A 114,575-nucleotide genomic window follows, 5' to 3' on the forward strand; every position below is an offset into this window, starting at 1 on the left:
GGGGGTACGGCGGGTCGCCGAGGTTCGCCGCCGCGATGTTGCGGATGTTGGGCAGCTGGGCGTAGCCGTACCGGCCCGGGCAGGCCGTCGACGTCACGTCCCGGTGCCCGATCACGCGCGGGAGCGTGAGGCCCGACGGGTAGGTGCCGCTGCCGTGCGGGTCGATCCCGTAGTTGCCGAGCCGCCAGCCGATGATCCGGCCGACCGCACCGATCATCGCCGGCGTCGTCGCCACCGTGTCGTAGTTGCCGAGCATCGACACGCCGACCGTGCCGGTGTTCGCGCCGCTGGCGTGCACGCCGATGACCGCCTGGGTCAGGCTGTTCGCGCGACCCTCGTAGATGTTGCCCCACTTGTCGACGACGAAGTTGTAGCCGATGTCGCACCAGCCGCGGGCGTCGATGTGGTACGCCTGGTCGTTCCGGATCTGCTGCATGGCCTGCGCCTGCGTCGAGTACGCGTTGCTTCCCGCGGTGTGGTGCACGACCGCGCCCGACAGGCGCGCGGCGACGTCCGGGGCGCAGACCTGCGGGCGCGCGCCCCATTGCCCGCGGGTGACGATCGACGGTCGCGTCGCAGCAGCGAGGACGGTCGCCTCGCCCGTGCTCCGGACCGCGTTCCGGATCACCGCCCCGTCCCCGGCGCCGGTGGCTGCCGGGGCCGCGTCGGCCTCAGGGGACCCGACCAGCGCGAGCGAGATATCCGCCGGACCACCGCTCCGGGTCGCCGCGAACGACAGCTGCACCGCGTCGGCGTCGCCGATCCAGTACGAGTCGGTCCCGCCACGCTCGGCGCGCACCGCGTCGGCGGTCCCCGCGTCGGGCTCGGCGTCCGCCACGCCGAGAGCCACCCACTCGGACCAGCCGCCGTCCGCACGGAACCGCAGCTCCGGGGCGAGCTGCGCGCCGCCGGTCCCCTCCGGCCAGGTGATCCCCACGGTCTGGGCGTCGGCCACCTCGACGGCGGGAGTCACGACGCGGTCCCCGTCGACGAGCACGTCGGCGGCCACCGGCCCGTCGGAGGTCACGCTCTCCGCGGGCGCCGGCGTCGGGCCGGGCTCGGCGGTCGGGCCAGGCCCGGGGGTCGGCGCGGGCTCCGCACCGGCCGCCTCCGGCGCGCGGGCCGTCCCCGCGTCGGCCTCGGCCTCGGCCTCGGCGTCCGCGAGCGGCACCACGACCAGGGGAACGTCGACGACCGTCACGTCCGCGGCGACCGTGTCGTCCACCGCCGCCGCGACAGCGGAGGCCGCCGCGACGAGGGTCGTCGCCGGAGCCGTCGGCGACGGGATCGAGGCCGGCGCGAGGCCGAGGCCTGCGGACGTGACCAGGACGATCAGGGAGCGCAGCATGTCGGGGTCCTGACGGGTGAGGGATCGCGCGGATCGGCGGCCCACCGCCCTGGCGGACCCGCTGACGACGACCGAGACGGCAGTCCGGTCGTCGTCAGCCTCAGCCGCCGGTGACGCCCAGTCAAGGATCGCCACGCCTGTTGTCGCAATTGTCCTGACTTCAGGCCGCCGTCGCACCCCGCCCGCTCGGTACAGTAGGCCCCCGCACCCCCCCACACCCGGAGGTCCATCCCGTGCGCATGCTCGTCACCGGCGGAGCCGGCTTCATCGGCTCCAACTTCGTGCACCAGGTGGTGCGCGAGCACCCCGAGGTCCAGGTCACCGTGCTGGACGCGCTGACCTACGCGGGCGACGAGAAGAGCCTCGCACCCGTCTGGGACCAGGTCACCTTCGCCAAGGGCAGCATCACCGACCACGACGTGGTGGACGACCTGGTGAGGAGCAGCGACGTGGTGGTCCACTTCGCGGCCGAGTCGCACAACGACAACTCGCTGCACGACCCGTGGCCGTTCGTGCACACCAACGTGATCGGCACCTACACGCTGCTGGAGGCGGTGCGCCGGTACGACGTGCGGTACCACCACATCTCCACGGACGAGGTCTACGGCGACCTCGAGCTGGACGACCCGGCCAAGTTCACGCCGGACACCCCGTACAACCCGTCGAGCCCCTACTCGTCCACCAAGGCGTCCTCCGACCTGCTGGTGCGCGCGTGGGCGCGGTCGTTCGGCGTCCGCGCCACGATCTCGAACTGCTCGAACAACTACGGCCCGTACCAGCACGTGGAGAAGTTCATCCCGCGCCAGATCACCAACGTGATCGACGGCGTGCGGCCGAAGCTCTACGGCACCGGCGAGAACGTCCGCGACTGGATCCACGTCGAGGACCACAACTCCGCCGTCTGGGACATCATCACGAAGGGCCGCCTCGGCGAGACCTACCTGATCGGCGCGGACGGCGAGGAGAACAACAAGACCGTCGTCGAGCTGATCCTCGAGCTGACCGGCCAGCCGTCGGACGCCTACGACCTGGTCAGCGACCGCCCCGGCCACGACCTGCGGTACGCCATCGACGCGACGAGGCTGCGCTCCGAGCTCGGCTGGGAGCCGCGGTACACGACGTTCCGCGACGGCCTCGCCGCCACGATCGAGTGGTACCAGGCCAACGAGGCGTGGTGGCGGCCGCAGAAGGACGCGACCGAGGCGAAGTACGCGCAGCTCGGGCGCTGACGACGTCGTGCTGACCCGCGAGGCCGCCGGGGCACGGGCCCGCGCGCCGCTGACACCGGACCCGGGCGCCTCGGCGGCGGGGCCGTGGCCGCTCCGGCTGCTCGCCTCGGTCCCGGACCGGGTCGTGGTACTGCTGCTGTGCCTGGCGATCGCGTCGACCGCGGGGACGCTCACCGGGCAGTTCCGGCCCGTGGTCGTGCTGCCCCTGACGGTCGTGCTGGGTGCGGCGACCTGGCGCATGGTCCCGCAGGCCCCCGGAAGCCCCGGCCCCGCGGCTGCCGGCACAGTGGCGGCCGCCGCGCTCGCCCTGACCTGGGTGCTCGTGAACGCGCCCTACGCCTCGCAGCACCTGCTCGTGCTGCGTGACCCGGGCTTCCTCACGCTCAGCGGTGTCTGGCTGTCGGAGCACCCGACCCCGGACCTCCCGCTCTCCGAGACCACGCGTTACATCGGCGCGCTCAACCCCGACATCTCCGCCGTCCCGGCGGCGTACTTCTGGGCGGGCGACGTGCTGCACGTCCAGGGTTCGCCGCTGCTCCCGTCGTTGCTCGGGTCGATCGGATGGGTGGCGGGCGCTCAGGGCGTGCTGGCCGGCAACCTCCTCCTCGGAGGCGTCGCGCTGCTCGCGGTCTACGCGCTCGCCCGGCGCCTGGTCGGCCCGTGGTGGGCCCTGCTGCCCGTGGTCGCGCTCGGGGTCTCGGTCCCGATGACGGTGTTCTCGCGCGGCGCCTACACGGAGCCGGTCGCGATGGCGTTCGTGTTCGGGGGGCTCAGCGTCGCCTGGGCCGCGCTGGGCGACCGGCGACCGACCCTCCACGTGCTGGCGGGCGGGCTGGCCGGCGCCGCCGCGCTCGCGCGCATCGACGGGTCCGCCGTCGTCATCGGGCTGGTCCTCGGGGTGGGCTTGGCCGCCGCCGCCGCGCTCACCCCGAGGCGCCGGTCCCAGCTGCGCGGTGCACTCGGGCTGCAGGCCGCCGGCAGCCTCGCGATGACGCTGCTCGGCTGGCTCGCCCTGCGCGTGAGCAGCCCGGACTACCTCGAGGACCTCCGTGGGCAGTTCATCCTGCTGTCCGGCGCCTTGGCCGCGGCGCTGCTCGTGGTGCTCGTGCTCACACTCCGGGCGCCCTGGCAGCGGTGGCGCAACGATCTCCTCCGGCACCGGCGCCCTGCGGCGTGGGTCGCCGCGGGGCTCGTCGTGCTCGCCGGCGTCGCGCTGGCGTCCCGGCCCTGGTGGTACCAGGGCCACGGCTTCTCGGCGGACTCGCCGTACGCCGACGCGGTCGCGCACCTCCAGGAGCGCGAGGGCCAGCCGGTGGACGGCACCCGCACCTACGACGAGCTCTCGCTGACCTGGGTGTCCTGGTACCACGGGTGGCCGTTCGTCGTGCTCGCCGTGCTCGGCCTGGCGGTGGCCGCGCACCAGGCCGTGCGGCGACGCGACCCGAGGTGGTGGACCGTGCTGGCCGCCGTCGCCGCTCCGTCGGTGCTGTATCTCTGGCAGGTCAGCATCACCCCCGACCAGGTCTGGGCGATGCGCCGCCTGCTGCCGGTGACGCTGCCCGGCTTCGCCGTGCTGGCCACGGTCACGCTCGTCGCCCTCTGGTCCGTCCACCGGTGGTGGGCCCGTGCGCTCGCGGTCCTTGCGGCCGCCGCCGTGATCGCCGCACCGCTGACCACCTGGAACGGGCTGTTCCGGGTCGTCGAGCAGGACGGCCGGCTGGGCGAGGCGCAGGCAGTGTGCGACGCGCTACGCACCGACCGGGTGCTCTACGTCCGGACCGGTCCGCCCTACCTGGCCACGGTGCGCAGCGTGTGCGGCGTCGACGGCCTCGAGATGACGTCCGTCCCCGATGCCGACCGGCTCGCCGACCTCCGTCGCGACTGGGGCGCCTTCGACGTGGTCGCGTTCGCCGACGGAGCGGTGCCGTGGGAGGGAGGCTCGGCGCCTCCGCCGCTGCGGGTGACCAGCACGACGTCGTGGGAGCGCGGGCTCCTGCACATCCCCGAGGGCTACACCGAGGCCGAGTCGGAGCTCTGGGTGGGCACGGTGCGCCCCGACGGGACCGTCCGGCCGGCGGCGGGCTGACCCCGCACAGCGGGTGATCTGCACGAATCCTGCACGGCGCACCCCCCGTGGGTGCGCCGACCTCCGAGGCGCGGCTCCTATGCTCTCCTCCGTGACCTCCCGCCACGCCGCTCCCGCACGCCCGCGCGCCGTCCGCCACGGACGGCCCCGGCGCAGCCACGCGGTGGTCCGCGGCGCGGCGCTGGCCGTGGTCGCGGTGCTGTGCTTCGGCACGTCCGGCGCGGCGGCGCTGTACGTGCAGCTGAACAGCAACATCAACACGATCGACGCGAGCGACCTCATCCAGGCGCTGCCCGAGCCGACGGCGACCGGCCCCGCCGACCCGGACGACCCGAATGCCGGCCGCGATGTCAACATCCTGCTGATGGGCTCGGACGAGCGCGACGGCGAGAACGAGGCCATCGGCGGCCACGTGGACGGCATGCGGTCCGACACGACGATCGTCGCGCACATCTCGGCGGACCGGAGCCGCGTCGAGCTCATCTCGATCCCGCGCGACTCCCTGGTCGATATCCCGTCCTGCACGATGACCGACGGCTCCACGTCATACGCGCAGCGCAACGCGATGTTCAACTCCGCGTTCGCGATCGGGGCGGACAACGGCGGCGACATCGCGTCCGCCGCGGCGTGCACGGTCAACACCGTGCAGCAGAACACCGGCGTCCGGATCGACCACTTCGTCGTCGTCGACTTCGCCGGGTTCACCAAGATGGTCGACGCGATCGGCGGCGTGCCGATCTGCATCCCGAACGACATGAGCGCGCCCAAGGCGGGCCTGTACCTGAACGCCGGCCAGCAGACGCTGAACGGCACGCAGGCCCTGGCGTTCGCCCGCGCCCGCACCGGCGAGGGCGTCGGCAACGGCTCGGACACCGACCGGCTCGGCCGGCAGCAGGAGCTGCTCGCCGCGGTGGTGCGTGAGCTGCTCGGCAAGAACATGCTCACCGACATCACGCAGCTGATCCGGTTCCTCGACTCGGCCACGGAGTCGCTGTCGATCGACTCCGGTTTCTCGTCGATCTCCGACATGGCCGGGCTCGCCTACAGCCTCCGGAGCACGTCGGCTGCGAACATCTCCTTCATGACGATCCCGTTCGCCGCGGCGCCCAGCGACCCGAACCGGGTCGTGTGGACCTCCGAGGCCGACACGATTTGGGCGAACGTGGCCGCCGACCAGCCGATGCTCGCGGGCACCAGCCAGGACACGTCGGCGGACCCGGGCACCGGCACGACGGACCCGGGTGCCGGCACCGACCCCGGCGCGGGCACCACCGACCCGGGCACCGGCACGCCCGACCCCGCCGCCACCACTCCCGTCACCCCCGACCCGGCACAGACCCGCGAGGCGGGCAAGGAGGCCTTCTCGGCCGGCGACGTCACCGCGGTCTGCGGCTGATCGTGGCCCGCCCCGAGGACCGCCGACCCCGCGACCCGAGTCGCGGGACGCCGCCCAGCTTCGCCCCCGGCGCCGCCGGCCGGCGCCCCCCGGCCGACGGCGCGCAGCCGGTCGGCACCCCTGCGCCGGATCCCGCCGCCGCGCCCCGCCCCGGCCGGCCCGGCCGGCCCCCGGTGCGCCGGACCTCAGCCCCCCGAGCCGGCGGCGCCGCGGGCGCCTCCTCGGCGGCGGGCGCACCCGACCCCGCCGCGGCGCGCGGCCCCGCCGCCGTCGCGCCGCAGGGCACCCTGGACGACGCGCCGCGCCCCGTCCGCGTCTCCGGCCGGACCGCGGCCGACCCCGCCGCGGGGCCGGTGCGCTCGTCCGCCCGCCAGGGCTCCAGCGCCGTGCCCGTGGGCGCCGACCAGCCGGCCGCAGCGGCGGCGCGTGCGCCGCGGCAGACCGCGCCCGTCGGGCCCGGCCGTGCGCGCCCCGCCGGCCCGCAGGGCCCCGGCCGCCCCGCCTCCCCCGTCGGCCCCCTGGGCGCCGGCGAGGGCGCCGCTCCACCCGCCGCCCCGCGCCGCCGGCGCCGTCGCGGTCGGGTCGTCGCCGCGGTCGTCGTGGTCGTCCTCGTCCTGCTGCTGGCCTGGCCGGTCGGCCTGCTGCTCTGGGCCGACGGCAAGATCCAGCACGTCTCCGCCCTCTCGGGGGCCGCGGACACGCCCGGCACCACCTACCTGCTCGCCGGGTCGGACTCCCGCGAGGACGGCGCCATCGAGGACCCCGACACCGTCGGCGCCCGCACGGACACGATCCTGCTGCTGCAGGTCCCCGAGTCCGGTCCCGCGGCGCTGATCTCGCTCCCCCGCGACACGTACACCGACATCCCCGGCTTCGCGCCGAACAAGCTCAACTCCGCGTTCTCGTGGGGCGGTGCCCCGCTGCTGGTGGAGACCGTCGAGGGCCTGACCGGCCTGACCGTCGACCACTACGTCGAGATCGGGTTCGGCGGCGTCGAGCAGATCGTCGACTCCCTGGGCGGCGTCGAGCTGTGCCTGGACGGCAGCACCGGCATCACGTTCCCGGTGAACGACGCGAACTCGGGCCTCGTGTGGGACGCGCCCGGCTGCAAGACCGTCGACGGCGTGCAGGCGCTGGCCTACTCCCGGATGCGGTACGCCGACCCGTCCGGCGACATCGGCCGCGGCCTGCGGCAGCGCGCGCTGATCAGCGCGGTCGCCGCCAAGGCGGAGAACCCCTCGCTGCTGTTCCAGCCGGGCAAGCAGGTCTCGCTGGTCGACGCGGGCACGGGCGTGCTCACCGCGAGCGACGAGACCGGCATCGTCGACCTCGGGCGGCTGGCGCTCGCGTTCCGCGCCGCCACCGGCCCGGACGGCATCACCGGCACCCCGCCGATCCTCGACATGGACTACCGGCCGGGCGGCGCGGGCTCCACGGTCCTGCTCGACCCGGACCAGACGCCCACGTTCTTCGCGGCGATCCGGGACGGCTCGCTCGAGCCCGGCGTCGTCGGCGGCGTCCCCGGGTCCTGACCCGGGCGGAACCCGGCGCGGACCAGGCCCCCGAGACCGACGAGCGCGTCGCGGAGCCGCTCGCACCCCGCCGTCGTGGCGCGGCGCAGGCGCGGCCCGAACGGCTTCTCCACGAACCGGTGGACCAGCCACGCCAGCACGAGGGAGAACGCCGTCGCCGCGGCGAGCACCGCCCAGACCGGCGCGCGGTCGTGCAGCAGGTGGATGACCCACAGGCCCCAGTACTCGTGCGTGAGGTAGAGCGGGTAGGTCAGCGCGCCCGCCGCCGTCAGGCCGGCCCAGCGCCACCGGGCCAGCGGCGTCAGGGACACGAGCGCGACCAGGCCGACGCACGCCGGCAGCGCGACCGCCAGCAGCACGGCGCTCGGGGCGACCACCGAGTTCTGCCCGAGCGAGTCCATCCGCGCGGGCACCAGCGCGGCGGTGGCCAGGGCGGTGTTGCCCGCGACCAGCAGCCACGGCACGACGGCGTGCCCGGTGCGGTGGATGACGTAGAGGGCCATCCCGGCGGCGAACAGCGGGGCGTACGGCGCCACCAGCCACGTCACCGCGTCGGACCAGCCGAGCTCGCGGGCCAGCATCGCCGCGGCGGGCCACAGGGCCGCGAACCACAGGACCCGGCGCCGCGTGATGCCCACCGCCGCGAACAGGGCGATGAGCACGTAGAACCGCAGCTCGACCCAGAGCGTCCAGTACACGCCGTCCACGTGGCCGACGTCGACCAGCGACTGCAGCAGCGTGAGGTTCACCAGCACCTGGCCGCCGGTGATCTCCTTGCCCTGCCACACGAACAGGAGCAGCGACCCCGTGAGCAGGACCGCGACCCAGTAGGCCGGGTAGAGCCGCGCCACGCGGGAGCCGATGATGTCCGGCACCGAGCGGCCCCATGCGGTCATGAGGATGACGAACCCGCTGATCACGAAGAACAGCTCCGGGCCGAGCGAGGCGTAGGTGGCCCACCCCGCCACGGCGGGAGCCACCTCCGCGAGGTCACGACCCCAGGCGTCGGTCTCCCGGGCGGTGAAGTGGTAGGCGAGCACGCCGACGGCGGCCAGGAACCGCAGGGCGTCCAGCGCGGCGAGGCGCGGGCCCCGGGCGGCGGGCCGGACCGGCGGGGTCGCTGCGTCGGTGCCGGCGGTGCGGGGCGGCGCGGTGGTCGTCACTCACTCGACGGTAGGCGCGGGGCGCGGGGACCGCCCGTCGAGGCTGCCCCGGGGGCACGGTCTCGACGAGACCTTCACGCCGGGGTCGACGGGCGCTCGCGATGCTCAGGACCGCGTGCAGGCGCCGCGGGCGCGCGCACGCCCCGCGCACCGCGCACGCCCCCACCGCCACGAGCTTGCACTTGTTGCGGGGTTCGACCGCCGCGAAACCCGCAACGAGTGCAAGCTCGGCGCGGTCGCGGGCTCAGCGCCGGTCGTCGGTTCCGCGCTGTGGTGCGCGGTGCGCGCCCTCGCAGGCGTCAGCCGCCGAAGCCCACCGCGGGCCGGCGCCCGTCGCCGTGCAGCGCCCGCAGCCGCTCCCCCTTGGCGTCCGCCTGCGCGCGCAGGTCGTCCTGGAACGCGACCATCGCCGCGGCGACCCGCCGGGCGGTCTCGTCCGTGCCGGCGCCGAGGATCCGCGCCGCGAGCAGGCCCGCGTTCCGGGCGCCGCCGATCGACACCGTCGCGACCGGCACGCCCGCCGGCATCTGGACGATCGACAGCAGCGAGTCCATCCCGTCGAGCCGGGCCAGCGGCACCGGCACGCCGATCACCGGCAGCGGCGTCACGGCCGCGAGCATGCCCGGCAGGTGCGCCGCTCCCCCGGCGCCCGCGACGATCGCCCGCAGCCCGCGCCCGGCGGCCTCGCGGCCGTACGCGACCATCTTGTCCGGCTGCCGGTGCGCCGAGACGACGTCGACCTCGACGGGGACGTCGAACTCCGCGAGCGCCTCGGCCGCCGCCTCCATGACGGGCCAGTCCGAGTCCGAGCCCATGACGATGCCGACGAGCGGGGTGGCCATGCGGTGCCTCCGGGGGGGTGGTGGGGTGCGGGGCCGCGGGCGCGGCCGCGCGTCAGGGCGTCGTGTCCCCGCGCAGCACGGCCGCCGCGGCGACCGCCCGCCGCCGGACGTCGGCCAGGTCGTCCCCGGACACGGTGACGTGCCCGAGCTTGCGGCCCGGGCGGACGCCCTTGCCGTACAGGTGCACCTTGGCGCCCGGGTCGAGCGCGGCGACCTCGGCCAGCCCGTCGGTGACCGCCGCGCGGGTCGAGCCGAGCACGTTCGCCATGGCGGTCCACGGCGCGCGCGCCTCGGTCCCGCCCAGCGGCAGGTCGAGGACCGCGCGCAGGTGCTGCTCGAACTGGCTGGTGACCGAGCCGTCGATCGTCCAGTGCCCGGAGTTGTGCGGGCGCATGGCGAGCTCGTTCACGAGCACGCGCGGCGCGCCGCCGTCCGGGTCGGCGACCTCGAACAGCTCGACCGCGAGCACGCCCGTGACGCCCAGGCCCTCGGCGACCTCGCGGGCGATCCGCTCGGCGGTGGCGGCGGTGCGCGGGTCCAGGTCGGGCGCCGGGGCGACGACCTCGGCGCACACGCCGTCGCGCTGCACCGACTCCACGACCGGCCAGGTGCGGACCTCCCCGGACGGGGTGCGCGCCACCAGCGCGGCGAGCTCGCGCGTGAACGGCACCCGCTCCTCGGCGAGCAGCGGCGCGCCGGTGCCGGCAGCCGCGGCGTCGAGCCAGTCCGCGGCCTCGTCGGCGGACCGCACGACCCGGACGCCCTTGCCGTCGTACCCCCCGCGGGCGGTCTTCACCACGGCGGTGCCGTCGCCGGCGGCGAGGAACGCCGCGAGCGCCTCGGCCGAGTCGAGCGGCGCCCAGCGCGGGCACGGCACGCCGAGCGCGGTCAGCCGCGTCCGCATCACGATCTTGTCCTGCGCGTGCACCAGCGCGTCCGGGCCCGGGCGCACCGCGACGCCCCGGTCCTCGAGCTCCGTGAGCAGGCCGTTCGGCACGTGCTCGTGCTCGAAGGTCAGCGCGTCGGCGCCGACCACCAGGGCCTCCACGGCCACCGGGTCCGCCGCGGCGCCCACGGGCGCGTCGACCACCACCTGCGCCGCCGACGACACCGCGTCCTCGACCAGCACCCGCAGGTGCACGCCGAGCGCCGTCGCCGCGGGCGCCATCATGCGGGCGAGCTGCCCACCACCGACCACTGCCACCACGGGTGCTGCCACGAGCCGTGAGCCTAACCGACGTCACCCAGCGGCCACCCGGCGTCTCGCCGTACCCTGACGGGATGACCCCCTCCGGTGCGCCCGGCCTCGCGGCCGCACCGGGACCCGCCCCCGAGGGCCGTCCCGGACGCCTGCACGGCCTGCTCTACCGCGTGCCGCGCACGTCCCTGCGCGAGCGCGGCATGGAGCTCCTGCGGTTCGGGTCCGTCGGCACCGTCGCGTTCGTCGTGGACCTCGGCGTGTACAACCTGCTGCGGTTCGGCCCGGTCGACCTGCTGCACGGCAAGCCGCTGACCGCGCGGATCATCGCCGTCGTGCTCGCGACGCTCGTGTCCTGGCTCGGCAGCCGGCACTGGACGTTCGCGGGCCAGCGCACGCACCGGGGCGGCCGCGAGCTCCTGCTGTTCTCGGCGATCAACGTCGTCGGCATCGGGTTCACCGTCGGCACTCTGTGGTTCTCGCACTACGTGCTGGGCCACTCGGGGCCGTTCGCCGACAACGTCGCGAACGTCATCGGCATCGTGCTCGGCACGGTCGTCCGCTACCTGGGCTACAAGATGTTCGTGTTCACCGGGTCCGCGGGCCTGCCGGTCGCGCTGGCGGAGGTCGGGCACGAGGCCGCGCGCGAGGGCGAGGACGGGCCTCGCCGGCACGCCGCCGGTCAGGAGCTGCCTCGTCCCCGCCCGGGGAACGAGGGCGTCACCTCGGACGCTGAGCGTCGCTAGGCGTTCCACCCACGAAACCCCCACATCGCAGGTCTCCTCCCCGGTACGTTCGGCTCGCCACCGCACCGATGCGCTGGCGAGCATCTGGACGAACGAGGGGGTCGCGATGCGCACCGCGCGTCGAGCAACAGCTGTCGTACTGCTGTCCGCACTGATGGGGGCGGTCCTCGCCGCAGGTCCCGCCACGGCCAGCCCGCCGCCCGCCGACCTGGGAGCGGGCCAGCCCGGGATCCTGGCAGTTGCCGCGGGCACCGACCGGATCTCCGCGGGGCAGGCCCTCACCGCCGGCCAGCAGCTCATCGCGGCCGGCGGCGCCTTCCGCCTCGCCCTGCAGTCCGACGGGAACCTGGTCCTGTACCCGAGGAACGGCGCTGCGCTCTGGTCGACCCGCTCCGCGGGAAGCGGCTCTACGAGCCTCGCCCTGCAGAACGACGGCAACCTCGTGCTCTACACCGCGACCGGGCGCGCGGTCTGGTCCGCAGGCACGGCCGGCAAGGGAAGCACCTCGCTGCAGGTCCAGAGCGACGGCAACGTCGTCCTGTACACGAGCGCCGGGCGGGCGGTGTGGGCGACCGGCACGGCGGCGCGTCCGACCAACACGGCGAGCGGCAGCTCGATCCTCCCCGGCCAGCAGCTCGCGGCCGGCCAGTCGATCACGTCGCCCGACGGGCAGAACCGGTTCTCCGTGCAGGCGGACGGCAATGCCGTCGTCTACGGACCGAGCGGGGCCCTCTGGTCCAGCCGGACCGCCGGGACCGGCTCGGGGCGTCTCACGCTGCAGACGGACGGGAACCTGGTCCTCTACGGAGCCGGCGGCACAGCGGCCTGGAGCTCCGCGACGAACGGGCGCGGCGGAGCCCGCGCGACGATCCAGGACGACGGGAACTTCGTGCTCACCACCGCCGCCGGCACGCCGATCTGGTCGACGGGGACCGGCAGGCCGGCAAATCCGGGCAACAGCAAGAACTGCTCCGACTTCGCGACCCGAGCAGAGGCGCAGGCGTGGTTCGACCGGTACTACCGCTATTACGGCGACGTCGCCGGTCTCGACGCCGACCACGACGGGATCGCCTGCGAAGAGCTGAGGTGAGGCTCGTGCCGGGCCGCGGTCGTCCGACGGTCGGGCGCGGACCGGCACGACTCCCTGGGCCACCACCGGCCGGTCAGCCGGCGACAGGTGACGCCGGCTTGCCGTCCCCGGGCTCTGCGCGGGCCTCGGCCGGCCGGGCGGCCAGCGTGGTCACCGCCAGCAGCACGACGGCCACCAGGGCCACGGTGAGCACGTACCTGGGCGTCAGGTGCTCGGCGAGCACCAGCGTGAGCGCCGACCCGGCGGCGACCACCACCCGCACCAGCACGCGCTGCTCGTCCAGCCACACCCCGACCGGCCCGGTGCTGACCCCGCGCCGCTCGCCCGCGGTACGCAGCGACGCCGCCCCGCGGGACCAGGACGCCCGCAGCGCGCGCGCCGCGGAGGTCCCGCCGGCCAGGAACGCGACGAGCGCGACGACCACGCCCAGCACGAACGCCGACCGGAGCGCGACCCGCAGGAACGCCACCACCTGGTCGTAGACCACCACCGCCGCGTCGGGTCGCTGCACCTCCGGCGGCAGGGCGTTCACGTACAGCGACCGGCCGATGGTCAGCGCCGCGCCGAGCAGCAGCATCGCCCCGGCCAGCGACAGCCCCGCGACCACCAGCGCCCGGGACCGGTGCACGGCCGCCAGCACCCCGGCCGCGAGCAGCCCCAGCGACAGCCAGACCAGCCAGGTGCCGAGCACGTCCAGCAGGCGGTAGGCGTTCTGCGCCCGGACCAGGTCCTCGCTCTGCATCAGCGGGAAGCTCACGCTGATGGTCGGGAGCCGGTCGATGAGCGTGAACCCGGCGTCCGACAGCGAGGCGCGCACGGTGTCGACCACGCCCGTCAGGTCCACCACCAGCTGGCCCTGCGCGTCGATGCTCGCGACCGCGTCCGGGTCTCCGCGCAGCACCGCGCCGAGCTGGTCGTGCACCGTCCGGTTCGCCTCGTCCCAGACCGCCTCGAGCACGTCGGACGTCACGACCGCCTCGACGGCCCGGCGGATGAAGCCCGTCGCCGCGTCCACGAGCGGCTCCTGCAGCGACCCGGCCAGCGCCGCCACCCGCGGCGGCAGCCCGAGCCCGTCCACGGCGGTGGCGGCCTCGGCGGCGAGCCCCGGCAGGTCGGCGGCCTGGACGATGGCCCCCGTGACCCGCTCGGTCACGGCGCTCTGGATCTGCGGGTCGTCCACGAGCGGGCCGACGGTCGCCACGTACCGGTCCGTGTCGGTGACCAGGTCCCGCGCCCACACCGCCACGACGGCGACCGGCGCGAGCAGGGCCCCGAGCACGATGAGCACGACGGCGGCCGTTGCCCGGCCCGGGTGGCGGGTGCGGCCCGGCGCGGCCGCGGGCGGTGCGGGCGCGGCCGGCCCGGTGGCGACGTCGGCCGCCGCCCGGGCCGTCGCGGCTGCGCGGAGCTGCGCGTTCTCGGCCTCCAGCGCGGCGATCCGCGCGGCCAGGTCCGCCGCCGTCACCGGCGCGGGTCGCTGCTCGGACATGGGCGCCCACCCCCTCGGCGCCCGCGGGGAGGCGCCTCCCCGGCGACGCTAGCCGCGTCGGTCGCGACGTCACCCACCCGCCGGGGGTGAGGGACGGACGCGTGAGGTCGTCGGTTCCGGCCAGCCACGAGGGTGCGCAACCGACGACCTCGGGCGGAACCGACGACCTCGCGCGCGACCGACGACCTCGGCCGCGCGGGGCGGACGGCTCAGCGCCGCCGGCGCGCCCGCTCGGACCGCGGCGAGATGACCGATCCGCGCGGCAGCACCACGTCGGGGGCCATCGCCGCCGGCACGCCCGCGAGGAACAGCGCGAACACCGCCGGCCGCCGCTGCGCGAGCTCGAGCCGCGCGCCGTCGGCGGACGCCAGGTCCCGCGCGAGCGACAGGCCGAGCCCCGTCCCCTTGCCGGACGTGACCTCGCGCTCGAAGATCCGCGGCGCCAGGTCGTCCGGGACGCCGTCGCCCTCGTCGGCCACCTCGACCACGACGGAGCGCGCGGCGCCCGGCCGGGAGCGGACCGTCGTCGTGCCGCCGCCGTGCGCCAGCGAGTTCTCGATCAGCGTGGCCAGCACCTGCGCCAGGGCGCCCGGGGTGGCGAGCACCTGGGTCTTCGGGTCGACCTCGACGACGAGGTGACGCCCCTCCGCCTCGAACGTCGGGCGCCACTCCTCCTCCTGCTGGTGCACGACGTCGCCGAGCCGGATCGCCTCGGTGGTGCCGCCCTGCGCGCGCCGCGACCGGGTCAGCAGGTCGTCGACGACCGTGACCAGCCGCTCGACCTGCTCCAACGAGATCCGCGCCTCCTCGCGCACCGCCGGGTCGTCGGACGCCAGCATGATCTCCTCGAGCCGCATGCTCAGCGCGGTCAGCGGGGTGCGGAGCTGGTGGGACGCGTCGGACGCGAACTGCCGCTCGGCGGCGAGCCGGCCCGCCATCCGGTCGGCGCTGCGGGCGAGCTCCGCGGCGACGAGGTCGATCTCCTCCACGCCCGACGGCTCCAGCTGCGGGCGCACCTGCCCGGAGCCCAGCTGCTCGGCCGACGCGGCCAGGTAGACCAGCGGGGCGGCCAGGCGGTTGGCCTGCCAGATCGCCATCCCGATGCCGGCGGCGAACGCGACGATCGCCGCCGCCACCACCAGGCCCATGATCTGCGCGCTCATGAGGAACACGTCCCACCACGGGGCGTACATCGTGATGCGGGCGCCGGTGGTGGAGGTCTCGGTGATCGTGATGGCCCGCTCGGGAACCTCGGGACCCGCCTGGTAGCGGGCGCCGTCGGTGGTGACGACGAAGATGCTCACGGCGATGCCGCCGCCGCGGTCGACGTACGGCTCGAGCATGGTGTCGGACAGCGGCGTGCCCTCCTGGACGCGGCTGTCGATCTGCCGCGCCAGGTCGGTCGCGCGGGTCTCGAGGGACCCGATCTCGTTGTCCCGGACGTACTGCGCGCCGAGGAAGGCGAGCGGGAAGCCGAGCAGGACGACCGCGACCGTGACGGCCGCGATGGTGGCCTGGAGGACGCGGCGGCGCACGTCAGCCCCGGTTGCCCTCGCCGGACTCGAACCGGAAGCCCATCCCCCGCACGGTGCTGATGTAGCGCGGCGCGCTGGCGTCGTCGCCGAGCTTCCGGCGGAGCCAGGACACGTGCATGTCGAGCGTCTTGGTCGAGCCCGTCGGGTCGGAGCCCCATACCTCGCGCATCAGCGTCTCGCGCGCCACCACGGTGCCCGCGGCGCCGACCAGGACCCGCAGCAGGTCGAACTCCTTGGCCGTGAGGTGCAGCTCGCGGTCCGCCTGGAACGCGCGGTGCGCGGCGACGTCGACCCGGACGTCCTGGCTGCGCAGCTCGTCCTCGTCCGGGGCGTCGCCGCCGGTGCGCCGGAGCAGGGCCCGCACGCGGGCGAGCAGCTCGGCCAGCCGGAACGGCTTGGTCACGTAGTCGTCCGCGCCGGCGTCCAGGCCGACCACCAGGTCGACCTCGTCCGCGCGGGCGGTGAGCACCAGCACCGGCGTCGTGAGCCCCTGGTTCCGGATGGCGCGCGCCACGTCCAGACCGTCCATGTCGGGCAGGCCGAGGTCGAGCACGACCAGGTCCGCCTCGCTGGCGCGGTCGATGGCGCCCTGGCCGGTGCCCTGGACGCGGACGTCGTAGCCCTCCCGGCCGAGCGCGCGCGCCAGGGGCTCGGCGATCGCGGGGTCGTCCTCGGCCAGCAGCACCTGGGTCATGGCGCCATGTTAGGTCATGGAACCTTCTAGGCAACGGAGTACCGGGGTATCGGTTCGGTGAAGTCGACCGGTCCCCCCGTGGGCGGACGCCGGCACGGGGACCGGTCCGTCCCCGGGGGCACGACCCCCGCCCGCCCCCGACCTACGCTGGCGCGATGACGTGGTGGGAGCAGTTCACGCGGTGGGAGGAACGCCACCAGCTGCCGATCGACGCGACCCTGACGGTGCTCACGGGGCTGCTCGTCGTGCCCCTCGCGGCGGGCACGGCGTCGAGCTGGCAGGTGAGCCCCGTCGTCGTCGCGGCGTTCGCGGTGCTCGCCTGGGCGCCGCTGGCCTGGCGCCGGCGGTACCCCGTGGCCTCGGTCGTCGCCGTGTACGCCGCGTGCCTGCTGCACCTGCTGGTGGGCGTGCCGCTGATCCTGCCGTCCGACCTCGCCGTGCTGCTCGCGCTGTACTCCGTCACCGTGCACGGCCCGCGCTGGGCGCACCTGACCGCCATGGGCTCCGCGCTGGTGGGCAACCTGGCCATGGCGTCCGGGCTGCTGCTGCAGTCGTGGTCCGGCTCCGCCGCCTCGATGGCGGCCTCCGGGATCGCGATCTGGATGTTCGCCTCCGTGACGGCGCTCGCCGTGTGGGCCTTCGGCCTGGTGCGGCGGTCGCGGCGCGTGACGATCGCGGCCCTGCGCGACCGCGCGGAGCGCCTGGAGGTCGAGCGCGACCAGCAGGCGACGATCGCCACCGCCGCCGAGCGCACCCGCATCGCGCGCGAGATGCACGACATCGTCGCCCACTCGCTGTCCGTCGTCGTCGCCCAGGCCGACGGCGGGCGGTACGCGGCGGCGGCCGACCCGGAGGCGGCGACCCGCGCGCTGGGCACGATCGCCGAGACCGGGCGGGCGGCGCTGGCGGACATGCGCCGGCTGCTCGGGGTGCTGCGGGAGCCGGAGCGCACGGCGACCGGCGCGGTGCCGGCCGTGCCGGGCCCCGGGCATGGCGCGGCGCCGGGCCAGGGCGAGGCCGCCCCGTACAGCCCCCAGCCCGCCGAGCACGACCTCGAGTCCCTCGTCGAGCAGGTCCGCTCGTCCGGCGTCCGCGCGTCGCTGGTCCGGATGGGCACCCCCCGCCGGCTGCCGCCGGGCATCGGCCTCACCGTGTACCGGATCTGCCAGGAGGCCCTGACCAACGTGCTCAAGCACGGTGGCCCCGACGTCACGGTCACGGTGCTCGCGCAGTGGCAGCCCGCCGCGCTGGTCCTGGAGATCACCGACGACGGGCGCGGCGCCGCGGCCGACTCCGACGGCGCCGGGCAGGGCCTGCTCGGCATGCGCGAGCGGGCGAGCATGATCGGCGGCTCCCTGAGCGCCGGCCCGCGGCCGGGCGGCGGGTTCCGGGTGCGCGCCGAGCTCCCGCTGCCCCCGGGCGCCCCCGCCGCGGACCCGGGCGCGGCAATCGGCCTAGGCTGACGCCCATGTCCGCGATCCGCGTCGGCCTCGTCGACGACCAGCAGCTCGTGCGTGCAGGTTTCCGCCTGGTCATCGACTCGCAGCCCGACCTCGAGGTGGTGCTGGAGGCGGGTGACGGCGCCCAGGCCGTGCAGGCCCTCACCGCCGGCACCGCGCAGGCCTCCGTCCTCGGGCCGGTCGACGTCGTCCTGATGGACGTGCGCATGCCGAACCTCGACGGCCTCGCGGCCACGGAGAAGATCGTCGCCGCCGGAACGCCCGAGCACCCGGCGCCGCGCATCATCGTGCTGACGACCTTCGACATCGACGAGTACGTGCTCGCCGCGATCCGGGCCGGCGCCAGCGGCTTCCTGCTCAAGGACACCCCGCCGGAGGACATGCTGGACGCGATCCGCACCGTGCACCGCGGGGACGCCGTGATCGCGCCGTCCTCCACGCGGCGGCTGCTGGAGCACCTCGTGACCGCGCTGCCCGCCGAGCAGCAGACCGCCGCGGCCGGGGCGGACGCCCTCGCGACGCTGACCGACCGCGAGCGCGAGGTGCTCGTGCTCATGGCCCGCGGCCGGTCCAACACCGAGATCGGCGAGGACCTGTTCGTCGCCGAGGCGACCGTGAAGACGCACGTCGGCCGGATCCTCGCGAAGCTCGGGGCGCGCGACCGGGTGCAGGCGGTCGTCGTGGCGTACGAGACCGGGCTGGTCGTCCCCGGGGCGTGACGCCCGAGCGCCGCGGCGCCCCCGCGGCGTGACGCCCTCGCGCCGGTGTCGTACCCCGGGATGACGCAGGGTCCGGACCCCGGGTGGACGACGGGGTGGCCCCGCGCTCCGTAGCGTCGGGGACGTCCCGATCCCGAGTCCCAGGAGCACTGCCGTGGACCCGTTCGCCCCCGCCCCCGCCGGTACCGCCGGCCCGAACCACCCGCACGCCGGCGCGCCCGGCCACCGCGAGGCCGCGGTGCACGCCCGCGGGCTGACCAAGGTCTACGGCCGCGGCGAGGCCGAGGTCCGCGCGCTGGCCGGGGTGGACGTCGACTTCGCGGCCGGCGAGTTCACCGCGATCATGGGCCCGTCGGGCTCCGGCAAGTCGACGCTCATGCACGTGCTGGCCGGCCTCGACTCCGCGACCTCCGGGTCCGCGTTCCTCGGGCGGACCGACGTGACCACGCTGGACGACGACGCGCTGACCCGGCTGCGCCGCGACCGCGTCGGCTTCGTGTTCCAGTCGTTCAACCTGCTGCCGATGTTCACGGCCGAGCAGAACATCCTGCTGCCGCTCGAGCTCGCGGGCGCCAAGGTCGACCGCGCCTGGTTCGACACGCTCGTCACCACGCTCGGGCTGGGGCAGCGCCTCACCCACCGCCCGTCCGAGCTCTCCGGCGGCCAGCAGCAGCGCGTCGCGATCGCCCGCGCGCTGATCGCCAAGCCCGAGGTGGTGTTCGCCGACGAGCCCACCGGCAACCTCGACTCCCGCTCCGGCGCCGAGGTGCTGAGCTTCCTGCGCCGCTCGGTCCGGGAGCTCGGCCGCACGATCATCATGGTCACGCACGACCCGACGGCCGCCGCCTACGCCGACCGCGTGGTGCTGCTCGCCGACGGGCGGATCGCGGGCGACATCGTCGACCCGACCCCCGAGGCCGTGCTCGCCGGGCTGGACGCGCTGCGCCAGCTCGAGGTCGCCGACGCCCCGGCAGGTGCGTGATGTGGCGGCTCACCCTCGCGCAGATGCGCCGCAGCCTGGGCCGCCTCACGGCCGCGGGCATCGCGGTCGCCATCGGCACCGCGTTCGTCGCCGCGACGCTGCTCGCCGGTGACGTGATGAAGCGGATCTCGTACGACTCCATCACCGCGTCGTACGGCACCGCCGACCTGATCGCCGACGCCGGCGAGTCCCTCTCCGAGACCACCGTCGACGCCGTCAGGGCCGCGCCCGGGGTCGCCGCCGCCGACCCGCGGGTCGTCGTGCCGTACGTGTCGATGTCGGCGGGCGACAAGGCGCTCACGCAGACGGTCGTGCCCGTCGCGAGCGACCCCGCGTTCGACACCCAGGTCGTGACCGCGGGCGCGCTGCCGACCGCCGACGGCGAGCTCGCGCTGCCCGAGCGGGCGGCGGAGCGGCTCGGCGTCGGCGTCGGGGACGCCGTGACCGTGTCGTACTACCGGTGGGAGGCCGCGGCCGCGGACCCCACGAGCGGCGCGGGGGCCGACGAGGCCGCCGGTGCCGACGACGCGGGCGCCGAGGACGCGGGTGCCGCCGACGCGGGTGCTGCCGAGGCGACCGCGCCCACCGAGGCCGCCGGGACCGAGGACGGGACCGCGACGGCGGACGCCACCGCCGCCCCGGGCGAGCCCGAGGGCACCTACCGCGAGCGCGAGGTCGAGGCGACCGTCGTCGGCCTCACCACCGACCCGACGTCCGCCTGGGCGCAGTACGGCGGGGCGGCCACCAGCACGCAGGCCGACGCCCTCCTGTGGGCGGGGTGGGGCGAGGGGCCGGGCGCCCCGACGCTGCTCGACGCCGCCACCTCGCAGCTGCTCGTCGCGCTCGAGCCCGGCACCGACACGGCGACGGTGTCCGACGAGGTGTCCGACGTGCTGTCGGCCATCGGCGGCCCGCACTCGAACGTCCGCGTCATGACCCGCGACGAGGCCGCCGAGTACAGCATCTCCGGCGACGGCACCGGCCCGATCCTGGTCGTCGTGCTGGCGTTCGCCGCCGTCGCGATGATCGTCGCCGGCCTGGTCATCGCGAACACCTTCCAGGTGCTGGTCGCGCAGCGGACCCGGATGCTCGCGCTGCTGCGCTGCGTCGGCGCCGTGCGCTCGCAGGTCCGCCGGTCGGTGCTCCTCGAGGCCGGCATCCTCGGCCTGGTCGCGTCCGTGCTCGGCACCCTCCTCGGCACCGCGCTGGTGCAGCTCGCCCTGCTCGTCATGCAGAACGCGGACCTGCCGTTCCCGGTCCCGTCCGTGGTCCGGCCGACCGTCGCGAGCGTCGTCGCGCCGCTGGCCGTCGGCATCGTGGTCACCGTGCTCGCCGCGCTGACGCCGGCCCGGGTCGCCACCCGGGTCGCGCCGATCGCCGCCCTGCGCCCCGCCGACGCCCCGGCCGCGGGCAGCCGCGCCGGCCGGTTCCGGCTCGTCGTGAGCCTGCTGCTGGTCGTCGGCGGTGCGCTCATGCTCGGCGGCGGCGTCGCCCTGTCCGAGACGTTCCTCGTCGCGGCGGTCGGCATCGCGGTCCTCGGCGGCGCGGCGTCGTTCGTCGGCCTGCTCGTCGGCGCCGTGTTCTGGATGCCGAAGGTCGTCGCCCGGATCGGGCGCCTCGTCGGCCGGCTCGGCGTGCCCGCCCGGCTCGCGGCCGCCAACACCGGCCGCAACCCGGCCCGCACCGCCGCCACCAGCACCGCCCTGCTGATCGGCGTCACGCTCGTCGCGATGATGAGCACCGGCGCCGTCACGGCCCGGGCCACGCTGGACGACGAGCTCGACACCCGGTTCCCCGTCGACCTCGCCGTGTCCGCGCCCTTCACCGCGGACGAGGACGGGAACGCCGTCACCGAGCCGCTGCCCGCCGGCACGGTCCGGGCCCTGGCCGAGCTCCCCGGCGTGGCCGCCTCGGCGATGCTCGTCCGGGACAGCGTCGAGGTCGGGACGACCGGCACCGTGGTCGACGCGCTCGGGATCACCCCCGAGCAGGCGACCGACGTGCTCCGCGACGCCGACCTGGTCGCGGCGGTCGGCGACGGCACCGTGGCGGTCTCCCGGGCGGTCGCGGAGGCCGGCGACATCGAAGACGGCGACACCGTCGCCGTCGCGCGCACCGAGGGCGGGGGGACGGCCGACCTGACCGCCGTCGTCGTGCCGCTCGACAGCTGGGTGGTGCTGATGACGCCCACGACGCTGGAGCAGTTGGGCTCCCCCGGCACCCTGAGCACCGCGTGGCTGCGCGTCGCCGACGTCGACGCCTCGGGCCAGGTCGTGGCCGACCTGCAGGAGCTCACCGCCGACTCGCCGCTCGACATCACGGGCGCCGCGATCGAGCGGGCGCTGTACGAGCGGGCGATCGACACGCTGCTGGCGGTCGTCGTCGGGCTGCTGGCGGTGGCGGTGGTCATCGCGCTCATCGGCGTGACGAACACGCTGTCGCTGTCGGTCATCGAGCGGCGCCGCGAGTCGGCCACGCTGCGGGCGGTCGGCCTCACCCGGCGGCAGCTGCGGGCGTCGATGGCCGTCGAGGGCGCGCTGATCGCCGGGGTCGGGGCCGTGGTCGGCGTGCTGCTCGGGATGGCCTACGGCTGGCTCGGGTCGGCGGCCGTGCTCGCGGGGATCTCGGACCTGCAGCTGCGGGTGCCGTGGGCGGACCTCGGCATCGTGCTCGGGGTGGCACTGGTCGCGGGCGTGCTCGCGTCGGTGCTGCCGGGCCGCTCGGCGGCGCGGACGCCCCCGGTCGCGGCGCTCGCGGTCGACTGACGCCGTCCGGATCGCCGAGGGAGGGCCTTCGCGCCGAGGGAGGACCGTCCACGGGCCTCCCTCGGCGCGCGGGCCCTCCCTCGGCGCGCCGGTCCCGGTCGGGGCAGGCCCGCGGCGGGGTCAGTCCTCGCGGGCGCCGACCGTCGTCCAGGCCACGACCGTCGGGGTCACCAGGAGCCCGCCGATCGCGACCGCGAGCACCAGCACCGCGACGGACCACGCGGCGACCTCGACGCCCAGCCAGCCGACCGCCAGCACGACCAGCAGGATCTGCACGGTCATCACCGGCGCCCGGCCCCAGCGCTCCCCCTGCAGCAGCGCGCGCGCCGCCCCGCCGAGCACCGCCGCGATCCCGGCCGCGAGCACGACGAGGAACACCACCGGGCCGGGCATCGACGTGCCGCGCACGAGGGCGACGACGAGGGCCACGGCGAGGGCCGCCACGGCGAGCGCCTCGAGGAGCACGAGGCCCGCGACGACGCGGACGGGGCCCGGCACGGCGGCCGGCCGGGGCTGCTGGGGGGCGGGAGAACCGGTCACGTGCGAGACCCTACGCGGGGCGCGGGTGAAGCTCCCGCGCGTCCCCGCAGGTCCCGGCGGCGCGGCGGCGCGACCAGGGACGATGGTCCCGGCGGCCGGACGAGTTGGCGCCGGGACCGCCGCGGGGAGTAGGTTGCGGCGCAGGCGCCTCGGGCTCACAGGGTTGTGACCGACGCCTCAGTCGTTACGCGCGAGAAACCCGCGCGTAACCCCTTGTGCGTGCGTCGGACGCCATGTGAATCTTGTACTCAGCAGTTCGAATCCCCCGAGCGCCGACGCTCACGCCCCCCGCCCTCGCGCGTCGGACGTGTGCTCGTGCGCCCATGCCACCCAGCCCCCTGGTCGTGGCATGCCCCTGTGCTGAGGAGTGTTCCCATGGATTGGCGCCACGAGGCCGCGTGCCTGACCGAGGACCCGGAGCTGTTCTTCCCGATCGGCAACACGGGCCCGGCCCTGCTGCAGATCGAGGAGGCCAAGGCCGTGTGCCGCCGGTGCGACGTCGTCGACACCTGCCTCAAGTGGGCCCTCGAGTCCGGCCAGGACGCCGGCGTCTGGGGCGGCCTCTCCGAGGACGAGCGCCGCGCGCTGAAGCGCCGCACGGCCCGGCAGCGCCGCGCGGGCTGACACCCGCCCGCAGCGCGCACACCGACGCCCGCCGACCCTCTCCCTCCGAGGGTCGGCGGGCGTCGTCGTCCCGGCGTCCGCGCGCGTCGCCGTCCCCGGGCCCGCGCGTCGCCGACTCTCCACTTCTCGCCTCCGCGCACCGTCTGTCACGCAGGCGGTCTCCGGAGACTCGGCGCCCGACGTCGCCGAGATGGCAGCTCTCGGCTGTGCGCGACCCGAGGGCCGCAGCCGAGAGTTGCCGTCTCGGCGTGCGACGCGCAGACCGCGCAGCGCAGGGCGTCAGGCGACCGTCGCCGCCTCGCGGCCCGCGGCGCGCAGGGTCGCGCGGAGCGTGACCTGCGTGCCGCCGCCCTCGCGCGTGGACCACGCGATCGACCCGCGCAGCTCGTTGGTCACGAGCGTCGACACGATCTGGGTCCCCAGGCCGGTGCCGGGGCCCGCGCCGGTGCCGGCGGCGTCCGCCGGGATGCCGGCGCCGTCGTCGGCGACGGTGACCGTGAGGTCGTCCTCGACGCGCTCGGCGCTCACCTCGACCGAGCCGGACTCGCGGCCGGCCAGCCCGTGCTCGACGGCGTTGGTGACGAGCTCGGTCAGCACGAGCGCGAGGGCGGTGGCGTCCTCGGCGGACACCGGCCCGAACGTGCCGCGCACCAGCGTCCGCACCGACGCCCCGGCGGACGCCACGTCGGCCGCGAGCCGCAGCGACCGGCCGACGAGCTCGTCGAACTGCACGGTCTCGTCGAGCGTCTGGGACAGCGTCTCGTGCACGAGCGCGATCGTCGCGACCCGGCGCATGGCCTCCTCGAGCGCGGCGCGGGCCTCGGGCACGTCCATCCGGCGGGCCTGCAGCCGCAGCAGCGCGGCGACCGTCTGCAGGTTGTTCTTCACGCGGTGGTGGATCTCGCGGATCGTCGCGTCCTTGGTGATGAGCTCCCGCTCGCGCCGGCGGAGCTCGGACACGTCGCGACACAGCAGCACGGCGCCGATCCGCTCGCCGTCCTCGGACAGCGGCACCGCCCGCAGGGACAGCGCGACGCCGTGCGCCTCGATGTCGGTGCGCCACGGCGCGCGGCCCATCAGCACGAGCGGCATCGACTCGTCGACCGGCGAGTTCTGCTCGACGAGGTCGGCGACCACCTCGACCAGCGACCGGCCGACCAGGTCGTCCATCGCGCCGAACCGGTGGAAGCAGGACAGCGCGTTCGGGCTGGCGTACAGGACCTCGCCCTCGGAGTTGAGCCGGACCAGCCCGTCGGCGACGCGGGGCGCGCCCCGGCGCGGGCCGGTCGCCGCGTTCGCCATCGGGAACTCGCCCCGGGCGATCATGCCCATGATGTCGTCGGCGGCCTCGACGTAGTTCAGCTCCAGGCGGCTGGGCGTGCGGGCGCCGCCGAGGTTGGTCTGCCGGGCGATGACGGCGATGGCGCGGCCCTCGTGCACGACGGGCACCGCCTCCTCGCGCACCGCGTACGACCCGAACCAGCGCGGCTCGCGGGACCGCTGGGCACGGACCTCGCGGAGCGAGCGCTCGAGCTGCGGGCGCTGGCCCTCGGGGGCGCGGGAGCCCACCACGTCGTCGTAGTGCACGGTCGCGCCGGTGCTGGGCCGCGCCTGCGCGATCGCGACGAAGTCGCCGCCCTCGGTCGGCAGCCACATGACCAGGTCGGCGAACGCGAGGTCGGAGATGACCTGCCAGTCGCCGACCAGCAGGTGCAGCCACTCGAGGTCCGCGGCGTCGAGGTGGGCGTGGCGCTGCGCGAGCTCGCTCAGGGTGGACACCACCCCAGGGTACGGCGCGGGCACCGCCCGGCCCGGGCCCGTCTCGGCCCGCGGCGCGTGACGCGGCCCACGCCGCCGCCCCCGCGCGCCGGGAGCCTGCCGGAACCCGGGACGCGCACCCGCGCGCGGGCGGATACTGTCGTCGGACCCGCACTCCCCCGCGGGACGACGCGCACCTCGGAAGGACCCGAACGCCCGTGCACCTGCAGGTCACCGTCCCCGTCCCGGCCGACCCCACGACCGCCGGCGCGATGCTGGCCGACCCGGTGTACGTCCGGGCGAAGGTCCTGGCGAGCGGCGCGGAGGTGCTGCACGTCGACGTGGCGCCCGCCGAGGACGGCGCGTTCACGGTGACGACCCGGCGCGCGCTGCCGACGGACCAGATCCCGCCGAACGTGCGGACCTTCGTCGGGTCGACGCTCGAGGTGCGCCAGGCGGAGGCCTGGGAGCCCGCGGCCGCGGACGGCACCCGCACCGGGACCGTCGCCGTGGAGATCGCCGGCGCGCCCGTCCGGCTCACCGGGACCGTGGCGCTGACCGCCGCCGACGGCGGGTCCGCGATCACCTACGACGGGGAGCTCAAGGCGAACGTTCCGCTGTTCGGCTCGGCGGTCGAGCAGGCCGCCGCGAAGGCGGTGCGCGCGGCCCTCGAGGCGGAGGCCGGGGTGGCCCGCGAGTACGTCGCGGGCACCTCGCAGGGGTAACGATTCCGTAACGCGCTTCGGCGTCGCGGAGCCCTGACCTGCACAAACGTTTCGATGGGATCGCTTCCACGGCCGTTCGGGCCTCCCGCCGCTTGACTTCCCCCATCCGCGCCGACAGGGTGCCTGACATGGCGTGAGAGCGCTCCCGCACGATGCGGTGGGAGCGGTCCCACGACGGGCGCCAGTGCTGGCGACCCGACGGGAGCGGCGACGTCGCCGCGGATGACGAGGGAGTCACAGTGCGCAGGAGCACGCGCAAGACCTGGGTGGCCGTGGCCGGAGCGGCGAGCGTCGCCCTGCTGGCGACGGCGTGCGGCGGCGGGTCCGACGACACCGCCGGCGGCGACGAGGAGGGCGGGGACGTCACGCTGACGATCTCCACCTTCAACCAGTTCGGCTACGAGGACCTCCTCAAGCAGTACGAGGAGGAGAACCCGGGCATCACGATCGAGCACAACAAGTTCGGCAAGTCCGACGACGCGAAGGAGCAGTTCCAGACGGCGCTCGGCGCCGGCTCGGGCCTCGCGGACGTCGTGGGCGTCGAGGTCGACTGGATGCCGCAGATCATCCAGTACTCCGACCAGTTCGTGGACCTGACCAGCGACTCCACCGAGGGCCGCTGGAACCAGTGGACGCTCGACCAGGCCACCTCGCAGGACGGCGCGCTGCTCGGCTACCCGACCGACATCGGCCCCGAGGCCATCGCCTACCGCTCCGACCTGTTCGCCGCCGCCGGCCTGCCGACGGATCGCGAGGAGGTCGCGGAGCTCTTCGGCGGCGAGGACGCCACCTGGGACGACTTCTTCGCGGTCGGCGACCAGTTCATGGCCGCGGGCACCGGCCCGGCGTTCTTCGACTCCGCCGACGCCATCGCGCAGGGCATGATCAACCAGATCGAGGCGCCGTTCGAGGACCCCGAGTCGGGCGAGATCACCGCGCTGGACAACCCCGAGATCCGCGACATGTACGACACGATCCTGTCGCACGCGGACCAGTCCGCCGGCCTCAAGCAGTGGGAGGCCGACTGGACCAGCGCCTTCCAGAGCGACGCGTTCGCCGTGGCGCTCGCCCCGGCCTGGTTCCTCGGCAACATCGAGGGCAACGCGGCCGGCGTCGAGGGCTGGGACATCGCCAACGTCTTCCCCGGCGGCGGCGGCAACTGGGGCGGCTCGTTCCTCACGGTCCCGACGATGTCGGAGCACCAGGAGGAGGCCAAGGCGCTCGCCGACTGGCTGACCGCCCCCGAGCAGCAGCTCAAGGCGTTCGGCGTGAACGGCAACTTCCCGAGCCAGATCGAGGCGCAGCAGTCCGACGAGCTCCAGGGCATGACCCGCGAGTTCTTCAACGACGCGCCGACCGGCCAGATCTACACCGACCGGGCCTCGGGCATCTCGACCCAGCCGTTCAAGGGCGAGAACTACTTCACCATCCGCACCGGCCTGTCGGATGCGTTCAACCGCGTCGACGTCGACAAGTCGCAGACCCCCGACGAGTCCTGGCAGGGCTTCGAGGACGCGGTCGCCGCGATCGGCTGATCCCACCGGGCCGGGTCGCCGGGACTCCCCCGGCGGCCCGGCCCGTCCGCGCGGGCACCCCCGCGCCCGCACCGCACGACCCCGGCCCGCCCGCACGAAGGATCCCCATGGCCACCCAGACGGCGCCCCCCAGGGGCGCGGCACCGCGCAGCGACGACGACCGCGCGCCCCGGAAGATCGGCTTCGGGCAGACGCTCGGCCGCTGGGACGTGAAGGTCTCCCCCTACCTGTACATCTCGCCGTTCTTCCTGCTGTTCGCGGTGGTCGGCCTGTTCCCCCTGCTCTACACGGGCTGGGTCTCGCTGCACGAGTGGAGCCTGATCGGCGGCCAGGGCGAGTTCGTCGGGTTCGACAACTTCACGTTCGTGCTCGGCCAGACGTTCTTCTGGAAGGCCCTGCGCAACACCCTCAGCATCTTCCTGCTGTCGACCGTGCCGCAGGTGATCGTCGCCCTGGTCATCGCCGCGATGCTGGACGCGAACCTGCGCGCCAAGACGTTCTGGCGGATGGGCGTGCTGCTGCCGTACGTCGTCGCCCCGGTGGCCGTCGGCCTGGTGTTCTCGCAGATGTTCGCCGACGGCTCCGGCATGATCAACTCCCTGCTCGGCACGATCGGCATCGACCCGGTCGGCTGGCACAAGGACGCGTTCGCCTCGCACGTCGCGATCTCGACGATGGTGAACTTCCGCTGGACCGGCTACAACGCGCTGATCCTGCTCGCCGCGATGCAGGCCATCCCCCGCGACATGTACGAGGCCGCGACGCTCGACGGCGCCACCCGGATCCGGCAGTTCTTCTCGATCACGGTCCCGATGGTCCGCCCGACGATGATCTTCGTGATCCTCACGTCGACCATCGGCGGCCTGCAGATCTTCGACGAGCCGCGCATGTACGACGCGACCGGCCTCGGCGGCTCGAACGGCCAGTGGAAGACCGTGACGCTCTACCTGTACGAGCTGGGCTGGAACAAGCAGCAGCTCGGCCGGGCCGCGGCGGTCGCCTGGCTGCTGTTCCTGATCATCATCGTGTTCGCGCTGGTCAACAACTGGCTGACCCGGCGCATCTCCTCCGCCGACGACATGAGCCGCTCCGCGAAGGCCGCCCGCCGCGAGACGCGGCGCCGCTCGCGCGACCTCGCCCGCCGGGTCAAGCAGACGTCCGACGCCGCGGTGCCCGCGGCCGCACCGATCGAGGTGGACCCCCGATGAGCGCCCCGTCCGTCCCCGTCATCGCGCAGACCGCCGGCAAGGGCGCCGCCCGCGCGGCGCAGCGCAGGCGCAACAAGACCAACGGCGGCGCCGACCGCCGCCCGGGCTGGGTGACCTACGTCGTCCTGGGCGTGTTCATCCTGATCTCCGCGTACCCGCTGTACTTCACGTTCCTGCTGTCGTCCTCGACCTCGGCCGAGGTGGCGCAGAACCCGGTGCCGTCGCTGATCCCCGGCGGCGAGTTCCTCACGAACCTGCAGCGCGTGTTCGACGCCGACATCGACCTGGTGCGCGCGACCGGAAACTCGCTGATCGTCGCCGTGATCACGAGCCTGTCCGTGGTGTTCTTCTCCACGCTCGCGGGCTACTCGTTCTCCAAGCTCCGGTTCCGGGGCCGCGGGCCGCTGCTGGTGTTCGTCATCGCGACCATGGCCGTGCCGACCCAGCTCGGCGTCGTCCCGCTGTACATCGTCATGCGCGAGCTCGGCCTCACCGGCAACCTGCTCGCGGTGATCCTGCCGGCGATGGTGACCGCGTTCGGCGTGTTCTGGATGACGCAGTACCTCGACTCCGCGCTCCCCTACGAGCTGATCGAGGCCGCCCGCGTCGACGGCGCGTCGATGTTCCGCACCTTCTGGTCGGTGGCGCTGCCCGCGGCCCGGCCGGCGGCGGCGATGCTGGCGCTGTTCACGTTCATCACGTCGTGGACGAACTTCTTCTGGCCGTCCATCGTGCTCGGCACCCAGAACCCGACCCTGCCGGTGGCCCTCAAGCTGCTGCAGGCCGGCTTCTTCCAGGACCTGCCGCTGATCATGGCGGGCGTCGTGCTGTCGATCATCCCGCTGCTCCTGCTGTTCGTGGTCGCCGGGCGCCAGCTCGTCGCGGGCATCATGGCCGGGGCCGTCAAGGGCTGACCGTTACGCTTCGCGCGGGGCCCGGCACTCCGGGCTCCGCGCAGGGGCGCGCGTCCGCAGGTGCCCGCGCACGGGCCCCACCCGAACGTCACGAGGGGGCGATCCACGGTGATCGACCAGTCCGAGATCCCGTCGGCCACCCGGCCCGCGCCGACGCTGGAGCAGGTCGCCGAGCGCGCCGGCGTCTCCCGGTCCACCGCGTCCCGCGCCATCAACGGCGGCGACCGGGTGTCCCCCGAGGCCATGGAGTCCGTCGCAGCGGCGGTCGCCGACCTCGGCTACACGCCCAACCGCGCCGCGCGGTCGCTGGTCACCCGCCGCACCGACTCGGTCGCGCTGGTCGTGCCCGAGCCCGACGAGCGGGTGCTGTCCGACCCGTTCTTCGCCGGCGTGCTGAACGGCGTGTCCACGCCGCTGGCGCTCGCCGACCTGCAGCTGCTGCTGGTCATCGCGCGGCCCGGCGAGTCCGAGCGCACCGCCCGGTACCTGCGCGCCGGCCACGTCGACGGCGCGATCGTGGTGTCGCACCACCGCGACGACGCCATCGACCGGGCGCTGCAGGCGTCCCGGCTGCCGACGGTGTTCATCGGCCGGCCGCTCGTCGGCGGCGAGTCCGCGGCCGTGGTGGACACCGACAACCTGCGCGGCGGGCGGCTGGCGACCGAGCACCTCGTGCGGCTCGGGCGGCGGCGGATCGGCACGATCGCCGGGCCTGCCGACATGTCCGCGGGCATCGACCGGCTCGCCGGCTGGCGGGCGGCGCTCGCCGAGGCCGGGCTGCCCGACGACGCGGTGGTGCACGGCGACTTCACCGTCGACGGCGGGGCGGCCGCGGCGCGCGAGCTGCTGTCCCGGTTCCCCGACCTGGACGCGATGTTCATCGCCTCGGACCTCATGGCGGCCGGCGCGCTGCCCGAGCTCGCCGAGGCCGGGCGGGACGTGCCCGGCGACGTGGCGGTGGTCGGCTACGACAACTCGGGCCTGGCGACGACCACGAAGCCGAACCTCACCACGGTGACCCAGCCGGTCATCGCCATGGCACGCGCCGCCGGCGAGGAGCTGGTGGCGCAGCTGCAGGGCCGGGCCGCGCGCACGGAGCAGGTGTTCGAGCCGGAGCTGGTGGTCCGCGGCTCGGCCTGACGCGCGCCGCGGCGCGCTCGAGCGGCAGCGCGGCGCGCTCGAGCGCCGGCGTGGCGCACCGAGTGGGCACCCGACACGTCGAGTGGGCATCCCGTGGTTGCCCACTCGACGCGTCCGGTGCCCACTCGCCGCCGGGCGCGGCGGGCGGGGCGGGGCGCGCAGGGCGGGCGGAGCGGGGCGGGCGCCGAGCGCGTACGGGGGGCGCCGAGCGCGCACCCCGTGGGGTCCGCGCTCGGCACGCCTGTGCCGCGCTCGGCGCTCCGCGCCTCCCTGCCGAGCAGCGCCCGGCCCCGCAGCGCCCGGTCAGCGCCTCCCGGCCCCGCAGCGCCCGGTCAGCGGGTCGGGTCGACGTGGCCGAAGCGGTGCCGGGTGCGGGACACCGCCTGCTCCCGGACGACCGTCATCAGCTCGCGCCGGGCGCTCGCCACGACCGGCGCGTCGAGCACCGTGACCTCGCCGGTGCGGGTCACGGCGGCCGCGCGCAGGCCCGGGGCGGAGCCGACGACCCGGACCCGGCCGGTGACCTCGCCGGCCGCGACCCGGAGCGCGAACGCCTGGTCGGTCTCCTCGGTCGCGCGGCTCACCGTCACCGGCACGCCCGCGGTGCGCGCGGCGGACAGCACGCGCAGCACCTCGCGCTCGGACCCGTCGGCGCCGACCCGCACGGTCAGGTGCGGGACGGGGCGGTGCCGCAGGGCGTTCTCCTCGGACGCCAGCCCGGACGGGTCGTGCGCCGCGCCGAGCTCGTCGCGCCAGACCCGCGCGTCGTCGTCCTGCGCCCACGCGAGCCAGCCGTCGTCGTCCAGCGCGGCGACCTCCGGGGCGTCGGACCATGCGCCGAGCTGCGCCACGTAGGACGGCCCGCCGGCCTTGGCGCCGGGGCCGACGACCGAGGCCTTCCAGCCGCCGAACGGCTGCCGCTGCACGATCGCGCCGGTGATGTGCCGGTTGACGTAGGCGTTGCCGACCTCGACCCGGTCGAGCCAGTGCGCGATCTCCGCCTCGTCGAGCGAGTGCAGGCCGCCGGTCAGGCCGAGCGCCACCGCGTTCTGCACCGCGATCGCCTCGTCCAGGGTGTCGACGCGGATCACGCCGAGCACCGGGCCGAAGCACTCGGTGAGGTGGAACCACGACCCGGGCCGCACGCCGTGCTTGACGCCGGGCGTCCACAGCCGGCCCTCCTCGTCGAGCTGCCGCGGCTGGACCAGCCAGCCCTCGCCCTCGTCCAGCGTGGTGAGCGCGCGCAGCAGCTTCCCGGACGCCGGCTCGACGAGCGGACCCATCGTGGTGCCGAGGTCGTCGGACCAGCCGACCCGCAGGGACGCCACCGCGTCGGCGAGCTGGCGGCGCAGCCGGTCGGAGGTGCCGGCCGACCCGACGAGGATGGCCAGCGACGCCGCCGAGCACTTCTGCCCGGCGTGGCCGAACGCCGACCGCACCAGGTCCGCGACCGCCAGGTCGACGTCGGCGGACGGCGTGATGACGAGCGCGTTCTTGCCGGAGGTCTCGGCGAGCACGTCGAGATCGGGGCGCCAGCCGGCGAACAGCTGCGCCGTCTCCAGCGAGCCGGTCAGCACGACCCGCGCGACGTCCGGGTGCGTGACCAGCCGGCGGCCGACCTCACCCTCGGGCGACAGCACGACCTGCAGCGCGTCCTCGGCCACGCCGGACGCGTCGAGCGCCCGCTGGATCGCCGCGCCGGCCACCCGCACGCAGCGCGGGGTCTGCGGCGCCGGCTTGATCAGCACGGGCGACCCGGCCGCGAGCGCCGCGAGCACCGACCCGACCGGGATGGCGACCGGGAAGTTCCACGGCGGGGTGACGACGGTGACGCCGCGGGGCCGGAACACCGCGCCCGGGACGTGCCCGTCGGCGAGCTCCTCGGCGCGGTCCGCGTAGTACCGGGCGAAGTCGACGGCCTCGCTGACCTCGGGGTCGGCCTCGGCGACGGTCTTGCCGGCCTCGTGCACCATCGTGGCGACCAGGTCGCCGCGGGCGGCCTCGAGCTCGTCCGCCGCGCGGCGCAGCACGGCGGCGCGCTCGGCCGGGGTGCGGACGGACCAGGCGGGCGCGGCGGCGACGGCGCGCGCGACGACGGCGTCCACCTCGTCCTCGGTCCCCACCTCGACCGCGCCGGCGGGCGGCTCGACGTCCGCGGCGACCAGGCGCGCGGCCCAGTCCCGGGACTCGGCGACGGCCGGGTCGGTGTCCGCGGCGTTCCGGAACGCCCCGGGCTCGGGCGCCGGGGCGGCGACGTCGCGCGGCAGGCGCCGGCGACCCGTCGGGACGCGGTCCGCGCCGGCGACCGACGCCAGGAACGCGTCCTCCTGCGAGCCGATGCCCTCGTCCGGGCCGTCCCCGCCGGCGAACAGCGCGTGCAGGAAGTTCTGGTGCGCGGCGTTCTCCTCGAGGCGGCGGACCAGGTACGAGATCGCGACGTCGAAGTCCTGCTTCGCGACGACCGGGGTGTACAGCAGCACCTGGCCGACCTCGCGCTGCACGGCGCGGGCCTGCGCGGGCGCCATGCCCTGCAGCATCTCGATGTCGAGCGCCTCCGACACCCCGCGGTGCTCGGCGAGCAGGTGGGCGTAGGCGACGTGGAACAGGTTGTGGCTCGCGACGCCGACGCGCAGCGCGGACGTCCGTGCCGGGTCGAGCGCGCGGCGGACCAGGCGGACGTAGTGCGCGTCGACCTCGGGCTTGTCGCCGTACGGCGCCTGCGCCCAGCCGTGCAGCTCCGCCTCCACCTTCTCCATGGCGAGGTTCGCGCCCTTGACCAGCCGCACCTTGAGCCGGGCGCCACCCGCCTCGACCCGGCGCCGGGCGATCGCGGTGACCTCCTCCAGCGCCTCGGAGGTGTCGGGCAGGTACGCCTGCAGCACGATGCCCATCTCGGCGCCGTGCACCTCCGGGTCGTTCACCAGCTCGTCGAACACCCGCACGGTCAGCGCGAGGTCGCGGTACTCCTCCATGTCGAGGTTGAGGAACGTGCCCTGCGCCGCGGCCGCGCGGTACAGCGGCCGCAGCCGCTCGACGACGCGCCGCACGCTGCCCTCGGTGTCCCAGGTCGACAGCTGGCTGGCGACCGCGGACACCTTGATCGACACGTAGTCGACGTCGGGCCGGGCGACCAGCTCGGAGACCCGCTGCAGCCGGCGGTTCGCCTCGTCCTCGCCGAGCACGGCCTCGCCCAGCAGGTTGAGGTTGAGCCGGAAGCCCTCCTTGCGGGCGCGCGCCAGGTGCGGGCCCAGGCCCGGGCCGGCGTCGGCGACCAGGTGGCCGACGAGCTGCCGGAGCCGGATCCGCGCCGCGGGCACGACGGCGGACGGCAGCAGCGGGGCGACCTTGGCGCCGATCCCGAGCAGCAGCCGGTCGCCCGCGCCGAGGAACGCCGACGCGTCGGCCGCGCGGTCGCCGAGGTCGGCGAGCTCGGCGGCCGCGACCCGGGCGTCCTCGGGGCGCGCGACCCGGTCGACGAACCGCACGGCCAGCTCCAGGCCCGCGGGGTCGGCGACCAGGGCGGCCAGCCGGCCGGTGGCGCGCCGCTCGGCGGGGGTCTCGTCGGCGGCGGTGGCGTCCATCCAGCGGTGCGCGAGGTCCACCGCGTCCCGGGTCAGGTGCTCCGGGACGGGGGCGGTGGCGGCGCTGTCGGCGGCGGCCGGGTCGTGGGTCGTCGTCATGGCGGGATCCTCCCCGAGCGGCCCACGGCCCGTCTTGCACCGATCGGCCGGGCCACCGGGCCGGATCCGTGACACGTGCCCGTCACGCGCACCACCTACGCTGCCCCCGACATGGAACGCCGTCCAGCCCACCTCGCCGCCGCGGCCGCCGCCGGCGCCGCCGACCCCGGGGCGCCCGCCGCCCCCGCCGCGCCCGCCGGCGACCCCGCGGCGCCCGACGCCCCCGCCCGCGCCCTGCTCCGCGCGCTCACGCCCGCCCTGCTGCGGCTGTGCGACGACCTGACCGGCACGATGTTCTGCGCCAAGGACGTCGCGGGGCGGTACGTCGTGGTCAACGACGCGTTCGTGCGCCGCACCCCCGAGCGCTCGCGCCGCGCCGTCGTCGGCCGGACCGCCGCGGAGCTGTTCCTCCCGCACCTCGCGGAGAAGTACGACGCCCAGGACCGCGACGTGCTCGCGACCGGCCGGGCGCTGCACCGGGAGCTCGAGCTCATCCGCCGGCCCGGCGGCCCGCCCGGCTGGTACCTCACGTCCAAGGAGCCGGTCCGCGACGCGTCGGGCGCCGTCGTCGGGCTGGTGTCGATCTCCCAGGCGCTCCGCGCGGGCGACGCCGACGCGGAGACGGTGGCCGCGCTGTCCCGGGTCGCCGCGTTCGTGCACGGCCGGCTCGCGGAGCCCCCGACCGTCGCCGAGCTCGCCGAGGCGGCCGGCTGCTCGGCGTCGACGCTCGACCGCCGGGTCCGCCGCGTGTACGCGCTGTCCCCGCAGCAGTACGTGCTGCGGGCGCGGGTCGACCACGCCGCGGCGCTGCTCGGCGGCTCGGACCTGCCGCTCGCCGAGGTGGCCGCGGCGGCCGGCTTCTACGACCAGGCGTCGTTCACCCGGACGTTCGGGCGGCTGACCGGCGAGACGCCCGCGCAGTTCCGGCGGGCGGCCCGGGCGGCGTCCGGGCCGGCGACCGCGCCGGTGGCGCCGCTGGTCCCGCCGCTGCCGTGGCCGCGGGCGGCGGGCTGAGCCACGATGGAGAACATGGTTGATTCGCAGATCCCCCCTGTGCCCACAGTCAAGCTCCCGGGCGGCGAGATGCCGCTGCTCGGCCTCGGCACCTGGCAGTCCGAGGGCGGCGACGCCGAGCGCGCCGTGGTCGCCGCGCTGCAGCTCGGCTACACCCACGTCGACACCGCCACCGGGTACGGCAACGAGGCCGAGGTCGGCCGCGCGCTGTCGCTGGTCGACGTCGACCGCGACGCCGTGTTCGTCACCACCAAGCTGCCGCCGGACCACGCGGGCCGCGAGCGCCAGACGCTCATGGAGTCGCTCGCCGCGCTCGGCACCGACCACCTCGACCTGTGGCTGGTCCACTGGCCGCCCAACAAGCAGGCGACCCCCGCGACCTGGGAGCAGTTCATCGCTGCGCGCGACGAGGGCCTGGTCCGCTCGATCGGCGTGTCCAACTACTCGATCGAGCAGATCGACGAGCTGGTCGCCGCCACCGGCGAGGCGCCCGCCGTGAACCAGATTCCGTGGAGCCCGGGCGACTTCGACGCCGACCTGCTCGCGGCGCACGCCGAGCGCGGCGTCGTCGTCGAGGGCTACAGCCCGTTCAAGCGGACCGACCTGGACGACCCGGTGCTCACCGCGATCGCCGAGGCGCACGGCGTCAGCACCCGCCAGGTCGTGCTGCGCTGGCACGTCGACCACGGCATCGTCGTGATCCCGAAGTCGACCAACAAGGACCGCATCGCGCACAACCTCGAGGCGCTGCAGTTCACGCTGTCCGCCGACGAGCTCGCGCAGATCGACGGCCTGGGCGGCAAGTGACGGAGCCGGACGCGACGCGCGACCCCGGGGCGCCCGCCCCGGGGTCGTCGTCGGTCCCCCCGCCGGCGACCCGGCGGGAGGCCCGGGCGCGCGCCGCCGCGGGGTGGGCGGCCGGCGCCCCGGACGCCCCGGCCCCCGGCGTGACCGGCCCCGGCGCGGTCCCGGCCGACGTCCCGGACGCGCCCGACGCGCACGCCGTCGTCATCACCGGCCCCTCGCCGGCCCGCCGGTACGGCCGCGGCCGGGTGGTCGTCGCGGCGGCCACGAGCGCGGTGCTCGTCGCCGCGGTCGCGATCGCCGGCGTGCAGCTGCGCGCGGCGGGCGAGCGCGCCGCCGAGGCGGAGCAGCGCGCGGAGGCCATGGGGCTCGCGGCGGAGCTGGCGTCGGCCGAGGACGACTTCCTGGCCGACCGGCAGCGCGCCGCCGACCTCGACGCGTCGCGCCGGTCCGCCGACGCCGGCCGCGCCGCGCGGGAGCAGGCCGCCGCGGAGGAGGCCGCCCGGGTCGCCGCCGAGCAGGCCGCCGCCGAGGCCGCCCGCGCCGCCGAGGAGCAGGCCGCGGCCGACGCCGCCGCGGCGGCCGCCGCCGAGGAGGCCACCCGGCGGGGCGCCGCGTCGGGCGCGCCCGCGGGCGCGCCGAGCAGCCCCGGCATCGCCGGCTGGGTCGACGGCCGCCCGGTGGACGCCGAGGGGAACGTCCTGTGGGTCACCTCCGTGCCCACCGCGGACGGCGACGGGTCGAACGGGAACATGCCCGCGTCCGCCATGTGCCAGGTGCCGTGGGGCACCGACCAGCTCGGGTTCGCCCAGTACCTGCGCTGCGACGCCGCCGAGGCGCTGACCGCGCTAAACGAGGCGTTCCGCGCGCAGTTCGGGGCGTCGATCGACATGGACCTCACCTACCGGTCGTACGCGGACCAGGTGGCGATGAAGGCGGCGTTCGGCGGGCTGGCCGCGGCGCCGGGCACGTCGTCGCACGGCCTCGGTACGGCGCTCGACGTGCAGGAGTGGCCGGGCACGTACGGCTTCGGCACCGCGCGGTACGACTGGCTGGTCGCGAACGGCCCCGCGTACGGCTGGTACGCGCCGGCCCGGGTCCGGCAGGGTCAGCCCTACGAGGAGTACTGGCACTTCGAGTACGGGCCCGGCCGCACCTCCTGACCGCGTCCCCCTGCGTCGAGCGCCCGGGAGCCCGACCGGTTCGTCCCGGCTCGCCCCGCGGGTCCTGGACACCCGACGGTCGACCGGTCGGGGCAGGCCGCGTGTGGCACAGTGGCGACGTACCCGGCCGCCGTCGGCGGGGGCGGCGACGAGGCCGCGCCCGGGCGGTCGGACGCGATGCCCAGGAGGCCTCTGCATGACCGCGACCGCACCCGCCGGGACGTCGTCGTCGCCCACCCCCGCGACGCCCGCCCGGCGCACCTCCCCCCTGACGACGGCGCTCGCGCAGCTGTCGTCGGCCGTCGGCCTGCTCGGCTACGACGACGGCCTGCACCAGATGCTCGCCACCCCGCGCCGGGAGCTGCACGTCGCGGTCCCGCTGCGCCGGGACGACGGCCGGATCGAGCTGCTGTCCGGGTACCGCGTGCAGCACAACATCTCCCGCGGGCCGGGCAAGGGCGGCCTGCGGTACGCCCCGGGCGTCGACATCGACGAGGTCCGCGCGCTGGCGATGTGGATGACCTGGAAGTGCGCGGTCGTCGACCTGCCGTACGGCGGCGCGAAGGGCGGCGTGGCGATCGACCCGCGCGGCTACTCCCCCGCCGAGCTCGAGCGCGTGACGCGCCGGTACACCTCCGAGGTGATGCCGATCATCGGGCCGGAGCGGGACATCATGGCGCCCGACGTCGGCACCACCGAGCAGACGATGAGCTGGGTGATGGACACGTACTCGGTGAACTCCGGGTACACGATCCCCGCGGTCGTCACCGGCAAGCCGATCGCGGTCGGCGGCTCGCTGGGCCGGGCCACGGCGACCTCGCGCGGCGTCGTGCACGCCACCGCGGCGGCCCTCGCGGACGCCGGCACCGAGCTGTCCGAGATCACCGCCGCGGTGCAGGGCTTCGGCAAGGTCGGCTCGCACGCGGCGCGGTTCCTGGCCGAGGGCGGCGCCCGGGTCGTGGCGGTCAGCGACCAGTACGGCGGCGTGCACCACCCCGGTGGCCTGGACGTGGCCGCGCTGCACACGCACGTCGCGGAGACCGGCTCGGTGGTCGGGTTCCCCGGCGCGGACGCGCTGTCGAACGCCGACCTGCTCGCGCTCGACGTCGACGTGCTCGTCCCGGCCGCGACCGAGGACGTGCTGGACGAGGCCACCGCCGCCACGGTCAAGGCGCGCTGGGTGGTCGAGGGCGCGAACGGCCCGACCACCCGCGAGGGCGACCAGGTGCTCGCGGACCGCGGCATCACCGTCGTGCCCGACATCCTGGCGAACGCGGGCGGCGTCGTCGTGTCGTACTTCGAGTGGGTGCAGGCGCAGCAGGCCTACTGGTGGACCGAGCGCGAGATCGAGGACCGGCTGGAGCAGCGGATGCGCTCCGCGTACGCCGCCGTCGCCCAGCGCGCCCGGGCCGAGAAGATCACGCTGCGCGACGCGGCGCTGGTGATCGGCGTGCGGCGGGTGGCGGAGGCGCACCAGCTGCGCGGCCTGTACCCCTGAGTCGCCGCGGGCCCGGCCGCCCCGCACCCGCGCGACCCCCGCGCCGGGCGCGGCTGTGACGAGCGACGCGGCCGGCCCGGGGAAGCACGCCCGGGCCGGCCGCGTTGCCCCTCACGTGAGCACCCCCGACGCCTCCCGCGCACACCAGCCCGTCGTCCGTCCCGAGGTCCCCCTGTCCGTGCTGGACCTGTCCCCCGTCGGGACCGGCCGCACCAGCGCCGACGCGCTCGCCGACTCCACCGCGCTGGCCCGCCGCGCCGACGAGCTCGGCTACCGCCGGTTCTGGGTCGCCGAGCACCACAGCATGCCGGCGGTCGCGTCGACCTCCCCCGGCGTCCTGCTCGCGCACCTCGCCGCGTCGACCGAGCGCATCCGGCTCGGCTCCGGCGGCGTCATGCTGCCGAACCACCCGCCGCTGGTGATCGCCGAGCAGTTCGCGATGCTCGAGGCGCTGCACCCGGGCCGGGTCGACCTGGGCATCGGTCGCGCGCCGGGCGCCGACCCGATGACCGCCGCCGCGCTGCGCCGCACCGTCGAGGGCCTGGGCGCCGAGGACTTCCCCGCCGAGCTGCTCGACGTGCTGCACCTGCTCGGTCAGCTGCCCGCGGGCCGCGCCGCCTCCGCCGTCGCGCAGCGGCTGCGCGCCACGCCGGTGCCCGCCGGGACGCCCGAGGTCTGGCTGCTGGGGTCGTCGACGTTCAGCGCGCAGCTGGCAGGCGAGCTCGGCCTGCCGTTCTCCTACGCGCACCACTTCGGCACCGGCATCACGACCACCGCGGCCGAGGTCTACCGGCAGGCGTTCCGCCCGTCCGAGGTGCTCGACGCGCCGCACCTCATGGTGTCGGCGTCGGTGGTCGTCGCCGAGTCGCAGGAGCGGGCGGAGTGGCTGGCCGGTCCGTCGAAGGTCATGGCGCTGCGGCTGCGCAGCCGGGGCGCGCTGGCGCCGATCGAGACGCCGGAGGACGCCGAGGCGCTCCTGGCGGACCTCGACCCGGTGCAGGCGGCCGCGTTCTTCGCGAAGGTCGCGGGCACGCAGATCGCGACGACGGCGGCGCCCGCGGCGGCGGCGCTGCGCGAGCTGGTCGCGCGCACCGGCGCGGACGAGCTGATCGTCACGGCGACGACGTACGACGTCGCCGACCGGATCGCCACGCTGGAGGCGCTCGCCCGCGCGTGGTGACCCGCGGCCGGCCCGACCCGCGGCCGGGCGTCCGTGCGCCGTGGCAGGATCGGCGCATGGACGAGGTCGTCGGCGGCACGTGGCGGTTCACCGAGGTCGCGGGCGTGCCCGTCGGCGAGGGCCCGGAGCGGGCGCACCCGGCGCTGACGTTCTCCGGCGACGGCCAGGTCTACGGCACGGGTGGCGTGAACCGCCTGCGCGGCACGTGGTCGTTCGACCGCGGGACGGGCACGCTGTCGTTCGGCCCCGTCGCCGCGACGAAGATGGCCGGCACGCCCGAGCACACGGCCCGGGAGCGCGCGGTGCTCGACCTGCTCACGCACCCGGTGCGCGCCGCGCGCGACGGCGACGCGCTCGTCCTCACCGACGGCGAGGGGCGGGTCAGCCGCCTGCTGCCCGCCCCCGCCGAGGACTCCGTCTGACCCGCGCGCTCAGGCGCGGGGCTGCCGCTCCGCCCAGTCCGCGAGCTCGACGCGCGGGCCGGTGTAGAACGGGACCTCCTCGCGCACGTGCCGGCGGGCGCCGGTGGCGCGCAGGTCGCGCATGAGGTCGACGATGCGGTGCAGCTCGTCCGCCTCGAAGCCGAGGATCCACTCGTAGTCGCCGAGCGCGAACGACGACAGCGTGTTGGCGCGCACGTCGGCGTAGTCGCGTGCCGCGTGGCCGTGCTCGCGGAGCAGCTCGCGGCGCTCCTCGTCGCTCAGCAGGTACCACTCGTACGACCGCACGAACGGGTACACGCACAGGTAGTCGCGCGGCTCCTCGCCGGCGAGGAACGCCGGCACGTGCCCGCGGTTGAACTCGGCCGGGCGGTGCATGGCCGCGACGGACCACACCGGCAGCAGGTGCGCGCCGAGCTCGCTCGCGCGCAGCCGGTGGAACGCCTCCTGCACGGCCTCGATCGTCGGGGCCCACCACCACACCATGAGGTCGGCGTCGGCGCGCAGCCCGGCGACGTCGTACCACCCGCGGACGACCAGGCCCTCGGGCGCGTCCGGCCCGGTCAGCGCGCCGAGCGCGTCCTCGACGTACCGCTTCCGCGCGGCGTCGTCGGCCGGCAGCGGCTCGGTGGTCTCGAACACCGCGTACATCGCGTACCGGATGGCGGCGTTGATCTCGTCGGCGACCTCGGTGCTGTGCCCGCCCTCGGGGACGGTGGTCGTGCTCATCGCGCTGCTGCTCCCTCGCTGCTGTCGTCCGCTCGCTGCTGGTTGATCGTGGGCAGGCCCGTGTCGACGCCGGCGCGCTGGAAGCAGCAGCCGACCGCGCAGCGGTCCGGCCACGCGCCCAGGACGCCGACGGTGGTCCGCTCGGGGTCCTCGCCGCGCTCGGCGGCGGCACGCTCGAGCATGAGGTCGACGAGGCCGGCGACGAACGGCGCGCGGGTGGAGGCGGAGCCGGCGCGCACCGCGACGACGCCGAGGTCCTGCGCGGTGGCCATCGCCTCGGTGTCGAGGTCGTAGGCGACCTCCATGTGGTCCGAGACGAAGCCGATCGGCGACATGACCACGGCGGTCGTGCCGGCCTCGGCGCGCTCGGCGAGCACGTCGTTGACGTCCGGCTCGAGCCAGGGCTGCGACGGCGGGCCCGAGCGCGAGCAGAACGCCAGCGTCCAGTCGGGCGAGACGCCCAGGTCGGCGGCGACGAGCTGCGCGACCTCGCGGCACGCGTCCTGGTGCTGGGCCACGTAGCCGGGGCGCGCGGCGGCCGAGCCGGCCTCCATCGCGAGCGGGATCGAGTGCGTGACGAACAGCAGCGGCGCCTCGGCGGCGACCTCGGCCACCGGGCGGCCGACCTGCCCCGCGAGCTCGGTGAACGCCTCGACGATCGCGTCCGCGTTCGCCCGCACGAAGCCCGGGTGGTTGAAGTAGTGCCGCAGCTTGTCGACCTGGACGCCGGCGGCGGCCTCGGCGTCGGCGCAGCCGTCCGCCTCGCCGGCCACGCCCGCGAGCGCCGCGGCGACGTGCTCGCGGTACTGCCGGCAGCCGGAGTACGACCCGTACGCGCTGGTCACGAGCGCCAGCACGCGGGACGCGCCCGTCTCGCGCAGGCCCGCCAGGGCGCCGTCGGTGTACGGCTCCCAGTTGCGGTTGCCCCACGCGAGCGGGGTGCCGATGCCGCGGGCGTCCATCTCGGCGCGCAGGGCGGCGAGCAGCTCGCGGTTCTGGTCGTTGATCGGGCTGCGGCCGCCGAACAGCGCGTAGTGCTGGCTGACCTCGACCAGGCGCTCCTCGGGGATGCCCTTGCCGCGGGTCACGTTGCGCATGAACGGCAGGACGTCCTCGGGCTGCTCCGGGCCGCCGAACGAGAGCAGGAGGACCGCGTCGTACGGTGCGAGCGACGACGCCGTCAGGGTGGGGGAAGACACCCCAGCATCTTCCCACCGCACCCGGGCCACCCTCATCCCGAGGGGGGTCACCGGGACGTGACGTTGATACGACAAGGTGTCAGATCGCGACGGCCCGCGGCGCGGCCGCCCGGAGGTGCTCGGCGATCTCGGCGCCCCACGCGCGCACGGCGTCGAAGTCCCGGTGGTCGCCCTCCTTGGCCCGCGCCCCGGCGATGATCGCCCGCTCGGCGAACGCCAGCTCGCTGCGCAGCAGCCGCCCCGCGAACGCCCGGTGCCCGATCGCGCCGACGTCCCGCATCAGGGCCAGCAGCTCGTGCGGGCTGTTGGCGCGCGCTGCCGGCTGGGTGGCCAGCCCCGACGAGAACACCCAGACGTGCCGCTGCCGGAGCTGCGGCGCCAGCCGCGCGGCCAGGTCGCGCGCGGCCGGGATCCAGTGCGCCGTGTACACGGCGGAGCCGAGGACGACCACGTCGTACCGGTCGACGTCCGCGACCTCGTCCGGCGCGACCTCGTCCACGACGTGCCCGTCGGCCCGCAGCACGTCCGCGACGGCGGAGCCGATCTCCGCGGTCGCCCCGTGGCGCGAGGCCACCGTCACCAGGACGTTCATCGCTCTGCCCTCCAGCGGCTGCTCGTGCGGTCTCCTCCGGCCCCCTCCCGGCCCGGAACCGCCGGTGACCATCGTCCGTCCCGGGGGCGGCCGGGTCGTGGGCCTGAGGTCCCCCGGGACCTCCGGGCCGCGGGTCAGGGCGCCGCGGCGCCGCGGTCCCCCTCGGCGCCGCGGTCGAGGTCCGCGATGCCGGGCTGGGCCGCGCGCAGGTCGCCCGCCACCCGGGTCAGGGCGGCGAGCTGCTCGGCGTCGAGCGCCCCGCCCACGTAGTGCGCGATCGCCTGCACGTGCCGCCGGCCGACCTCCCGCTGCAGCGCGGCGCCGTCGTCGGTGAGCGCGACCAGGACCCCGCGGCCGTCGCCCGGGGCCGGCGCGCGCCGCACCCAGCCGTCCTCCTCCAGCCGCTCGACCATCCGGCTGAGGCTCGGCTGGCTCAGCAGGCTCGACTCCGCGAGGTCGCGCAGCCGCAGGCCGCCGGGCGCGCGGGACAGCGTGAACAGCACGTCGTACTCGCGCAGGGAGACGCGGTCCCAGATCGGGTCGCGCTGGAGCCGGCGCATGATCGCGACCTGCGCCCGGAACAGCTCCTCCCACGCGACCGCCGCCGCCCGCACGTCCACCGCCGCCGCGTCCTGCACCGTCATCGCCGCCCCGTCCGTTCCATGCGTTCGCATCTACCCCCAACCCAACCGCGGGCGTCCGCGCCGTGTTCCCCGGGCGGGGCCGGGCGCGCGGCTACGCTGGCCCGATGCAGAACGACGGCGTCCGATCGACGTACGTGCTGGTCGACGGCGAGAACATCGACGCGACCCTCGGCTCCTCCATCCTCAACGGCCGGCCGACCCCCGAGCAGCGGCCCCGCTGGGAGCGGGTGCTCGAGTTCGCGCACCGCACCTGGGGCCAGCAGCCGCGCGGCCTGTTCTTCCTCAACGCCACCAGCGGCACGCTGCCGATGTCGTTCGTGCAGGCGCTGCTGGCGATCGGGTACCAGCCGATCCCGCTCGCCGGCGAGGGCAAGGTCGTCGACATCGGCATCAAGCGCACGCTCGAGGCGCTGGCCGACCGGCCGGGCGACGTCCTGCTCGCCTCGCACGACGGCGACTTCGCGCCCGAGATCGAGGCGCTGCTCGGCGGCGACCGCCGGGTCGGGCTGCTGGCGTTCCGCGAGTTCACCAGCACGGCGCTGAGCCACCTGGCCGACCGCGGCCTGCAGGCGTTCGACCTCGAGACCGACGTCAAGGCGTTCAACGTGACGCTGCCGCGCCTGCGGATCATCCCGCTCGACGAGTTCGACCCGCTGCGCTACCTCTGACGGCCCGCGGGCGGGCAGAGTGGGGCCATGGCGACCGCCGACCCCGCCGAGCCCGCCCGGGCGGACGACCCCGCCGCGCCCGGACCCGTCGTGCCCGGCGAGCGGGTGCTGGTCCTGCTGCGCGCCGTCAACGTCGGCGGCACGTCCGCGCTGCCCATGGCGGACCTGCGCGCCGCGGCCGTCGACCTGGGGCACGGCGCCGTCGCGACCCACCTGACGACCGGCAACCTGCTGCTCGTCCCCGGGCCCGGTTCCCCCGCGGACCTCGCCGGCCTCGCCGCCGCCCTCACGGCCGACCTCGCCGCGCGCCTCGGCCGCGCGCTGGCGCTCACCGTCCGCACCCGGGCGCAGGTCGACGACCTGGTGGCCGCGAACCCGTACCCCGGACCGGCGGCGAGCGACCCGTCGCACCTCGTCGTGGTCTTCCTCGACGGGCCGGCGGCGCACGGGGGCCGGATGGACCTCGCCGGGTACGGCCGGGAGCGCGGCACCTGGCGCGGCAGCGAGGGCTACGTGCACTACCCGGACGGCATCGGCCGGTCGAAGGTCACCGCCGGGGTGCTCGACCGGATGTCCGGGCGCACGGGCACGGCCCGGAACTGGCGGACGGTGCTGGCGCTGCAGGAGAAGCTGGCGGCCTGACGGCGGGGCGCGCGGCCCGCGCGCCGCCCGGGGGCCCTCGCTACCGTGGCCCGCATGACGACCCTGTTCACCCGCATCATCGACGGCGAGATCCCCGGCCGGTTCGTCTGGGCCGACGACCGCGCGGTGGCGTTCGGCACCATCGCCCCGATCACCGACGGCCACGTGCTGGTCGTGCCGCGCGCCGAGGTGGCCTCGTTCACCGAGGCCGACGACGACCTGCTCGCGCACCTCGCGGTGGTCGCCAAGCGGATCGGCCGCGCCCAGCAGGCCGCGTGGGACGCGCCGCGGGCCGCGCTGCTCGTCGCCGGGTTCGAGGTGCCGCACCTGCACCTGCACGTGCTGCCCGCCTGGGGCGAGGGCGAGCTGAGCTTCGCGAACGCCCGGCACGACGTCCCCGCGGAGCAGCTCGACGCGGCGGCCGAGCGCCTGCGCGACGCCCTGCGCGTCGCCGGCGAGGCGGCCCACGTCCCGGCCGCCCTGAGCAGCCCGGCACTCTGACCCCGGCCGCCCGCGCCCGAGTGGAAGATCCGGCCCGACACGCACCGGCGTGTCGGGCCAGATCGTCCACTCGTCTCCAGCGGGCAGCCCGGGGCGTCAGGCGACCGGGTCGTCCTGGCCGTACGGGGCCAGGCGCAGCGTGCGCGCGTCCGCCGCCACGATGCGGTCCGCCAGCGCCGCGAGGCTCTCCGGGGTGTCGGTGCCCGCGCGCACGAACCGGCCGCGCAGCGCGTCCAGCCGGCCCGACCCGAACGCGTCGACCAGCTCCACCGTGGCCTCGACCGGGGTCCACTCGGTGCGGTCGTCGTGCAGCGGCATCGCCTGGGTCATGTCGGTGACGACGACCCCGGGCGCGACGTCGAGCACCGTGACCCCGCGGTCGGCGTACTGCGCGTCGAGCATCGTGGTGAGCCGGGCCAGCGCGCCCTTGCTGATCCCGTAGCCGGTGTAGACCGGCGACGGCCGGTGCCCCGAGCCCGAGTTGATGTTGACGACGTGCCCGGAGCCGCGCTCCAGCATCGCCGGCAGCACCGCGTGCGCGAGCAGCAGCGGGCCGCGCACGTTCGTCTCGATCACGCGCCACACGTCCTCGACGTCGTCGGCGACCAGGTCGACCTCGGCGCGCTCGATGACGCCGGCGTTGTTCACCAGCAGGCCGATCCCGCCGAGCGCCTCCTCGACCCGCGCCACCGCGGCCACGACCGCCTCGCGGTCCACGACGTCGACGACCTCGACCACGACCTGCGCGCCGGGCCGCGCGGCGCGGGCCTCCTCGGCGACGGCGTCGAGGTGCGCGCGGGTCCGGCCGACCAGCGCGACGTCCCAGCCTGCGCGGACCAGGCCGAGCGCGAGGCCGCGGCCGATGCCCCGGCCGGCACCGGTGACGAGGGCGGTCCGCGGGGCGGTCGTGGCGGCGGGGCGGGTGTCGGGGGTCGTCATGCCCCCCATCGTCGCGCATGGCGGGCGCCCTCTCCCGCCGCCCCCGCCGCGGTCGGCATACTGGCGCTGCTCGCCGCGTTGTCCGACGTCGGGGCGCACCCCGTCCCCCGTCAGCCGCCCGTCACCGACCACGAGGGGAGCCGCCCGTGGCCACGGACGCCGCCGACCCGACCCGCACCACCCCCGGACCGTCGCTGCGCGTCCGCCTGCCCTCCGTCAGCCCGTCGGTGCGGACCTTCCTCGCGACCGAGGCCGGCAGCGCCGTGTTCCTGCTCGCGGCGACCGTGCTCGCGCTCGTGTGGGCGAACTCGCCGCTGTCGGGCTCGTACGACGCGCTGTGGTCGACCTCGGCCGGGTTCCACCTCGGCCCGTTCGGGCTGGACCTCGACCTGCACCACTGGGTGAACGACGCCGCGATGGCGGTGTTCTTCTGCGTGGTGGGTCTGGAGATCAACCGCGAGGTCACGAGCGGCGAGCTCCGCGACCGGCGCACGATCGCGGTCCCGGCGCTCGGCGCGCTGGGCGGGCTCGCGGTGCCGGCCGTCATCTACCTGCTGTTCAACGCGGGCACCGAGGCCGCGCACGGCTGGGGCGTCGTCATGTCGACCGACACGGCGTTCCTGGTCGGCATCCTGGCGCTGTTCGGGCCGGCGTGCCCGGACCGGCTGCGGCTGTTCCTGCTGACGCTGGCGATCGTCGACGACATCGGCGCGATCACCGTGATGGCCCTGTTCTACAACGACGGCGTCGACGCGCCGGCGCTCGGCGTCGCGGGCGCGCTGGTCGTCGCGATGCTCGTCATGCGGTGGCTCGGCGTGTGGCGGCTGACGCCGTACGCGCTGGCCGGCATCGCGCTGTGGTTCGCGGTGAACGCGTCCGGCGTGCACGCGACGCTGGCGGGCGTGCTCGTCGGCCTGCTGCTGCCGTCCCGGCCGATGGCGCGCGACCACGTCGAGCAGGCGCCGCGGTGGACGGAGGGCCTGGTCGCGGAGCCGACGGCGGACCGGGAGCACCTCGCCGAGCTCGCGGCGCGCGCGACGGTGCCCGCGAGCGAGCGGCTGCAGCGGCTGCTGCACCCGTGGTCGGCGTTCGTGATCGTCCCGGTGTTCGGCCTGGCCAACGCGGGCGTGCGGCTGGACGCCGAGGCGCTGCGCACGGCGGCCACCTCGCCGGTGACGATCGGCATCGCGGTCGCGCTCGTCGCCGGCAACACGATCGGCATCACCGGCGCGGCCAGCCTCGCGATCCGCACCGGGCTCGGCCGGCTGCCGGGGCGGGTGCGCTGGGGCCACCTGCTGGGCGGCGCGGTGCTCGCCGGGATCGGGTTCACGATCTCGCTGTTCATCGCCGAGCTCGCGTTCGAGGGCGCGCTCGTGGAGCAGGCGAAGATCGGCATCCTGGCCGGGTCGCTGGTCGCCGCGGTGCTCGGCACCGTCCTGCTGCGGATCCTGGGCGACCGGCTGCCGCTGTGCTCGCCGGACGACGAGCTGCCGACGGGACTCCCGCCGCGGCCGTGGGTCGCCGGGTCCTGACCCGGGCCGGGGCGCGGCGCCCGCGGAGGACCGCGCCTCAGCGCGCGGGCAGCGCCTCGGCGACCGCCGCCCGCAGCGCCGGCAGCTCGACCGGGCCGCGGTACCGCTCGCCCTGCACCAGCAGCGTCGGCGTCCCGCGGATCCCGAGCCCGAGCCCCTGGACGTAGTCGGCCTCGACCAGGTCGGCGAACCGCTGGGCCCCCGGCCCGGCGACCGTCGCGGGGTCGAGCCCGAGCCGCGCGCCGGCGGCCCGCAGGTCGGGCTCCGCCAGCCGGTCCTGCTGGGCGAACAGCAGCGCCTGCATCTCCCAGAACAGCCCCCGCTCGGCGGCGGCCTCGGCCGCGAGCGCCGCGATCAGCGCGTGCGGGTGCACCTGGAACAGCGGGAAGTGCCGCCAGACGAGTCGCACCCCGCCGCCGGACTCCTCGACGAGCGTGCGGAGCACCGGTGCGGCGGACCGGCAGTACGGGCACTCCAGGTCCCCGTACTCGGTGATCGTGACGGGGGCGGCGGGGTCGCCGAGGACGAGCCGCGGGGCCGGGGCGTCGGACATGACCCCAGCATGCCCGGCCCCGACCCCGTCCGCGGTCAGCGCGGCCGCATCGGCGGGCTCGCCGTGCCCGCGCCGCGCACGATCCCGGCGACCAGCTGCCGCATCGCCTGCACGCCGGTGTACCGCGGCCGGAACCCCAGCTGCCGCTCGGCCCGCCCGGTGTCCATGATCGGTGCCGAGGCGCCCATGTCGAACCAGCCGGGGCCGATCGGCGCGAGCCGCGCGTGCCACGCGAGGGACAGCGCCGTGCGCACCGGGGCGTGCGGCACCTCGCGCCAGCGGCCCCGCGACACGACGTCCGCCACGTCGGCGGCCCGGACGACGCCGGGGCCCGCGATGTTGAACGGCCCGCGCGCCTGCCGGACGACCGCCTCGCGGAACGCGTCGGCGAGGTCGTCGGCGTGCACCGCCTGCACCCGGAACCCGGCCGGCCACGGCAGCACCGGCAGCCGGCCGTCGAGCACGCCCGACGGGACGAACGGGCCGAGGAAGTACCGCTTGATCTCGTGGCCCGCGGCGTGCTGGAACACCAGCGCCGGGCGCAGCCGCGCGATCGTCAGCGCGGGGTGCCGGAGCTCCGCCTCGTCCAGCAGCCGCTCGACCGCGACCTTGTCGACGCTGTAGTCGGAGGTCCGGACGCCGCCGGTGTCCCACTCCTCGTCCCGCGGGTCGTCGGAGTACGACGGGCTGTACGCGCCGATCGACGACGCGACGACCAGGTGCGGGACGTGCGCCGCGACGACCGCGTCCAGCACCCGCCGCATGCCGTCGACGTTGACCCGCCGGAGCTGGTCGCGGTCGTGGCTCGGCTGGATCAGCCAGGCGAGGTTCACCACGGCGTCCGCGCCGGCGAACACCCGGCGCAGCCGCTCGACGACCGGCCCGTCCGGCCCGCGCTCGCCGATGTCGACCGCGTGCCAGTCGGCGGTGTCGTACGGCGCCGGGGGCGTGCGCCGGGGCGCACGGCGGGCGACGCCCGCGAGCGCGGTCACGGTGGGGTCGTCCCGGAGGCGCCGCAGCACCGCCGTGCCGACGTTGCCGCTCCCGCCCACGACGACGACCCTCATCGCGCCTCCTCCGGCCGACCGGGCTCGCCGTCCGCGGCGAACGCCTGCTCCCGCGCGACCTGGCCCAGCCGGGTCAGCGTCGCGATCTGCTCGTCCGCCTGGTCCAGCAGCCGCTGCAGGTGCCCGGCGTCCAGGCCCAGGTCGTCCGCCCAGATGTGCAGCGTCTCCCACAGGCCCCGCTTGGCGATGACCGCGCCGCGCATCAGGTCCATCTCCAGCACGGCGGTCAGGGGCGACTGGTCGGCGAGCCGGCCGTTGGGCTTGAGCCGGCCGGCCCGCTCGACGACCGCGAGGCCCAGCCGCTTGACCACCGAGGGCCGCACGCCGAGCCGGTACGCGGTGTCCCGCAGCCACTCGCGCTCGTCCGTGACCTCCCGCGCGATGCGCGCGAGCGCGGGGCCGAGCGGGGTGTCGGCGTAGGCGTCGGCCATCCGGCCGAACCGCGCGCTGCCGCCCGTCGCCCCGGCGAGGTGGTCGCCGAGGTACGAGTCGAGCAGCGTGCGGTCGAGCTCCCTCACGGGGCGTCGGCGCCGCCGCCGTCCGCGTCGTCCCGGGGGTTGAGGTTCGCGGCCTCGGCGTCGGTGTCGGCGTCGGACCGCGCGTCGCCGCCGTCGGCCTGCTCGCCCGTGCGCGGGTTCAGCATGTCCGGGTCGGAGTCCGGGTCCTCGGCGGGGTCGTAGCCGTTCTGCGTGGTGTCGTCGGTGCTCATGGGCCCACGCTGGCACCAGGGCGCCGGGCCCGCACGCCGAACGGCGGCCCTCGCGCGGCGCGACCGGTGCCGTCCCACCACTCAGGGACGATCGTCCCTGGCGCCCGCTGGGCGACCGTGGTGCACGACCAGCCGCCCGCGCTGGTTACCATCGAGTCGTGCCCTCAACTGTCGAGCCGGTCGATGTCGTCCTGGTCGGTGGCGGGATCATGTCCGCCACGCTCGCCACGCTGCTCTCGGAGCTCGAGCCCTCGTGGCGCATCGAGATCGTCGAGCGCCTGGACGGGATCGCGCTGGAGAGCACCGACGCCTGGAACAACGCCGGCACCGGCCACGCCGCGCTCTGCGAGCTGAACTACACGCCCGAGCGCGCCGACGGCACGATCGAGATCGGCAAGGCCGTCACGATCAACAAGCAGTTCGCGCTGTCCTGCCAGCTCTGGGACCACCTCGTCGACGAGGGCCGGCTGCCGCACGACGGGTTCCGGTCCCCGGTCCCGCACCTGACCTTCGTGCGCGGCGCCGACGACGTCGACTACCTGCGCCGCCGGTACGCCGCCCTGTCGGCCCACCCGCGGTTCGCGCACCTCGAGTACTCCGAGGACCCGGAGACCATCGCGTCCTGGGCGCCGCTGGTCATGGCCGACCGCGCGCCGGACGAGCCCGTCGCCGCGACCCGCGCGACCGACGGCCTCGACGTGGACTTCGGCACCCTGACCCGGCTCATGGTCGACGACCTCGTCGCCCGCGGGACGACGGTCCGCCTGCAGCACGAGGTCCGCCGGATCCGCCGGCGGCGCGGCGGCGGCTGGCGGCTGCAGCTGGTCGACCGGGCGTGGAACGCGAGCCCGAGGCGCACGACGCTGGACGCGCGGTTCGTGTTCATCGGCGCGGGCGGCGGCGCGCTGCGGCTGCTGCAGGCCTCGGGCATCGACGAGATCAAGGGCTACGGCGGCTTCCCGATCAGCGGCCAGTTCCTGCGCACCACCGACCCCGCGCTGGTCGAGCAGCACCGCGGCAAGGTCTACGGCAAGGCCGCCGTCGGCTCCCCGCCCATGTCCGTGCCGCACCTCGACACGCGGGTGGTGGCCGGGCAGCCGGCCCTGATGTTCGGCCCGTACGCCGGCTGGAGCATGAAGTTCCTCAAGGCCGGCTCGTGGACCGACCTGATCCGGACCGTGCGGCCGGGCAACCTCGTGCCGCTGCTCGCGGTCGCGCTGCACAACCTCGACCTGCTCAAGTACCTGGTGTCCGAGGTGCTCGCGACGCGCGACGCCCGGCTGCGCACGCTGCGCGGGTTCATGCCCGCCGCCCGCGACCGCGACTGGGAGATGATCACCGCCGGCCAGCGCGTGCAGGTCATCAAGCGCGGCAAGGGCGGCGGTGTGCTGGAGTTCGGCACCGAGCTCATCACCTCCGCCGACGGGTCCATCGCGGGCCTGCTCGGCGCCTCGCCGGGCGCCTCCACCGCGGCGTCCGCGATGCTCGACCTGCTGCGCCGGTGCTTCCCCGACCGGTTCGCCGGCTGGCGGCCGCGGCTCGAGGCGATGATGCCGCAGCTCGCGGAGACGGCGGCCCGCGGCACGGGCGCGGCACCCGGCGGCGGCGAGGCGCCCGACGCCGACCCCGACCTCGAGACCGACGACCCGACGAGCCCCGCGGACGGCACGGAGGGCGTCGGGTACGAGCCCGGCCCGGAGCCGCGTCCCGCGGTGCGCCGGCCCGCACGCCCCACGCCGCCGCGGCGCCGGGACACCCCGGTCGCCTGAGGCCGCCCCGGTCGCCGGACCGGGGTGGGTGCGGGACCGTGGGTCCATGAGAGCCGTCGTCCTGAACTGCACGCTGAAGCCGTCGCCGCAGCCGTCGAACACGGACGCGCTCGCCGGGGTCGTCGTCGAGGCCCTGGAGGGCCACGGCGTCGAGGTCACCACGATCCGCCTGGCCGACCACGACATCCCGCCGGGGGTCGAGTCCGACCTCGGCGGCACCGACGAGTGGCCGGCGGTCCGCCGCGCGGTGCTCGACGCCGAGATCCTCGTCGTCGCCACGCCGACCTGGGTCGGGCACCCGTCGTCGATCGCCCAGCGGATGCTGGAGCGGATGGACGCGATGATCTCGGAGACCGACGACGACGGGCGCCCCGTCGCCTACAACCGGGTCGCCGGCGTCGTCGTCACCGGCAACGAGGACGGCGCCCACCACGTGATCTCGGAGATCGCGGGCGGGCTCGTCGACATCGGGTTCACGATCCCCCCCCAGGCGTGGACGTACTGGAACCGCGGCCCGGGCCCGGGGCCCGAGTACTCCAGCACCGACGAGGGGCACGAGTGGAGCCGCTCGACCGGGCGCGCGATGGCGCAGAACCTCGTCGGGGTCGCCCGGGCGCTCGCCGCGGCGCCGCTGGGTCCGCCCGCTTCCTGACGCAACGCGCGCCGGCACCGCCGCGCGGGCCCACCGCCGCGCGGACGCACCGCCGCGCGGGCCGGAGACGCACCGCGGCCCCCGGGAGCGCACCGCTCCCGGGGGCCGACCTGGTGCGGCGGTCCGGTGCCCGAGCCGCCCCCTGCGGGCTCGGACGCCGGTCCGCCGCGCGCCCGGGAGGTGCCCTCCGCACCGCCCGCGCGCGTCACCCCTGTACTCCGCAGGTGATGACGATCCGTCACACCGTCGGCGTGTGACCTCGATCACACGCCGTGACAGCAGTCACGGCGAGCCGTCGCAGGACGGCGCGACGCCCCGGCGACGCCGCGGATGCGGGCCCCGGCGGGCCCTGCCACCGTGGGGGCATGACCAGCAGACTCGTGCTCGTCCGCCACGGGGAGAGCGAGGGCAACGTCGCCGCGACCAGCGCCGAGCGCTCCGGGGAGCAGACCGTCGGCGTGCCCTGGCGGGACGCCGACACCCCCCTGTCCGCCACCGGCGAGGAGCAGGCCCGCGCCCTCGGCGCCCACCTCGCGACCCTGCCGCCGGACGAGGCGCCCGAGGTCGTGTGGTGCTCCCCGTACGTCCGCGCCCGCCGCACGGCGGAGCTCGCGCTCGAGAAGGCCGGCCTGCCGCTCCGCACCGTGGTCGACGAGCGGCTGCGCGACCGCGAGCTGGGCATCCTCGACGGCCTGACGAGCCACGGCGTGGACGCGCGGTTCCCGGACGAGGCCGCGCGGCGCGACCGGCTCGGCAAGATGTACTTCCGGCCGCCGGGCGGGGAGTCCTGGGCCGACGTCGCGCTCCGGCTGCGGTCCGTGGTCGGCGACATCGAGCGCCACGAGGACGGCCGCCGGGTGCTGGTCGTCTGCCACGACGCGGTCATCTGGCTGCTGCGCTACGTGTGCGAGGGCATGACCGAGGACCAGCTCATGGCGCAGGTCGCCGAGCACAGCGTGCGGAACGCCTCCGTCACCGTCCTGGTCGGCGGGCCCGGCGGCTGGCGCGCCGAGGTCGTCGACGACGTCGCGCACCTGGCCGGCGCGGACGTCACCGAGCACCCGGGGCAGGGCGATGACTGACCCGGCCCCGCTGACCCCCGCCCTGCTGCGCGACTGGCCGCTGCCCGCGCGCGACGGCACCAAGGACTCCCGGGGCGGCGTGCTCGTCGTCGGCGGCGCGCGCCGCACGCCCGGGGCCGCGGCGCTCGCCGGGCTGACCGCGCTGCGGATCGGCGCCGGCCGGCTCACGCTCGCCGTGGCGGAGTCCGTCGCCGCCCCGCTCGCGGTCGCCACCCCGGAGGCGGGCGTGCTCGCCCTGACCGAGGACGAGGACGGCTCCCCCACCGGCGAGACGCCCCCGCACCTGGCCGCCGAGCTCGAGCGCGCGGACGCCGTCGTGGTCGGCCCCGGCCTGGACGAGCCCGAGGGCACCGCCGCGCTGGTCCGCTCCGTGCTCGGCGCGCTCGAGGGCCGCGACGCCGCGGTGCTGCTCGACGCCTTCGCGCTCGGGGTGCTGCCGGGGCTGCGCGACGAGGTGACGCTGCCCGCGCGCACCGTGCTCACGCCGAACCTCGCGGAGGCGGCCCGGCTGCTCGACGTCGACGAGGCCGACCCCGACGACGCGGCGGCGCGGGTCGCCGGGCGGTGGGGCGCCGTCGTCTCCTGCGCGGGCACGATCGCGCACCCCGACGGCCGGACGTGGGCGTCGGCGACCGGCTACGCCGGGCTCGGGACGTCAGGCAGCGGTGACGTGCTGGCCGGGGCGATCGCCGGGCTCCTCGCCGGCGGCGCCCCCGCCGAGCAGGCCGCGAGCTGGGGCACCGCCGTGCACGGTGCCGCCGGGGACCGCCTGGCGGCCCGCGTCGGCCCGCTGGGCTACCTGGCGCGCGAGCTCGCGGACGAGGTCCCCGCCGTCCTCGTCGAGCTGCAGGCCTGACGGGGCGGCGCCGGCCGACCCGTCCGGCCCGGCGCGGCCGCCGCCCGGCTCGGCGACGTGGTCGGCGGCCACCTCGTAGCGGAACTGGGTGACGGTGGGCTCGTCGATGCCGGCGGCCTCCGAGCGCAGCGTGACCTCCTCGTGGCCGGACAGCCGGCCGGTGGACGCGTCGACGAGCAGCACCTGCACCGCGTCGACCGGTGCGTCCGCCTGCGGGGGCACCGCGAGCGCCACCGCCCGCCGCCCGGTGCGGTCCGTGACCTCGCCCGCCAGGGTGAGTCCGGGCTCGTCCGCGAGGACGGTCCACAGCGCCGCCTCGAACGCCGACGGCAGCACGTACCCGTCCGTGGTGGCCGTCACCGCGCGGTAGAGGCACCAGGCGGCGTCCGGGGTGTCCGGGCCGCAGCCGACCGCCGCGCCGCCCGCCAGCTCGAGCAGCCCGGCGCGCAGCGTCGCCGGGTCCGCGGACAGGTCGGTGAACCGGTCGGGGTCGAGCGTCCCGGCGGGCAGCCGGTCGACCGCCGCGTCGGCCGGGGCCGTGTCGACCGCCGCGAGCCGGCCGTCCTCCCCGAGGTGCGCGCCGCGCCACTCCAGCGCGGTGAGCGCGCCGTCCGGCTCCAGCCAGGTCTCCCGGACGACGGGGTCGACGGTGGAGGTGGAACCGTCCGCGCCCACGACGGTGCTGAGGTACCAGGCCTGCGAGCGCACGTGCTGCACGTCGCCCGCGGGCTCGGGGTCGACCTGGTCGGCGGCGGTGGCGGCGAGCTCGAGCAGCGTCTCCCGCGCCGGCGCGCCCTCGCCCGCGGCGAGGTCCTCGGCCGCGACGGGCAGCGCGAGCAGCGGTGGCGAGCCGCTCGCGACCGCGGCGGGCGGGTCGTGCAGGGGCAGCAGGGCGAGGACGGTGCCGCCCACCGCGGCCGCGGCGACGCCCGCCGCCGCGGCCAGCCAGCGGCGGCGGGGGGTCCAGGTGCGTCGGGCGGCACGGGTCAGGGGGACGACCCGTGCGGGGTCGGCGGGGTCGGCGGGGTGGGTGGGGTCCGCGTCGGCCGCGTCGGCGGCGTCCGTGGCACCGGCCGGGTCGTCGGCCCCGGCGGCGCCGGCCGGGCCCGCGGCGCCCGCCGGGCCGGACGCGAGGATCCGCGCGAGCAGCGCCTCGTCCCCGGGCAGGGCGACGGGCGCGGGCTCGGCGGCGCCGTGCGGCGCGAGCAGGGCGCGCAGGGCGTCCGCCTCGGCGCGGGCGGCGTGCAGCGCGGCGTCGCGGTCGTCGTCGGTCACCGGCCCCTCCCCCCTCGTCCCGCGGCGCCCGGTCCGGGCCTGCCGTCGTCGGTCGTGCCGTCCTGCCCCGTGCCGTCCTGCCCCGCGCCGTCCCGCTCCTCGCGGCCGAGCCTCCCGCCGCCGGGCCCGCCTCCGTCGACCACCCCGCCGCCGGGCCCGCCTCCGTCGACCACCCCGCCCGCGAGCGCCGCGGCCAGCCGGGCGCGCGCCCGGGAGAGCCGCGAGGTGAGCGCGCTGGGCGAGCAGCCGAGCACCTCGGCCGCCTCGCCCGGCGTCAGCCCGCCCCACACCGTCAGCGACATCGCCTCGCCCTCGGCCGGCGGGAGCAGGGCGAGCAGCCGCCGCGCCAGGTCGTCGCCGGCCAGCCGGTCGGCCGGGTCCGGGACCGGTGCGCGGGTGGGCTCGGCCGCCGCGGCGCCGGCGACGCTGCGCAGGACGCGGCCGTGCTGCTCGCGCACGTGCAGCACCTTGTTCCGCGCGACCCCGAACACCCAGGGCCGCAGGCCGTCGTCCGCGGCGGGCGCGTCGCCCCACCGGCGCCACAGCACCAGGAAGGTCTCGGAGACGACGTCCTCGGCCAGGTCGTCCGGCACCTGCCGCCGGGCCCAGCCGCGGACCTGCGGGGCGAGCAGGCGGTACGCAGCGGCGAACGCCGCGGCGTCGCCGTCCTCCGCGAGGGCGCGGTCGCCGCCCTCGTCGCCCCCTGCCCCCACGCCGTCCTCAGGTCGCTCGTCAGCATGTCGTCGCAGTCATCGTACGGACCGACAGGCTGCCCACGGACGTGCTCGGCGTCTGCGCGCCGGCGTTCCAGCAGGTCGTGGACCCGGTGCCGCCCGACCCGGAGTAGGTGCGCACGTCGAGCGCCATGCGGTTCCAGACCGACCCCGCGCTCCCGAGGGTCGTCGCCTGCAGTCCCGTGGCGCCGGTGGACCAGAACGCGCCGGAGAACCCCGTGCCGCTCCACAGGCAGAACCGGCCCGCCGCGCACTGGCTGCTGCTGTACCCGGTCACCTCGACCGGCCCGGCGGGGTCGTCGTCCGCGGCGCCCGCGGGCACGGCGGAGGCGCCCAGGGCGAGGGCGACGGCGCCGACGACGAGGGCGGCGCGCAGGCGACGGACGGGCGGGTGCTGCACATGAGGGTTCATCCCGGCACGCTGCCCGGCCGTCACGCGCGCCCGCCTGTGAGATACCTCACACGGCGGGTCGTGGCAGAGTCGTGCCCCGTGACCGACCGCTACGCGCCCGACGACCGCTACGCCGCCGACGACCACCTGGGCCACCGCTCGCTGCTCGTCGCCGCCGCCTACGTGCTGCTGCTCCGCGGGGACGAGGTGCTGCTGCAGCTCCGGCACGGCACCGGGTACATGGACGGGCGGTGGGCGACGCTCGCCGGGCACGTCGACCCCGGGGAGTCCGTGCACGAGGCCGCCGTCCGGGAGGCCGCCGAGGAGGCGGGCATCCGCGTCGACCCCGTCGACCTCGAGCCCGTGACGACGCTGCACCGGTTCGAGCGCGGCGGCCCGCAGGTCGAGCAGCGGTGCGACTGGTTCTTCGCCGTGCGGCGCTGGTCGGGCGAGCCGGCCGTGGCCGAGCCCGACAAGGCCGTCGAGATGCGCTGGTTCCCGCTGGGCGCGCTGCCCGACCTGGTCGTGCCGCACGAGCGCCTCGTGCTCGACGGCCTGCGGGACGGCGCGCTGCCCGCGGTGGTGTCGCTGCCCTCCTGACCCCGCGGCGACGCGGGCGCACCAGGCGCACCGACCGCCCCGGCCGCCCCGGGCGGCGCGCCGCCGCCTCACGGCAGCCGCAGCTCCACCCGCAGCCCGGGCGCCCCGTCCGCGCGGGCGCCCAGCACGACGTCGCCGCCGTGCTCCCGGGCCACCTCGCGGGCGATCGCCAGCCCGAGCCCGGACCCGCCGCCCGGGCGCGCCCGGGCCGCGTCGAGCCGCACGAACCGCTCGAACGCCCGCTCCCGGTCGTCCTCGGGGACGCCGGGCCCGTCGTCGACGACCGCCACCCGGCCCTCGGCGACCTCGACCCGCACGGCGACCGCGGCGTGCCCCACCGCGTTCTCCACCAGGTTCCGCACCACCCGCCCGAGCGCGGCCGCGTCCCCGCGCGCCCGGCCCGCGCCCGTCACCTCGACCGCCACGTCCCCCGGCGTCCCGGCCACCGCGAGCGCCGTCGCCGACCGCGCGACCTCGGCGAGGTCGACCTCGGCGTCCGGCACCGGCCGGGACCCGAGCCGCGCGAGCAGCAGCAGGTCGTCGACCAGCGCCTGCATCCGGCGCACCTGGTCCCCGAGCCCGGCGACGAGCTCCCCCGGCGCGTACGCCGCGGGGTGCGTCGCCGCGACCTCGAGCTGCGCCCGGAGCGCGGCGAGCGGCGTGCGCAGCTCGTGCGCGGCGTCCGCCACGAACGCCCGCTGCCGGCCCGCGGCCACCTCCAGGCGGTCGAGCATCTCGTTCAGCGTCCGGGCGAGCGCCCCGATCTCGTCGTCGGTGCCCGGGTCCGGGAGCGAGCCGGGGCCGCCCGCCCGCGCCACCTGCGCCGCCGCGGAGCGCAGCCGCTCGACCGGCCGCAGCGCCCGCCCGAGCGCCACCCAGATCGCGGCGGCGAACAGGGCCGTGACCACCGGCACCACCCCGGCGAGCGCGAGGCGCAGCGCGCGCAGCAGGCCCTCGACCTCGCCGACCGGCACCGTCGCCACGACCACCTCGCCGTCGGGCGCCGCCCCGCCCGGCACCGCGACCGCCACCCGCGCCGCCGGGTCGTAGGCCGACGCGTCGGTGCCGGCCACGACCGGCGAGCCCGACCGCACCGCCTGCGCCCGCAGGTCGGCCAGCGCGCCGGGCGGCAGCACCGGCAGCGTCCGGCTCGCGGTGGTCGAGGACGCCACGACGCGTCCGTCCGCGTCGATCACCTGCGCGATCTCCCCCGGCTCGGCCACCGGCAGCGCCTCGGGCACCTGGTCGCCGGCCACGAGCGCCGCCACCGTCGCGGCCCGGTCGCGCACCACCTCGTCGAGGGCCGCGACGCGGCCGCGGGACAGCACCGTGCTCAGCACCACCGCGCCGACGACCAGCGCGAGGCAGAGCAGCCCGGCGGTGAGCACGGTGAGCCGGGCGCGCAGCGACCACGGCGCCCGGCGCGCCCCGTCGGTCACCCCGCGACCCGGTAGCCCGCGCCACGCACCGTCGCGATCGCCTCGCGGCCGAGCTTGCGGCGCAGGTAGCCGACGTAGACCTCGACCACGTTGCCGTCCTCGCCGGGGCCGTCCCAGACGTGGTCCCGGAGCTCGACCTTGCCGACGACGCGGTCGGCGTGCCGCATGAGGTACTCGAGCAGCGCGAGCTCGCGGGCCGTCAGGTCGACCGGCGCGCCGGCGCGGGTCACGGTGCGCGCGGCGGGGTCGAGCACCAGCTCGCCGGCGGTCAGCACCGCGGGGCGCAGCTGCGGCGGGCGGCGGAGCAGGGCGCGGATCCGCGCGACCAGCACCACGAACGAGAACGGCTTGGTCAGGTAGTCGTCGGCGCCGACATCCAGGCCGTCGGCGACGTCGTGCTCCCCGTCCTTGGCGCTGAGCAGCAGCACCGGGGTCGTGACGCCCGCGGCGCGCAGGTCGGTGACGACGTCGTAGCCGTTGCGGCGCGGCAGCATGATGTCGAGCACGATCGCGTCGTAGTCCCGGTCGGTGGCGAGGTCCAGCCCGGCCGCGCCGTCGTACGCCACGTCGACCGCGAACCCCTCGGCCGTCAGCCCGCGGCGCAGGGCGTCCACCAGCCCGCGCTCGTCGTCCACCACCAGCACCCGCACCCCGGCAGCATCCCACCGCGCGGGGCCGGAGCGGGGACCGGGCGACCGACCGGCTCTCAGCGCGGCCTCAGCCTCGGGGGCGCACAGTGGACGCATGGCCGACAACGAGACACCCCGTCGCACCCTCTCCGCGCGCGGCCGCTGGGCCGTCCCGGGCGTCGTCGCCGTGGCGGTCGCCGCGGCGGTCGGCGTCCCCGCGCTCGCCTCCGCGGACTCCGCGGGCCCGCCCGACGTGACGCCGGCCGAGCTCCTGACCCGCGTCGCCGAGGCCGAGCCCACGCCCGTCCAGGGCACCGTCGTCTACACCGCCCGCCTCGGCCTGCCGGAGCTGCCGGCCGAGATGACCGGCGCCGACCCGCTCAACCTGCTCGGCGGATCGTCGACGCTGCGCGTCTGGTCCGACGGCGCGGAGCGGTCGCGCGTCTCGCTGCTCGGCGCCACCTCCGAGTACTCGGTCGTGCACCACGGGCCCGAGGCGTGGACCTACTCCTCGACCGACGACGCCGTCACGCACTACACGCTCGACCCCGAGGACGTGGCCCGGTACCGGGCGCTGGCCGAGCGGGTCGAGGCCGCGCCGTCCGCCGGCGCCGACCTGCCCACCCCGGCCGACGCCGCGGCGCAGGTGCTCGCGCACGCCGAGGAGGACGCGGACGTGACGGTCGACCGGCCGACCACCGTCGCCGGGCGCGACGCCTACCAGCTCGTGGTCAGCCCGACCGACGACGCGACGCTCGTGTCGCGCGTGGTCGTCGCCGTCGACGCCGAGACCGCCCAGCCGCTGCGGGTGCAGGCGTGGTCGACCTCCGACGGCGAGGCGCCCTCGCTCGAGGTCGGGTTCACCGACGTCGCGTTCACCGCCCCGGACGCCTCGGTGCTCGACTTCTCCGCCCCGGCGGGCGCCACGACCGAGGAGGTCGTCGTGCCGCTGCCCGAGGTCCCGGCGGACGTCGCGGCCGGCACCGTGCCGGACGACCCGGCCGGTGCGCTGCCCGAGGGCGTCGCGGTCACCGGCTCCGGCTGGTCGACCGTCGTCACCCTGAGCGACGTCGACGTCGCGGGCCTGGTCGGCGGCGACGCCGCCTCGCTCGCCACGGTGCCCGGCGCCGAGCGGGTGCTGGGCTCCGAGGAGGCGCAGGACCTGGTGCAGCAGTTCGTGCCCAGCGACTCCGACGGCACGCCCGGCAAGCCGTCGCTCGACACCACGGCGCTGTACGACCAGCTCACCACGGAGGTCCCCGAGGGCCGGCTGCTGAGCTCGACGCTGCTGTCCGTGCTGATCACGGACGACGGCCGGGTGCTGGTCGGCTCCGTGCCGGCGGACGCGCTGCGCGCCGCGGCATGACCAGCACGCACGACGCCGACGGCGACCTGGCCGTCCGGACCGCGGGTCTGACCAAGCGGTTCCGGTCCGGGCAGGTCGCCGTCGACGGCCTCGACCTGGCGGTGCCGCGCGGCGCGGTCTACGGCTTCCTGGGCCCGAACGGGTCCGGCAAGACGACGACCATCCGGATGCTGCTCGGGCTCGCGCACCCGACCGCCGGGCGCGCCTGGCTGCTCGGCTCCCCGATGCCCGACGCCGCGGCGCGCGTGCTGCCCCGGGTCGGCGCGCTCGTCGAGGGCCCGGCGTTCCACCCGTACCTGTCGGGCCGGGCGAACCTCGCGCGGCTCGACGCGGGCGACGCGACCGCCGACCCGCGCACGAGCCGGCGCCGCGCGGACGCCGCGCTCGACCGGGTGGGGCTGTCGGCCGCGGCCACGAAGCCGTACCGGCAGTACTCGCTCGGCATGAAGCAGCGGCTCGGCCTCGCCGCCGCGCTGCTCCAGCCGCGCGACCTGCTGGTGCTGGACGAGCCGACCAACGGCCTGGACCCCCAGGGCACCCGCGAGGTGCGGCACCTCGTCCGGGAGCTCGCCGACGGCGGCGCGACCGTCCTCGTGTCGTCCCACCTGCTCGCCGAGATCGAGCAGGTGTGCACGCACGTCGGGATCATGAGCCGCGGACGGCTGCTGCTGCAGGGCGAGCGCGCGGCGCTCACCGAGCGGGAGGCCGCCCGCCTCGCCGTGACGACGCGCGCGGGCCAGGCCGACGCGGCCGCCGAGGTGCTGCGCGGGCTGGGGCTCGCCGACGTCGCGCGGGACGGGCGCGCGCTGCCCGGCGGCGCGGGCACGGCGCGGCTCACCGCGGCGCTCGGCCCGACGCCGCCGGAGAAGGTGTCGGCCGCGCTGGTGCACGCCGGGGTCGACCTCGTCGGGCTCGAGGTCGACCGGCCGAGCCTGGAGCAGGTGTTCGTGGAGCTGACCGGGGAGGGCTTCGATGTCGCGCGCTGAGGTGCTGGACGGACCGGGCGCCGGCCTGCCGGTCGCCGCGCCCGCGCCGGTCGCGTTCGCCCGGCTGCTGCGGTCCGAGCTGCGGCTGGTGCTCGGCCGGCGGCGCAACCTCGTGCTGCTCGCGGGGCTCGCGCTGGTGCCGGTCGTCATCGGGACGGTGCTCCTGGTCACCCGGGACAGCGCGCTGTCCGGGCAGGGGCCGGCGTTCCTCGCGCAGGTGACGGGCAACGGCCTGTTCCTGGTCGTGGCCGCGCTGTTCCTCTGCCTGCCGTTCCTGCTGCCGCTGTGCATCGGCATCGCGTCGGGCGACGCCGTCGCGGGCGAGGCGTCCGCGGGCACGCTGCGCTATCTGCTGGTCGTCCCGGTCCCCCGCACCCGCCTGCTGCTGGTCAAGGCGCTGGCCGCGCTGACGTTCGCCGCCGCCGCGGTGCTGGCGGTCGCGGTCACCGGGCTCCTGGTGGGGGCCGCGTTCTTCGGCGTGCAGGACGTCGTGCTGCTGTCCGGCAGCACCGTGCCCGTCGGCGAGGGCGTCGTGCGGGTCGCCGGGATCGTCGCGTACGTCGGGCTGTCGCTGACCGGGCTGGTGGCCGTCGGGCTGTTCTTCTCCACGCTCACCGAGGTGCCGGTCGGCGCCATGGCCGCGACCGTCGTGGTCGCCGTGGTGTCGACGGTGCTGGACTCGCTGCCGCAGCTGTCCGCGATCCACCCGGGGCTGCTCACGCACCACTGGTTCGACTTCGCGGAGTTCCTCCGGGTGCAGGTGGACTGGGGCGTCGTCGGGTCCGGGCTCGCGGTGCAGGCGGCGTGGGTGGCGGTGTTCGGGTCGCTGGCGTGGGCGCGGTTCACCACCGCGGACGTGACGTCCTAGGGGTCAGGCGAGCAGACCGGCCACCGTCGCGACGACGGCGAGCAGCGGGAACGCGCCCTGCTTCACCGCGGCCCGCGCCTTGTCCCGCGACGACAGCAGCAGCACCAGCGCCGCGGCGAGCATCGACCCGGTGCCGGCGAGCACGAGCGCCGCGCCCACGGCCTCGGCGCCGGTCGCCGTCGCGACGACCCCGGCCGCGGCGACCACCGCGAGGAAGAGGTTGTAGAAGCCCTGGTTGTACGCGAGCTCCCGCGTGGCCGCGGCGCCCTCCGGCGTGGTGCCGAACACCGCGCGGGTCCGGTCGGACGTCCAGGTCAGCGACTCGAGCACGAAGATGGAGACGTGCACGAGGGCCGCGAGCGCGGCGAGCACGAGTCCGGCGGCGATCATGCGGGCCAGTCTGCCGTGCCACCCCGCACGCCGGGGCCTTGTGACCCGCGCCACACCCGAGTAACGTGCAACCACATGGTTGTACGTCAGTTGGACCCCGCCGAGGTGGACCGGGTGTTCGCCGCGCTGGCCGACGCCACCCGCCGCGACATCGTCACGCGGGTGCTGCGCCGGGAGGCGTCGGTGAGCACGCTCGCCCGCTCCTACGAGATGAGCTTCGCCGCCGTGCAGAAGCACGTCGCCGTGCTCGAGCGGGCGCACCTCGTGACCAAGCAGCGGCACGGCCGCGAGCAGGTCGTCCACCCCGACGTCGCGACCATCCGGGCCGCCGCACGGCTGCTCGACCACTACGAGGAGCTCTGGCGCGGCCGCATCGACCGCATGTCCGAGGTCCTCGGCGACACGCGAGAAGGGGACGCGCCATGACCGTCGTGGACACCATCAAGGACACCGATGCCCGCACGCTCACCGTGGTGACCGAGCTCGACGCCCCGCCCGAGCGGGTGTGGCGCCTGTGGTCCGACGCGGGCCAGCTCTCCCGGTGGTGGGGGCCGCCGTCCTGGCCGGCCACCTTCACCGCCCACGACCTGACCCCGGGCGGCGGGTCGAAGTACCACATGACCGGCCCGGACGGCACCGAGGCGCACGGCTGGTGGCGGGTCCTCGCCACCGACGAGCCGCGGTCGCTCGAGGTCGAGGACGGGTTCGCCGACGCCGACGGCAACCCGGACGACTCCCTGCCGGTCACGACGATGCACGTCGACCTCGCCCCCGTCGACGGCGGGACCCGGATGACCATCACCTCCCGGTTCGCCAGCGCGGAGGCGCTCGAGCAGGTGCTCGGGATGGGGATGGCCGAGGGGATGCGCGAGGCGATCGGGCAGATCCCCGCGCTGCTCGCGGAGGGCTGAGGGCCGGCGCCGGTCGCGGCGGTGCCCGGGCACCCCGCGGCCGGCGGCGCTCGCCCCCTCGACCCGCGGCGCGGCCGTCAGCCCTGGTGGTCGCGGCGGTGGGAGCGCTACCGTCCGTCGGGACATCGAGGAGGACGCCCGTGCACCGCAGCCGGATCTCGACCCTGCTCATCGACGCGCCGCACGCCGAGGCCGCCGCGGCCGCCGCGTTCTGGTCCGCCGCCACCGGCGTAGCCGCGTGGTCGGTGCCCGACGAGGCGCAGTTCACGCACCTGGACGACCCGATCCCCGGGCTCGTCGCCGCCGTCCAGTCGATCGGCGGGCCCGCGCGGTACCACCTCGACATGGAGACGGACGACGTCGCCGCCGAGACCGGCCGGCTCCTCGGGCTGGGCGCGGTCGAGGTCGGCGGCTGGCTGGACTGCCGGACGCTGCGCGTGCCGGGCGGGCACCTGCTGTGCGTCATCCCGGTGCACAGCGACCCCGCGGAGTTCGCCGAGCACGCCCACGTCTGGCCCTGACCCCGCTCCTCCTCCCGACCCGCTCGCCGAGATGGCACCTCTCGGCTGTGCGCGGGCGTGCGTCGACAGCCGAGAGTTGCCATCTCGGCGAAGGGGGCGAGGCTGAGGGCGTGGAGTGGTTCGACGCGGAGCGGTACACGATCGCCCGGGAGATCGCGCAGCGCGGGGTCGCCGCGGTGTACGTGCTGGCGTTCGTCACCGTGCTGCGGCAGTTCCGGCCGCTGCTCGGGGAGCGCGGTCTACTGCCGGTGCCGTCGTTCACGGAGCGGGTGCCGTGGCGGGCCTCCCCCAGCCTGTTCTTCGCGCGGTACTCCGACCGCCTGCTGGTCGCCGTCGGCTGGACCGGGGTGGTCGTCGCGGCGGCGCTGGTGGCCGGGCTCCCGCAGCAGGGACCGCCGTGGCTGCCGCTGCTGGCGTTCGGCGTGCTCTGGGTGCTCTACCTGTCGGTGGTCAACGTCGGGCAGACGTTCTACGGGTTCGGCTGGGAGTCGCTGCTGCTCGAGGCGGGGTTCCTCGTCGCGTTCCTCGGCTCGGACGCGGTCGCGCCCCCGTGGACCGTGCTGGCGCTGCTGTGGTGGCTCGTGTTCCGCCTCGAGCTGGGCGCGGGGCTGATCAAGTGGCGCGGCGACCCGGCCTGGCGCGACCTGACGGCGCTGTACTACCACCACGAGACCCAGCCGATGCCCGGTCCGGCGAGCCGGCTGTTCCACCTGCTGCCGAGGCCGCTGCACCGCGTCGAGGTCGCCGCGAACCACGTCGCGCAGCTGGTGGTGCCGTTCGGGCTGCTGGTGCCGGGCCCGGTCGCGAGCACCGCGGCGGCGATCATGGTGGTCACCCAGCTGTGGCTGGTGCTGTCCGGCAACTTCGCCTGGCTGAACTGGCTGACGATCGTCCTCGCGGCGTCGGCGGTCGACGACGGGTCGTGGGCGGCGGTGCTGGGGCTGGTGGGGGTCGACGCCGCCGCCGCCGCGTCGGCCGCGGCCGACCCGCCCGCCTGGTTCGTCGTCGTCGTGCTCGCGGTCAGCGCGCTGTGCGTCGTGCTGTCCTACTGGCCCGCCCGCAACCTGGTGTCCCGGCACCAGCGGATGAACGCGTCGTTCAACCCGTTCCACCTGGTCAACGCCTACGGTGCGTTCGGCACGATCACCCGGCGCCGCACCGAGGTGGTCGTCGAGGGCACCCGGGACGCCGACCCCGAGGACGCGACGTGGGCGGAGTACGGGTTCCGCGGCAAGCCCGGGGACGTCCGGCGGCTGCCGCGGCAGTACGCGCCGTACCACCTGCGGCTCGACTGGCTGATGTGGTTCCTGGCGCTCGGGTCGTCGGCCCAGCTGCGCTGGTTCGTGCCGTTCCTCGCGAAGCTGCTCGAGGCCGACCGCCCGACGCTGCGGCTGCTGGCGGACGACCCGTTCGGCGGCGAGCGCCCCCGCTGGGTCCGGGCGCGGCTGTACCGGTACCGGTTCGCCACGCCCGCGGAGCACCGGGCGACCGGCGACCGGTGGGTGCGCGAGGACCAGGGGCTGATGATCGACGCGGTCGACCTGCGCCGGCTGGCGCGCGGCGGCTGAGCCGACTGGGCATCGGACGCGTCGAGCGGGCATCCCGTGGCTGCCCGCTCGACGCGTCCGGTGCCCACTCGCGCCCCGGCTGAGCCGGGCGCGCCCCGGCTGAGGCGGGCGCGTCCCGGCTGAGGCGGGTGCGTCAGGCCCGGCGCGGCGCCAGGTCCTCCTGGAGCACCAGCGCCGCCGCGCCGACCGCCGCGGCGTCCGCCACGTGCGCGGCCAGCGCGACCCGCACCCCGTGCCGGTCGGCCGCGTGCAGCTCGGCCCGCAGCCGCCGCTCGACCACCGCCGCGTACAGCGACCCCGCCGTGCTGAACGCCGGGCCGGCGAGCACGACCGAGTCCACGTCGAGCAGGTTCGCGACGGTGACGACGGCGTCCGCGAGGTACTCCGCGGACTCCGCCACGAGCTCGCCCGCGAGCGCGTCGCCCTGCACCGCCGCGGTCGCCACGGCGCCGAAGTCGGTGATCGGGTCGCCGTCGGCGCTCAGCCGCACCGAGGTGTCCCGGCCCGCGGCGACCGCCTCGCGCGCCCGGCGGGCGACCGCGTGCGGCGCGGCGAGCTCCTCCAGCGTGGGCCCGGGCTCGTGCCCGGACCGGTGCAGGTGCATCCGCCCGAGCGGGCCGGCGTTGCCGCTCGCGCCCCGGTGCACCCGCCCGCCCACCACGACGCCCGCGCCGATCCCGGCGCCCATGTGCAGCGTGCAGTGCGCCACCGACCCGGCGGTCCGCCCGGCCCACACCTCGCCGACCGCCGCGGCGGTCGCGTCGTTGTCCAGCACCACGGGCAGGCCGACGGCCTCCGCCAGCCGGTCGCGCACCGCGAGGCCCTGCCAGCGGTGCAGCGAGCGCGACACGGTGATCGCGCCCGCGTCGAGGTCGAGCGCGCCGGGCACCGCCAGGCCGACGCCGGCGACCCGGTCCCGCCCGATGCCGGAGGCGCGCAGCAGCACGTCGACCTCCCGGGCGATGCCGGCGAGCACGTGCTCCGGGTCCAGCTCGCGCGCGCCGCGCACCCGGGTCCGGGCGACGACCGCGCCCCGGGCGTCGATCAGCACCACGACCACCCAGTCGGCGCCGAGCTGGACGCCCACGGCGCACCGGGCCAGCGGGTCGAGCGTGAGCATCACGCGTGGCTTGCCACCGGTCCACTCCCGCGCGCCGGACTCGCGGAGCAGGCCCTGGTCGAGCAGCGCGCGCACGGCGTGCGAGATCGCCGCCGGGGTGACCCCGGCCAGCTCCGCGAGCTCCACGCGGCTGATCGGCCCGCGCGTCCGGACGAGGTCGAGCACCCGGGAGCCCGTCGTCGACAGCGCCCGGCCGCCCCGCCGCCCGGCGCCCCGCGGCACCTCGACGCCGTCCATGGCGCTCAGCATGGCACGGCGTCGCACCCCCGCCGCGCCACCCGTGCGATGCTGCGCCCATGACGACGCCGACGCCGCCCGACCGGCGGCCGGGCAGCGGGATCCGCGTCGGGCTGGCGCTGCTGCCCGCCGACGACGACGGCGCCCTCGAGCCCTTCTACACGGACCTGCTCGCCGGCATGGAGGAGGAGCTGGACGCGCACGGCGCCAGCGTGTTCGTGCACGTGGTCCCCGACCTGGACGCGGAGCTGGTGGCGTACCGCCGCTGGGCCCGGGACGGGCTGGTCGACGCCGTCGTGATCTCCGACCTGGTCGAGGACGACCCGCGCGAGCAGGCGTGCCGCGACCTCGGGCTGCCATCGGTGCTGCTCGGCGGCGAGCCCGGCGACGGCCGGTGGGTCGTCGACTACGACAACGACGGCGCGATGCGGACCGCCGTGGCGTTCCTCGCCGGGCTGGGCCACCGGCGGGTCGGCTGGGTGTCGGGACCGGAGCGGTACCGGCACACGCGGGTGCGCGGCGCGGCGTTCCGGGACGCCGCCGCGGCGGCCGGCGTCGTCGGGCTGCACCGCGAGGGCGACTACGGCGCGGCCAGCGGCGCCGCGCGCACCGCGGAGCTGCTGGCGCTGCCCGAACCGCCGACCGCGATCGTGTACGACAACGACCTCATGCCGCTCGCCGGGTTGCGCGAGGCCGCGCGGCTCGGCGTCCGGGTCCCCGAGGACCTGTCGGTGCTGGCCTGGGACGACTCGGCGAACGTGCGGATCTCGCACCCCCCGCTGTCGGTGGTGAGCCGCGACGTGCACGAGCTCGGGGCGCTGACCGCCGAGGTGCTGCTGCGGGCGGTCGCCGGCGGCCCGCCCGCGACGACGGGCACCCCCGGCGCCCGGGTGGTCGCCCGCGGCAGCACGGCCCCGCCGTCCCGCTGACCCCGCGACCCCCACCCGGGCTCCGCCGCCGAGACCGGCAGCCCGGGCGCGAGGTCGGCAGCCCGAGGAGCCGACCTCGCGCCGGTCCTGCCGCGCTCGGCCCCGGCGGCGCGCCGGTCACACCTCCGTGGCGTGCAGCACCAGGGCCTGCGCCGCCCAGAGCGCCGGGATCTGCAGCCCCACCTCCGCCAGCACCCGGCCGGGCAGCGTCACCTCGCCCGCGGCGAGCCACGGCGGCGTCACCCAGCCCCAGCGCGCCGGGCCGACCTCGTCGCGCACCCGCACCCGGTACCGGGCGTCCGGGCGCAGGCCGTGCAGCCGGACGGGCTCCGGCCGCGCGTCCTCCAGCGAGGCCACCGTCGCGACGGTCCACACGCCCGCCGACCCGTCCGCGGCGACGGCGCCGACGACGCGCAGCGCCGGGTCCCGCACGTCGGCGTGCACGACCGTCCCGGTGTGCAGCAGCGGCCGCAGCTCCCGGTACAGCGCGCCGAACCGGGTGAGCACGGCGACCTCCTCGTCCGAGCAGGACAGCACGTCCCACTCGAAGCCGGCCGACCCCATGAGGCTGGTCGCCAGGCGGTACGACAGGTCGACGGTCCGCCCGGAGCTGTGCGAGGTCGGCGGCCCGACGTGCGCGCCGACCAGCTCGGGCGGCAGCAGCAGCGTCGTCCACCGCTGGATGTCCTGCCGCTCGACCGCGTCGTTGGAGTCCGACGCCCACACCCGGTCGGCGACCTCGAGCACCCCGAGGTCGCTGCGCGCGCCGCCGGACGAGCACGACTCGATCTCCAGCCCGGGGTGCCGCGCCTTGAGCTCGGCCATCAGCCCGAGCACCGCGCGGGTCTGGGCGTCGACGCCCGGCCGGCCCGCGTGCCGCGCGTCCACCAGGTCGCGGTTGTGGTCCCACTTGATGAAGTCGATCCTGAGCTCGGCGACCAGCGCCGACACCTGGCCGAGCACGTGCGCCCGCGCCTCCGGCCGCGCCAGGTCGAGCACGTACTGCGTCCGGTACGACAGCCCCGCGGGGTCCGGGACCCGGTCGGCGGGGTGCAGCAGCCAGTCCGGGTGCGCGCGCGCCAGGTCGGAGTCGAGGCTGACCATCTCGGGCTCGAACCACAGCCCGAGCTGCATGCCGAGCCCGTGCACCCGCTCCGCGAGCGGGCCGAGCCCGTCCGGCCACACCGCCCGGTCGACGACCCAGTCGCCGAGCCCGCGGGTGTCGTCGCGGCGCGCGAGGAACCAGCCGTCGTCCAGCACGAACCGCTCGACGCCGATCTGCGCGGCACGCTCGGCGAGCCGGAGCACCGTCGCCGGGTCGTGGTCGAAGTACACGGCCTCCCAGGTGTTGAGCACGAGCGGGCGCGGCGTGCGCGGGTGCTGCGGCCGGGACCGGAGGTACGTGTGGAACCGCGCGGAGACGCCGTCCAGCCCGCCGTCCGACCAGGCGAACCACGCCGTCGGCGCCGCGTACGACTCCCCCGGCTCCAGCACGACCTCGCCGGCCCGCAGCAGCTCGCCGGCGCCGAGCAGGGTGGGCTGGTCCGGCAGCCGGTCCGTCCGGTAGGTGACGTCCGCGGGCCACGCGAGGTGCACGGTCCACACCTCGCCGTCCCGGTCGCGCGGGGTCGCCGAGGTGAGCGCGAGCAGCCACGGCTGGTCGTGCCCCGGCCGCCCTCGCCGGGTCTGCCGGGCGAGCGACCCGCGCGGCAGCGGCCCGGTGGCGGGCGCCTTCTCGCGGGTCCACCGGCCGGCGAACGTGGTGGCCACGTCCGCGCGGGTCGGGACCGGCAGCACGGCCTCCAGCGCCTGCACCTCGACCGGCCCCGGCCCGCCCGACGCCACCTCCAGCGCGTGGTCGACGCCGAGCAGCCCGCCGGGCTCCAGGCGCAGGCGGGTGCGCAGCACCAGCCCGGCGGCAGGGTCCTCGGCCTCGATCTCGACCGCGTGCCCGTCCGGCGCCGGCGCCACCGAGCGCGGCACCCACCGCGGGGTCAGCGGCACGCCGTCCCGCACGAGCTGCGCGCCCGGGCGGCCCGGCCAGCCGTCGGTCTCCTGCGGGAGCAGCGACGGGTGCGCGGCCGCGTCCAGCGTGCCGGGCGGCGTCTGCCGGTCGGCCGCCGCGCGGAGCGCCGCCAGGTCCGCGGGCTCGAGCGGGCCGAGGTCGGCACCCCAGTGCAGCACCTGCGGCAGGCCGTCGGCGGGGTGCGCGAGCACGACGGCGACACCGTCGCGGCGCAGCACCGTCCAGCGGGGGTCGGGGGTGGTGGTCACGGGCTCTCCTTCGAGTCGGGACGACGGGGTGGTGCGGGTCAGGCGGGCAGCGCGGGCACGGCAGCGGCGGCAGCGGGCGCGGGGTCGGCGGCGGGCGCGGGCGCGGGCACGGGCGCGGGGGCCGAGGCGGGCGCGAGGCGGGGCACGGCTTCGGCGGACACCACGCCGGGCACCGGGTCGAGCGCCGTCGGCACCGCCCCCGGCCGCCCGAGCGGCGACCGCAGCACGACCAGCGCCCCGCCCACGGCGGCCGACACCCGCACGTCGCGCGACAGCCGCACCCGCACCGGCCGCAGCAGCCGCGCGAGCGCGCCGGCGTCGACGACCTCCTGCACGCCGGCGACGTACAGCGGCCCGGCGACGCCGAACGCCGGCCCGGCCAGCACGACGGTGTCGACGTCGAACAGGTTCATCAGCGTGACGGCCGCGGTCCCCAGGTGCCGCGCCGACGCGGCGAGCAGCGCCTCGCACGCGGCGTCCCCGGCGACCGCCGCCCGGGCCACGCGCTGGAAGTCCGCCAGCACCGCGTCCGCCCCGCCGGCCAGCCCGAGCCGGCCCGCGAGCGCCGGGTCGCCCAGCGCGGTGCCGACCACCGCGCCCGGCCCGGCGAGCACCTCGACGCACCCGCGGCTGCCGCAGGCGCACGCCGGACCGGCGGGGTCGACGGGCACGTGCCCGATCTCGACGGGGTTGGCGGTGCCGCCGCGGTACACCTCGGCGCCCGCGATCACGCCGCCGCCCACGCCGGTCGCCATGTAGAGCACGCCGAACGTGTCGACGTCGAGGGCGCCGACCCACTGCTCCCCCACGGCCGCGGCGGTCGCGTCGTTCTCCAGCAGCACGGGCAGGCCGAGCAGCCGGGAGAGCGTCGCCGTCAGCGGGTAGTCGCGCCACTCCGGGGTCGGCTGCCCGGTGAGCACGGCGCCGGCCGCGCGGTCCTGCGGGCCGTGCGTCACCAGCCCGACCCCGAGCACGCGGTCCCGCGGCAGCCCCGCCCCGGCGAGCAGCAGGTCGATGTGCCGGGCCAGCACCGGCAGCGTGTCGTCGGGTGCGCCGCGGCCGACCCCGCGGACGGCGGTGGACGCCACCCGGCGGCCGGCGAAGTCGGTCACCACGACGCTGCTGGCGCTGCGGTCCAGCTGGACGCCGACCGCGAACCAGGCGCCGGCGTCGAGCTCGAGCAGCCGCCGCGGCGACCCGACACCACCGGTCACCCGGCCCACCTCGTGCACCAGGCCCTCGCCGATGAGGTCCCGGACGACGTGCGTGATGGTCGCCGCGGTGAGCCCGGACCGGTCGGCGAGCTCGACCCTGCTGACCGTGCCGAGCGTGCGGATCAGGTCGAGGACGAGCGCCCCGGTCGCGGCACGGGGTGACGTGCGCATGTCCCGACCATATCTTGACATGCTTAATTTAAGCACGTAACGATATGCCTGCGTTTCCCCGGGCCGCGACGACGCGGCCACGACCAGACCGTCGGCCGCGACGGGTGGAAAGGACCAGCGATGTTCCTCAGGTCAGCACGCACGCACCGGCGCCGCGCCCGCCGCGCCCGCCAGGGCACCGCCCTCGTCGCCGGCGCCGCGACGCTCGCGCTCCTCGCCGCCTGCAGCGGCGGCGGCGACGGGGGCGGCGGCAGCAGCACCGGCGCGTCCGGCGACAGCGCCACGCTCGTCGCCTACACCGGTCAGTCCGGCGACTACCAGGTCAACTTCAACCCGTTCTCCCCGTCCCGGATCGGCGCGCTCGGCACGATCTACGAGCAGCTGTTCTTCATCAACAAGGCCGCGGAGACCGAGCCCGTCCCGCTGCTCGGCACCGAGTACGCCTGGAACGACGACGGCACCGAGCTGCAGGTCACGCTCCGCGAGGGCGTCACCTGGTCCGACGGCGAGCCGTTCACGGCCGACGACGTGGTGTTCACGTTCGACCTCCTGGCGAGCACCCCGGCCATCAACAACGTCGGCTACGCGGGCACCGCGACCGCGACCGACGACACCCACGTGACCTTCACCTTCGAGGCGCCCGCGTTCGTGCAGGGCCCCGACGTGCTGTCCGGCGTGCCGATCGTCCCGGAGCACCTCTGGGCGGACGTCGACCCGACCGCGGACGTCGTCGAGAACCCGGTGGGCACCGGCGCCTACGTGCTCGACGACTTCAAGCCGCAGGCGTTCACCTACGCCGCGAACCCGGAGTACTGGGGCGGCGAACCGGCCGTGAAGACGATCCGGTTCCTGTCGCTGTCCGGCAACACGGCCGGCGCCGACGGCATCGCGAACGGCACCATCGACTGGCAGACCGGCCCGGTGCCCGACATCCAGAACGTCGCCGAGAACTTCCCCGGCTACGACACCCTGACCGCCGCGCAGAACCAGATGGTGCTCGCCACCTGCTCCAGCGTGGAGCTCGGCTGCTCGGGCCCGCAGACCGACCCGGCGGTCCGGCACGCGCTCTACCTCGCGATGGACCGCACGCAGCTCAACCAGCTCGCGTTCGAGGAGACCGCGTCGGAGATCTCGCCGACGTTCGCGCTGACCTCCACGCAGGAGGGCACCATCTCCGCCGACGTCGAGGAGCCGGTCGCCCCGGAGACCGCCGACCCCGAGGGCGCCGCCGAGGTGCTCGAGGCGGCCGGCTGGGCCAAGGGCTCCGACGGCATCTACGCCAAGGACGGCGAGCGGCTCACCGTGACGGTCGAGGTCGTCACCGGCTGGACCGACTACATCACCGCCGTGCAGACCATCGCGCAGCAGGCCAAGGCCGCGGGCATCGACGTGCAGACCGCGCAGTCGTCCTGGAACGAGTGGACCGAGCGCCGCACCCAGGGCAACTTCCAGCTCGCGATCGACTCGCTGTGGCAGGGCCCGGCGCCCGACCCGTACTACCTCTACACGTACTTCTTCTCGTCGGCGACGGGCGCCCCGGTCGGCGAGGCGGCGGGCAACAACTACGCCCGGTACGCGAACGCGGACGTCGACGCGGCGCTCGACGCGCTGAAGTCCATGCCCCTGGACGACGCCGAGGCGCGCCAGCCGCACTTCGACGCGATCCAGGCCGCGGTCGTCGAGGACATGCCGTACATCCCGATCCTGACCGGCGGCACCACGAGCGAGTGGAACGTCGGCAAGTTCACCGGCTGGCCGACCGAGGACGACATGTACGCCTTCCCGGCGGTGTGGTCCGCGTTCGACGCCGCGGAGATCTTCAAGCGCCTGGAGCCGGCGGAGGGCTGAGCCGGACCGGTCCGGGCGACGGCACGCACCGCCGCCGTCGCCCGGACCGGCCCCCGCTCCCCCGCCCCGCCGTCGGAAGGGTCGCGACGTGAACTACGTCCTGCGCAAGCTCGGCTTCTACGCGGTCGCCCTGTGGGCCGCCGTCACCCTCAACTTCCTCATCCCCCGCCTGCTCCCGGGCAACCCGGTCGACATCCTGCTGGCCAAGCTCCAGCAGCGCGGCGGGACGGTCACCCCCGAGACGCGCGAGGCGTACGCCGCCCTGCTCGGCGGCGACACCACCGACTCCCTGCTGCAGCAGTACGGCACCTACCTGTCGAACCTGCTGCGCGGCGACCTCGGCGTCTCGGTCACCTACTTCCCGACCCCGGTCAGCGAGGTCATCGGCACGTCGATGCCGTGGACCGTCGTGCTGGTCGGCATCGCCACCGTGCTCGCCGCGACCATCGGCGTGCTGCTCGGTGCGTTCGTCGGCTGGCGGCCCGGCACCTGGCTCGACTCGGCCGTGCCGCTGACGACGCTGCTCGCCGCGGTGCCGTACTTCTGGCTGGCGCTCGTGCTGGTCTACCTGCTGTCCCGGGTGCTCGGCTGGTTCCCGTCGCAGGGCGGCTACGACGTCGTGCTCGACCCCGGCTGGTCGCCCGAGTTCATCGCGTCCGCGATCGAGTACGGCTTCGTACCCGCGCTGACCATCGTGGTCGCGTCGATCGGCGGCTGGCTGCTCGGGATGCGCAACATGATGGTGTCCACGCTCTCCGAGGACTACGTGCTGACCGCCCGCGCCAAGGGCCTGCCGCACGGCCAGGTGATGCGGAACTACGCGGCGCGCAACGCCGTGCTCCCGTCGGTCGCCGGGTTCGCCATCTCCCTCGGGTTCGTCGTCTCCGGGTCCGTGGTCACCGAGCAGGTGTTCTCCTACCCCGGCATCGGGTCCCGGCTGCTCGCCGCGGTCACCAACAACGACTACGCGCTCATGCAGGGCGTGTTCCTGTTCATCACCCTGGCCGTGCTCGGCGCGAACCTCGTCGTCGACCTGCTGTACGGCCTCATCGACCCGCGCACCCGCGCGAAGGCCTGAGGGGAGCCGGCGATGACGAACATCGGACCGGACGTGCAGGTCGCCGTCGAGGGCCCCGGCGGCCCCGTCGAGACCACCGCGCCGACCACGCCGCCCGAGCCCCGCCCCGCGGGCCGCGCGCGCCCCGCCTGGCGGCTCCTGCTGCCGACCATGACCCCGTGGCTCGCCACCGGCCTGGTGCTGATCGCCGGCGTCGTGCTGCTCGGCGTCGTCGGGCCGTACCTGGTCGGCGACCCGGACGCGATCAGCGACGTCGGCCTGTCCGGCCCGTCGGCGGAGCACTGGCTCGGCACGACGCAGACCGGCCAGGACGTGCTGGCGCAGCTGGCGTACGCGACCCGCGGCTCGCTGCAGATCGGCCTCATGGTCGGCGTGCTCGCGACGGTGCTGTCGGCGTTCTTCGGGATCTACGGCGCCTACCTCGGCGGCGCGGCGGACGAGGTGTTCTCGCTGCTGTCGAACGTCTTCCTCGTGATCCCCGGCCTGCCGCTGGTCATCGTGATCTCGGGCTTCGTGCCCCGCGAGAGCCGCGGCCTGTGGACCATCGCGGTCGTCCTCGCGCTCACCTCGTGGGCGGCGTCCGCGCGGGTGCTCCGCGCGCAGACCCTGTCCGTCCGGGCCCGCGACTACGTGGCCGCGTCCCGGCTGTCGGGCGAGAAGCCGTGGCGGGTCATCGGCGTGGAGATCCTGCCGAACCTGCTGCCGGTGCTCGCCTCGCAGTTCGTCTACGCGGTGATCGCCGCGATCCTCGGCGAGGCCGGCCTGTCGTTCCTCGGCCTCGGCGCCTCGAACGCGTCCACGCTCGGCACGATGCTGTTCTACGCGCAGAACGGCTTCGCGCTCCCGCTCGGCGCCTGGTGGTGGTTCGTGCCGCCCGGCCTGGTGATCGCCCTGTTCGGGATGGGCCTGTCCCTGGTCAACTTCTCGATCGACGAGATCATCAACCCCCGCCTGAAGAACGCCCGCACCGCCCGCCGCCGCGCGAAGGCGGCCGCCCGCGTCGCCAGGAAGGCCGCCCGATGACCGCGCTCACCGACCGGGTCCCGCACGCCGCCGTGCCGGCGCGCCGCCCCGTGCTCACCGTCACCGACCTCACCGTCGTCTACGACGTCGAGGAGCCCGTCACCGCGGTGAAGGACGCCAGCCTCCAGCTGGGCCGCGGCGAGATCCTCGGCCTGGCCGGCGAGTCCGGCTGCGGCAAGACGACGCTCGCCTACGCGATCAACCGGCTGCACCAGCCGCCGGCGCGGATCGCGTCCGGCTCCGTGGTGTTCCACGACCGGGACGGCGGCGACGTCGACCTGCTCGGGCTCGACGACGAGCCGCTGCGGCGGTTCCGCTGGTCCCAGCTGTCGATGGTGTTCCAGGGCGCGATGAACTCGCTCAACCCGGTCCGGACCATCGGCGCCCAGCTCGACGACACCCTGCGGGCGCACGCCCGGATGTCCCGCGCGCAGCGCCGGGAGCGGTCGGCCGAGGTGCTGACCCGCGTCGGCGTGGACCCGGGCCGGCTGCGGTCCTACCCGCACGAGCTGTCCGGCGGCATGCGGCAGCGCGTGATGATCGCCATGGCCATGCTGCTCGAGCCGCAGATCATGATCATGGACGAGCCGACCACCGCCCTCGACGTGGTGGTGCAGCGGGAGATCCTCCGGGAGATCGTCCGGCTCCGCGACGAGCTCGACTTCGCGGTCGTGTTCATCACGCACGACCTGCCGCTGCTGCTGGAGATCAGCGACCGGATCGCGGTGATGCTCGCGGGCGAGATCGTCGAGCTGGAGACCGCGGCGCAGCTGCACCGCTCCCCCGCGCACCCGTACACCCGGCGCCTGCTGGGCTCGTTCCCGAGCCTGTCCGGCGAGCGCGGCGCGTTCATCCGCGACGGCGTCGACCCCGAGGAGTCCTGATGACCAGCGTGCACGTCACCGACCTGACCAAGGACTACGCCCTGCGCTCGGGGCTGCGCCGCAGCACGCTGCGCGCCGTGGACCGGGTGTCGTTCGACCTGGTGCCGCGCCGCACCGTCGCCCTCGTCGGCGAGTCCGGCTCGGGCAAGTCGACGATCGCCAAGCTGCTGACCCGGATGGAGAAGCCGACCTCCGGCACGATCGACGTGCAGCTCGACGACCGCACCCCGGTCATGGGCTCGGTCTACCAGCGGCACGTGCAGATGGTGTTCCAGGACCCGTTCGCGTCGCTCAACCCGTTCCACACCATCGAGCACCACGTCGCCCGGCCGCTGCGGATCCACCACCGGACCCACGACGCCGCGTCGACGCACGCGCGGGTGGTCGAGATGCTCGAGCGAGTCAACCTGACGCCGGCCGAGGCCATCGCGGCGCGCCGCCCGCACGAGCTGTCCGGCGGGCAGCGCCAGCGCGTCGCGATCGCCCGGGCGCTGGCCCCGGGCGCGCAGGTGCTGATCGCCGACGAGCCGGTGTCGATGCTCGACGTGTCGATCCGGCTCGGCGTGCTCAACCTGCTGGGCCGCCTCCAGCGCGAGGACAACCTGGCCGTCCTCTACATCACGCACGACCTGGCGACCGCCCGGCACTTCTCCGACGAGATCCTCGTGCTCTACCGCGGCCGGGTGGTCGAGCGCGGGCCGGCGGACGCCGTGATCCTCGACCCGCACCACGACTACACGAAGCTGCTCGCGCTGGCCGCACCGGACCCGGACCGGGTCGGCAGCGTCGGGCGGGAGGGCGACACCGCCGTCACCCGCGAGGCCATCGACAACTCGGTCTGCTACGACCACGACCTCGGCGCGTGGGTGTCGATCGACGAGGCGCCGGCGGCGCGGCGGGAGGCGGCCCGTGCCTGAGTTCGTCAGCGCCGTGGTCCCGGCCAGCGCCCCGCCGGCGCGCCCGTTCGCCTGGCCCACCGACGGCCTGTCCTACGGCGGCGACTACAACCCCGAGCAGTGGCCGCGGGAGGTCTGGGACGAGGACGTCGCCCTGATGCGCGAGGCCGGCGTGAACCTCGTGACCCTCGGGGTGTTCTCCTGGGGCCTGGTCGAGACCGCCGACGGCGCGTTCGACTGGACCTGGTTCGACGACGCGGTGGAGCTGCTGCACGCGCACGGCATCGCGATCGACCTGGCCACGCCGACCGCGGCGCCGCCGTCCTGGCTGCACACCGCGCACCCCGAGGTGCTGCCGTTCGACGCGGACCTCTACCAGCAGCCGCCCGGCGGCCGGCTGGCGTGGTGCCCGAGCAGCGCGGTGTTCCGCCGGTACGCGCTGCGGTACGTCGAGGCGCTGGCGGAGCGGTACGGGCGCCATCCTGCGGTGCGGCTGTGGCACGTCGGCAACGAGCTCGGCGGCGGCAACGCCCGCTGCTACTGCGACGTGTCGGCGGCGGCGTTCCGGGACTGGCTGCGCGCCCGGTACGGGACCGTCGACGCGGTGAACGAGGCGTGGGGCACCGCGCAGTGGGGGCACCGGTTTGGCGCGTGGGACGAGATCCTGCCGCCGCGCGGGAAGCACGGCGCGCCGAACCCGGGGCTCTACCTCGACTACGAGCGGTACTCCTCGGACGCGCTGCTCGCGCACTACCTCGCGGAGAAGGAGGTGCTCGAGCGGCACTCCGCGGTGCCGGTCACGACCAACATGATGGTCGGGCCGGGGGCCCAGGTCGTGGACTACGCGTCCTGGGCGCCGCACACCGCCGTGGTGGCGAACGACCACTACACGCTGGTGGACGACCCGGACCGGGAGCAGGACCTCGCGTTCGCCGGCGACCGGATGCGCGGGATGTCCGCAGGACGGCGGCCGTGGCTGCTGATGGAGCACTCCACCGGTGCGCCCTCCTGGCAGCAGCGGAACCGCGCGAAGGACCCGGGCGAGATCGCCCGCAACGCCCTGGGCCACGTCGCCCGCGGCTCCGACGGCGCGCTGTTCTTCCAGTGGCGCGCGTCGACCGCCGGGGCCGAGCAGTTCCACTCGGCGATGCTGCCGCACTCCGGGACCCGGTCGCGGATCTGGCGGGAGGTCGTCGCGCTCGGGCGCGACCTGCGGGCGCTCGCGGAGGTGCGGGGCACCGTGGTCGAGCCCGCGCGCGCGGCGATGGTCGTCGACGACCCGGCCGGCTGGGCGCTCCAGCACGGGCTCACCCCGCACCGGGCGCTGCGGTACGGGCGGGAGCTGCGCACCTGGCACCGGGCGCTGTGGGAGCGCCAGGTGCTGTGCGACGTCGTGCCGCCCGGCACCGACCTGGCCGGCTACGACCTGGTGCTGGTGCCGACGCTGCTGGTGCTGTCCGACGCGGAGGCGGAGCGGCTGCGCGCCGTGCCGGCCCGCGGCGGCACGCTGCTCGTCACCTACCTGTCGGGCGTCTGCGAGCCGACCGGCCGCGTCCGGCCCGGGCTCGGCGCCCTGCAGGACGTGCTCGGCGCCTGGACCGACGAGTTCTACCCGCTCCAGGCCGGCGAGCGCGTCCGGCTGGACGACGGCGCCGAGGTCGCGGACTGGACCGAGCGGGTCGAGCTGGACGGCGCCGACGCCGTCGTCCGGTACGCCACGTCGTCGCTCGCGGGCGGCCCGGCCGTCACGCGGCACGCGGTCGGCGGCGGAGCCGCCTGGTACGTCGGGGCGGCGCTGCCCCGCGAGGCCGTCGACCGCGTCGCCGCGCGGCTGGTCGAGGAGGTCGGGCTGCCCCGCACCGCCGAGGCCGAGCCCGGCGTCGAGGCGGTCCGCCGGGTCGGCGAAGGCTCCTCGTACCTGTTCCTGCTCAACCACACCGACGCGGACCGGAAGGCCACCACGTCCGGGACCGACCTCCTCACCGGCGCCGAGGTCGGGCCCGTCACCACCGTGCCGGCGGGCGGCGTGCGCGTCGTCCGCGAGCGCTGACCGCCCTGCGACACCCCCGAGCCACCCTGAGCCACCCCTGCGACACCCGGGAGCACCCGTGCAGCACCACACCCTCGCCGACGGCTGGACCGTCACCGCCACCGCCGGGCCCGTGCCCGAGGCCGTCACCGCCGCCGGCCCGCTGGCCGCGGCCGTGCCCGGCTCCGTGCACACCGACCTGCTGGCCGCCGGCCTGATCCCCGACCCGTACCTCGACGCGCACGAGGAGACCGTGCGCTGGTTCCACGGCACCGACTGGCGGTACGGGCGCGCGCTGGCGCTCGACCCGGCCGCCGAGGGCGAGCGGGTCGACCTGGTGCTCGAGGGCGTCGACACGGTCGGCACCGTGGCGCTCGGCGGGCGCGTGCTGGGGACGACCGCGAACATGCACCGGTCGTACCGGTACGACGTCCGGGACCTGGCAGACGGGTCGCCGCGGGCGCTGACCGTCGACCTGCGCTCGGCCACCGCGTACGCCGACGAGGTGCGGGACGCGCTCGGCGACCGGCCGTCCGCGTACAGCCCGGTGCCGTTCAACTTCGTCCGCAAGATGGCCTGCTCGTTCGGCTGGGACTGGGGCCCGGACCTGCGCACCGCCGGGCTGTGGCAGCCGGTGCGGGTCGAGCGCTGGTCGGTCGCCCGGCTCGCCCGGGTGCGACCGCTCGTCACGCTCGACGCCGACGGCACCGGGCGGGTCGCGGTGCACGTGGACGTCGAGCGCTCGGGGCTGGCGCCCGACGGCGCGCTGACCCTGCGGGCGGCGGTGCTCGGGGTGTCGGCGTCGGTGACGGTGCCGGGCGGCGAGTCGTCCGCGGCGGTCGAGCTCGCGGTGCCCGGCGCGCCGGTGTGGTGGCCGGTCGGGCACGGCGACCAGCCGCTGGCCGACCTGGACGTGACGCTGGCGGGGCCGGACGGGGCCGCGCTCGACGCGTGGCGCCGGCGGGTCGGGTTCCGGTCGGTCGCGCTCGACACCGCCGACGACGAGCACGGCACCCGGTTCACGCTCGTCGTCAACGGCCGGCCGATCGCCGTGCGCGGGGCCAACTGGATCCCCGACGACCACCTCCTCACCCGGATCACCCGCGAGCGCCTGGACCGGCGGATCGACCAGGCGGTCGACGCGCACCTCAACCTGCTGCGGGTGTGGGGCGGTGGCGTCTACGAGTCCGAGGACTTCTACGCCGCGTGCGACGAGCGCGGCGTGCTCGTGTGGCAGGACTTCCTGCTCGCCTGCGCCGCGTACCCCGAGGAGGAGCCGCTGCGTTCGGAGATCGAGGCCGAGGCCCGGGAGAACGTCGTCCGGCTCATGCCGCACGCGTCGCTGGTGCTGTGGAACGGCGGCAACGAGAACGTCTGGGGCCACGAGGACTGGGGCTGGCAGGCGCTGCTCGGGGACGCGACCTGGGGCCGGTGGTACGCCGAGGAGCTGTTCCCCGCCGTGCTCGCCGAGCTCGACCCGACGCGGCCGTACGCCACCAACAGCCCGTTCACGCCGCGGCGCGACCCCGCCGACGTGCACCCGAACGACCCCGACCGCGGCACGCACCACCAGTGGGAGGTGTGGAACCGCGTCGACTACACGGTGTACCGCTCGGAGATCCCGCGGTTCTGCTCGGAGTTCGGGTTCCAGGGCCCGCCGGCCTGGCGGACGCTCGTCGAGTCGGTGCACGCCGTCGACGGCGGGCCGCTCGCGGACGCCCCGGTGCCGCAGGAGGACCCGGTGTTCCTCGTGCACCAGAAGGCCGACGACGGGAACGGCAAGCTCGACCGCGGCATGGCGCCGCACCTGGGCGTGCCCCGCGACTTCGCCGACTGGCACTGGGCCGCGCAGCTCAACCAGGCCCGCGCGGTCCGGCACGCCGTCGAGCACTACCGCGCGTGGTGGCCCCGCACCGCGGGCTGGATCGTCTGGCAGCTCAACGACTGCTGGCCGGTGACGTCCTGGGCGGCGGTCGACTCCGCCGAGCGGCCCAAGCCGCTGTGGTTCGCGCTGCGGGCCGCGAGCGCGCCGCGCGCCCTGTTCCTCGCCGAGCGGGACGGCGGTGTCGTCCTCGTCGCGACCAACGACACGGACGAGCCGTGGGACGGCACCGCGCACCTGCGGCGGGAGACGCTCGGCGGGATCGCCGCAGCCGCGGTGGGCGTGCCGGTGGCGGTCGCCCCGCGGTCCGTGGCCGTCGTGCCCGTGCCGGCCGACGTCGCCACGCCCGGCGACCCGCGCGGCGAGGTGCTCGCCGCCCGGCTCGGCGAGGGTGCGGGCGAGCGCCGGGCGACGCTGACGTTCGCCGAGGACGTGGAGCTGCGGCTGGACCCCGGGGCGGTGCACGCCTCCGCGCGGCGCGAGCCCGGCGGGTACCGGGTGGAGGTCGTGGCCCGGTCGTACGCGGCCGACGTCACGCTGCACGCGGACCGGCTCGCGCCGGACGCGCTCGTGGACGAGGGGCTCGTGACGCTGCTGGCCGGCGAGCGGGCGACGTTCCACGTCACCACCGAGGCGGTGCTGGACCCGGCGGAGCTCACGGCGGCGCCGGTGCTGCGGTCGGCGAACGACCTGCGGGGCGTGGCGCTGGTCGGGGAACCGGTGGGGGCGGGCGTCGGGGCGGGCGTCGGCACTGACGCGGGCGCGGGCGCGGGCGTCGGCGCGGGCTCCGGGGCCGAGACGGGCCTCGAGGGGGTCCGGTGACCGCGGCACGCCGGTTCCCGGACGGCTTCGTCTGGGGCGCGGCCACCGCCGCGTACCAGGTCGAGGGCGCCACCGACGCGGACGGCCGCGGGCCGTCCATCTGGGACACGTTCGCCCGGACCCCGGGCGCCGTGCTCGGCGGCCACACGGGCGACCTCGGCACCGACCACTACCGGCGGTTCGCCGACGACGTCGCGCTCATGGCCGACCTCGGCCTGCGCGCCTACCGGTTCTCCGTCGCGTGGCCCCGCGTGCAGCCGACCGGGCGCGGCCCGGCGAACCAGGCCGGGCTCGACTTCTACCGGCGGCTCGCCGACACCCTGCTCGCGCACGGCATCGACCCCGTCGTCACGCTCTACCACTGGGATCTCCCCCAGCCGCTGGAGGACGCCGGCGGCTGGCCCGCCCGGGACACCGCGTGGCGGTTCGCCGACTACGCCGGCCTCGTCGCCGGCGCCCTCGGCGACCGGGTGCCGCTGTGGACCACGCTGAACGAGCCGTGGTGCACCGCGTACCTCGGCTACGCGTCCGGCGAGCACGCGCCCGGCGTGCAGGACCCGGCCCGCGCGCTCGCCGCGGTGCACACGCTCAACCTGGCGCACGGGCTCGGCGCGCGCGCCGTGCGGGCCGCCGCCGGCGACGCCGCGCAGGTGTCGATCACGCTGAACCTGCAGGTGAACCGGGCCGCGTCCGCGGCGCCGGCGGACGTGGCGGCGAAGGCCCGGCTGGACCGGGTGGCGAACGAGGTGTTCCTCGGGCCGCTGCTCGACGGCGCGTACCCGGAGGAGGTCGTCGCGGAGACCGCGCACCTCACCGACTGGTCGTTCGTGCGCGACGGGGACCTGGACCTGGTGCGGACCCGGCTCGACGCGCTCGGGGTGAACTACTACACGACGGCGCTGGTGGCGGGGGTGCCGGACGCCGCGGGGCCCGTCCCGGACCCCGGCGGCGAGACCGGTCCGGCCGACGTGCAGGCGGCGTCCCCGGCGGGCGACGAGCGACCGCCGGCCAACCTCGTCACCGGGGTCCGCTGGCTGCACCAGCCCGGCCCGCGGACCGCCATGGGCTGGGTCGTCGACCCGTCCGGCCTGACCGAGCTGCTGCTCGACCTGCACCGGCGGCGGCCGGACCTGCCGCTGTGGATCACCGAGAACGGTGCGGCCTACCCCGACGCGGTCGCCGACGACGGCCGCGTGCACGACGCCGACCGGATCGCGTACCTGCACGGGCACCTCGACGCGGTCGGCGCGGCCCTGGACGCGGGCGCGGACGTGCGCGGCTACCTCGCGTGGTCGCTGATGGACAACTTCGAGTGGGCGTACGGGTACGAGCGCCGGTTCGGGATCGTGCACGTCGACTACGCCACGCTCGAGCGCACCGTGAAGGACTCGGGGCACTGGTACCGGCGGCTCGCGACCACCGGGGTGCTGCCGGCGCCGGACGACGCGGGGCCGGCGGCGGACGACGCCGGGCCGGCGCCGGTGGGCGCGGGGGCGGTCGCCGCGGGTTGACCCCTTGCCGGGCGGGTCGGTCGCGCGCATCCTGCTGCCGTCCCGCCCGGCCGCCGCCCGGCGACCCCGCCCGCCGCTGGAGGCACCGTGCTCACGCTGGAGCTCATCGTCGTCGTGCTGCTCGCGCTCCTCGCCGGGACCGCGCTCGGCCGGCGGTTCGGCGTCGCGCCGCCGCTGGTCCTGCTCGTCCTCGGGATCGCGCTCGGCTTCCTGCCGGCGTTCCGCGGGCTGACCGTGCCGCCCGAGATGGTGCTCCTGGTCGTGCTGCCCGCGCTCCTCTACTGGGAGAGCCTGACGACGTCGCTGCGCGAGATCCGCGCGAACCTGCGGGTGATCGTCCTGTCCAGCGTGCTGCTCGTCGTGGTGACCGCGGGCGCGGTGGCCGCCGTGCTGCACGCGCTGGGGATGCCCTGGGGCCCGGCGTGGATCCTCGGCGGCGTGCTGGCCCCGACCGACGCGACCGCCGTCGCCGGGGTCGCCAAGGGCATGCCGCGCCGCACGCTCACGACACTGCGGGCCGAGAGCCTCGTCAACGACGGCACCGCGCTGGTCATCTACGCGATCGCGGTGCACGCCGTCGCCGAGCCGGTCACCGGCGGCTACCTCGCGGGACGGTTCACGATCTCCTACCTGGGCGGGGCGGCCGCGGGGGTCGCCGTGTGGTGGCTGGCGGTCCAGCTCCGCGAGCGGATGCACGAGGCCATCCAGCAGAGCGTGATCAGCGTGCTGACGCCGTTCGCCGCGTTCCTGCTGGCCGAGCTCGTGCACGCGTCGGGGGTGCTGGCCGTGGTGGTCGCCGGGCTGCTGCTGAGCCAGAGCGGGCCGCGGGTCATCCCGGCCGCCGCCCGCGTGCAGTCGCAGTCGTTCTGGGCGGTGGTCAGCCACGTGCTCAACGGCGCGCTGTTCGTGCTGGTCGGGATCCAGCTCGTCACGGCCGCCGACGGGCTCTCGTCCACCGACCTGGCCGAGGCGCTGGGCTGGACCGCGGCGGCGTTCGTCGCCGTGATCGGCACGCGGATGCTGTGGTTCCACACCACGCCGTACGTGGTCCGGGCGATCGACCGCCGTCCGGTGCAGCGGACCCGGCGGGTGTCCTGGCGGCACCGGATGCCCGGGGCGTGGGCCGGGTTCCGCGGCGCGGTGTCGCTGGCCGCCGCGCTCGGCGTGCCGGAGGCGACCGCCGAGGGCGCGCCGTTCCCGGGGCGGGACGTCATCATCTTCGTCACGGGCGGGGTCATCCTCGCGACGCTGCTGATCCAGGGGCTGACCCTGCCGGCGGTGGTGCGCTGGGCGCGGCTCCCCGCCGACGACGCCGTCGACACCGAGCGGCACCAGGCCGAGCAGGTCGCGACCCGCGCCGCCCTCGAGGCGCTGCCGACGGAGGCCGCCCGGCTCCGGCTGGACGGCAAGGTCGTCGCGAAGCTCGAGGCGGAGTACCGGATGCACGCCGAGGCGCTCGCCGAGGCGGACGCCGAGCGCACCGACGACGGCCGCCCGCGCGAGGCCGACTTCGACGCGCTGCGGCTGGCGGTGCTCGCGCACAAGCGCGCCGCGGTGGTCCGGCTGCGCGACGAGCGGACGATCGACGACATCGTGCTGCGCGAGGTGCAGGCACAGCTCGACGCCGAGGAGGTCCGCCTGACCCGCGGCGCGCTGTCCCCGGAGTGACGGCCGCCGGCCGCCGGCCGGCGCCCCGGCCGCCCGGTCGCGGCCCTCCCCCGCGCCTCCGCCGCCTCCCCAGCCTCAGCCGCCTCCCCCGCCTCAGCCGCCTCCGCCGCCGAGACCCACTGATCCGTGCGAGACCCCCGGACGCGGGCGTGGGGGTCGACCGGATCAGTGGGTCTCGGCGAACGCACGCCCCCGGCGGGCGGCGTCGGCGGCCGGCGTCGGCGGGCGGGTGTCGGTGGCGGGCGGCAGGATGACGACCGTGCTGCTCGCCGACGTCGCCGCCACCAGCGCGGGCCTGGCCGCGACCCGCTCGCGCCTGGCCAAGCGCGCCCTGCTCGTCGACCTGCTCCGGCGCACCGGCCCGGACGAGGTCCCGGTCGTCGCGCGCTACCTGGCGGGCGAGCTGCGGCAGCGCCGCACCGGCCTCGGCTGGCGGTCCCTGCGCGACCTGCCCGCTCCCGCGGCAGAGCCGGGCCTCGACGTGCTCGCGGTCGACGCGACGTTCGAGCGGATGGCCGGCCTGTCCGGCCCCGGCTCGGCGGGCGCGCGCTCGGCGCTCGCCGCCGAGCTGTTCGGCGCCGCCACCGCCGAGGAGCAGCGGTTCCTCGCCGGCCTGGTGTCCGGCGAGGTCCGGCAGGGCGCCCTCGACGCGCTGCTGCTCGACGCCGTCGCCGAGGCCGCGGGCGTCCCGGTCGCGTCCGTGCGGCGCGCGGCGATGCTGGCCGGCGGGAGCGAGCCGGTCGCCGAGGCCGCCCTGGCCGCGCCGGACCCCGAGTCGGCCCGCGCCGCGCTCGACGGGTTCGGCCTGACGGTCGGGCGGCCCGTCCGGCCGATGCTCGCGGCGTCCGCGCCCGACGTCCCGGCCGCGGTCGCCGGGTTCGACGGCCGGGCGGTCGTGGTGGACGCGAAGCTCGACGGCATCCGGATCCAGGTGCACCGCGACGGCGACGACGTCCGGGTCTACACCCGCAGCCTCGACGACATCACGGCCCGCGTGCCCGAGGTCGTCGAGGCGGTGCGGGCCCTCCCCGTGCGCTCGGTGGTGCTCGACGGCGAGGCGCTCGCCCTGGACGACGCCGGCCGGCCGCGTCCCTTCCAGGAGACCGCCGCCCGCAGCGCCACCCGGGACGCGGAGCTCGCGGCCACCACCGCCCTGCGGCCGTTCTTCTTCGACGTGCTGCACCGGGACGGCGCCGACCTGCTCGACGCCCCGCTCACCGAGCGGCTCGCGGTCCTCGACGCGATCGCCCCCGACCACGCGGTCGAGCGGGTCGTCACCGCGGACCTCGGGGTCGCGCAGGAGGCGTTCGCCGGCTGGGTCGCCGCCGGGCAGGAGGGCGTCATCGTCAAGGACGCGTCGGCGCCCTACGAGGCCGGCCGGCGCGGCGGCGCCTGGGTCAAGGTCAAGCCGCGGCACACGCTCGACCTGGTGGTGCTGGCGGTCGAGCGCGGCTCCGGCCGCCGGGTCGGCTCGCTGTCGAACATCCACCTCGGCGCGCGCGACGGCGAGGGCGGGTTCGTCATGCTCGGCAAGACGTTCAAGGGCATGACGGACGAGATGCTCGCCTGGCAGACGGCGCGGTTCCGCGAGCTCGAGGTCGCCGACGACGGCTGGACCGTCACGCTGCGGCCGGAGCAGGTCGTCGAGATCGCGTTCGACGGCCTGCAGCGCTCGACGCGGTACCCGGGCGGGCTGGCGCTCCGGTTCGCCCGCGTGCTCCGCTACCGCGAGGACAAGACGGCCGCGGAGGCGGACACGATCGACACGGTGCGCGCGCTCGCGGCGCCGCAGGGCTGAGCGGCCCGACGACCCGGGACCCTGGTCCCTTCCGCCCACCGCCGCACGGAGCGTGCGGCACCGCGCGCCGCGGATCCACCCGCAGGTCAGCATCCGGGCGCGGGTCGGACGGGTCGAGGATGGATCCGTGGACCACCACCCCCGGTCCACGGCCGCGAGGACGCGACCGCCTCCTCCGCGGCGACCGACCCGGTGGCGCACCCCGCCACCCGACCCGTGCAGGAGGACCCCGTGCACCCCGACCTGTTCCTCGTCGTGTACCGCCAGCAGGAGCGCGAGCTCGAGCATCGGCTCGAGCACCGGCGCTCGCAGGCCACCCGGGACGACTCCTCCGACCGCCGGCCGCGGCAGCGCCGCCCGCTCGCCGCGCTGACCGCGGCCCGCCGCCGCCACTGACGCGGGCCGGGCGGCGCCGGCGCGTCGAGCGTGCAGAAGATGCGGGCATCACGGCCCTGAACCCCGCATCTTCTGCATGTTCGGCGCGCCGAGGCGCGGCGGGGCGGTGCGACGAAGGCGGCAGGCTCCCGGAGTCGGGCTACCCCAGCCGCGGCAGCGTCTGCCCCGGGCCGAGCAGCGCCCGGAACGGGTCCCCCCGCTCCGCGACCCGGTCCAGCACCGTGCGGATCGTGAACGCGTCCGGCCGCAGCCACGGCTCGTCCAGCTCGTCCCACGTGATCGGCGCGGACACCGGCGCACCGGGCCGCGCCCGCGGGCTGTACGGCGCGACCAGGGTCTTGTTGATCGCGTTCTGCGTGTAGTCGAGCCGCGCCTGCCCGCCGCGCGCCTTGACCTCCCACTTCCAGCTGACCAGGTCGGGCACGACGGCGCCGACGGTGCGGGACACCCGCTCGACCCACGCGCGGGTGTCGTCGAACGACGGGCCGGTCGCGATCGGGATCCAGATCTGGATGCCGCGCTGCCCGGTCACCTTGGGCACCGCCTGCACGCCGAGGTGCTCGAACGCGTCCCGGTGCAGGCGCGCCAGCAGCAGGACGTCCTCCCAGGCGGTCGACGGCCCCGGGTCGAGGTCGACCAGGGCGTAGGTGGGCCGGCGGGGCGCGTCGGTGCGCGAGGTCCAGGCGTGCCACTCGAGCGCGCCGAAGTTCGCCGCCCAGATCAGCGCGGCCGGCTCGTCGACGACCAGGTACGTCCGGCTGTCGTCCTCGTCGGCCTCGGGGTTGTCCCAGCGCGGCAGCCAGTCGGGCGCGTGCGTCGGCAGCTCCTTGTGCCAGAACCCGGCGGTGCCGGCGCCCTGCGGGAACCGGTGCATGTTGAGCGCCCGCCCGCGCAGGTACGGCAGCACGACCGGGGCGACCCGCGCGGCGTACCGGAGCAGCTCGCGCTTCGTCACCGGCTCCTCGCCCTCGCGCGCCGGGAACAGCACCTTGTCGAGGTTCGTGACCTTGAGCCGGCGGCCGTGCACGTCCCAGGTCCCGCCGTTCGGCCCGAGGTCGTCGAGCGCCGCCAGCTCGTCGTCGGTCGGCGGGTCGACGGCCGGCGCGCGCAGGTCGACCGACGCCTCCGCGGCGGGCAGGTCGGAGCGCCACAGCCGGTCGGGGTCGGCCTTCACCTCGTCGTTGGTCCGGCCGCTGAGCACCGACGTCGGGTGGTCCTCGGCGTCCCAGCCCTTCACGGCGTGCTCGTCGTGCTTGTGCGCGAGGATCCACTGCTCCTTGCCGTTCGCGTCCGGCTCGCCGCGCCGCACCAGCACGAGCCGGCCGCGCAGCCGCTCCCCGAACATGTCGGCGTGCAGCTCGCCCGCCGCGATCGTCGCCGCCGGGTCGTCCGTGCCGTGCGGCTCCCAGGTCCCGCGGTCCCACACGATGACGTCGCCGCCGCCGTACTCCCCGGCCGGGATCACGCCCTCGAAGTCCTCGTACTCGAGCGGGTGGTCCTCGACGTGCACGGCCATGCGCCGCGCGTCCGGGTCGAGGGTCGGCCCGCGGGGCACCGCCCAGGACACCAGCACGCCGTCGACCTCGAACCGCACGTCGTAGTGCAGCCGCCGGGCCCGGTGCCGCTGCACGACGAACCGGCGGGGCGCGCCGGGCGCGGCCGGGGCGGGCGTCGCGCCGGCGGGCTCGGCCGTGCGGTCGAAGTCGCGCATCGACCGGTAGGTCTCCAGCCCGCCCCCGGCGGTGGCGCCCTTCCCCGTCGACGTCGTGCGGCGGCGCCGCTCGGCCACGCTGCTCACCCCTCCCCGGTCGCTCCCGGGTCCAGCGTGGCCGAGACCCGGGCGCCGCGCGACCCGCCCGCCGCGCCGACCTCGGCAGCCGTGGTCCGAGGTCGGCAGCCGGAGGTGCCGAGCTCGCCCTCGCGGTGCCGAGCTCGGCGGGCCGTCACAGTCGGGACCAAAGTCCTATCCGCCCGGCGAGCGCTTGCCGATGGGAGGGGCACCGGGGTGCAGGGGGTGCCCCGTGAGCACCGACGGAGGCAAGATCCCGTGACCGGAACCACCACCCGCGCGCCGCAGCGCGCGTCCGCGCTCGCCTGGGTCCGCGACCGCGGCGTCAGCGCCCGCATCCTCGCGGCCGTCCTGCTCGCGGCCGCCGTCGGCGCCGTCGTGGGCGTCGTCGGGATCGCGTCGCTCGCCTCGACGAACGCGGCGACGACCGCGATGTACACCGAGAACGTCGTCGGGCTGCAGCAGGCCGCGACCCTGCGCCGCGCGATGGTGCAGATGCGGCTCGACGTCACGAACCACGCCCTGTCCACCGACGACGCCGTGATGGCGGGCTTCGAGGACCGGATCGCGGCCAGCGAGGCCGAGCTCCGCGACGCGATCGCCGCCTACGCCGCGCTGCCGCTGGACGACGAGTCGGAGCGGGCGCTCGACGACTTCGAGGCGGCGCTCGCCCGGTACCTCGACGTGCGCGACGACCAGCTGCTCGTCGCCAGCCGCGCGCACGACACCGACGCGTTCGCCGAGGCCCGGGACACGGTCGCGCAGCCGATCATCGACGCGATGAGCGCCGCCGCCTCGACGCTGGTGGAGGGCGAGGAGTCCGACGCCGCCGCGGCGGCCGAGCGCGCCGCCGCGGACTACCGCACCAGCCGCACCACGATGCTCGTGCTGCTGGTCGCCGGGACCGCGCTCGCCCTCGGGCTGGGCGCGCTGGTCGCCCGGTCGATCGTCCGGGGCCTGCGGCGCGTCGAGGTCGTGGCGGACGCCCTGGAGCGCGGCGACCTCACGGTCACCGCCGGGCTGACCAGCCGGGACGAGGTCGGCCGGATGGGCGCGGCGCTCGACTCCGCCGTCGGCACCCTGCGCGGCGTCATCGGCACGATCGACCGGTCGTCGGCCTCGCTCGCGTCCGCGGCCGAGCAGATGTCCGCGAGCAGCGGGCAGATCGCCGCGTCGGCCGAGGAGACCGCCGCGCAGGCCGGCGTGGTGTCCGCGGCGGCGGAGCAGGTGTCGCGCAACGTGCAGACCGTCGCCGCCGGCTCGGAGCAGATGGGCGCCTCGATCCAGGAGATCGCGCACAGCGCGTCCCGGGCGGCCGAGGTCGCCGGGCGCGGCGTGGCCGCCGTCGGCGCGACGACCTCGACGATGGACCGGCTGGGCGAGTCCAGCAAGCAGATCGGCAACGTGGTCAAGCTGATCACGTCGATCGCCGAGCAGACGAACCTCCTCGCGCTCAACGCCACGATCGAGGCCGCGCGCGCCGGCGAGGCGGGCAAGGGGTTCGCCGTGGTCGCGGGCGAGGTGAAGGAGCTCGCGCAGGAGACGGCGAAGGCCACCGAGGACATCGCCCGGCGGGTCGAGTCCATCCAGGCCGACACCGACGGGGCCGTCGGGGCGATCGAGGAGGTCGCCGCGATCATCGGGCAGATCAACGACTTCCAGCTGTCGATCTCGAGCGCCGTCGAGGAGCAGACCGCAACCACCGCCGAGATGAACCGCAGCGTGTCGGAGGCCGCCACCGGGTCCGGAGAGATCGCGAGCAACATCGCCGGCGTCGCGGGCGCGGCCGACCTCACGACGCAGGGCGCCGCCGAGGCCCGCCGCGCGGTGACCTCCCTGGCCGAGATGTCGGCCGAGCTCCAGCGCCTGGTCGGCGGCTTCCGGGTCTAGCCCGGGTCAGGCGAGGTCGAGGGTTCCCGGCGAGGTCGAGGGTTCCTGCACGCCCGGCGCCGGGAAACCCTCGACCTCGGCGCTGCTCAGGCGAGCCAGCGGCGCAGCTTCGGCTTCCCCGCCACCTTCGCCACCGCGCGGGCGGCGCGCTCGGACTCCCGGGCGCGCGCCTCCTCCAGCGCGTGCAGCCGGCCGTACAGGAACGCCACCTCGGAGCTCGGCGCGGTCCGGGCCAGCTCGCGCAGGCGGGCCCGGGCGACGACCGAGTCGTGGTGCTCGCCGAGGACCTCCTGCAGGTCCTCCATGCGCCGCGCGTACCGGGCGGCGTCCTTGCCGAGCACGCCGGCGACGGACTCCCCCGCGTACCGGGCGGCCTTCGCGGCCTTGCGGGTCGCGTGCAGGGCGTCGTCCCGGCGACGCCCCTCCGGCGCCCGTGCCGCGCGCCGCAGCCGGCGGCGCACCTTCCGGTCGCGGCGAGCCACCTGCGCCGGCAGCACCTTGCGGGCCCGCGCGCGCCCCGGCTCGGCGAGGGGCGGCTCGGCGACGAACGCCGCCAGGTCGCGCAGCAGGCGCCGGTACCGGTCGCCGTCGAGCTCGCGCAGCAGCGTGCGCACCGCGTCCTCCGCCTCCCGGCCGAGCTCGGCGTCCGCGGCCACCGCCGCCGCGTGCGTGCCGGAGCCGACGGCCTCCTCGGCGTCGGGCGCCTCGACCGCGGACCGCACGCGCTCCCGCATCACCTCGGCGTCCCGGGCCCGGCCGAGCTCGCCCGCGAGCCAGCCGAGCTCGTCGCGCAGCGGCCGCACCGCCCCCGGCTCGAACAGCGCGCCGAACGTCTTCAGCGCGTTCCGCATCCGCCGCGTGGCCACCCGCATCTGGTGCACGCCCTCGGCCGCGCCGAGCCGGACCCGCAGGTCCTGGCTCCGCACGCGGTCGAGCTGGTCGGACAGGTAGCCGGCGACGACGTCGCCCGCCGGCGACTTCGCGGTCGGCCCCCGGCGCTGCGGCTCCCGGACCTCCGCGGGACCGAGCAGGCGCTCGAGCTTCGACCGCTCCTCCGCGGGCCGGATCCCGAGGTCGCCGAGCCGCTGCTCGACCGCGTCGAGCAGGTCCTCGGCGCCCTCGACGAGCTCGACCTCGATCTCGCGCCACTCCTCGGGGGCGCCGGTGACGTCGCCGGATCCGGCCGCGGGCCGGACGCGCCGCGCGGTGACCCGGTCGTCCACGAGCTCCAGCAGCACCCGGCCGGTCGCGTCCGCGAGCCGGTGCACCTCGCGCGCGGTCCGCACCTCGGCGACCGGCCGGAGCGTGGCGCCGAGCGTGGCGGCGTGGGCCATCGCGCGCAGCGGCGCCGGGACCGTGCGCACCGCGCGGCCGGGCGGGAGCCGCACCTCCGAGCGCTCGTCGTCGCCCGCGGGCACCTTGAGGTGCCAGCCGGCGTCCTGCCCGCCCGTGCGACGCCGCAGCGTCAGGCCCGCCGCGGCGAGCCGGAGGTCGGCGGTGTCGAAGTAGGTCGCGACCAGCTCGACCCGGTCGTCGCTCGTCGCCGTGGGCGTCCCGGCGTCGGGCAGCCCGGCGGCGCCGGCCAGCAGCTCGGTCAGCGCCGGGAGCTCGACGTCGGGGCCGGTGGCGTACTTGCGCTCGATCTCGCGGTGCACGTCAGCCATGGGACCCGTTGTATCCCGGGCGGCTCGCGGCGGCGACCGGGCCGGTGGGGCCCGGTCGCCCCCGCCACGGGGACGAGCCCGCCGCGGCAGCCCGGCTCGCTACGCTCGGCACGTGAGCGCGACGCAGCGGCACCACATCCGCGTCTCGGGCGTCCCCGGTGCGCAGCCGGTCCTGTTCGCCCACGGGTTCGGGTGCGACCAGCACATGTGGCGGCTGGTCGCGCCGCACTTCGAGGACGCCTACACGGTCATCACGTTCGACCACGTCGGGGCGGGAGGGTCCGACCCGGCGGCGTACGACCCCGCCCGGCACGGCTCCCTGCAGGGCTACGCGGACGACGTCCTCGCGATCGTGCACGAGCTCGGGCTCGACGACGTGGTCCTGGTCGGCCACTCGGTCTCGGCGATGATCGGCGTCCTCGCCGCCGTCGCGGAGCCCGACCGGTTCGCCCGGCTCGTGCTGGTCGGGCCCTCCCCGCGCTACCTGGACGACGACGGCTACGTCGGCGGCTTCACCGCCGCCGACATCGCCGAGCTGCTGGAGTCGCTGGACAGCAACTACCTCGGCTGGTCGCGGGCGATGGCCCCGGTGATCATGGGCAACCCGGACCGCCCCGAGCTCGCCGCGGAGCTGACGGAGAGCTTCTGCCGGGCCGACCCCGACATCGCCCGGCGGTTCGCACGGGTGACGTTCCTGTCCGACAACCGGGCCGACCTGGCGAAGGTCTCGGTGCCGACGCTCGTGCTCCAGTGCAGCCAGGACGTCATCGCGCCCGTCGTCGTGGGCGAGTACGTGCGGGACGAGATCCCCGGCGCGGAGCTCGTGCTGCTCGACGCGACCGGCCACTGCCCGCAGCTCAGCGCACCCGAGGCGACGACGGCCGCGATCGCCGCGTTCCTCCGGGGCTGAGGGGGCGGCGCTGGTGACCGGTGCGGCGTCCGACGACCCGGCGTTCCTCTACGAGCACGCCCCCTGCGGCCACCTGTCCACCACGCCCGACGGGATGATCGTCCGGGTCAACGACACGTTCCTCGCCTGGACCGGGCACGCCCGGGACGACCTGGTCGGACGCCGCCGGTTCGTGGACCTGCTGCCGGTCGGCGACCGCATCTTCCACGAGACGCACTACGCGCCGACGCTCCGCATGCTGGGCGCCGCGCGGGAGATCGCCCTGGAGATCGTCCGCGCGGACGGGCGGCGGATGCCGGTCCTGGTGACCTCGGTGCTCGACCGCGACGACACGGGACGACCGGTCGGTGTCCGCTCCGCGGTGTTCGACGTGACCGAGCGGCGCCGGTACGAGCACGAGGTGCTCGCGGCCAAGCGGCGTGCCGAGGCCTCCGAGGCACGCGCCGTCCAGCTCGCGCAGACCCTCCAGCAGACGCTCATCCCCCCGACCCCGCCACGCATCCCCGGCCTCGACGTCGCGGCCGCGTACCGCCCCGCCGGCGACGGCCGCCACGTGGGCGGCGACTTCTACGACGTGTTCCAGGTCGCCGTCGACGACTGGGTGGTGGTGCTCGGCGACGTCCAGGGCAAGGGGGCCGACGCCGCCGTCGTCACCGCGCTGGCGCGCTACACCGTGCGCGCCGCCTCCGTCGACCACCACGTCCCCAGCGAGGTGCTGCACACCCTGGACGAGGTGCTGCGGCGGGCGGACACCGACAGGTTCTGCACCGCCGTGCTGGTGCGGCTGCGACGGGTCGCGGGCGCGTGGCGCGCCACCGTCGCCAGCGGCGGGCACCCGCTGCCGCTCCTGCGCCGGCCGGGGGGCGGTGCCCGGCCCGTCGGGGGGTACGGGCACGTGCTCGGCATCGTGCCGGCCGCGACGTTCGTCGACACCGAGGTCGTGCTCGGTGCCGGCGACGCCCTGGTGCTGTTCACGGACGGCGTCACCGAGGGCCGGCGCGGGACCCTGCTGTACGGCGCCGAGCGCCTGGCCGAGGTCGTCGACGCCCACCGCGGCACGGCCGCGGCCACCACCGACGCGATCCTGGCGGACGTGATGGCGTTCCAGTCCGACGACGCGCGGGACGACATCGCCGTCGTCACCGTGGCGGTGGGATGACGAGGGCCCGGACCGTGCGGTCCGGGCCCTCGTGCCTGCGTAGCGGGGACAGGATTTGAACCTGCGACCTCTGGGTTATGAGCCCAGCGAGCTACCGAGCTGCTCCACCCCGCGTCGGTACCCACCACCCTACGCGATGCCGGGCGCGCCCCCGACCGCGGGGCCCGGCACGCGGCCGCGAGGCCGCTACCCTCATCGGTCGGCCAGCCGGTAGCCCATCCCGCGGACCGTCTCGATCCGCTCGGCGCCGAGCTTCTTGCGCAGGTACGCGATGTACACGTCGACGACGTTGGACCCGGGGTCGAAGTCGTAGCCCCAGACGTGGCTGAGCAGCTGCTCGCGGGACAGCACCTGGCCGGGGTTGCGCAGGAACACCTCCGCGAGGGAGTACTCGCGCGCCGACAGCTCGACGGTGCGGCCGGCGACGTCCGCACGGCGGGTGCGCAGGTCGAGCGACAGGTCGCCCGCCGTCAGCACCGTGGCGTCCGGGCCGCGCGAGTCGCGCAGTCGCAGCCGGATCCGCGCGAGCAGCTCCTCGAACCGGAACGGCTTCGGCACGTAGTCGTCCGCCCCGCCCTCCAGGCCGGCCACGGTGTCGCTCACCGAGTCGCGCGCGGTGAGGATGATGACCGGCAGGGCGCTGCCGGCCTCGCGGAGGCGGGCGAGGACCGCGAACCCGTCCAGCCGGGGCAGGCCGATGTCGAGCACGAGCAGGTCGAACTCGCCGGACAGCGCGTGGTCCAGCGCGTCCATCCCGTCCTCGACGACCGTCGGCGTCAGCCCGTTGGCCCGCAGGCCCTTGGCGACGAAGGCCGCGATGCGCGCCTCGTCCTCCGCGATCAGCACCCGCTTCACGAGGGCAGCCCTCCCGCGATGTCGCGCGGGTCCGCCGCCCGCGTGCGGTGCCTGCTGTGCACGTCCGAGTCCTTCCTGGTCGGGCCGCCGGCGGCGGCCTCGGGTCCTGCGCCCCATCGCAGCACGGCCGCGGGCGATCCGGGCCGGAAGCCGTAGACCGCCGCGAGCCGGGCCCGGGTGAGCGCCTCGTACGCCGGGATCCGCGCCGACACCCGCGGCGCGGGCCGGTACCCGTCGAGCACCGCCACCCGCACCGCCACCGCGCGGTCGGGCGCGCAGACGCCCTGGTGCGCGCGCAGCTCGAGGTGCACGAGGAGGTTCGCGACGTCGAGCGCGGCCTCCCCCGCCGCGGCGAGGTCGAAGTCGAGCAGCCCCACGCGCCCGCGGTCGTCGACGAGCACCTGCTTGTCGTGCAGGTCGCGGTGCACGGGCACGAGCGGCCCGGCCCCCGCCGGCGGCGGCGCGGGCGCCTCTCCCACCGGCACGCCGTGGGCGCGGGCGAGCCCACGCCAGCGTGCGAGCACGGCCGCCTCCGCGGCCGCGTCGTGCACCCGGGCGCCGGGCGGCAGCGGGGACGCGTGCAGGACGGCGAGCGCGCGCCCCAGCTCCCGCGCGGCCGGTGCCGGGTCGACCGCGGGGTCGGCGAGCAGGGCGTGCAGGGTGCGGCCGGGCAGCGCCCGGGTGGTGACCACGCCGTCCACCTCGTCGACGTCCAGCACGGTGGGCACCCGCAGCCCGGTCGCGGCCGCGGCGGCCGCCGACGCGACCAGGTCGGCGACGGCCGCGGACCGGACCACCTTGGCGTAGGAGCCGTCGCCGAGCCGCACGACGGCCCGGCGCTCGGGCCGGTGCGCGACGAGACGTGCGCCCGGCCGCGCGAGGACGCGGGCCAGCGCGGGCAGCCGGCGGTCGGCGCCGCGAGGCTGCAGGACCACCCGCCCGGCCGCCCGCGCCGGGTCGCCGGTCCCGGCCGCCACCCGGGCCGCGCGCCCCGCGTCGGCGAACCACTGGCCGGCGACCGCGGACCCACCGCCGTCGGGCACGAGCTCGAGGAGCAGGTGCTCCGCGCCGCGCGGCCAGGCGCGCCGCAGCCGGAGCCCGTGCGCCGCGGCGACGGCGCCCACCTCGGCGAGCGCGCTCACGCGGGCGCTCCCGCGAGCTGCCGCTCGGCGAGCCCCAGCACCCGCTCCGTCTGCTCGGGCCACAGCGGGCTGCACGAGCGGAACGGCTCGACCGCGCGGCGCAGCAGCCCGCCGGCCGCGTGGGCGCGCAGCCGGGCCGGGTCGACCGGGCCGTCGTACCCGGCGAGCAGCGCCGGCGCCTGGGACCCGGCGTCGGCCGGGAGGGCACCCAGGACGGCGGCGGCGTGCAGGGCCGCGACGCCGCTGCCGAGGTCCAGGGCCGGTTCGGCGGCGGTCGCCGCGTCCAGGTCGACGAGGCCGGTCCGGCCGTCGGGTCCGACCACCACCTGGTCGACGGAGAAGTCGCCGTGCGCGGTGACGGCGGGGGCGGGGCCGGCGGCCAGCGCCGCGGCGACCCGGTCGGCGAGCGCGGAGGCCCGGGCCCCGAGCCCGGGCACCAGGCGGGCGACCGCGGCCGCCGCGCTCGTGAGGTCCGCCGCGTCCGCGCCCGGGCCGCGCCCGGGGAGCGCCCCGGGCGGGCGGCGGTGCAGCGCGGCCAGCGCCGCGCCCGCCGCGGCCAACCCGTCGGCGGCCGCGCGCCCGTCGGCAGCCGCCGGCCCGCCGGCGGCTGCCCCGGCTGCCGCGAGCGCGTCGTGCAGGGAGGTCCCCGGCAGCCAGGTCCACGCGACGAGCCCGCCGTCGGGGTCGGCGCCGCGCAGCACGGGCGTCCACGCCGCCGCGGCGCCCGGCTCGGCCCCGGGCGTGCCCGCCGTCGGCTCCCCCGCCGCCAGGGCGCGCGCCGCCGCCACGACCGCGCGGGCCTCGTCCGGGCGGTGCACGCGCAGCACCACGGGCGGCCCGCCCACCGGCGTCAGCAGACCGACCCACCGGCGCTGGGGCTTGTGGGTGAGCGGCGCGAGCGTGGCGCCCGCCAGGTCGACCCCGGGCAGCAGCCCGCCCAGCGCCCCGGGCAGGTCGCGCGCGATGCGGGCCAGGGCGGGCAGGTCGCGGTCGGCGGGCGGGCGGGCGACGACGACGCGCGCGGCGGGGTCGACGGCGAGCAGGCTGCCCGGGGGCGCCTTCCGCACCGTCTTGTCCAGCTTGGGCGCGGCGTCGGCCGCGACGGTCAGGGCGAAGGCCCGGTGCCCGTCGACGTCGAGCGCCAGCGCGCACGCGACGCCCGGCTTGTAGCGCAGGTAGCGGCGGCGCACGGGCGAGCCCAGGCGCTCGGCGAGGGCGTCGTCGTCGAGGAGCACCGCGAGGCCCGGCAGGTCGCGGTCGCGCGCGACGAGGGTCGCGTCACCGGGCGACAGCATCGCGACCCTCCCGCTCCGCCTCGCGCGCCGGCGCCGCCGCGCGCGCCTGCGCCACCTCGCGCGCCCGGCCGTCCTCGACCCGGACCACCCGGTCGCAGTCCCGGGCGGCGTCGAGGTCGTGCGTGATGACGAACGTGGTGCGGCCGCGGGTGAGCCGGCCGAGCGCCGCCACCACCTCGGCCTCGGTCTCCCCGTCCAGCCCGGTCAGCGCCTCGTCGAGGATCACGACCGGCGCGTCCCGGAGCGCGGCGCGGGCGATCGCGATGCGCTGGCGCTGCCCGCCCGACAGGGTCGACCCGCGCTCCCCGACCACGGTGTCGTACCCCCGCGGCAGCCGGCGGACGAACCCGTCGGCGCCCGCGAGCCGCGCGGCGGCGACGACCTCCTCCTCCGTCGCCCCGGGCCGGCCGTAGGCGATGTTGTCGCGGATCGACGTCGCGAACAGCACGCTCTCCTGCAGGACGACCGCGACCTGCTCGCGGACCGAGTCGATGGTGAGGTCCCGCACGTCGTGGCCGTCGAGCAGCACCCGCCCGTCGTCCGGGTCCCGCAGCCGGGACAGCAGGGACACCAGGCTCGACTTGCCCGAGCCGGACGGGCCGACCACCGCCACCCGCTCCCCGGGTCGCACGGTCAGGTCGAGCCCCCGGAGCACCGGGTGCCCCGGCGCGTAGGACAGGTGCACGCCCTCGAACCGCACGTCCCCGCGGAACCGCGGCGCCGGGCGGGCCCAGCTGCGATCGACCAGGTCGGGCCGGGTCTGCAGCACGTCCACGATCCGCTCGCCGGACGCGGCGGCCTTCGCGATCCGCCCGGTGTACTTGGCGATGTCGCGCAGCGGCTTGAACGCGGTCTTGAGGTAGGTGAGGAACACGACGAGCTCGCCCGGCGTGAGCGCGCCGGCCAGGACCCGCTGCGCGCCGACGTAGAGCACGACGCCGGTGGCGAGCCCCACGAGGGCGTCCGTCGTCCGCTCCAGGCCCGCCGACAGCTTCTTCGCCTGCACGCCCTCGGTCAGGCTGCGCTCGTTGTCGCCGCCGAACGCCTCCTGCATCGGCCGCTCCAGGCTGTACGCCTGCACGACCTTCATGGACGACAGCGACTCCGTCGCGAGCGACGCGAGCGCCCCCTCCGCCTTCCGCTGGCCGCGGGACACGGCGGAGATGCGCCGAGTCAGCCGCACGCCGCTCACCGCGAACAGGGGGAACACCAGCAGCACGACGAGCGCGAGCTGCAGGTCGAGCACGGCGATCACGACGAGCATCCCGACGAGCGTGACGACGTTGCCCAGCAGCGGCAGCAGCGCGGTGACGGTCGCCTCCTGCAGGCGGCCGACGTCGCCGGTGACCCGGGTGACCAGGTCGCCGGTGCGGGAGGAGTCGTGGAACGCCAGGCTGAGCCGGTGCAGGTGGGCGTACACCTCGGCGCGGACCCGGGTGAGCACCCGGTTGCCCGCCAGGGCGAACGCGACGGTCATCAGGTACGACGCCGCGGCGCGCAGCAGCACGACCACGACGACGCCGACCGAGGCGAGCAGGAGCAGCGTGCCGAGGTCGTCCGGCCGCCGGACCGCGAGGTCCGCCCCGGCCGCGACGACGACCGCGTCGAGCACCCACTTGAGCGGCCACGGCTCGAGCAGCCGCATCGCGACCTCGGCCAGCAGCGCCGCGCCGCCGCCCGCGATCAGCGTCCGCTGCTCGCGGATGTGCGGCCGCAGCTGGCGCAGGGTGCGGCGCAGGCCGGGCACCGCCTCGCGCAGGCCCGCCGGGCGCTCGCGCCCGCTCACCGGGCCACCCCAGCGAGCCGGGCGTGCGCCAGGGTGCGCTCGACCACCGCGCGCCAGGTGTGCCGCTCCTCGGCGGCCCGGCGGCCCTCGGCCGCGAGCCGCGCGCGACCCGGCGCGTCGGCCCGCAGGTCCGCGAGCGCCGCGGCGAGCGCCCCGGCGTCGCCCGGCGGGACGAGCGCCCCGAGCCGGCCGCCCCCCAGCGCGCCCGGCACCTGGCCGACGGCGCTCGCGACCACGGGCACCCCGGCGGCGAGGTACTCGTAGAGCTTGAGCGGCGAGAAGTACAGGCCGGGCAGGTCCGGGTACGGCGCCGCGGCGACGTCCATCCGGTGCAGCTGCGGCAGGACCTCGGCCGGCGCGAGCGCGCCGGTGAACGCGACGTGCGGCCCCGCGGCGGCGCGCAGCGCGGGCCCGCACGGCCCGTCGCCCACGACCAGCAGGCGCCACGACGCGTCGCGCGCGTGCAGCCGGTCGACGGCGCGCAGCAGGACGTCGACGCCGTGCCACTCCTTGAGCGTCCCCACGAACCCGACGGTGAACTCCGCGGCGTCCGCGGGCCGCGCCGGCAGCCCCGACGGCACGACGCGGTCCGTGTCGACCCCGTTCGGCAGCACGACGACCCGCTCCGGGTACGCGGACGTCGCCCGGGCCCAGTCCGCCACCGCGTCGCTCACGCACACGACGACCGGCGCCGCGGACAGCGCGGCGCGGGCCACGGCCTCCGCGCCCGCGCGGTCGACGAGCTCGCGGTGCGCGGCCTGCTCCTCGACGAGCGGGGCGTTGACCTCCAGCACCGCGGGCACGCCGCGCCCGGCGGCCCAGGCCGTGGCGGTGCGCCCCCACAGGGCGTACCGCTCGTAGACGAGGTCGAGGGGCGGCAGCGCGCCGAGGACCTCCGCGACGGCCCGGTCGGCGGCCCGGGCGGCGCGCTCCCGCTCCGCCGCGGGTGCGCGGCCCACCTCGGGCAGCCGGTGCACCCGCACGCCCGCGAGGTCGGGGGCCGGCTCGCCGCCGGTGCGCGCGCACACCAGGTGCACCTCCGCGCCGCGGCGCACGAGCTCCCGGAGCACGGCCTGGACGTGGACCGACGCCCCCTTGCGGCCGAACACCGGGATGCCCGGGTCGGTGCAGACGTAGGCGACCCGGATCACGCGGGCACCGCCTCGTGCTCGCCGGCGAACAGCGCCCGGAGCCGGACCGCCTGCCGCCGGACGTCGAACTCCTCCTCGACCAGGGCGCGGGCGCCCGTGGCCAACCGGCTCCGCAGCGCTCCGTCCTCGAGCAGCCGCCGCAGCGCCGCGGCGAGCCGGGCGGCGTCGCGCTCCGGGACCAGCAGCCCCGTGACGTCGTGCCGCACGGCCTCGGGGATGCCGGTCACCGGCGTGGTGACGCACGGGGTGCCGAGCGCCATCGCCTCCAGCAGCACGGTGGGCAGCCCGTCCCGGTTGCCGTCGGCCCCGACGACGCAGGGCGCCGCGAACACGCTCGCGGACTGCACGACCTCCCGCACCCGGCCCTGGGGCAGCGCCCCGCGCAGCCGGACGACGTCCCCGAGCCCGAGCCGGTCGACCTGCTCGCGCAGCGCGCCCTCGCACGGCCCGGTGCCGACCAGCTCGACCCGGAACGGGACGCCGTCCGCGGCCAGCAGCGCCGCCGCGTCCAGCAGGGTGTCGAAGCCCTTCTTCTCGACGAGCCGGCCGACCGCCGCGACGACGGGCCGCCGGTCGACCGGGTCCGCGAACCGGAACGCCCCCAGGTCGAGCCCGTTGTAGACGCGCTGCAGGCGGGACGTCGCGGGCCCGTGGGCGCGGCGCAGGTGCGCCACGTTGTAGTCGCTGACCGTGACCACCCCGGCGGCGTCGCGCAGCTTGCGGCGCAGGTCCTCGGGGTCGACGTCCTCGTGGAAGATGTCCTTGGCGTGCGCCGTGAAGCTGTAGGGCACGTCCGCGAGCCGGGCCGCGAGGCGGGCGACGGTCGTGGCGACGGACGCGAAGTGCGCGTGCACGTGGCCGATCCCCCGCCGGCGGACCTCGACGGCCACCTCCAGTGCCTGCACGGCGTCGGCCACGTCGGCCGACAGCAGCTCGTCCAGGCACCCGGCCAGCCCGGGCAGCTCGGCGCGCGCGGCGGCGAGCGCGGCCCACACGTCGGCGGCCCGCAGCCCGCTCGACCGGACGTACGTCACCGGGGCGCGCACCGCGGCGAGCTGCTCGTGGAACCGCCCGTCGACCGGGGCGCGCAGCGAGAACACGTCGACCCGCTCGCCGGCGGCCTCGACGGCGAGCAGCTCGTTGACCACGAACGTCTCGGAGAACCGCGGGTACATCTTCAGCACGTACGCGGTGCGGCGCTCAGACGGCGACATCGGCGAGCTCCAGCGGTCGGGCGGCGCCGGCGGGGCCGGCCGCGATCAGGTCGGCGGCGAGGCGGGGCACGCGCGCCAGGCCGTCCAGGTCCACCGGGCGGCCGGCGACCGGGGCCGGGCGCGCGGCGGCGCGCAGCCACGCGCCGAGCCGGTCCGCGTCCGCCTCCTCGGGGGCGAGGACGTCGACCAGGCCCACCCGCTCGAGGCTGCGGGCGCGCAGCATCTGCTCGGCCCGGGGTGTGGTGCGCGGGACGAGGAGCGTGCGGCGCCCCGCGGCCAGGAGCTCGCAGACGCTGTTGTACCCCGCCATCGACACCACGGCCGACGCGCCGGCGACGAACCGGTCCGCGTCGGGGACGAACTCCAGCACCGCGAGGTCGGGGCGCCCCTCGGCCGCCCGCCGCAGCGCCTCCCGCGACTCGCGCCGCATGTACGGCCCGGTGAGCAGGACACCCCCGTGGCCCGCGGGCAGCGGCGCGCGCGCGAACGCCTCCGCCAGCTCGCGCCCGTCCTGCCCGCCGCCGACCAGGCACAGCACGTACGGCTCGGCCGGCGGGCGGACCCGGGCCGAGGGCCGGGACCGCACCACGGTGCCGGCGCCGCGGCCCCGGGCGAGGTAGCCGGTGTACGCGACCTTGGCGGCGACCGCGGCGGGCAGCCGGCACTCGGCCACCAGGTCGTACACCGCGCGGTCCCCGTACACCCAGACCGCGTCGTACAGGTCGCGGACCGTCTCGGTCGTCCGGGACGCGGCCCACTCCCGGCGGGCCACCTCCGGTGTGTCCAGCACCTCGCGCAGCCCGAGGACGACGGCGGTGCCGGTGCCGCGCAGCGCGGCGAGCGCCGCGTCGAGCTCGCCGTCGACGCCCCGGGCGACCTTGTCCACCACGAGCAGGTCCGGCGCGAACGCAGACAGCGCCGCGGCGAGGATCCGCGAGCGCAGCCCGATGACCTCGGGCAGCGTCGAGCCGAGGGTCCGCGCCGCGTACCGGCCGCGGCCGTCCTTGCGCAGCGTCGGCAGCGTGACGACGTCGGTGCGGGGCGGCAGCGGCAGCCCGGTCGCCTCCGGCGCGCCGGTCAGGAGCAGGACGTCGGTGGCCGGGTCGTCGGCGACGAGCGCGGCCGCCAGGGCGATGTTGCGGCGGATGTGCCCCAGCCCCTGCGTGTCGTGCGAGTACAGGGCGATCCGGCGGGGACGCCCGGCGGGCCGCGCGGGCCCCCGGCGCTCGCCGGACGGCTCGGTCAGGGGGGAGCTGGCCACGTCGCCTCCAGGGCTGTCGGGCACCGCGGTGCGGTGCGTGCACCCCCGAGACTCGCCGTCGACCATGGGGCGACCATGAGCCGGCCGTGAGAGAACCCTCATGCGCGGTCGCCGCGGTCGTGCTCGGCGCGCCCCCGGGCGCGGCCCGACCGCTTGGCCGGCAGCACCAGCCGGAAGGTCGACCCGCGGCCGACCTCGCTGTCCAGGCGCACCTGCCCGCCGTGCCCCTCGACGACGGCCATGACGATCGCGAGGCCGAGCCCGTGCCCGTCGGACCGCCGGGGCTGCGCCGTCGCGCGGGCGAACCGCTCGAAGATGCGGTCCCGGTCCACCTCGGCGACACCCTCGCCCTCGTCCCGGACCCAGATGTGCACGTGGTCGCCGTCCCGCGACGCGCCCAGGGCGATGACCTGGCCGGGCGTCGTGTGCTGGACCGCGTTCTGCGCGAGCTGCGTGAGGGCCTGGGTGAGCCGCTGCGGGTCGGCCTCCAGGTCGGACGGCACCGCCCCGTCGTAGACCCATTCGCGGTCGGCGAGCGCGGACACCTTGGCGAACACGTCCGGCAGCAGCGTCTGCACGGCCACCGTGCGGTGGTCGATGAAGTCGGGCCGCTCCGAGCGGCTCAGCAGCAGCAGGTCGTGCACGAGCCGGGCCATCCGGTCCAGCTCGTCGAGGACGAGCGCGACGGTCTCCTCGCGGTCGGCCGGGTCGTCCGTCATGACCTCGAGGTGGCCGCGCACGATGGTGATCGGCGTGCGCAGCTCGTGCCCCGCGTCGCTGACGAAGTCGCGCTGGGAGGCGAGCGCGCGCTCCACGCGGTCGAGCATCTCGTTGAACGTCTGCCCGAGCTCCGCGATCTCGTCGGAGCCGGACACCGGCATGCGCGCGGACAGGTCGTTCTCGTGGATGGCGCGGGCGGTCTCGACCGCCCGGCGCAGCGGCGCGAGCAGGCGGCCCGCGACCACGTACGCGGCGACGGACACCACCGCGAGCAGCGCCAGCAGGGCCAGGCCGATCCGCCCCATCGTCGTGTCGACGCGGGCCAGGCGGTCCTCGGTGAACTCCGCGACGACGAACACGCCCTGGATGCTCGGCTGCTGGGTCGCCGGGTCGGTGCCGACCACGGGCACCGCGAGGTACTCGACCGGCCCCGCGGACGACTCCAGGTGGCCGCGGCGCGGCTCCGTCAGCCCGCGCACCTCCCGGACGAACGCGGGGTCCGCCGTCAGCTGCGCCGGCGGGCTCGCGCTCGTCAGGTACGGGTCGCCGGCCACGAACGCGTAGAGCGCCTCGTCCTCCGCGGTCGCGTTGCGCTCGAAGAACGTGTCGAAGATCGCCCGCAGGTCGCCCGCGAACGGCAGGCCCGTGCTCGGGTCGTTGCCCCCCACGAGCCGCTGCAGCTCCTCGACCTCCTGGGTCAGGTCCGTCTCGACGCCCTCGCGGATGCCCTCCACGAGCACGGTGCGCGCCGCGAACCCCGCGACGAGCAGCGACGTGGCCAGCAGGAGGATGTACGCGACGAGGATGCGGGTGCGGGTGCTGCGCAGGCGCGGGACCAGCCGACGCCACCGGAACCGGGGTCGCCGGCTCGCCACCGGGACCCCCTCGGTCGGCGGGGCCGCGGCGCGCTCAGTCGTCGCCTGCTCCGTCATCGTCGCCCCCATCATCCCCGTCCGCGTCGTCGTCGTCGTCATCGTCCGGCTGCGCCGGCTGCGGCGCGGGCTGGGGCGGCGGCACCGGCGCCTGCGGCACCGCCGGGGGCGCGGCGGGCGCGGGCTGGGCCGGCGCCGGTGCGGGCTGCGCCGGCTGGGCCGGGGCAGGCGACCCGTCGTCGCCGCCCCCGGCCGAGGTCGCGTCGTCCGCGCCGTCCCGCGCGGGCTCCGCCGACCCGGGCGCCGACGACCCGCCCGGCGACGGAGCGGGCGACGAGGACGGCGACGTGCCCAGGTCGATCACGGGGACGGGCGCCCGGTCGGCCGCCGCGCCGGGCAGCGTGATGGCGAGCGCACCGCCCGCGACGACGACCACCGCCAGGGCCCCCAGGCCGAGGGCAGCTCTCTTCTGCATGCCCCCACCCTGCGTGGCGGGCGTGAGGTGCCCATGAAGCGGGGATGAGAGGACTCTCATCCGGCCGCGCCCGCACCGCGGAGAACGACGAAGGCCCGGACCGTGTGGTCCGGGCCTTCGTCACCGATCTGCATCGGCACTGTGTAGCGGGGGCAGGATTTGAACCTGCGACCTCTGGGTTATGAGCCCAGCGAGCTACCGAGCTGCTCCACCCCGCGTCGGTGATCACTACGTTACGCCAGGGTGACGGGCGGGTCCAAATCCAGCACCCGTGCCCTCGGTCACACCTCCCCCGTGCCGGGCCGGTGCCGAGGTCGTCGGTCGCGGCCGCCGCGACCCCGGCGCAACCGACGACCTCGGGCGGAACCGCCGACCTGGGCCGGGAACGCCGGCGGGCCGGCTCCCCCGAGGAGGAACCGGCCCGCCGGCGTCGTGCCGCGCCCGGGCTCAGCCGCCCGAGCCGCCGAGCTCGGCGTCGGCCGCGGCGGCGTCGTCCAGCGCCTCCTGCAGCCGGGCCTGCGCCTCGCCGTAGGCGGCGAAGTCGCCGTCCGCCAGCGCGGCCTGCCCGTCCTGGTACGCCTGCGACGCGCGGCTGATCGCGTCGGTCAGCCGGGTCGCCGCGGGCGCACCGGCCCCGGCGCCGCCGGCGCCCTCGGTGGGCTCGGGCGACGGCGTGGTCGTGCCGTCACCCGTGTCGCCGGTGCCGGCGTCCCCGCCGTCGCCGGTGTCGTCCCCGGTCGTCGGCGGCGTGATCTCGTTGCCCGCGTCGCCCGCGGAGGTGCCGTCGTCGCCGCCGAACACCTGGTCCAGCGCCTCGTCCAGCGTGCTGGCGAAGCCGATCTCGTCACCGAACGACACGAGCACGCGCTGCAGGAGCGGGAACTGCGTGCCGCTCGCCGCCTGGACGTACACGGGCTGCACGTAGAGCAGGCCGCCGCCGACGGGGAGCGTGAGCAGGTTGCCGCGGATGACCTGGGAGTCACCGCGCGCCAGGATGTTCAGCTCGTTCGACACGTCCGGGTTGGACGAGAAGTTGTTGTTCATCTGGTTCGGCCCGGGCACCGTCGAGTCGCGGGGCAGCTCGAGCAGCCGGATCTTCCCGTAGCCCTCCGCGGGCTCGCCCTCGGCCGCCCCCGCCTCCGCGTCGACCGCGATGTACCCGGTCAGCACGTCGCGGGCGTTCCCGCCGGCCGGCACGTAGGTCGACATGAGCGAGAAGCTCGCGGCGTCCTGCGTCGGCATCTCCAGGGTCAGGTAGTACGGCGGCTGCGCGACGTCCTGGCCGGAGGCGGTCGGGTCGTTCGGCGTGCGCCACGCGTCGTTGCCGGAGAAGAACTGGCCCGGGTCGGTCACGTGGTACGTGCCCAGCAGGGTGCGCTGGACCTTGAACAGGTCCTCCGGGTACCGGATGTGGCTCATCAGCTCGCTGCTGATCTCGGACACCGGCGCCAGCGAGGTGTCGAACACCTGGCTCCACGCCTGCAGGACCGGGTCCTGGTCGTCCCACGCGTACAGCGTGACGCTGCCGTCGTAGGCGTCGACCGTGGCCTTCACCGAGTTGCGGATGTAGTTGACCTTCTCGGGCTGCAGGGCCGCGATGGTGGTCGAGGTCTCCGTCAGCGAGTCGACGGTGGCGTCCTCGAGGGACTGCGCCGCCGCGTACGGGTACTGGTTCGACGTCGTGTAGCCGTCGACGATCCACTTGACCCGGCCGTCGACGACCGCGGGGTACACCCGGCCGTCGAGGGTCAGGTACGGGGCGACCTTCTGGACGCGGTCGACCGGGTCGCGGTCGTAGAGGATCTGCGACTCGGCCGTCACGCGGTCGGAGAACAGGATCTGCTCGGAGCCGAACTTGATCGAGTAGAGCAGCTTGCTCCAGAACGTGCCGATCTCCGGGCCGGCGGACACCTCGTCCGTCGGGAAGGAGGTGTTCACGGCGCCGCCGGACTCGTCGTCCGGGTAGTCGAGCTCCCACTCGGAGCCCTCGGGGGCGCCGACGATCGAGTAGCTCGGCGAGCTCTGGCCGAAGTAGATGCGCGGCTCGTACTCGCCCATCTCGCCGGAGGTCGGGATGCCGCCCTCCCAGAACTCGGGAGCGCCGCTCGACGTGGTCGTGTTGCCGTAGGCCGCCACGACGCCGAAGCCGTGCGTGTAGACGGTCGCGTCGTTGGTCCAGTTGCGCCGCTGGGCGTCCAGGCCGTCGAGGTCGAGCTCGCGGACGGCGATCACGGTGTCGCGGCTCTCCTCCTCGATCTCGTACCGGTCGACCGACAGCGTGTCGGGGAACGAGTAGAACCCGCGGATCTGCTCGAGCTGGCGGAACGAGTCCGACACCACCTGCGGGTCGAGCAGGCGGATCGACGCGGTGGTCTCCGCGTCCTCGCGCAGCGCGCCCGGCTCGGCCGTGACGCTGGCGTTGTAGTCGGTGGTCTCGACGTCCTCGAGGTCGTACGCCGCCAGGGTCGCGTCGATGTTGCGCTGGATGAACTCCGACTCCGCGTCCTGCTGGTTCGGGTTCACCTGGAACCGCTGGACGACCGCCGGGTAGATGCCGCCGATGACGACCGCGCTCACGATCATGAGGCCCACGCCGATGGCCGGCAGGCGCCAGGTGCCGCGCACCGCGGTGACGACGAACATGACGGCGACCAGCAGCGCCACGCCCGCGAGGATGCTCTTGGACGGGATGACTGCGTTGACGTCGGTGTACGAGGCGCCCGCGAACCGGTCGCCCTCCTGCGTGAGGATCGAGTACCGGTCGAGGAAGTAGTTCGCCGCGATGAGCACCATGAGGACGGCCGCGATGACCGACAGGTGCACCCGGGCGGCGCGCGTCATGCGCGGGGTGCCGGCGGAGCCGCCGATGCGGAACCCGCCGTACAGGTAGTGCGTCGCGACGGCCGCGATGCCGGACAGCACCGTGACGGCCATGAGGAAGCTGACGACGAACCGCATGCCGGGCAGCTGGAACATGTAGAACGACAGGTCCAGGTCCCACTGCGGGTCCCGGCGGCCCACCTCGGTGCTGTTCAGCCACAGCTGGACGGAGCTCCACTGCTGGGACGCGGCGATGCCGGCGAACAGGCCGAGGACGGCCGGGCCGGCGATCAGCACGACGCGGCGCAGCGGCTCGACGGCCTCGCGGTAGGCGTCGAGGCTGGCCTGCTCCTGGTTGGACGGCGCGTAGACGGGCCGGGTGCGGTAGCCGATCGCGAGGCTGGCGAACACCGCCCCGCCCATGATCAGCAGGCCGGCGAGGAACAGCGCCCCGCGGGTCAGCCACTGGGTCCACAGCACCTGGGAGTAGCCGAGCTGGTCGAACCAGAGGACCTCGGTCCAGAACTGGGCGAGCAGCAGCACGGCGACCACGACCAGGGCGAGCACCACGATCGTGATCGCGAGCGGGCTCGGCCGGCGGCGGCCGGCGACTCCCCTCGGTGGCCGGGGCGGTCGTGGCCCCCGGGGCTGGCGGGCGGACGGGTTGGCGAAGGTCACGGCCTTGAGGTCCTCGTCGTCGGGTACGGGTCACGCGTGCACGCACCGGGCACACCCGGCACACACGCAGGCCACAACGCGCCAGGCGGGGTCAAGGTTCCCACAGCCGCGGCACCGCGCACCGGCCCGCTCCCCGCGCCGCTCCCGCGCTTCGTGGGTGCGAGGATGGCGCGCGTGACGCAGACCCCGGACACCCCCGCCAGCACCCCCGCCCAGCGCGCCCTCGCCGCGGCGGTCGTCGAGATCGAGCGGCACGTCGCGACCGGTGGCTGGGACGGCCCCGTGCGCGTGTTCGCGCTGGTCCGGACGCAGGCCGCGCTCGACGCCGAGCCCGCGCTCGCGTCGCAGCTGCCCGCCGGGGTGATCGCCGCCGCGGCCGCCGACCCGGACCACCTCACGTCGATCGAGCAGGAGGGCCTGCCGGCGAGCGACGACCTCGAGGGCCTGCTCGGCGGCATGGCCTGGCCCGAGGGCGTGGACGGCGCGGCGCTGACCGTCGAGCGGATCGTGCTGCCGCCCGAGGCCGAGGAGGGGTTGCCCGAGGAGCCCGACGCCGCGCTGGCCGCGCTGCTCGCGCACCCGCAGCGCCAGGACGTCCGGCTCGCCGTCGGGGTCCTGCGCGACGGGCCGTCGTGGTGCGCCGTGCGGCAGCGAGCCGAGGACCGGGACGAGGCCGTGGGCCAGGGCGAGGACGTGGTGCCGGGGCTGGTGGACGCGCTGCGGGCGACGTTCGCCTGACGAGCCGGGCGGCCCGGCGGCCCCGGCCTCAGCCCGCGTCGGCGGCGTCGGCCGCGGTGCACGCCGGCAGGTCCCCGGCCTCCCCCGCGCCGATCGCCTCGACGGCCTCCCGGGCCTCGTGCAGCGTCGCGACCTTCACGACCGTCAGCCCGTCCGGGACGTGCCCGACGACCTCGTCGCAGTTGCGTGCGGGCGCCAGGAACCAGTCCGCCCCGTCGCGCAGCGCGCCCGCCATCTTCTGCCGGATGCCGCCGATCGGGCCGACGGCGCCGTTGAGGTCCATCGTGCCGGTGCCGGCGACGACCTCGCCGTTCGCCTCGTCCTCCGGCGTGAGCTTGTCGATGATCCCGAGCGCGAACATCGTGCCCGCGCTGGAGCCGCCGATCTGGTCGATCCGGATGGACACGTCCACCGGCGGGTCGAACGACGGGTCGATGAAGACGCCGAGCTGGCTGCCCTCGCCGTCCTCCTGCGCGCCGGTCACGACCTCCAGGTCGACGTCCGCGCCGTCGCGCCGGACGCCGAGCGTGACCGTCGTCCCCGGCTCGGTGTCGTCCAGCAGGTCGATGAGCTGCCCGTACGAGGTGAGCTCCGTGCCGTCGTAGGTCAGCAGCACGTCGCCGGGCTCGACGACGCCGACCGCGCCGGTGCCCTCGACGGCGTCGTGCACGGTCAGCGTGACCGGCACGGTGTACCCGAGCTCCTCGAGCGCGGCGACCGTGGCGTTCTCCTGCGAGGACACCATCTGGGCCTCGTTCTGCTCGTCGAGCTGCTCCTGCGTGGCGTCCTGCGGGAACACCGACTCCACGGGCAGCACCCGTCGCGTGCCGTCGACCCAGCCGGCCAGCACGCCCAGCACGCTCGAGGGGTAGCCGGGGCCGCCGGTGGTCGACACGGTGGTCAGCCGGAGCTCGCCGGTCGACTCGTACGTCTCCGCGCCGTCGATCGTGATGAGCGCCTGGTCGTCGTGCGTCCCGAGGGTGTCGAGCGTCGGCCCCGGGGAGTTCACGGCGTACGGCACCGGCATGAGCAGCAGCACGACCAGCAGCACCGTGGTGAGCAGCAGGCCGCCGGACAGCAGGGCGGCGCGGCGGGTCACGGGCTCCGGCGGCGGGACCGGCTCGCCGGCGACGACGGCGCCGTCGAGCGGGGCGTCCGTGCCGGGGGTCGCGGCGGGCTCCGAGGGGCTTCCGGGCTGGGCGTGCACCGGACGATCATGCCGCACGGACGTGTGCGGGCCGGCGTGCGCCCTCAGCGAACCCGCGACGACGACCGGTCCCGCCCGCGCGCGCTGTGGTTACGGTGGCACCACGACGAGCCCGGGAGCACCGAGATGACCGACGACCCCACCGCGCGCCAGCCCGGCGAGCCCTCCGACGGCTCCGCCTGGGAGCAGATGCTGCGCCAGATGTTCGGCGAGGGCGCGGACGAGGCGCTCCGGCAGATGCGCGAGCAGGGCCTGGACCCCGCCGAGATGGCGCGCGCGTCCGGCCTGCCCGACGACCCGATGCTGATGAACCAGGTGATCGCCCAGGTGCAGCGGATGCTGTCGTCCGGCGGCGACGGCCCGGTGAACTGGGACGTCGCGCACGACATGGCCCGCCAGGTCGCCGTCACCGGCGGGGACCCGAGCCTGTCCCCCGCCGAGCTGCGCCAGGCGACCGAGGCGCTCGGCGTCGCGGAGCTGTGGCTCGACGCCGCGACCGACCTGCCGCCCGCCGGCGGCTCGGTGCGCGCCCTGTCCCGCTCGGAGTGGGTCGAGCGCACGCTGCCGACCTGGCGCACCCTGACCGAGCCGGTGGCGACCTCGATGTCGACCGCGCTGGCCGCGACGCTCGCCGATCAGCTCCCCGAGAGCATGGAGCTCCCGCCCGGCCTCGGCGCCGGCGGCCTCGACCCCGCCGCGATGATGCGCCAGCTCGGCGCGCTCGTGTTCGGCATGCAGGTCGGCCAGGCGGCCGGCTCGCTGTCCCGCGAGGTGTTCGGCCTGACCGACGCCGGCCTGCCGCTGGTCGCCGAGCCGGCGACCGCGCTCGTGCCGGGCAACGTCGCCGCGTTCGCCGACGGGCTCGACGTCCCGCTGGACGAGGTGCGGCTGTTCCTCGCGCTGCGCGAGGCCGCGCACGCCCGGCTGTTCACGCACGTCACCTGGCTGCGCGGGCACCTGCTGGCCGCCGTCGACGCCTACGCGCGGGGCATCACCATCGACGTGGAGAGCCTGGAGGAGTCGGTGCGCGCCATCGACCCCACCGACCCGGCCGCGCTGCAGGGCGCGCTGTCCTCCGGCGTGTTCGCGCCGCAGACGACCCCCGAGCAGCGGGCCGTGCTCGCCCGGCTGGAGACCGCGCTCGCGCTGGTCGAGGGCTGGGTGGACGAGGTCGTCGCCACCGCCGCGCTCCCCCACCTGCCGCACAGCGTCGCGCTGCGCGAGATGATCCGCCGCCGCCGCGCCGCCGGCGGGCCCGCCGAGCAGACGTTCGCCACGCTGGTCGGCCTGGAGCTGCGGCCCCGCCGGTCGCGGGACGCCGCCGCGCTGTGGGCGCGGATCGCCCGCGAGCAGGGCGCCGAGGCGCGCGACGCCGTCTGGGACCACCCGGACCTGCTGCCGACGGCCGAGGACCTGGACGACCCCGCCGGGTACGCCGGGCGCCGCGCCGCGGCCGAGGGCGAGCACGCCGACCTGGACAAGGCGCTGGCGGAGATCCTGGGCGACGACGCGGCCGGCGGTGCCGGCGGCGCGTCGCCCGCGGGCGACGGGACCGAGGGCGACGGGACCGAGGGCGACGGCCCGACGGGCGGCGAGCCGACCCGCTGAGTGGTCAGTCCGCCTCGGGCGCGGCGACGTCCTCGACGGCGTCGTCGTCCGGGGCGGCGTCCTCGCCCCCGGGCGCGCGCTCGGCGAACGAGTAGCCCTCGAGGAACCCGCGCGCCCGCTCGGTGCGCGGGTACGCCTCGAGCTCGGCCCAGAACTCCGGTCCGTGGCCGGCGTGGAGCAGGTGGGCAAGCTCGTGCAGCAGCACGTAGTCGGTCACCCAGGACGGCATGCCGCGCAGCCGGTCGGACAGCCGGATGCTGCCGTCGGCGATCGTGCACGAGCCCCAGCGCCGGCCCTGGTTGCCGGACCACCGCACGCTCGACGGCACGGCGCGGCCGCCCAGGTACCGCTGGTTGAGCTCCGCGGCGCGGCGGACGAGCTGGTCGTCGGACGGCCGGCGGCGCTGCTCCTGGGTGGCGAGCCGGTCGAGCATCCGGCGCACCCACTCGCGCTCCTGCGCCCGCGTGAACCGCGCGGGGATCGCGACGATCGTCCGGCCGCCCTCGCGGTACGCGGTCACCGTGCGGGACCGGCGCCGGGAACGGCGGACCTCGACGGGGCCGAGGCGCGGGTCGCCGTCGGCGGCGCCCGGGGCGGCGGTGGGGTCCGGGGCGGCGGCGGGGACGCTCGCCGGACGGGACGACGTGGCCGCGGGTCGGGGCGCGGCCGCGGCCGGGCGGGGCACCGGGCCGGGCGCGGGCGCGGCCGAGCGCACCGGGTCGACCGGTCTCCGGGGGTGCTCCCGCGACGGCTGCACGTCCAGCACCGTAGCGGTTCGGCCCCGTGATCTGGGGCAACCGGCGCGCGACGGGCGGAGGGAACTCTCCCGCGCGCGCCGCTCGGCAGACATACTGGCCCGGGCGCCGAGGAGCGGCGTCCGTGGACCGACACCGAGGAGACAGACATGGCCGAGACCTACGCCGGCGAGTTCTACTGCGTGAAGTGCAAGGAGAAGCGCCAGGCCGAGGGTGAGGTCGTCGTCTCCGAGTCGGGGCGCCGGATGGCCAAGGCCGTCTGCCCGGTGTGCAGCACCAAGCTGAACCGGATCCTCGGCAAGGCCTGAGCGAACCCGCCCTGTGGACGACGGCGTCCACCCCCGTCCGGGGTGCCACGGTGGTGGCACTCGACGGGACGGGGGTGGGGCGCCGTGCAGCTCCGGCAGGGACTCCGCGTGCTGCGCCGCGCGCGGGACGAGGTCCAGGTGGGCGTCGACCCCCGCTGGGCGGTGCGGGTCGGCGGCCTGACCCCCGAG

At 76.4% G+C, this 114,575-nt stretch carries 97 protein-coding genes, 2 tRNA genes and 2 pseudogenes (1 of these 101 running past the window's edge); 57 read left to right on the forward strand and 44 right to left on the reverse strand.

Annotated features, from left to right (window positions below; genetic code table 11):
• A partial coding sequence (locus tag Cpa01nite_RS02580) for a peptidoglycan recognition protein family protein (protein WP_203667178.1) occupies positions 1–1,348 on the reverse strand: 1,348 nt, incomplete at its 3' end.
• 233 nt (positions 1,349–1,581) lie between these two features.
• Here Cpa01nite_RS02580 and rfbB point away from each other — a divergent pair.
• From rfbB to Cpa01nite_RS02600, 4 genes are all read left to right on the forward strand, one after another.
• Positions 1,582–2,577, forward strand: a complete 996-nt coding sequence (gene rfbB, locus Cpa01nite_RS02585) for a dTDP-glucose 4,6-dehydratase (protein WP_203667179.1) — start codon at positions 1,582–1,584, stop codon at positions 2,575–2,577.
• A 7-nt stretch (positions 2,578–2,584) separates the two neighbouring features.
• Positions 2,585–4,663: a hypothetical protein gene (locus tag Cpa01nite_RS02590; RefSeq protein WP_203667180.1), complete on the forward strand. Its 2,079-nt coding sequence runs from the start codon at positions 2,585–2,587 to the stop codon at positions 4,661–4,663.
• A 91-nt stretch (positions 4,664–4,754) separates the two neighbouring features.
• The gene (locus tag Cpa01nite_RS02595) at positions 4,755–6,059 is read left to right on the forward strand and encodes an LCP family protein (protein WP_239068466.1); all 1,305 of its coding nucleotides are present in this window, start codon (positions 4,755–4,757) and stop codon (positions 6,057–6,059) included.
• Between the two features lie 599 nt (positions 6,060–6,658).
• Positions 6,659–7,591 carry an LCP family protein gene (locus Cpa01nite_RS02600; protein WP_239068467.1) on the forward strand — a complete coding sequence of 311 codons (933 nt, stop codon included), beginning with the start codon at positions 6,659–6,661 and terminating at the stop codon, positions 7,589–7,591.
• A 131-nt stretch (positions 7,592–7,722) separates the two neighbouring features.
• On the opposite strand, the pseudogene Cpa01nite_RS18460 reads toward Cpa01nite_RS02600, so the two are convergent.
• The 3 genes and pseudogenes from Cpa01nite_RS18460 to Cpa01nite_RS02610 form a co-directional block, all read right to left on the reverse strand.
• A pseudogene (locus Cpa01nite_RS18460) lies at positions 7,723–8,754 on the reverse strand (acyltransferase family protein); the annotation flags it as partial.
• A 299-nt stretch (positions 8,755–9,053) separates the two neighbouring features.
• Positions 9,054–9,596, reverse strand: a complete 543-nt coding sequence (gene purE, locus Cpa01nite_RS02605) for a 5-(carboxyamino)imidazole ribonucleotide mutase (RefSeq protein ID WP_203667182.1) — start codon at positions 9,594–9,596, stop codon at positions 9,054–9,056.
• Positions 9,597–9,648: 52 nt separating this feature from the next.
• On the reverse strand, positions 9,649–10,815 hold the full coding sequence (locus Cpa01nite_RS02610; protein WP_203667183.1) for a 5-(carboxyamino)imidazole ribonucleotide synthase: 1,167 nt from the start codon (positions 10,813–10,815) through the stop codon (positions 9,649–9,651).
• 62 nt (positions 10,816–10,877) lie between these two features.
• Between Cpa01nite_RS02610 and Cpa01nite_RS02615 the strand changes: the two genes are divergently transcribed.
• Both Cpa01nite_RS02615 and Cpa01nite_RS02620 read left to right on the forward strand, forming a co-directional pair.
• Positions 10,878–11,540 carry a GtrA family protein gene (locus Cpa01nite_RS02615; protein WP_203667184.1) on the forward strand — a complete coding sequence of 221 codons (663 nt, stop codon included), beginning with the start codon at positions 10,878–10,880 and terminating at the stop codon, positions 11,538–11,540.
• Positions 11,541–11,694: 154 nt separating this feature from the next.
• Positions 11,695–12,630: an excalibur calcium-binding domain-containing protein gene (locus Cpa01nite_RS02620; protein ID WP_239068468.1), complete on the forward strand. Its 936-nt coding sequence runs from the start codon at positions 11,695–11,697 to the stop codon at positions 12,628–12,630.
• A gap of 73 nt (positions 12,631–12,703) precedes the next feature.
• Here Cpa01nite_RS02620 and Cpa01nite_RS02625 read toward each other — a convergent pair whose 3' ends face one another.
• From Cpa01nite_RS02625 to Cpa01nite_RS02635, 3 genes are all read right to left on the reverse strand, one after another.
• Entirely contained in the window at positions 12,704–14,119 is a 1,416-nt protein-coding gene (locus Cpa01nite_RS02625; protein WP_203667186.1) for a hypothetical protein, read from the reverse strand.
• 209 nt (positions 14,120–14,328) lie between these two features.
• Complete coding sequence (locus tag Cpa01nite_RS02630) at positions 14,329–15,654, reverse strand: sensor histidine kinase (RefSeq protein WP_203667187.1); 1,326 nt, start codon at positions 15,652–15,654, stop codon at positions 14,329–14,331.
• Position 15,655: 1 nt separating this feature from the next.
• Positions 15,656–16,348, reverse strand: a complete 693-nt coding sequence (locus Cpa01nite_RS02635; RefSeq protein WP_203667188.1) for a response regulator transcription factor — start codon at positions 16,346–16,348, stop codon at positions 15,656–15,658.
• A 155-nt stretch (positions 16,349–16,503) separates the two neighbouring features.
• Between Cpa01nite_RS02635 and Cpa01nite_RS02640 the strand changes: the two genes are divergently transcribed.
• The 4 genes from Cpa01nite_RS02640 (at position 16,504) to Cpa01nite_RS02655 (ending at position 22,274) form a co-directional block, all read left to right on the forward strand.
• The gene (locus Cpa01nite_RS02640; RefSeq protein WP_203667189.1) at positions 16,504–17,811 is read left to right on the forward strand and encodes a sensor histidine kinase; all 1,308 of its coding nucleotides are present in this window, start codon (positions 16,504–16,506) and stop codon (positions 17,809–17,811) included.
• Between the two features lie 5 nt (positions 17,812–17,816).
• On the forward strand, positions 17,817–18,527 hold the full coding sequence (locus Cpa01nite_RS02645; RefSeq protein WP_203667190.1) for a response regulator: 711 nt from the start codon (positions 17,817–17,819) through the stop codon (positions 18,525–18,527).
• A 238-nt stretch (positions 18,528–18,765) separates the two neighbouring features.
• Positions 18,766–19,509: an ABC transporter ATP-binding protein gene (locus Cpa01nite_RS02650; RefSeq protein ID WP_239068493.1), complete on the forward strand. Its 744-nt coding sequence runs from the start codon at positions 18,766–18,768 to the stop codon at positions 19,507–19,509.
• 23 nt (positions 19,510–19,532) lie between these two features.
• The gene (locus Cpa01nite_RS02655) at positions 19,533–22,274 is read left to right on the forward strand and encodes an FtsX-like permease family protein (protein ID WP_203667192.1); all 2,742 of its coding nucleotides are present in this window, start codon (positions 19,533–19,535) and stop codon (positions 22,272–22,274) included.
• A 120-nt stretch (positions 22,275–22,394) separates the two neighbouring features.
• Here Cpa01nite_RS02655 and Cpa01nite_RS02660 read toward each other — a convergent pair whose 3' ends face one another.
• Positions 22,395–22,814: a hypothetical protein gene (locus Cpa01nite_RS02660; protein WP_239068469.1), complete on the reverse strand. Its 420-nt coding sequence runs from the start codon at positions 22,812–22,814 to the stop codon at positions 22,395–22,397.
• Positions 22,815–23,189: 375 nt separating this feature from the next.
• Here Cpa01nite_RS02660 and Cpa01nite_RS02665 point away from each other — a divergent pair, with 375 nt between their 5' ends.
• Positions 23,190–23,438, forward strand: coding sequence for a WhiB family transcriptional regulator (locus Cpa01nite_RS02665; protein WP_203667193.1), 249 nt, complete (start codon positions 23,190–23,192; stop codon positions 23,436–23,438).
• 279 nt (positions 23,439–23,717) lie between these two features.
• Here Cpa01nite_RS02665 and Cpa01nite_RS02670 read toward each other — a convergent pair whose 3' ends face one another.
• Complete coding sequence (locus Cpa01nite_RS02670; RefSeq protein ID WP_203667194.1) at positions 23,718–25,217, reverse strand: sensor histidine kinase; 1,500 nt, start codon at positions 25,215–25,217, stop codon at positions 23,718–23,720.
• Between the two features lie 197 nt (positions 25,218–25,414).
• On the opposite strand from Cpa01nite_RS02670, the gene Cpa01nite_RS02675 reads away from it, so the two are divergent.
• The 5 genes from Cpa01nite_RS02675 (at position 25,415) to Cpa01nite_RS02695 (ending at position 30,718) form a co-directional block, all read left to right on the forward strand.
• The gene (locus tag Cpa01nite_RS02675) at positions 25,415–25,921 is read left to right on the forward strand and encodes a DUF2505 domain-containing protein (protein WP_203667195.1); all 507 of its coding nucleotides are present in this window, start codon (positions 25,415–25,417) and stop codon (positions 25,919–25,921) included.
• A 239-nt stretch (positions 25,922–26,160) separates the two neighbouring features.
• Positions 26,161–27,456: an ABC transporter substrate-binding protein gene (locus tag Cpa01nite_RS02680; RefSeq protein ID WP_239068470.1), complete on the forward strand. Its 1,296-nt coding sequence runs from the start codon at positions 26,161–26,163 to the stop codon at positions 27,454–27,456.
• A gap of 107 nt (positions 27,457–27,563) precedes the next feature.
• The gene (locus Cpa01nite_RS02685) at positions 27,564–28,664 is read left to right on the forward strand and encodes a carbohydrate ABC transporter permease (protein ID WP_203667197.1); all 1,101 of its coding nucleotides are present in this window, start codon (positions 27,564–27,566) and stop codon (positions 28,662–28,664) included.
• Complete coding sequence (locus tag Cpa01nite_RS02690) at positions 28,661–29,578, forward strand: carbohydrate ABC transporter permease (RefSeq protein ID WP_203667198.1); 918 nt, start codon at positions 28,661–28,663, stop codon at positions 29,576–29,578. The genes Cpa01nite_RS02685 and Cpa01nite_RS02690 overlap by 4 nt, the downstream gene beginning before the upstream one ends.
• Positions 29,579–29,686: 108 nt before the next feature.
• Positions 29,687–30,718: a LacI family DNA-binding transcriptional regulator gene (locus Cpa01nite_RS02695; RefSeq protein WP_203667199.1), complete on the forward strand. Its 1,032-nt coding sequence runs from the start codon at positions 29,687–29,689 to the stop codon at positions 30,716–30,718.
• 332 nt (positions 30,719–31,050) lie between these two features.
• On the opposite strand, the gene Cpa01nite_RS02700 is transcribed toward Cpa01nite_RS02695, so the two are convergent.
• A complete protein-coding gene (locus tag Cpa01nite_RS02700; RefSeq protein ID WP_203667200.1) occupies positions 31,051–34,398 on the reverse strand; it encodes a bifunctional proline dehydrogenase/L-glutamate gamma-semialdehyde dehydrogenase in 3,348 nt (1,115 codons plus the stop codon).
• A gap of 111 nt (positions 34,399–34,509) precedes the next feature.
• On the opposite strand from Cpa01nite_RS02700, the gene Cpa01nite_RS02705 reads away from it, so the two are divergent.
• The 6 genes from Cpa01nite_RS02705 to Cpa01nite_RS02730 all read left to right on the forward strand — a co-directional run bounded on the left by Cpa01nite_RS02705 (position 34,510) and on the right by Cpa01nite_RS02730 (position 40,479).
• Entirely contained in the window at positions 34,510–35,412 is a 903-nt protein-coding gene (locus Cpa01nite_RS02705; RefSeq protein ID WP_203667201.1) for an AraC family transcriptional regulator, read from the forward strand.
• Between the two features lie 39 nt (positions 35,413–35,451).
• Positions 35,452–36,219: an aldo/keto reductase gene (locus Cpa01nite_RS02710; protein ID WP_239068471.1), complete on the forward strand. Its 768-nt coding sequence runs from the start codon at positions 35,452–35,454 to the stop codon at positions 36,217–36,219.
• Entirely contained in the window at positions 36,216–37,379 is a 1,164-nt protein-coding gene (locus Cpa01nite_RS02715; protein WP_203667203.1) for a M15 family metallopeptidase, read from the forward strand. Before Cpa01nite_RS02710 ends, Cpa01nite_RS02715 begins: the two co-directional genes overlap by 4 nt.
• A 196-nt stretch (positions 37,380–37,575) precedes the next feature.
• A complete protein-coding gene (locus Cpa01nite_RS02720) occupies positions 37,576–38,877 on the forward strand; it encodes a Glu/Leu/Phe/Val family dehydrogenase (RefSeq protein WP_203667204.1) in 1,302 nt (433 codons plus the stop codon).
• Positions 38,878–38,992: 115 nt separating this feature from the next.
• A complete protein-coding gene (locus Cpa01nite_RS02725) occupies positions 38,993–40,057 on the forward strand; it encodes an LLM class flavin-dependent oxidoreductase (protein WP_239068472.1) in 1,065 nt (354 codons plus the stop codon).
• A gap of 56 nt (positions 40,058–40,113) precedes the next feature.
• Positions 40,114–40,479 (forward strand): META domain-containing protein, encoded by a 366-nt coding sequence (locus Cpa01nite_RS02730; RefSeq protein WP_203667205.1) that lies wholly within the window; start codon positions 40,114–40,116, stop codon positions 40,477–40,479.
• 9 nt (positions 40,480–40,488) lie between these two features.
• On the opposite strand, the gene hemQ is transcribed toward Cpa01nite_RS02730, so the two are convergent.
• The 4 genes from hemQ to Cpa01nite_RS02750 form a co-directional block, all read right to left on the reverse strand.
• A complete protein-coding gene (gene hemQ, locus Cpa01nite_RS02735; protein WP_203667206.1) occupies positions 40,489–41,226 on the reverse strand; it encodes a hydrogen peroxide-dependent heme synthase in 738 nt (245 codons plus the stop codon).
• Positions 41,223–42,425 carry a ferrochelatase gene (locus tag Cpa01nite_RS02740; RefSeq protein ID WP_239068473.1) on the reverse strand — a complete coding sequence of 401 codons (1,203 nt, stop codon included), beginning with the start codon at positions 42,423–42,425 and terminating at the stop codon, positions 41,223–41,225. Before Cpa01nite_RS02740 ends, hemQ begins: the two co-directional genes overlap by 4 nt.
• A 79-nt stretch (positions 42,426–42,504) precedes the next feature.
• Complete coding sequence (locus Cpa01nite_RS02745; RefSeq protein WP_203667207.1) at positions 42,505–43,017, reverse strand: flavodoxin domain-containing protein; 513 nt, start codon at positions 43,015–43,017, stop codon at positions 42,505–42,507.
• Positions 43,018–43,151: 134 nt separating this feature from the next.
• The gene (locus Cpa01nite_RS02750; RefSeq protein ID WP_203667208.1) at positions 43,152–43,661 is read right to left on the reverse strand and encodes a MarR family winged helix-turn-helix transcriptional regulator; all 510 of its coding nucleotides are present in this window, start codon (positions 43,659–43,661) and stop codon (positions 43,152–43,154) included.
• Between the two features lie 104 nt (positions 43,662–43,765).
• Here Cpa01nite_RS02750 and Cpa01nite_RS02755 point away from each other — a divergent pair, with 104 nt between their 5' ends.
• From Cpa01nite_RS02755 to Cpa01nite_RS02765, 3 genes are read left to right on the forward strand one after another with little or no spacing between them, the layout of a single operon-like run.
• Positions 43,766–44,329: an NYN domain-containing protein gene (locus tag Cpa01nite_RS02755; RefSeq protein WP_203667209.1), complete on the forward strand. Its 564-nt coding sequence runs from the start codon at positions 43,766–43,768 to the stop codon at positions 44,327–44,329.
• A gap of 27 nt (positions 44,330–44,356) precedes the next feature.
• Positions 44,357–44,971 carry a DUF1697 domain-containing protein gene (locus Cpa01nite_RS02760; protein WP_203667210.1) on the forward strand — a complete coding sequence of 205 codons (615 nt, stop codon included), beginning with the start codon at positions 44,357–44,359 and terminating at the stop codon, positions 44,969–44,971.
• Between the two features lie 54 nt (positions 44,972–45,025).
• The gene (locus Cpa01nite_RS02765; RefSeq protein WP_203667212.1) at positions 45,026–45,472 is read left to right on the forward strand and encodes an HIT family protein; all 447 of its coding nucleotides are present in this window, start codon (positions 45,026–45,028) and stop codon (positions 45,470–45,472) included.
• 96 nt (positions 45,473–45,568) lie between these two features.
• Here Cpa01nite_RS02765 and Cpa01nite_RS02770 read toward each other — a convergent pair whose 3' ends face one another.
• Complete coding sequence (locus tag Cpa01nite_RS02770) at positions 45,569–46,411, reverse strand: SDR family NAD(P)-dependent oxidoreductase (RefSeq protein ID WP_203667213.1); 843 nt, start codon at positions 46,409–46,411, stop codon at positions 45,569–45,571.
• 146 nt (positions 46,412–46,557) lie between these two features.
• On the opposite strand from Cpa01nite_RS02770, the gene nhaA reads away from it, so the two are divergent.
• Positions 46,558–47,943: a Na+/H+ antiporter NhaA gene (gene nhaA, locus Cpa01nite_RS02775; protein WP_239068474.1), complete on the forward strand. Its 1,386-nt coding sequence runs from the start codon at positions 46,558–46,560 to the stop codon at positions 47,941–47,943.
• 37 nt (positions 47,944–47,980) lie between these two features.
• On the opposite strand, the gene Cpa01nite_RS02780 is transcribed toward nhaA, so the two are convergent.
• From Cpa01nite_RS02780 to Cpa01nite_RS02795, 4 genes are read right to left on the reverse strand one after another with little or no spacing between them, the layout of a single operon-like run.
• Positions 47,981–48,496 (reverse strand): DsbA family protein, encoded by a 516-nt coding sequence (locus Cpa01nite_RS02780; RefSeq protein WP_203667216.1) that lies wholly within the window; start codon positions 48,494–48,496, stop codon positions 47,981–47,983.
• 35 nt (positions 48,497–48,531) lie between these two features.
• Positions 48,532–49,563 carry an NAD-dependent epimerase/dehydratase family protein gene (locus Cpa01nite_RS02785; protein ID WP_203667217.1) on the reverse strand — a complete coding sequence of 344 codons (1,032 nt, stop codon included), beginning with the start codon at positions 49,561–49,563 and terminating at the stop codon, positions 48,532–48,534.
• Positions 49,560–50,081, reverse strand: a complete 522-nt coding sequence (locus Cpa01nite_RS02790) for a hypothetical protein (protein ID WP_203667218.1) — start codon at positions 50,079–50,081, stop codon at positions 49,560–49,562. Before Cpa01nite_RS02790 ends, Cpa01nite_RS02785 begins: the two co-directional genes overlap by 4 nt.
• On the reverse strand, positions 50,078–50,272 hold the full coding sequence (locus tag Cpa01nite_RS02795; RefSeq protein ID WP_203667219.1) for a hypothetical protein: 195 nt from the start codon (positions 50,270–50,272) through the stop codon (positions 50,078–50,080). Before Cpa01nite_RS02795 ends, Cpa01nite_RS02790 begins: the two co-directional genes overlap by 4 nt.
• Before the next feature lie 158 nt (positions 50,273–50,430).
• On the opposite strand from Cpa01nite_RS02795, the gene mqo reads away from it, so the two are divergent.
• The 4 genes from mqo (at position 50,431) to Cpa01nite_RS02815 (ending at position 54,631) form a co-directional block, all read left to right on the forward strand.
• A complete protein-coding gene (gene mqo, locus Cpa01nite_RS02800) occupies positions 50,431–52,041 on the forward strand; it encodes a malate dehydrogenase (quinone) (protein ID WP_275406190.1) in 1,611 nt (536 codons plus the stop codon).
• Positions 52,042–52,087: 46 nt separating this feature from the next.
• Positions 52,088–52,693, forward strand: coding sequence for a flavodoxin family protein (locus tag Cpa01nite_RS02805; protein ID WP_203667220.1), 606 nt, complete (start codon positions 52,088–52,090; stop codon positions 52,691–52,693).
• Between the two features lie 365 nt (positions 52,694–53,058).
• Positions 53,059–53,775 carry a histidine phosphatase family protein gene (locus tag Cpa01nite_RS02810; protein ID WP_203667221.1) on the forward strand — a complete coding sequence of 239 codons (717 nt, stop codon included), beginning with the start codon at positions 53,059–53,061 and terminating at the stop codon, positions 53,773–53,775.
• On the forward strand, positions 53,768–54,631 hold the full coding sequence (locus tag Cpa01nite_RS02815; RefSeq protein ID WP_203667227.1) for an NAD(P)H-hydrate dehydratase: 864 nt from the start codon (positions 53,768–53,770) through the stop codon (positions 54,629–54,631). The genes Cpa01nite_RS02810 and Cpa01nite_RS02815 overlap by 8 nt, the downstream gene beginning before the upstream one ends.
• A 156-nt stretch (positions 54,632–54,787) precedes the next feature.
• Here Cpa01nite_RS02815 and Cpa01nite_RS18465 read toward each other — a convergent pair.
• From Cpa01nite_RS18465 to Cpa01nite_RS02825, 3 genes and pseudogenes are all read right to left on the reverse strand, one after another.
• A pseudogene (locus Cpa01nite_RS18465) lies at positions 54,788–55,906 on the reverse strand (hypothetical protein); the annotation flags it as partial.
• Positions 55,903–56,619, reverse strand: a complete 717-nt coding sequence (locus tag Cpa01nite_RS18805) for an RNA polymerase sigma factor (RefSeq protein ID WP_203667228.1) — start codon at positions 56,617–56,619, stop codon at positions 55,903–55,905. The pseudogene Cpa01nite_RS18465 and the gene Cpa01nite_RS18805, both read right to left, overlap by 4 nt.
• 19 nt (positions 56,620–56,638) lie before the next feature.
• Entirely contained in the window at positions 56,639–57,052 is a 414-nt protein-coding gene (locus Cpa01nite_RS02825) for a peptidase inhibitor family I36 protein (RefSeq protein WP_203667229.1), read from the reverse strand.
• 78 nt (positions 57,053–57,130) lie between these two features.
• On the opposite strand from Cpa01nite_RS02825, the gene Cpa01nite_RS02830 reads away from it, so the two are divergent.
• Entirely contained in the window at positions 57,131–57,631 is a 501-nt protein-coding gene (locus Cpa01nite_RS02830) for an NUDIX domain-containing protein (protein ID WP_239068475.1), read from the forward strand.
• 68 nt (positions 57,632–57,699) lie between these two features.
• Here the strand turns inward: Cpa01nite_RS02830 and Cpa01nite_RS02835 are convergent, their stop codons facing one another.
• Together Cpa01nite_RS02835 and Cpa01nite_RS02840 are read right to left on the reverse strand one after the other, a co-directional pair.
• Positions 57,700–59,070 (reverse strand): ATP-binding protein, encoded by a 1,371-nt coding sequence (locus tag Cpa01nite_RS02835; protein ID WP_203667231.1) that lies wholly within the window; start codon positions 59,068–59,070, stop codon positions 57,700–57,702.
• The gene (locus tag Cpa01nite_RS02840; protein WP_203667232.1) at positions 59,067–59,720 is read right to left on the reverse strand and encodes a response regulator transcription factor; all 654 of its coding nucleotides are present in this window, start codon (positions 59,718–59,720) and stop codon (positions 59,067–59,069) included. The genes Cpa01nite_RS02835 and Cpa01nite_RS02840 overlap by 4 nt, the downstream gene beginning before the upstream one ends.
• A 94-nt stretch (positions 59,721–59,814) precedes the next feature.
• Between Cpa01nite_RS02840 and Cpa01nite_RS02845 the strand changes: the two genes are divergently transcribed.
• Genes Cpa01nite_RS02845 through Cpa01nite_RS02855 form a run of 3 tightly spaced genes read left to right on the forward strand, consistent with a single transcriptional unit; the run spans position 59,815 to position 62,919 of the window.
• Positions 59,815–61,065: a hypothetical protein gene (locus tag Cpa01nite_RS02845; RefSeq protein WP_203667233.1), complete on the forward strand. Its 1,251-nt coding sequence runs from the start codon at positions 59,815–59,817 to the stop codon at positions 61,063–61,065.
• Positions 61,062–62,051, forward strand: a complete 990-nt coding sequence (locus Cpa01nite_RS02850) for an ABC transporter ATP-binding protein (RefSeq protein WP_203667234.1) — start codon at positions 61,062–61,064, stop codon at positions 62,049–62,051. The genes Cpa01nite_RS02845 and Cpa01nite_RS02850 overlap by 4 nt, the downstream gene beginning before the upstream one ends.
• On the forward strand, positions 62,038–62,919 hold the full coding sequence (locus Cpa01nite_RS02855; RefSeq protein ID WP_203667236.1) for a DUF2705 family protein: 882 nt from the start codon (positions 62,038–62,040) through the stop codon (positions 62,917–62,919). The genes Cpa01nite_RS02850 and Cpa01nite_RS02855 overlap by 14 nt, the downstream gene beginning before the upstream one ends.
• Positions 62,920–62,922: 3 nt before the next feature.
• Here the strand turns inward: Cpa01nite_RS02855 and Cpa01nite_RS02860 are convergent, their stop codons facing one another.
• Positions 62,923–63,309 carry a DUF1304 domain-containing protein gene (locus Cpa01nite_RS02860; protein WP_203667237.1) on the reverse strand — a complete coding sequence of 129 codons (387 nt, stop codon included), beginning with the start codon at positions 63,307–63,309 and terminating at the stop codon, positions 62,923–62,925.
• Between the two features lie 75 nt (positions 63,310–63,384).
• Here Cpa01nite_RS02860 and Cpa01nite_RS02865 point away from each other — a divergent pair, with 75 nt between their 5' ends.
• The 4 genes from Cpa01nite_RS02865 (at position 63,385) to Cpa01nite_RS02880 (ending at position 66,309) form a co-directional block, all read left to right on the forward strand.
• Entirely contained in the window at positions 63,385–63,735 is a 351-nt protein-coding gene (locus Cpa01nite_RS02865; RefSeq protein WP_203667239.1) for an ArsR/SmtB family transcription factor, read from the forward strand.
• Entirely contained in the window at positions 63,732–64,220 is a 489-nt protein-coding gene (locus tag Cpa01nite_RS02870; RefSeq protein WP_203667240.1) for an SRPBCC family protein, read from the forward strand. The genes Cpa01nite_RS02865 and Cpa01nite_RS02870 overlap by 4 nt, the downstream gene beginning before the upstream one ends.
• Before the next feature lie 140 nt (positions 64,221–64,360).
• The gene (locus Cpa01nite_RS02875; protein ID WP_203667241.1) at positions 64,361–64,741 is read left to right on the forward strand and encodes a VOC family protein; all 381 of its coding nucleotides are present in this window, start codon (positions 64,361–64,363) and stop codon (positions 64,739–64,741) included.
• A 110-nt stretch (positions 64,742–64,851) separates the two neighbouring features.
• Positions 64,852–66,309 carry a lipase maturation factor family protein gene (locus Cpa01nite_RS02880; RefSeq protein WP_203667242.1) on the forward strand — a complete coding sequence of 486 codons (1,458 nt, stop codon included), beginning with the start codon at positions 64,852–64,854 and terminating at the stop codon, positions 66,307–66,309.
• 133 nt (positions 66,310–66,442) lie between these two features.
• On the opposite strand, the gene Cpa01nite_RS02885 is transcribed toward Cpa01nite_RS02880, so the two are convergent.
• Entirely contained in the window at positions 66,443–67,666 is a 1,224-nt protein-coding gene (locus Cpa01nite_RS02885) for an ROK family transcriptional regulator (RefSeq protein ID WP_203667243.1), read from the reverse strand.
• A gap of 59 nt (positions 67,667–67,725) precedes the next feature.
• On the opposite strand from Cpa01nite_RS02885, the gene Cpa01nite_RS02890 reads away from it, so the two are divergent.
• Positions 67,726–68,595, forward strand: coding sequence for a LacI family DNA-binding transcriptional regulator (locus Cpa01nite_RS02890; RefSeq protein ID WP_203667247.1), 870 nt, complete (start codon positions 67,726–67,728; stop codon positions 68,593–68,595).
• A gap of 117 nt (positions 68,596–68,712) precedes the next feature.
• Here the strand turns inward: Cpa01nite_RS02890 and Cpa01nite_RS02895 are convergent, their stop codons facing one another.
• Positions 68,713–70,869, reverse strand: coding sequence for an alpha-galactosidase (locus Cpa01nite_RS02895; RefSeq protein ID WP_203667249.1), 2,157 nt, complete (start codon positions 70,867–70,869; stop codon positions 68,713–68,715).
• A gap of 38 nt (positions 70,870–70,907) precedes the next feature.
• Positions 70,908–72,254: an ROK family transcriptional regulator gene (locus tag Cpa01nite_RS02900; protein WP_203667250.1), complete on the reverse strand. Its 1,347-nt coding sequence runs from the start codon at positions 72,252–72,254 to the stop codon at positions 70,908–70,910.
• 120 nt (positions 72,255–72,374) lie between these two features.
• Here Cpa01nite_RS02900 and Cpa01nite_RS02905 point away from each other — a divergent pair, with 120 nt between their 5' ends.
• The 11 genes from Cpa01nite_RS02905 (at position 72,375) to Cpa01nite_RS02955 (ending at position 88,089) form a co-directional block, all read left to right on the forward strand.
• Entirely contained in the window at positions 72,375–74,102 is a 1,728-nt protein-coding gene (locus Cpa01nite_RS02905; RefSeq protein WP_203667252.1) for an ABC transporter substrate-binding protein, read from the forward strand.
• An 88-nt stretch (positions 74,103–74,190) separates the two neighbouring features.
• On the forward strand, positions 74,191–75,180 hold the full coding sequence (locus Cpa01nite_RS02910; protein ID WP_203667254.1) for an ABC transporter permease: 990 nt from the start codon (positions 74,191–74,193) through the stop codon (positions 75,178–75,180).
• A gap of 12 nt (positions 75,181–75,192) precedes the next feature.
• Positions 75,193–76,203 (forward strand): ABC transporter permease, encoded by a 1,011-nt coding sequence (locus tag Cpa01nite_RS02915; RefSeq protein WP_203667255.1) that lies wholly within the window; start codon positions 75,193–75,195, stop codon positions 76,201–76,203.
• A complete protein-coding gene (locus Cpa01nite_RS02920; RefSeq protein ID WP_203667257.1) occupies positions 76,200–77,087 on the forward strand; it encodes an ABC transporter ATP-binding protein in 888 nt (295 codons plus the stop codon). Before Cpa01nite_RS02915 ends, Cpa01nite_RS02920 begins: the two co-directional genes overlap by 4 nt.
• The gene (locus Cpa01nite_RS02925; RefSeq protein WP_203667258.1) at positions 77,087–78,004 is read left to right on the forward strand and encodes an ABC transporter ATP-binding protein; all 918 of its coding nucleotides are present in this window, start codon (positions 77,087–77,089) and stop codon (positions 78,002–78,004) included. The genes Cpa01nite_RS02920 and Cpa01nite_RS02925 overlap by 1 nt, the downstream gene beginning before the upstream one ends.
• Entirely contained in the window at positions 77,997–80,033 is a 2,037-nt protein-coding gene (locus Cpa01nite_RS02930; RefSeq protein WP_239068476.1) for a beta-galactosidase, read from the forward strand. The genes Cpa01nite_RS02925 and Cpa01nite_RS02930 overlap by 8 nt, the downstream gene beginning before the upstream one ends.
• 58 nt (positions 80,034–80,091) lie before the next feature.
• Entirely contained in the window at positions 80,092–82,716 is a 2,625-nt protein-coding gene (locus Cpa01nite_RS02935) for a glycoside hydrolase family 2 protein (protein WP_239068477.1), read from the forward strand.
• Positions 82,713–84,227, forward strand: coding sequence for a glycoside hydrolase family 1 protein (locus Cpa01nite_RS02940; protein WP_203667259.1), 1,515 nt, complete (start codon positions 82,713–82,715; stop codon positions 84,225–84,227). Before Cpa01nite_RS02935 ends, Cpa01nite_RS02940 begins: the two co-directional genes overlap by 4 nt.
• A gap of 87 nt (positions 84,228–84,314) precedes the next feature.
• Entirely contained in the window at positions 84,315–85,895 is a 1,581-nt protein-coding gene (locus tag Cpa01nite_RS02945) for a Na+/H+ antiporter (RefSeq protein ID WP_203667260.1), read from the forward strand.
• Between the two features lie 259 nt (positions 85,896–86,154).
• Positions 86,155–87,693 carry an ATP-dependent DNA ligase gene (locus Cpa01nite_RS02950; protein WP_203667261.1) on the forward strand — a complete coding sequence of 513 codons (1,539 nt, stop codon included), beginning with the start codon at positions 86,155–86,157 and terminating at the stop codon, positions 87,691–87,693.
• Between the two features lie 231 nt (positions 87,694–87,924).
• Complete coding sequence (locus Cpa01nite_RS02955) at positions 87,925–88,089, forward strand: hypothetical protein (protein WP_203667262.1); 165 nt, start codon at positions 87,925–87,927, stop codon at positions 88,087–88,089.
• Positions 88,090–88,228: 139 nt separating this feature from the next.
• Here Cpa01nite_RS02955 and ligD read toward each other — a convergent pair whose 3' ends face one another.
• Positions 88,229–89,878, reverse strand: coding sequence for a non-homologous end-joining DNA ligase (gene ligD / locus Cpa01nite_RS02960; protein ID WP_239068478.1), 1,650 nt, complete (start codon positions 89,876–89,878; stop codon positions 88,229–88,231).
• A gap of 258 nt (positions 89,879–90,136) precedes the next feature.
• Between ligD and Cpa01nite_RS02965 the strand changes: the two genes are divergently transcribed.
• Positions 90,137–91,768 (forward strand): methyl-accepting chemotaxis protein, encoded by a 1,632-nt coding sequence (locus tag Cpa01nite_RS02965; RefSeq protein WP_203667264.1) that lies wholly within the window; start codon positions 90,137–90,139, stop codon positions 91,766–91,768.
• Positions 91,769–91,854: 86 nt separating this feature from the next.
• On the opposite strand, the gene Cpa01nite_RS02970 is transcribed toward Cpa01nite_RS02965, so the two are convergent.
• Positions 91,855–93,432, reverse strand: coding sequence for a CYTH and CHAD domain-containing protein (locus tag Cpa01nite_RS02970; RefSeq protein WP_203667265.1), 1,578 nt, complete (start codon positions 93,430–93,432; stop codon positions 91,855–91,857).
• Between the two features lie 112 nt (positions 93,433–93,544).
• Between Cpa01nite_RS02970 and Cpa01nite_RS02975 the strand changes: the two genes are divergently transcribed.
• Positions 93,545–94,342, forward strand: coding sequence for an alpha/beta fold hydrolase (locus Cpa01nite_RS02975; protein WP_239068479.1), 798 nt, complete (start codon positions 93,545–93,547; stop codon positions 94,340–94,342).
• A 13-nt stretch (positions 94,343–94,355) separates the two neighbouring features.
• Entirely contained in the window at positions 94,356–95,501 is a 1,146-nt protein-coding gene (locus Cpa01nite_RS02980) for a PP2C family protein-serine/threonine phosphatase (protein ID WP_203667269.1), read from the forward strand.
• 40 nt (positions 95,502–95,541) lie between these two features.
• On the opposite strand, the gene Cpa01nite_RS02985 is transcribed toward Cpa01nite_RS02980, so the two are convergent.
• The 12 genes from Cpa01nite_RS02985 to Cpa01nite_RS03040 all read right to left on the reverse strand — a co-directional run bounded on the left by Cpa01nite_RS02985 (position 95,542) and on the right by Cpa01nite_RS03040 (position 109,770).
• A tRNA-Met gene (locus Cpa01nite_RS02985) sits at positions 95,542–95,615 on the reverse strand.
• A 78-nt stretch (positions 95,616–95,693) separates the two neighbouring features.
• Positions 95,694–96,356, reverse strand: a complete 663-nt coding sequence (locus tag Cpa01nite_RS02990) for a response regulator transcription factor (RefSeq protein ID WP_203667271.1) — start codon at positions 96,354–96,356, stop codon at positions 95,694–95,696.
• A complete protein-coding gene (locus Cpa01nite_RS02995; protein ID WP_203667272.1) occupies positions 96,353–97,498 on the reverse strand; it encodes a phosphotransferase in 1,146 nt (381 codons plus the stop codon). The genes Cpa01nite_RS02990 and Cpa01nite_RS02995 overlap by 4 nt, the downstream gene beginning before the upstream one ends.
• The gene (locus tag Cpa01nite_RS03000) at positions 97,495–98,793 is read right to left on the reverse strand and encodes a hypothetical protein (RefSeq protein WP_203667273.1); all 1,299 of its coding nucleotides are present in this window, start codon (positions 98,791–98,793) and stop codon (positions 97,495–97,497) included. The genes Cpa01nite_RS02995 and Cpa01nite_RS03000 overlap by 4 nt, the downstream gene beginning before the upstream one ends.
• Complete coding sequence (locus Cpa01nite_RS03005) at positions 98,777–100,579, reverse strand: ABC transporter ATP-binding protein (protein WP_203667274.1); 1,803 nt, start codon at positions 100,577–100,579, stop codon at positions 98,777–98,779. Before Cpa01nite_RS03005 ends, Cpa01nite_RS03000 begins: the two co-directional genes overlap by 17 nt.
• Positions 100,576–101,730, reverse strand: a complete 1,155-nt coding sequence (locus Cpa01nite_RS03010; protein ID WP_239068480.1) for a glycosyltransferase family 4 protein — start codon at positions 101,728–101,730, stop codon at positions 100,576–100,578. The genes Cpa01nite_RS03005 and Cpa01nite_RS03010 overlap by 4 nt, the downstream gene beginning before the upstream one ends.
• Positions 101,727–102,944, reverse strand: a complete 1,218-nt coding sequence (locus tag Cpa01nite_RS03015) for a glycosyltransferase family 4 protein (RefSeq protein WP_203667275.1) — start codon at positions 102,942–102,944, stop codon at positions 101,727–101,729. The genes Cpa01nite_RS03010 and Cpa01nite_RS03015 overlap by 4 nt, the downstream gene beginning before the upstream one ends.
• Positions 102,931–104,205 (reverse strand): glycosyltransferase family protein, encoded by a 1,275-nt coding sequence (locus Cpa01nite_RS03020; protein WP_239068481.1) that lies wholly within the window; start codon positions 104,203–104,205, stop codon positions 102,931–102,933. The genes Cpa01nite_RS03015 and Cpa01nite_RS03020 overlap by 14 nt, the downstream gene beginning before the upstream one ends.
• Positions 104,206–104,303: 98 nt before the next feature.
• Positions 104,304–105,800: a sensor histidine kinase gene (locus Cpa01nite_RS03025; protein WP_203667278.1), complete on the reverse strand. Its 1,497-nt coding sequence runs from the start codon at positions 105,798–105,800 to the stop codon at positions 104,304–104,306.
• A gap of 34 nt (positions 105,801–105,834) precedes the next feature.
• On the reverse strand, positions 105,835–106,272 hold the full coding sequence (locus tag Cpa01nite_RS03030) for a hypothetical protein (RefSeq protein ID WP_203667279.1): 438 nt from the start codon (positions 106,270–106,272) through the stop codon (positions 105,835–105,837).
• A 144-nt stretch (positions 106,273–106,416) separates the two neighbouring features.
• Positions 106,417–106,490: transfer RNA gene (locus Cpa01nite_RS03035), tRNA-Met, on the reverse strand.
• A 229-nt stretch (positions 106,491–106,719) separates the two neighbouring features.
• Positions 106,720–109,770: a UPF0182 family membrane protein gene (locus tag Cpa01nite_RS03040; RefSeq protein WP_203667283.1), complete on the reverse strand. Its 3,051-nt coding sequence runs from the start codon at positions 109,768–109,770 to the stop codon at positions 106,720–106,722.
• A gap of 165 nt (positions 109,771–109,935) precedes the next feature.
• Here Cpa01nite_RS03040 and Cpa01nite_RS03045 point away from each other — a divergent pair, with 165 nt between their 5' ends.
• Positions 109,936–110,508 carry a PPA1309 family protein gene (locus Cpa01nite_RS03045; protein ID WP_203667284.1) on the forward strand — a complete coding sequence of 191 codons (573 nt, stop codon included), beginning with the start codon at positions 109,936–109,938 and terminating at the stop codon, positions 110,506–110,508.
• 28 nt (positions 110,509–110,536) lie between these two features.
• On the opposite strand, the gene Cpa01nite_RS03050 is transcribed toward Cpa01nite_RS03045, so the two are convergent.
• Complete coding sequence (locus Cpa01nite_RS03050; protein WP_239068483.1) at positions 110,537–111,715, reverse strand: YlbL family protein; 1,179 nt, start codon at positions 111,713–111,715, stop codon at positions 110,537–110,539.
• Positions 111,716–111,841: 126 nt separating this feature from the next.
• On the opposite strand from Cpa01nite_RS03050, the gene Cpa01nite_RS03055 reads away from it, so the two are divergent.
• Positions 111,842–113,323 (forward strand): zinc-dependent metalloprotease, encoded by a 1,482-nt coding sequence (locus Cpa01nite_RS03055; protein WP_203667285.1) that lies wholly within the window; start codon positions 111,842–111,844, stop codon positions 113,321–113,323.
• 4 nt (positions 113,324–113,327) lie between these two features.
• Here the strand turns inward: Cpa01nite_RS03055 and Cpa01nite_RS03060 are convergent, their stop codons facing one another.
• Positions 113,328–113,843 carry a SprT-like domain-containing protein gene (locus Cpa01nite_RS03060; protein WP_239068496.1) on the reverse strand — a complete coding sequence of 172 codons (516 nt, stop codon included), beginning with the start codon at positions 113,841–113,843 and terminating at the stop codon, positions 113,328–113,330.
• A gap of 384 nt (positions 113,844–114,227) precedes the next feature.
• Between Cpa01nite_RS03060 and Cpa01nite_RS03065 the strand changes: the two genes are divergently transcribed.
• Both Cpa01nite_RS03065 and Cpa01nite_RS03070 read left to right on the forward strand, forming a co-directional pair.
• Positions 114,228–114,386 (forward strand): DUF5679 domain-containing protein, encoded by a 159-nt coding sequence (locus Cpa01nite_RS03065; protein ID WP_203667286.1) that lies wholly within the window; start codon positions 114,228–114,230, stop codon positions 114,384–114,386.
• An 84-nt stretch (positions 114,387–114,470) separates the two neighbouring features.
• Positions 114,471–114,575: the beginning of a ubiquitin-activating E1 family protein gene (locus tag Cpa01nite_RS03070; protein ID WP_203667287.1), read on the forward strand. The gene runs 912 nt beyond the window's last position; 105 of the gene's 1,017 nt are visible here — the first part of the coding sequence; it begins with the start codon at positions 114,471–114,473; its stop codon lies off the right edge, out of view.

The organism is Cellulomonas pakistanensis (genome assembly GCF_016862755.1).
Classification (GTDB): Bacteria; Actinomycetota; Actinomycetes; order Actinomycetales; family Cellulomonadaceae; genus Cellulomonas; species Cellulomonas pakistanensis.

What these genes read in the sequence shown, in the direction of transcription:
- hemQ (WP_203667206.1), bottom strand. Translation starts at nt 41,226, where the DNA reads ATGAGCACGACCACCGTCCCCGAGGGCGGGCACAGCACCGAGGTCGCC.
- Cpa01nite_RS02770 (WP_203667213.1), bottom strand. Translation starts at nt 46,411, where the DNA reads ATGACGACCCCCGACACCCGCCCCGCCGCCACGACCGCCCCGCGGACC.
- Cpa01nite_RS02700 (WP_203667200.1), bottom strand. Translation starts at nt 34,398, where the DNA reads ATGACGACGACCCACGACCCGGCCGCCGCCGACAGCGCCGCCACCGCC.
- Cpa01nite_RS02850 (WP_203667234.1), top strand. Translation starts at nt 61,062, where the DNA reads ATGACCAGCACGCACGACGCCGACGGCGACCTGGCCGTCCGGACCGCG.
- Cpa01nite_RS02920 (WP_203667257.1), top strand. Translation starts at nt 76,200, where the DNA reads ATGACCGCGCTCACCGACCGGGTCCCGCACGCCGCCGTGCCGGCGCGC.
- Cpa01nite_RS03015 (WP_203667275.1), bottom strand. Translation starts at nt 102,944, where the DNA reads ATGTCGCCGTCTGAGCGCCGCACCGCGTACGTGCTGAAGATGTACCCG.
- Cpa01nite_RS03065 (WP_203667286.1), top strand. Translation starts at nt 114,228, where the DNA reads ATGGCCGAGACCTACGCCGGCGAGTTCTACTGCGTGAAGTGCAAGGAG.
- Cpa01nite_RS02970 (WP_203667265.1), bottom strand. Translation starts at nt 93,432, where the DNA reads ATGGCTGACGTGCACCGCGAGATCGAGCGCAAGTACGCCACCGGCCCC.
- Cpa01nite_RS02645 (WP_203667190.1), top strand. Translation starts at nt 17,817, where the DNA reads ATGTCCGCGATCCGCGTCGGCCTCGTCGACGACCAGCAGCTCGTGCGT.
- Cpa01nite_RS02730 (WP_203667205.1), top strand. Translation starts at nt 40,114, where the DNA reads ATGGACGAGGTCGTCGGCGGCACGTGGCGGTTCACCGAGGTCGCGGGC.
- Cpa01nite_RS02865 (WP_203667239.1), top strand. Translation starts at nt 63,385, where the DNA reads ATGGTTGTACGTCAGTTGGACCCCGCCGAGGTGGACCGGGTGTTCGCC.
- Cpa01nite_RS02815 (WP_203667227.1), top strand. Translation starts at nt 53,768, where the DNA reads ATGACTGACCCGGCCCCGCTGACCCCCGCCCTGCTGCGCGACTGGCCG.
- Cpa01nite_RS02665 (WP_203667193.1), top strand. Translation starts at nt 23,190, where the DNA reads ATGGATTGGCGCCACGAGGCCGCGTGCCTGACCGAGGACCCGGAGCTG.
- Cpa01nite_RS02810 (WP_203667221.1), top strand. Translation starts at nt 53,059, where the DNA reads ATGACCAGCAGACTCGTGCTCGTCCGCCACGGGGAGAGCGAGGGCAAC.
- Cpa01nite_RS02900 (WP_203667250.1), bottom strand. Translation starts at nt 72,254, where the DNA reads ATGCGCACGTCACCCCGTGCCGCGACCGGGGCGCTCGTCCTCGACCTG.
- Cpa01nite_RS02915 (WP_203667255.1), top strand. Translation starts at nt 75,193, where the DNA reads ATGACGAACATCGGACCGGACGTGCAGGTCGCCGTCGAGGGCCCCGGC.
- Cpa01nite_RS02690 (WP_203667198.1), top strand. Translation starts at nt 28,661, where the DNA reads ATGAGCGCCCCGTCCGTCCCCGTCATCGCGCAGACCGCCGGCAAGGGC.
- Cpa01nite_RS03030 (WP_203667279.1), bottom strand. Translation starts at nt 106,272, where the DNA reads ATGCAGAAGAGAGCTGCCCTCGGCCTGGGGGCCCTGGCGGTGGTCGTC.
- Cpa01nite_RS02805 (WP_203667220.1), top strand. Translation starts at nt 52,088, where the DNA reads ATGAGAGCCGTCGTCCTGAACTGCACGCTGAAGCCGTCGCCGCAGCCG.
- Cpa01nite_RS02750 (WP_203667208.1), bottom strand. Translation starts at nt 43,661, where the DNA reads ATGACGGTGCAGGACGCGGCGGCGGTGGACGTGCGGGCGGCGGCGGTC.
- Cpa01nite_RS02615 (WP_203667184.1), top strand. Translation starts at nt 10,878, where the DNA reads ATGACCCCCTCCGGTGCGCCCGGCCTCGCGGCCGCACCGGGACCCGCC.
- Cpa01nite_RS02745 (WP_203667207.1), bottom strand. Translation starts at nt 43,017, where the DNA reads ATGAACGTCCTGGTGACGGTGGCCTCGCGCCACGGGGCGACCGCGGAG.
- Cpa01nite_RS02845 (WP_203667233.1), top strand. Translation starts at nt 59,815, where the DNA reads ATGGCCGACAACGAGACACCCCGTCGCACCCTCTCCGCGCGCGGCCGC.
- Cpa01nite_RS03055 (WP_203667285.1), top strand. Translation starts at nt 111,842, where the DNA reads ATGACCGACGACCCCACCGCGCGCCAGCCCGGCGAGCCCTCCGACGGC.
- Cpa01nite_RS03000 (WP_203667273.1), bottom strand. Translation starts at nt 98,793, where the DNA reads ATGCTGTCGCCCGGTGACGCGACCCTCGTCGCGCGCGACCGCGACCTG.
- Cpa01nite_RS02625 (WP_203667186.1), bottom strand. Translation starts at nt 14,119, where the DNA reads ATGTCCGAGCAGCGACCCGCGCCGGTGACGGCGGCGGACCTGGCCGCG.
- Cpa01nite_RS02720 (WP_203667204.1), top strand. Translation starts at nt 37,576, where the DNA reads ATGACCGCGACCGCACCCGCCGGGACGTCGTCGTCGCCCACCCCCGCG.
- Cpa01nite_RS02795 (WP_203667219.1), bottom strand. Translation starts at nt 50,272, where the DNA reads ATGAGCACCGACGACACCACGCAGAACGGCTACGACCCCGCCGAGGAC.
- Cpa01nite_RS02705 (WP_203667201.1), top strand. Translation starts at nt 34,510, where the DNA reads ATGGAACGCCGTCCAGCCCACCTCGCCGCCGCGGCCGCCGCCGGCGCC.
- Cpa01nite_RS02655 (WP_203667192.1), top strand. Translation starts at nt 19,533, where the DNA reads ATGCGCCGCAGCCTGGGCCGCCTCACGGCCGCGGGCATCGCGGTCGCC.
- Cpa01nite_RS02890 (WP_203667247.1), top strand. Translation starts at nt 67,726, where the DNA reads ATGACGACGCCGACGCCGCCCGACCGGCGGCCGGGCAGCGGGATCCGC.
- Cpa01nite_RS02855 (WP_203667236.1), top strand. Translation starts at nt 62,038, where the DNA reads ATGTCGCGCGCTGAGGTGCTGGACGGACCGGGCGCCGGCCTGCCGGTC.
- Cpa01nite_RS02860 (WP_203667237.1), bottom strand. Translation starts at nt 63,309, where the DNA reads ATGATCGCCGCCGGACTCGTGCTCGCCGCGCTCGCGGCCCTCGTGCAC.
- Cpa01nite_RS02760 (WP_203667210.1), top strand. Translation starts at nt 44,357, where the DNA reads ATGGCGACCGCCGACCCCGCCGAGCCCGCCCGGGCGGACGACCCCGCC.
- Cpa01nite_RS02620 (WP_239068468.1), top strand. Translation starts at nt 11,695, where the DNA reads ATGGGGGCGGTCCTCGCCGCAGGTCCCGCCACGGCCAGCCCGCCGCCC.
- Cpa01nite_RS02780 (WP_203667216.1), bottom strand. Translation starts at nt 48,496, where the DNA reads ATGTCCGACGCCCCGGCCCCGCGGCTCGTCCTCGGCGACCCCGCCGCC.
- Cpa01nite_RS02635 (WP_203667188.1), bottom strand. Translation starts at nt 16,348, where the DNA reads ATGACCCAGGTGCTGCTGGCCGAGGACGACCCCGCGATCGCCGAGCCC.
- Cpa01nite_RS02905 (WP_203667252.1), top strand. Translation starts at nt 72,375, where the DNA reads ATGTTCCTCAGGTCAGCACGCACGCACCGGCGCCGCGCCCGCCGCGCC.
- Cpa01nite_RS02885 (WP_203667243.1), bottom strand. Translation starts at nt 67,666, where the DNA reads ATGGACGGCGTCGAGGTGCCGCGGGGCGCCGGGCGGCGGGGCGGCCGG.
- Cpa01nite_RS02685 (WP_203667197.1), top strand. Translation starts at nt 27,564, where the DNA reads ATGGCCACCCAGACGGCGCCCCCCAGGGGCGCGGCACCGCGCAGCGAC.
- Cpa01nite_RS02765 (WP_203667212.1), top strand. Translation starts at nt 45,026, where the DNA reads ATGACGACCCTGTTCACCCGCATCATCGACGGCGAGATCCCCGGCCGG.
- Cpa01nite_RS02755 (WP_203667209.1), top strand. Translation starts at nt 43,766, where the DNA reads ATGCAGAACGACGGCGTCCGATCGACGTACGTGCTGGTCGACGGCGAG.
- Cpa01nite_RS02925 (WP_203667258.1), top strand. Translation starts at nt 77,087, where the DNA reads ATGACCAGCGTGCACGTCACCGACCTGACCAAGGACTACGCCCTGCGC.
- purE (WP_203667182.1), bottom strand. Translation starts at nt 9,596, where the DNA reads ATGGCCACCCCGCTCGTCGGCATCGTCATGGGCTCGGACTCGGACTGG.
- Cpa01nite_RS02640 (WP_203667189.1), top strand. Translation starts at nt 16,504, where the DNA reads ATGACGTGGTGGGAGCAGTTCACGCGGTGGGAGGAACGCCACCAGCTG.
- Cpa01nite_RS03045 (WP_203667284.1), top strand. Translation starts at nt 109,936, where the DNA reads ATGGCGCGCGTGACGCAGACCCCGGACACCCCCGCCAGCACCCCCGCC.
- Cpa01nite_RS02870 (WP_203667240.1), top strand. Translation starts at nt 63,732, where the DNA reads ATGACCGTCGTGGACACCATCAAGGACACCGATGCCCGCACGCTCACC.
- Cpa01nite_RS02785 (WP_203667217.1), bottom strand. Translation starts at nt 49,563, where the DNA reads ATGAGGGTCGTCGTCGTGGGCGGGAGCGGCAACGTCGGCACGGCGGTG.
- Cpa01nite_RS02825 (WP_203667229.1), bottom strand. Translation starts at nt 57,052, where the DNA reads ATGAACCCTCATGTGCAGCACCCGCCCGTCCGTCGCCTGCGCGCCGCC.